This window comes from Bacillus sp. GZB (genome assembly GCF_001975995.1).
GTDB lineage: Bacteria > Bacillota > Bacilli > Bacillales > Bacillaceae > Bacillus > Bacillus velezensis.
The window spans coordinates 227,932-343,274 of the sequence record NZ_MTQG01000017.1 but is presented as its reverse complement, the minus strand read 5'-3'; the positions used below and the strand labels follow the sequence as shown (position 1 = coordinate 343,274).

Annotated in this window: 118 protein-coding genes, 2 tRNA genes, 1 other RNA gene, 1 pseudogene and 5 other annotated features (2 of these 127 only partly in view); of the genes and pseudogenes, 16 read left to right on the top strand and 106 right to left on the bottom strand. The window is 47.4% G+C overall.

The features are described 5' to 3' along the window. Positions 1–403, top strand: partial view of a formate dehydrogenase subunit alpha gene (gene fdhF / locus BXO87_RS12735; protein WP_108655021.1) — the 3' portion only. It extends 2,540 nt beyond the left edge of the window; the window shows 403 of its 2,943 coding nt (coding positions 2,541–2,943); its start codon lies off the left edge, out of view; the stop codon is at positions 401–403. A 17-nt stretch (positions 404–420) separates the two neighbouring features. Further along, entirely contained in the window at positions 421–912 is a 492-nt protein-coding gene (locus BXO87_RS12730; protein ID WP_007612765.1) for a helical membrane plugin domain-containing protein, read from the top strand. Between the two features lie 39 nt (positions 913–951). Here the strand turns inward: BXO87_RS12730 and BXO87_RS12725 are convergent, their stop codons facing one another. The 5 genes from BXO87_RS12725 to BXO87_RS12705 all read right to left on the bottom strand — a co-directional run bounded on the left by BXO87_RS12725 (position 952) and on the right by BXO87_RS12705 (position 4,738). Further along, positions 952–1,182: a YrhC family protein gene (locus BXO87_RS12725; protein ID WP_038459321.1), complete on the bottom strand. Its 231-nt coding sequence runs from the start codon at positions 1,180–1,182 to the stop codon at positions 952–954. A gap of 83 nt (positions 1,183–1,265) precedes the next feature. Beyond that, complete coding sequence (locus tag BXO87_RS12720) at positions 1,266–2,408, bottom strand: bifunctional cystathionine gamma-lyase/homocysteine desulfhydrase (protein WP_038459323.1); 1,143 nt, start codon at positions 2,406–2,408, stop codon at positions 1,266–1,268. 1 nt (position 2,409) lies between these two features. After that, on the bottom strand, positions 2,410–3,333 hold the full coding sequence (locus BXO87_RS12715; protein ID WP_015387961.1) for an O-acetylserine dependent cystathionine beta-synthase: 924 nt from the start codon (positions 3,331–3,333) through the stop codon (positions 2,410–2,412). Between the two features lie 47 nt (positions 3,334–3,380). Continuing rightward, complete coding sequence (mtnN, locus tag BXO87_RS12710) at positions 3,381–4,076, bottom strand: 5'-methylthioadenosine/S-adenosylhomocysteine nucleosidase (protein WP_007612774.1); 696 nt, start codon at positions 4,074–4,076, stop codon at positions 3,381–3,383. A 20-nt stretch (positions 4,077–4,096) separates the two neighbouring features. After that, positions 4,097–4,738: a class I SAM-dependent methyltransferase gene (locus BXO87_RS12705; RefSeq protein WP_032873890.1), complete on the bottom strand. Its 642-nt coding sequence runs from the start codon at positions 4,736–4,738 to the stop codon at positions 4,097–4,099. A gap of 183 nt (positions 4,739–4,921) precedes the next feature. Here BXO87_RS12705 and BXO87_RS12700 point away from each other — a divergent pair, with 183 nt between their 5' ends. After that, a complete protein-coding gene (locus tag BXO87_RS12700) occupies positions 4,922–5,125 on the top strand; it encodes a YrzA family protein (protein ID WP_003152771.1) in 204 nt (67 codons plus the stop codon). A 39-nt stretch (positions 5,126–5,164) separates the two neighbouring features. On the opposite strand, the gene BXO87_RS12695 is transcribed toward BXO87_RS12700, so the two are convergent. The 13 genes from BXO87_RS12695 to BXO87_RS12635 all read right to left on the bottom strand — a co-directional run bounded on the left by BXO87_RS12695 (position 5,165) and on the right by BXO87_RS12635 (position 18,451). Then, a complete protein-coding gene (locus tag BXO87_RS12695) occupies positions 5,165–5,881 on the bottom strand; it encodes a YrrS family protein (RefSeq protein WP_038459326.1) in 717 nt (238 codons plus the stop codon). 63 nt (positions 5,882–5,944) lie between these two features. Beyond that, entirely contained in the window at positions 5,945–7,699 is a 1,755-nt protein-coding gene (locus BXO87_RS12690; RefSeq protein WP_038459327.1) for a peptidoglycan D,D-transpeptidase FtsI family protein, read from the bottom strand. Between the two features lie 53 nt (positions 7,700–7,752). Next, positions 7,753–8,226, bottom strand: coding sequence for a transcription elongation factor GreA (gene greA / locus BXO87_RS12685; protein WP_003152766.1), 474 nt, complete (start codon positions 8,224–8,226; stop codon positions 7,753–7,755). A gap of 253 nt (positions 8,227–8,479) precedes the next feature. After that, complete coding sequence (gene udk / locus BXO87_RS12680; protein WP_003152763.1) at positions 8,480–9,115, bottom strand: uridine kinase; 636 nt, start codon at positions 9,113–9,115, stop codon at positions 8,480–8,482. Between the two features lie 6 nt (positions 9,116–9,121). Continuing rightward, complete coding sequence (locus BXO87_RS12675) at positions 9,122–10,390, bottom strand: peptidase U32 family protein (protein ID WP_007612788.1); 1,269 nt, start codon at positions 10,388–10,390, stop codon at positions 9,122–9,124. Between the two features lie 17 nt (positions 10,391–10,407). After that, positions 10,408–11,337: a peptidase U32 family protein gene (locus BXO87_RS12670; RefSeq protein WP_038459330.1), complete on the bottom strand. Its 930-nt coding sequence runs from the start codon at positions 11,335–11,337 to the stop codon at positions 10,408–10,410. A gap of 6 nt (positions 11,338–11,343) precedes the next feature. Next, the gene (locus tag BXO87_RS12665) at positions 11,344–11,997 is read right to left on the bottom strand and encodes an O-methyltransferase (RefSeq protein WP_007612793.1); all 654 of its coding nucleotides are present in this window, start codon (positions 11,995–11,997) and stop codon (positions 11,344–11,346) included. 151 nt (positions 11,998–12,148) lie between these two features. After that, a complete protein-coding gene (mltG, locus tag BXO87_RS12660; protein WP_038459334.1) occupies positions 12,149–13,240 on the bottom strand; it encodes an endolytic transglycosylase MltG in 1,092 nt (363 codons plus the stop codon). Positions 13,241–13,350: 110 nt separating this feature from the next. Further along, positions 13,351–13,632: a DUF1292 domain-containing protein gene (locus BXO87_RS12655; protein ID WP_003152751.1), complete on the bottom strand. Its 282-nt coding sequence runs from the start codon at positions 13,630–13,632 to the stop codon at positions 13,351–13,353. A 13-nt stretch (positions 13,633–13,645) separates the two neighbouring features. After that, a complete protein-coding gene (gene ruvX / locus BXO87_RS12650) occupies positions 13,646–14,062 on the bottom strand; it encodes a Holliday junction resolvase RuvX (RefSeq protein WP_003152750.1) in 417 nt (138 codons plus the stop codon). 8 nt (positions 14,063–14,070) lie between these two features. Beyond that, positions 14,071–14,337: an IreB family regulatory phosphoprotein gene (locus BXO87_RS12645; RefSeq protein WP_012118070.1), complete on the bottom strand. Its 267-nt coding sequence runs from the start codon at positions 14,335–14,337 to the stop codon at positions 14,071–14,073. An 84-nt stretch (positions 14,338–14,421) separates the two neighbouring features. Further along, positions 14,422–17,058, bottom strand: a complete 2,637-nt coding sequence (gene alaS / locus BXO87_RS12640; protein WP_038459336.1) for an alanine--tRNA ligase — start codon at positions 17,056–17,058, stop codon at positions 14,422–14,424. 80 nt (positions 17,059–17,138) lie between these two features. Next, positions 17,139–17,346 (bottom strand) — a binding site (T-box leader). A 43-nt stretch (positions 17,347–17,389) separates the two neighbouring features. Then, positions 17,390–18,451 carry an AI-2E family transporter gene (locus BXO87_RS12635; RefSeq protein WP_007612803.1) on the bottom strand — a complete coding sequence of 354 codons (1,062 nt, stop codon included), beginning with the start codon at positions 18,449–18,451 and terminating at the stop codon, positions 17,390–17,392. 219 nt (positions 18,452–18,670) lie between these two features. Here BXO87_RS12635 and BXO87_RS12630 point away from each other — a divergent pair, with 219 nt between their 5' ends. Genes BXO87_RS12630 through BXO87_RS12615 form a run of 4 tightly spaced genes read left to right on the top strand, consistent with a single transcriptional unit; the run spans position 18,671 to position 21,629 of the window. After that, positions 18,671–19,399 carry an amino acid ABC transporter ATP-binding protein gene (locus BXO87_RS12630; protein WP_038459338.1) on the top strand — a complete coding sequence of 243 codons (729 nt, stop codon included), beginning with the start codon at positions 18,671–18,673 and terminating at the stop codon, positions 19,397–19,399. Positions 19,400–19,419: 20 nt separating this feature from the next. Further along, positions 19,420–20,247, top strand: coding sequence for a transporter substrate-binding domain-containing protein (locus BXO87_RS12625; protein WP_007408208.1), 828 nt, complete (start codon positions 19,420–19,422; stop codon positions 20,245–20,247). 56 nt (positions 20,248–20,303) lie between these two features. Continuing rightward, the gene (locus BXO87_RS12620) at positions 20,304–20,954 is read left to right on the top strand and encodes an amino acid ABC transporter permease (RefSeq protein WP_038459340.1); all 651 of its coding nucleotides are present in this window, start codon (positions 20,304–20,306) and stop codon (positions 20,952–20,954) included. A gap of 18 nt (positions 20,955–20,972) precedes the next feature. Then, positions 20,973–21,629, top strand: a complete 657-nt coding sequence (locus BXO87_RS12615) for an amino acid ABC transporter permease (protein ID WP_015417903.1) — start codon at positions 20,973–20,975, stop codon at positions 21,627–21,629. Positions 21,630–21,664: 35 nt separating this feature from the next. Here the strand turns inward: BXO87_RS12615 and BXO87_RS12610 are convergent, their stop codons facing one another. The 8 genes from BXO87_RS12610 to cymR form a co-directional block, all read right to left on the bottom strand. Then, the gene (locus BXO87_RS12610; protein WP_003152741.1) at positions 21,665–21,796 is read right to left on the bottom strand and encodes a YrzQ family protein; all 132 of its coding nucleotides are present in this window, start codon (positions 21,794–21,796) and stop codon (positions 21,665–21,667) included. Positions 21,797–21,817: 21 nt separating this feature from the next. Beyond that, positions 21,818–22,009, bottom strand: coding sequence for a hypothetical protein (locus BXO87_RS12605; RefSeq protein ID WP_003152738.1), 192 nt, complete (start codon positions 22,007–22,009; stop codon positions 21,818–21,820). 12 nt (positions 22,010–22,021) lie between these two features. Then, complete coding sequence (locus tag BXO87_RS12600) at positions 22,022–22,480, bottom strand: PRC-barrel domain-containing protein (protein WP_025649674.1); 459 nt, start codon at positions 22,478–22,480, stop codon at positions 22,022–22,024. Between the two features lie 118 nt (positions 22,481–22,598). Further along, complete coding sequence (recD2, locus tag BXO87_RS12595) at positions 22,599–24,977, bottom strand: SF1B family DNA helicase RecD2 (RefSeq protein ID WP_007408204.1); 2,379 nt, start codon at positions 24,975–24,977, stop codon at positions 22,599–22,601. An 18-nt stretch (positions 24,978–24,995) separates the two neighbouring features. Further along, positions 24,996–25,616: a tetratricopeptide repeat protein gene (locus BXO87_RS12590; RefSeq protein ID WP_088461189.1), complete on the bottom strand. Its 621-nt coding sequence runs from the start codon at positions 25,614–25,616 to the stop codon at positions 24,996–24,998. 87 nt (positions 25,617–25,703) lie between these two features. Further along, positions 25,704–26,819, bottom strand: a complete 1,116-nt coding sequence (gene mnmA, locus BXO87_RS12585) for a tRNA 2-thiouridine(34) synthase MnmA (protein WP_038459345.1) — start codon at positions 26,817–26,819, stop codon at positions 25,704–25,706. Positions 26,820–26,855: 36 nt separating this feature from the next. Next, entirely contained in the window at positions 26,856–27,995 is a 1,140-nt protein-coding gene (locus tag BXO87_RS12580) for a cysteine desulfurase family protein (RefSeq protein ID WP_038459347.1), read from the bottom strand. A gap of 18 nt (positions 27,996–28,013) precedes the next feature. Next, the gene (gene cymR / locus BXO87_RS12575; protein ID WP_003152730.1) at positions 28,014–28,430 is read right to left on the bottom strand and encodes a cysteine metabolism transcriptional regulator CymR; all 417 of its coding nucleotides are present in this window, start codon (positions 28,428–28,430) and stop codon (positions 28,014–28,016) included. Positions 28,431–28,624: 194 nt separating this feature from the next. Here cymR and BXO87_RS12570 point away from each other — a divergent pair, with 194 nt between their 5' ends. Next, the gene (locus tag BXO87_RS12570) at positions 28,625–29,893 is read left to right on the top strand and encodes a replication-associated recombination protein A (RefSeq protein ID WP_038459350.1); all 1,269 of its coding nucleotides are present in this window, start codon (positions 28,625–28,627) and stop codon (positions 29,891–29,893) included. A gap of 115 nt (positions 29,894–30,008) precedes the next feature. On the opposite strand, the gene BXO87_RS12565 is transcribed toward BXO87_RS12570, so the two are convergent. The 5 genes from BXO87_RS12565 to BXO87_RS20715 form a co-directional block, all read right to left on the bottom strand. Further along, positions 30,009–30,773 carry a tRNA threonylcarbamoyladenosine dehydratase gene (locus BXO87_RS12565; protein WP_012118080.1) on the bottom strand — a complete coding sequence of 255 codons (765 nt, stop codon included), beginning with the start codon at positions 30,771–30,773 and terminating at the stop codon, positions 30,009–30,011. 71 nt (positions 30,774–30,844) lie between these two features. Continuing rightward, positions 30,845–31,036: non-coding RNA, 6S RNA (gene ssrS, locus BXO87_RS12560), on the bottom strand. 62 nt (positions 31,037–31,098) lie between these two features. After that, entirely contained in the window at positions 31,099–32,877 is a 1,779-nt protein-coding gene (gene aspS, locus BXO87_RS12555) for an aspartate--tRNA ligase (RefSeq protein WP_007408199.1), read from the bottom strand. 14 nt (positions 32,878–32,891) lie between these two features. Beyond that, on the bottom strand, positions 32,892–34,166 hold the full coding sequence (gene hisS / locus BXO87_RS12550) for a histidine--tRNA ligase (RefSeq protein WP_007612829.1): 1,275 nt from the start codon (positions 34,164–34,166) through the stop codon (positions 32,892–32,894). A gap of 63 nt (positions 34,167–34,229) precedes the next feature. Then, positions 34,230–34,462 (bottom strand) — a binding site (T-box leader). Positions 34,463–34,522: 60 nt separating this feature from the next. After that, on the bottom strand, positions 34,523–34,693 hold the full coding sequence (locus BXO87_RS20715) for a YrzK family protein (protein ID WP_003152722.1): 171 nt from the start codon (positions 34,691–34,693) through the stop codon (positions 34,523–34,525). Positions 34,694–34,823: 130 nt separating this feature from the next. On the opposite strand from BXO87_RS20715, the gene BXO87_RS12545 reads away from it, so the two are divergent. Beyond that, on the top strand, positions 34,824–36,386 hold the full coding sequence (locus BXO87_RS12545) for an N-acetylmuramoyl-L-alanine amidase family protein (RefSeq protein WP_038459353.1): 1,563 nt from the start codon (positions 34,824–34,826) through the stop codon (positions 36,384–36,386). A 25-nt stretch (positions 36,387–36,411) separates the two neighbouring features. Here the strand turns inward: BXO87_RS12545 and dtd are convergent, their stop codons facing one another. The 8 genes from dtd to BXO87_RS12505 all read right to left on the bottom strand — a co-directional run bounded on the left by dtd (position 36,412) and on the right by BXO87_RS12505 (position 45,735). Continuing rightward, entirely contained in the window at positions 36,412–36,855 is a 444-nt protein-coding gene (dtd, locus tag BXO87_RS12540) for a D-aminoacyl-tRNA deacylase (RefSeq protein WP_038459355.1), read from the bottom strand. Between the two features lie 12 nt (positions 36,856–36,867). Beyond that, on the bottom strand, positions 36,868–39,072 hold the full coding sequence (relA, locus tag BXO87_RS12535) for a GTP diphosphokinase (RefSeq protein WP_076851355.1): 2,205 nt from the start codon (positions 39,070–39,072) through the stop codon (positions 36,868–36,870). Between the two features lie 157 nt (positions 39,073–39,229). Beyond that, positions 39,230–39,742 carry an adenine phosphoribosyltransferase gene (locus BXO87_RS12530; protein WP_003152714.1) on the bottom strand — a complete coding sequence of 171 codons (513 nt, stop codon included), beginning with the start codon at positions 39,740–39,742 and terminating at the stop codon, positions 39,230–39,232. A gap of 5 nt (positions 39,743–39,747) precedes the next feature. After that, positions 39,748–42,108, bottom strand: coding sequence for a single-stranded-DNA-specific exonuclease RecJ (gene recJ / locus BXO87_RS12525; RefSeq protein WP_038459357.1), 2,361 nt, complete (start codon positions 42,106–42,108; stop codon positions 39,748–39,750). 55 nt (positions 42,109–42,163) lie between these two features. Continuing rightward, complete coding sequence (locus BXO87_RS12520) at positions 42,164–42,490, bottom strand: LapA family protein (RefSeq protein ID WP_038459359.1); 327 nt, start codon at positions 42,488–42,490, stop codon at positions 42,164–42,166. Positions 42,491–42,553: 63 nt separating this feature from the next. Beyond that, positions 42,554–43,051 carry a cation:proton antiporter regulatory subunit gene (locus BXO87_RS12515; RefSeq protein ID WP_007612836.1) on the bottom strand — a complete coding sequence of 166 codons (498 nt, stop codon included), beginning with the start codon at positions 43,049–43,051 and terminating at the stop codon, positions 42,554–42,556. A 131-nt stretch (positions 43,052–43,182) separates the two neighbouring features. Continuing rightward, positions 43,183–45,402: a protein translocase subunit SecDF gene (gene secDF, locus BXO87_RS12510; protein ID WP_032873841.1), complete on the bottom strand. Its 2,220-nt coding sequence runs from the start codon at positions 45,400–45,402 to the stop codon at positions 43,183–43,185. A 36-nt stretch (positions 45,403–45,438) separates the two neighbouring features. Then, a complete protein-coding gene (locus tag BXO87_RS12505) occupies positions 45,439–45,735 on the bottom strand; it encodes a post-transcriptional regulator (RefSeq protein ID WP_007612839.1) in 297 nt (98 codons plus the stop codon). Positions 45,736–45,849: 114 nt separating this feature from the next. On the opposite strand from BXO87_RS12505, the gene spoVB reads away from it, so the two are divergent. Then, positions 45,850–47,406 carry a stage V sporulation protein B gene (gene spoVB, locus BXO87_RS12500; protein ID WP_038459361.1) on the top strand — a complete coding sequence of 519 codons (1,557 nt, stop codon included), beginning with the start codon at positions 45,850–45,852 and terminating at the stop codon, positions 47,404–47,406. 7 nt (positions 47,407–47,413) lie between these two features. Here spoVB and BXO87_RS12495 read toward each other — a convergent pair whose 3' ends face one another. Next, positions 47,414–48,070: a DUF421 domain-containing protein gene (locus tag BXO87_RS12495; RefSeq protein ID WP_003152699.1), complete on the bottom strand. Its 657-nt coding sequence runs from the start codon at positions 48,068–48,070 to the stop codon at positions 47,414–47,416. A gap of 166 nt (positions 48,071–48,236) precedes the next feature. On the opposite strand from BXO87_RS12495, the gene BXO87_RS12490 reads away from it, so the two are divergent. Further along, positions 48,237–48,623 (top strand): TIGR04086 family membrane protein, encoded by a 387-nt coding sequence (locus BXO87_RS12490; RefSeq protein ID WP_003152697.1) that lies wholly within the window; start codon positions 48,237–48,239, stop codon positions 48,621–48,623. A gap of 51 nt (positions 48,624–48,674) precedes the next feature. Here BXO87_RS12490 and yajC read toward each other — a convergent pair whose 3' ends face one another. The 13 genes and pseudogenes from yajC to nadB form a co-directional block, all read right to left on the bottom strand. Continuing rightward, a complete protein-coding gene (gene yajC / locus BXO87_RS12485; protein WP_007408187.1) occupies positions 48,675–48,935 on the bottom strand; it encodes a preprotein translocase subunit YajC in 261 nt (86 codons plus the stop codon). Positions 48,936–48,965: 30 nt separating this feature from the next. Then, complete coding sequence (gene tgt / locus BXO87_RS12480) at positions 48,966–50,111, bottom strand: tRNA guanosine(34) transglycosylase Tgt (RefSeq protein WP_014305500.1); 1,146 nt, start codon at positions 50,109–50,111, stop codon at positions 48,966–48,968. A gap of 27 nt (positions 50,112–50,138) precedes the next feature. After that, entirely contained in the window at positions 50,139–51,167 is a 1,029-nt protein-coding gene (queA, locus tag BXO87_RS12475) for a tRNA preQ1(34) S-adenosylmethionine ribosyltransferase-isomerase QueA (RefSeq protein WP_003152692.1), read from the bottom strand. A gap of 25 nt (positions 51,168–51,192) precedes the next feature. Next, positions 51,193–51,394 (bottom strand): annotated as a pseudogene (locus BXO87_RS12470) (DUF2905 domain-containing protein). Continuing rightward, positions 51,387–52,391 (bottom strand): Holliday junction branch migration DNA helicase RuvB, encoded by a 1,005-nt coding sequence (ruvB, locus tag BXO87_RS12465; RefSeq protein ID WP_038459363.1) that lies wholly within the window; start codon positions 52,389–52,391, stop codon positions 51,387–51,389. Before ruvB ends, BXO87_RS12470 begins: the two are co-directional and overlap by 8 nt. A gap of 10 nt (positions 52,392–52,401) precedes the next feature. Then, positions 52,402–53,007 (bottom strand): Holliday junction branch migration protein RuvA, encoded by a 606-nt coding sequence (ruvA, locus tag BXO87_RS12460; RefSeq protein ID WP_003152683.1) that lies wholly within the window; start codon positions 53,005–53,007, stop codon positions 52,402–52,404. A gap of 135 nt (positions 53,008–53,142) precedes the next feature. Then, positions 53,143–53,652, bottom strand: a complete 510-nt coding sequence (locus BXO87_RS12455) for an intercompartmental signaling factor BofC (RefSeq protein ID WP_007408184.1) — start codon at positions 53,650–53,652, stop codon at positions 53,143–53,145. Positions 53,653–53,784: 132 nt separating this feature from the next. Then, positions 53,785–53,904 carry a hypothetical protein gene (locus BXO87_RS21280; protein WP_373271687.1) on the bottom strand — a complete coding sequence of 40 codons (120 nt, stop codon included), beginning with the start codon at positions 53,902–53,904 and terminating at the stop codon, positions 53,785–53,787. A gap of 132 nt (positions 53,905–54,036) precedes the next feature. Beyond that, complete coding sequence (locus tag BXO87_RS12445; protein WP_014721606.1) at positions 54,037–54,630, bottom strand: YhcN/YlaJ family sporulation lipoprotein; 594 nt, start codon at positions 54,628–54,630, stop codon at positions 54,037–54,039. Positions 54,631–54,777: 147 nt separating this feature from the next. Further along, positions 54,778–55,968, bottom strand: a complete 1,191-nt coding sequence (gene safA, locus BXO87_RS12440) for a SafA/ExsA family spore coat assembly protein (RefSeq protein ID WP_038459368.1) — start codon at positions 55,966–55,968, stop codon at positions 54,778–54,780. Between the two features lie 127 nt (positions 55,969–56,095). After that, on the bottom strand, positions 56,096–57,199 hold the full coding sequence (nadA, locus tag BXO87_RS12435; protein ID WP_029326050.1) for a quinolinate synthase NadA: 1,104 nt from the start codon (positions 57,197–57,199) through the stop codon (positions 56,096–56,098). 1 nt (position 57,200) lies between these two features. After that, complete coding sequence (nadC, locus tag BXO87_RS12430; protein WP_038459370.1) at positions 57,201–58,049, bottom strand: carboxylating nicotinate-nucleotide diphosphorylase; 849 nt, start codon at positions 58,047–58,049, stop codon at positions 57,201–57,203. Further along, positions 58,031–59,596 (bottom strand): L-aspartate oxidase, encoded by a 1,566-nt coding sequence (gene nadB, locus BXO87_RS12425; protein ID WP_038459373.1) that lies wholly within the window; start codon positions 59,594–59,596, stop codon positions 58,031–58,033. The genes nadC and nadB overlap by 19 nt, the downstream gene beginning before the upstream one ends. 104 nt (positions 59,597–59,700) lie before the next feature. On the opposite strand from nadB, the gene BXO87_RS12420 reads away from it, so the two are divergent. Further along, positions 59,701–60,852: an IscS subfamily cysteine desulfurase gene (locus BXO87_RS12420; protein WP_007408177.1), complete on the top strand. Its 1,152-nt coding sequence runs from the start codon at positions 59,701–59,703 to the stop codon at positions 60,850–60,852. Continuing rightward, positions 60,849–61,391: a transcription repressor NadR gene (locus BXO87_RS12415; protein ID WP_038459375.1), complete on the top strand. Its 543-nt coding sequence runs from the start codon at positions 60,849–60,851 to the stop codon at positions 61,389–61,391. Before BXO87_RS12420 ends, BXO87_RS12415 begins: the two co-directional genes overlap by 4 nt. Before the next feature lie 25 nt (positions 61,392–61,416). Here BXO87_RS12415 and pheA read toward each other — a convergent pair whose 3' ends face one another. The 20 genes from pheA to BXO87_RS12315 all read right to left on the bottom strand — a co-directional run bounded on the left by pheA (position 61,417) and on the right by BXO87_RS12315 (position 79,391). Next, the gene (pheA, locus tag BXO87_RS12410) at positions 61,417–62,274 is read right to left on the bottom strand and encodes a prephenate dehydratase (protein WP_038459377.1); all 858 of its coding nucleotides are present in this window, start codon (positions 62,272–62,274) and stop codon (positions 61,417–61,419) included. 13 nt (positions 62,275–62,287) lie between these two features. After that, positions 62,288–62,731 (bottom strand): transcriptional regulator ThrR, encoded by a 444-nt coding sequence (thrR, locus tag BXO87_RS12405; RefSeq protein ID WP_007408173.1) that lies wholly within the window; start codon positions 62,729–62,731, stop codon positions 62,288–62,290. 55 nt (positions 62,732–62,786) lie between these two features. Beyond that, positions 62,787–64,073, bottom strand: coding sequence for a GTPase ObgE (obgE, locus tag BXO87_RS12400; protein WP_007408172.1), 1,287 nt, complete (start codon positions 64,071–64,073; stop codon positions 62,787–62,789). 31 nt (positions 64,074–64,104) lie between these two features. Beyond that, positions 64,105–64,683, bottom strand: a complete 579-nt coding sequence (locus tag BXO87_RS12395; RefSeq protein WP_032873815.1) for a sporulation initiation phosphotransferase B — start codon at positions 64,681–64,683, stop codon at positions 64,105–64,107. 317 nt (positions 64,684–65,000) lie between these two features. After that, the gene (gene rpmA, locus BXO87_RS12390) at positions 65,001–65,285 is read right to left on the bottom strand and encodes a 50S ribosomal protein L27 (protein WP_003152662.1); all 285 of its coding nucleotides are present in this window, start codon (positions 65,283–65,285) and stop codon (positions 65,001–65,003) included. A 12-nt stretch (positions 65,286–65,297) separates the two neighbouring features. After that, positions 65,298–65,639 (bottom strand): ribosomal-processing cysteine protease Prp, encoded by a 342-nt coding sequence (locus BXO87_RS12385; RefSeq protein WP_012118103.1) that lies wholly within the window; start codon positions 65,637–65,639, stop codon positions 65,298–65,300. A gap of 2 nt (positions 65,640–65,641) precedes the next feature. Continuing rightward, positions 65,642–65,950 (bottom strand): 50S ribosomal protein L21, encoded by a 309-nt coding sequence (gene rplU, locus BXO87_RS12380; RefSeq protein ID WP_003152660.1) that lies wholly within the window; start codon positions 65,948–65,950, stop codon positions 65,642–65,644. Between the two features lie 13 nt (positions 65,951–65,963). Then, positions 65,964–66,037, bottom strand: a sequence feature (ribosomal protein L21 leader region). A gap of 58 nt (positions 66,038–66,095) precedes the next feature. After that, the gene (locus BXO87_RS12375; protein WP_007612866.1) at positions 66,096–66,962 is read right to left on the bottom strand and encodes a M50 family metallopeptidase; all 867 of its coding nucleotides are present in this window, start codon (positions 66,960–66,962) and stop codon (positions 66,096–66,098) included. Further along, the gene (locus BXO87_RS12370) at positions 66,955–67,758 is read right to left on the bottom strand and encodes a M23 family metallopeptidase (RefSeq protein WP_007408168.1); all 804 of its coding nucleotides are present in this window, start codon (positions 67,756–67,758) and stop codon (positions 66,955–66,957) included. The genes BXO87_RS12375 and BXO87_RS12370 overlap by 8 nt, the downstream gene beginning before the upstream one ends. Before the next feature lie 127 nt (positions 67,759–67,885). Further along, positions 67,886–68,689, bottom strand: a complete 804-nt coding sequence (gene minD / locus BXO87_RS12365) for a septum site-determining protein MinD (protein ID WP_016938784.1) — start codon at positions 68,687–68,689, stop codon at positions 67,886–67,888. A gap of 2 nt (positions 68,690–68,691) precedes the next feature. After that, on the bottom strand, positions 68,692–69,372 hold the full coding sequence (minC, locus tag BXO87_RS12360; RefSeq protein WP_003152653.1) for a septum site-determining protein MinC: 681 nt from the start codon (positions 69,370–69,372) through the stop codon (positions 68,692–68,694). Between the two features lie 53 nt (positions 69,373–69,425). After that, positions 69,426–69,944 carry a rod shape-determining protein MreD gene (gene mreD, locus BXO87_RS12355; protein WP_038459380.1) on the bottom strand — a complete coding sequence of 173 codons (519 nt, stop codon included), beginning with the start codon at positions 69,942–69,944 and terminating at the stop codon, positions 69,426–69,428. Beyond that, positions 69,941–70,804 carry a rod shape-determining protein MreC gene (gene mreC / locus BXO87_RS12350; RefSeq protein ID WP_007408166.1) on the bottom strand — a complete coding sequence of 288 codons (864 nt, stop codon included), beginning with the start codon at positions 70,802–70,804 and terminating at the stop codon, positions 69,941–69,943. The genes mreD and mreC overlap by 4 nt, the downstream gene beginning before the upstream one ends. Before the next feature lie 30 nt (positions 70,805–70,834). Next, positions 70,835–71,848 carry a cell shape-determining protein MreB gene (gene mreB / locus BXO87_RS12345; protein ID WP_003152647.1) on the bottom strand — a complete coding sequence of 338 codons (1,014 nt, stop codon included), beginning with the start codon at positions 71,846–71,848 and terminating at the stop codon, positions 70,835–70,837. 91 nt (positions 71,849–71,939) lie between these two features. After that, entirely contained in the window at positions 71,940–72,635 is a 696-nt protein-coding gene (radC, locus tag BXO87_RS12340; protein ID WP_007408165.1) for a RadC family protein, read from the bottom strand. A gap of 31 nt (positions 72,636–72,666) precedes the next feature. Further along, positions 72,667–73,236 carry a Maf family protein gene (locus BXO87_RS12335; RefSeq protein ID WP_012118105.1) on the bottom strand — a complete coding sequence of 190 codons (570 nt, stop codon included), beginning with the start codon at positions 73,234–73,236 and terminating at the stop codon, positions 72,667–72,669. A gap of 140 nt (positions 73,237–73,376) precedes the next feature. Then, on the bottom strand, positions 73,377–74,378 hold the full coding sequence (locus tag BXO87_RS12330; protein ID WP_038459383.1) for an SPOR domain-containing protein: 1,002 nt from the start codon (positions 74,376–74,378) through the stop codon (positions 73,377–73,379). Between the two features lie 126 nt (positions 74,379–74,504). Then, entirely contained in the window at positions 74,505–75,257 is a 753-nt protein-coding gene (locus BXO87_RS12325; protein ID WP_012118107.1) for a prepilin peptidase, read from the bottom strand. Positions 75,258–75,397: 140 nt separating this feature from the next. Further along, on the bottom strand, positions 75,398–76,690 hold the full coding sequence (locus BXO87_RS12320) for a bifunctional folylpolyglutamate synthase/dihydrofolate synthase (RefSeq protein ID WP_038459385.1): 1,293 nt from the start codon (positions 76,688–76,690) through the stop codon (positions 75,398–75,400). A gap of 58 nt (positions 76,691–76,748) precedes the next feature. After that, positions 76,749–79,391, bottom strand: a complete 2,643-nt coding sequence (locus BXO87_RS12315) for a valine--tRNA ligase (RefSeq protein ID WP_038459387.1) — start codon at positions 79,389–79,391, stop codon at positions 76,749–76,751. A gap of 58 nt (positions 79,392–79,449) precedes the next feature. After that, positions 79,450–79,671, bottom strand: a binding site (T-box leader). Between the two features lie 172 nt (positions 79,672–79,843). Here BXO87_RS12315 and BXO87_RS12310 point away from each other — a divergent pair. Continuing rightward, positions 79,844–80,035 (top strand): hypothetical protein, encoded by a 192-nt coding sequence (locus tag BXO87_RS12310; protein WP_007612879.1) that lies wholly within the window; start codon positions 79,844–79,846, stop codon positions 80,033–80,035. Positions 80,036–80,047: 12 nt separating this feature from the next. Here BXO87_RS12310 and ysxE read toward each other — a convergent pair whose 3' ends face one another. The 8 genes from ysxE to hemA all read right to left on the bottom strand — a co-directional run bounded on the left by ysxE (position 80,048) and on the right by hemA (position 89,398). After that, complete coding sequence (gene ysxE, locus BXO87_RS12305; protein ID WP_038460850.1) at positions 80,048–81,070, bottom strand: spore coat protein YsxE; 1,023 nt, start codon at positions 81,068–81,070, stop codon at positions 80,048–80,050. Between the two features lie 33 nt (positions 81,071–81,103). Further along, positions 81,104–83,017 carry a LysM peptidoglycan-binding domain-containing protein gene (locus BXO87_RS12300; RefSeq protein WP_076851354.1) on the bottom strand — a complete coding sequence of 638 codons (1,914 nt, stop codon included), beginning with the start codon at positions 83,015–83,017 and terminating at the stop codon, positions 81,104–81,106. A gap of 132 nt (positions 83,018–83,149) precedes the next feature. Further along, on the bottom strand, positions 83,150–84,439 hold the full coding sequence (hemL, locus tag BXO87_RS12295) for a glutamate-1-semialdehyde 2,1-aminomutase (protein ID WP_038459388.1): 1,290 nt from the start codon (positions 84,437–84,439) through the stop codon (positions 83,150–83,152). A 28-nt stretch (positions 84,440–84,467) separates the two neighbouring features. Further along, complete coding sequence (hemB, locus tag BXO87_RS12290; RefSeq protein WP_029326045.1) at positions 84,468–85,442, bottom strand: porphobilinogen synthase; 975 nt, start codon at positions 85,440–85,442, stop codon at positions 84,468–84,470. 5 nt (positions 85,443–85,447) lie between these two features. Further along, on the bottom strand, positions 85,448–86,227 hold the full coding sequence (locus tag BXO87_RS12285; RefSeq protein ID WP_038459390.1) for a uroporphyrinogen-III synthase: 780 nt from the start codon (positions 86,225–86,227) through the stop codon (positions 85,448–85,450). Continuing rightward, the gene (gene hemC, locus BXO87_RS12280; protein ID WP_038459392.1) at positions 86,217–87,158 is read right to left on the bottom strand and encodes a hydroxymethylbilane synthase; all 942 of its coding nucleotides are present in this window, start codon (positions 87,156–87,158) and stop codon (positions 86,217–86,219) included. The genes BXO87_RS12285 and hemC overlap by 11 nt, the downstream gene beginning before the upstream one ends. A gap of 34 nt (positions 87,159–87,192) precedes the next feature. Beyond that, positions 87,193–88,023, bottom strand: a complete 831-nt coding sequence (locus BXO87_RS12275; RefSeq protein ID WP_007408154.1) for a cytochrome c biogenesis protein — start codon at positions 88,021–88,023, stop codon at positions 87,193–87,195. 7 nt (positions 88,024–88,030) lie between these two features. After that, entirely contained in the window at positions 88,031–89,398 is a 1,368-nt protein-coding gene (gene hemA, locus BXO87_RS12270) for a glutamyl-tRNA reductase (RefSeq protein ID WP_003152628.1), read from the bottom strand. A gap of 195 nt (positions 89,399–89,593) precedes the next feature. Between hemA and BXO87_RS12265 the strand changes: the two genes are divergently transcribed. Further along, a complete protein-coding gene (locus BXO87_RS12265) occupies positions 89,594–90,085 on the top strand; it encodes a hypothetical protein (protein ID WP_015240316.1) in 492 nt (163 codons plus the stop codon). 32 nt (positions 90,086–90,117) lie between these two features. On the opposite strand, the gene yihA is transcribed toward BXO87_RS12265, so the two are convergent. The 13 genes from yihA to ilvB all read right to left on the bottom strand — a co-directional run bounded on the left by yihA (position 90,118) and on the right by ilvB (position 107,215). Further along, positions 90,118–90,705, bottom strand: a complete 588-nt coding sequence (gene yihA, locus BXO87_RS12260) for a ribosome biogenesis GTP-binding protein YihA/YsxC (RefSeq protein WP_007612895.1) — start codon at positions 90,703–90,705, stop codon at positions 90,118–90,120. After that, positions 90,702–93,026, bottom strand: a complete 2,325-nt coding sequence (gene lon / locus BXO87_RS12255) for an endopeptidase La (protein WP_007612896.1) — start codon at positions 93,024–93,026, stop codon at positions 90,702–90,704. Before lon ends, yihA begins: the two co-directional genes overlap by 4 nt. A 198-nt stretch (positions 93,027–93,224) precedes the next feature. Further along, a complete protein-coding gene (gene lonB / locus BXO87_RS12250) occupies positions 93,225–94,883 on the bottom strand; it encodes an ATP-dependent protease LonB (RefSeq protein WP_007612897.1) in 1,659 nt (552 codons plus the stop codon). A 150-nt stretch (positions 94,884–95,033) separates the two neighbouring features. Next, a complete protein-coding gene (clpX, locus tag BXO87_RS12245; protein WP_007408149.1) occupies positions 95,034–96,296 on the bottom strand; it encodes an ATP-dependent protease ATP-binding subunit ClpX in 1,263 nt (420 codons plus the stop codon). 271 nt (positions 96,297–96,567) lie between these two features. Continuing rightward, positions 96,568–97,842, bottom strand: a complete 1,275-nt coding sequence (tig, locus tag BXO87_RS12240) for a trigger factor (protein WP_003152618.1) — start codon at positions 97,840–97,842, stop codon at positions 96,568–96,570. Between the two features lie 216 nt (positions 97,843–98,058). Further along, positions 98,059–99,063 (bottom strand): DNA damage checkpoint antagonist DdcA, encoded by a 1,005-nt coding sequence (gene ddcA / locus BXO87_RS12235; protein WP_038459394.1) that lies wholly within the window; start codon positions 99,061–99,063, stop codon positions 98,059–98,061. Positions 99,064–99,180: 117 nt separating this feature from the next. Beyond that, positions 99,181–99,780, bottom strand: a complete 600-nt coding sequence (gene leuD, locus BXO87_RS12230; protein WP_007408146.1) for a 3-isopropylmalate dehydratase small subunit — start codon at positions 99,778–99,780, stop codon at positions 99,181–99,183. Between the two features lie 15 nt (positions 99,781–99,795). After that, positions 99,796–101,214, bottom strand: a complete 1,419-nt coding sequence (leuC, locus tag BXO87_RS12225; RefSeq protein ID WP_038459396.1) for a 3-isopropylmalate dehydratase large subunit — start codon at positions 101,212–101,214, stop codon at positions 99,796–99,798. A gap of 49 nt (positions 101,215–101,263) precedes the next feature. After that, positions 101,264–102,361, bottom strand: coding sequence for a 3-isopropylmalate dehydrogenase (gene leuB / locus BXO87_RS12220; RefSeq protein ID WP_038459398.1), 1,098 nt, complete (start codon positions 102,359–102,361; stop codon positions 101,264–101,266). A 20-nt stretch (positions 102,362–102,381) separates the two neighbouring features. Continuing rightward, entirely contained in the window at positions 102,382–103,938 is a 1,557-nt protein-coding gene (locus tag BXO87_RS12215) for a 2-isopropylmalate synthase (RefSeq protein WP_007612906.1), read from the bottom strand. After that, positions 103,925–104,953, bottom strand: coding sequence for a ketol-acid reductoisomerase (gene ilvC / locus BXO87_RS12210; RefSeq protein WP_003152600.1), 1,029 nt, complete (start codon positions 104,951–104,953; stop codon positions 103,925–103,927). Before ilvC ends, BXO87_RS12215 begins: the two co-directional genes overlap by 14 nt. Positions 104,954–104,975: 22 nt before the next feature. Further along, entirely contained in the window at positions 104,976–105,494 is a 519-nt protein-coding gene (gene ilvN, locus BXO87_RS12205; protein ID WP_003152598.1) for an acetolactate synthase small subunit, read from the bottom strand. Then, complete coding sequence (ilvB, locus tag BXO87_RS12200; protein WP_025285068.1) at positions 105,491–107,215, bottom strand: acetolactate synthase large subunit; 1,725 nt, start codon at positions 107,213–107,215, stop codon at positions 105,491–105,493. The genes ilvN and ilvB overlap by 4 nt, the downstream gene beginning before the upstream one ends. Before the next feature lie 119 nt (positions 107,216–107,334). Then, positions 107,335–107,586, bottom strand: a binding site (T-box leader). 422 nt (positions 107,587–108,008) lie between these two features. Between ilvB and BXO87_RS12195 the strand changes: the two genes are divergently transcribed. After that, positions 108,009–108,359, top strand: a complete 351-nt coding sequence (locus BXO87_RS12195; protein WP_020954258.1) for a hypothetical protein — start codon at positions 108,009–108,011, stop codon at positions 108,357–108,359. A gap of 39 nt (positions 108,360–108,398) precedes the next feature. Here BXO87_RS12195 and BXO87_RS12190 read toward each other — a convergent pair whose 3' ends face one another. From BXO87_RS12190 to sdhB, 12 genes are all read right to left on the bottom strand, one after another. Continuing rightward, positions 108,399–108,584 carry a hypothetical protein gene (locus BXO87_RS12190; RefSeq protein ID WP_038459400.1) on the bottom strand — a complete coding sequence of 62 codons (186 nt, stop codon included), beginning with the start codon at positions 108,582–108,584 and terminating at the stop codon, positions 108,399–108,401. A gap of 250 nt (positions 108,585–108,834) precedes the next feature. Further along, a tRNA-Arg gene (locus BXO87_RS12185) sits at positions 108,835–108,908 on the bottom strand. A gap of 122 nt (positions 108,909–109,030) precedes the next feature. After that, a tRNA-Arg gene (locus BXO87_RS12180) sits at positions 109,031–109,104 on the bottom strand. A 113-nt stretch (positions 109,105–109,217) separates the two neighbouring features. Then, complete coding sequence (locus BXO87_RS12175) at positions 109,218–109,727, bottom strand: YfcE family phosphodiesterase (protein WP_038459402.1); 510 nt, start codon at positions 109,725–109,727, stop codon at positions 109,218–109,220. A 15-nt stretch (positions 109,728–109,742) separates the two neighbouring features. Further along, complete coding sequence (locus BXO87_RS12170; protein ID WP_108655001.1) at positions 109,743–110,339, bottom strand: XTP/dITP diphosphatase; 597 nt, start codon at positions 110,337–110,339, stop codon at positions 109,743–109,745. A gap of 11 nt (positions 110,340–110,350) precedes the next feature. Continuing rightward, positions 110,351–111,088 (bottom strand): ribonuclease PH, encoded by a 738-nt coding sequence (gene rph, locus BXO87_RS12165; RefSeq protein WP_032873777.1) that lies wholly within the window; start codon positions 111,086–111,088, stop codon positions 110,351–110,353. A 109-nt stretch (positions 111,089–111,197) separates the two neighbouring features. Then, the gene (locus BXO87_RS12160; RefSeq protein WP_014418573.1) at positions 111,198–112,283 is read right to left on the bottom strand and encodes a GerMN domain-containing protein; all 1,086 of its coding nucleotides are present in this window, start codon (positions 112,281–112,283) and stop codon (positions 111,198–111,200) included. A gap of 105 nt (positions 112,284–112,388) precedes the next feature. Next, positions 112,389–113,207, bottom strand: a complete 819-nt coding sequence (gene racE, locus BXO87_RS12155) for a glutamate racemase (RefSeq protein ID WP_012118125.1) — start codon at positions 113,205–113,207, stop codon at positions 112,389–112,391. Positions 113,208–113,214: 7 nt separating this feature from the next. Next, the gene (locus BXO87_RS12150; protein WP_003152580.1) at positions 113,215–113,655 is read right to left on the bottom strand and encodes a MarR family winged helix-turn-helix transcriptional regulator; all 441 of its coding nucleotides are present in this window, start codon (positions 113,653–113,655) and stop codon (positions 113,215–113,217) included. Between the two features lie 186 nt (positions 113,656–113,841). After that, on the bottom strand, positions 113,842–114,066 hold the full coding sequence (gene gerE, locus BXO87_RS12145; protein WP_003152579.1) for a spore germination transcription factor GerE: 225 nt from the start codon (positions 114,064–114,066) through the stop codon (positions 113,842–113,844). Positions 114,067–114,186: 120 nt separating this feature from the next. Continuing rightward, the gene (locus tag BXO87_RS12140; protein WP_003152577.1) at positions 114,187–114,624 is read right to left on the bottom strand and encodes an acyl-CoA thioesterase; all 438 of its coding nucleotides are present in this window, start codon (positions 114,622–114,624) and stop codon (positions 114,187–114,189) included. A 59-nt stretch (positions 114,625–114,683) separates the two neighbouring features. Next, positions 114,684–115,343, bottom strand: partial view of a succinate dehydrogenase iron-sulfur subunit gene (gene sdhB / locus BXO87_RS12135; protein ID WP_003152575.1) — the 3' portion only. It continues 99 nt past the right edge of the window; the window shows 660 of its 759 coding nt (coding positions 100–759); the start codon falls outside the window, past its right edge — the gene reads right to left on this strand; its stop codon occupies positions 114,684–114,686.

Sequence of the window (115,343 nt, the reverse complement as noted above, 5' to 3'; positions counted from 1 at the left end):
AGGCATTCAGTCTAAAGTTCCGGATGTATTTGTTGAAGTATCGCCGGAGCTCGCGGCTGAACGCGGAATTTGCGACGGAACAATGATCCGGCTCGTCTCTCCTTTTGGAGCGGTTAAATTGAACGCGCTTGTGACAGACCGCGTCCGCGCAAATGAGCTTTATCTGCCGATGAACTCTACAGATAAAGATTCTGCGATTAATTTCCTGACCGGGCCTGCGTATGATTCACGGACACATACACCTGCCTACAAGCAGACAAAAGTCCGCATGGAAGTGCTCGGTTCCTGTGATACTCCGCCGCTTCCGAAAACGAATCCGCGGAACAAAAAACGTCATCCGCAAAACGGTGTGGAAGCTCAGCGAAAATGGAACCGTCCGGGCTATGTGCACTTAACTGATTAAGGAAAGGAGGAAACATTATGGCAAGCCCAATTACTGAAATTCAAAAAGAAACGAAAACAGAGGAACAGCTGAAAGCTGAAAAACTGGAAGAGCTGAAGACGCTTCTCGCAGAAAATGAAGAAGCCGTCGCGAAAACGATGTCCATCATGGCAGAGCTGAATAGCTTGGGCATTTTTGATGCCGCCGGCTATATGCTCCAGGCAAAAGAGGAGATTGCCAAAATCGCACTCGGACAGATTTCCCGGGAACCTGTCACCAATCTCCTGAATACGATGATGGCCGCGGGAGGCGCGCTGTCAAAAGCTGATCCCGAATTTATGGGCAGACTTTTAGAAAGCGCCATGGCCGGGACGGATCAGGCGCAAAGATTTTTAAAAGAGGACAGGAAAGTCAGTATGTTTGAACTGATGAAAGCCGTCGGTGATCCTGATATTAACCGCGCGCTCGGCTTCGGGCTGCAGTTTTTAAAAGGAATGGGAAAAGAATTACGCGAAACCCCGTCTGAATAAGAAATGAAAAAGCCATTGTCAAAAGACAATGGCTTTTTTTTATTCTTCGGCCTCTTCCAGCCTCTTTTTATAAATAAGTGAACGGTCAACGCAGAAATAAGCGCCCGCTATAAATACACAATCCGTTACAAACATCAGCATTTTCTGGCCCGCAGTCAGCCCTTGTCCGGGAAGAACCGCGCCGATATAAATGAAGGTGCTGACTGCAAGCAGAATAAATGCGTAATGCTTAAAATCTTCTAGTAGTGATTTCAGTCTTTTCTTCTCCATATAAGGTCACCTGCCAGTTTTATAGTCTACCAACATTATAATACAAGCTGACAGCCGACAGAGAATGTAAATCTATCCATTCTTTATAATAGTGAATCAAGCGCCTGTTTCACATCCGCCGTTAAATCTTCAGTATCCTCAATACCGACTGAGATCCGTACGAGCCCGTCGGTAATGCCAAGCGCAAGCCGGCGGTCGCGCGGGATCGAAGCGTGCGTCATTCTGGACGGCACGGAGATTAAGCTTTCAACCGCTCCTAAACTTTCCGCGATCGTAAACAGGTTCAATTTTTCTAAAAACGCGTCGACGCGTTCGCTGCTGCCGACATCAAAGGAAATCATTCCGCCGAAACCGGAGCTTTGCGCTTTTGTCAGCTCATGTCCCGGATGTTTCGCTGATCCCGGATAATAGAGCGTTTGAACGGCATCATGCGCTTCAAGCAGCTCGGCGATTTTCCCGGCGCTGTGATTGATGGCATCCATTCTGAGTCCCAGTGTTTTAATGCCTCTCATTAAGAGCCATGAATCCTGCGGTCCTAAAACGCCGCCTGTTGAGTTTTGCACGTAATGAAGCTTTTCACCGAGCTCTTTATCAGCCGTGACGACTAAGCCGCCGACGACATCGCTGTGGCCGCCGAGATATTTTGTCGCGCTGTGCAGCACGATGTCCGCGCCGAAGCTGAGCGGCTGCTGGAAATACGGCGTGTAAAACGTATTATCGACGATAAGCAATACGCCCGCTTCTTTTGCGATGTCAGACATCAGTTTGAGGTCAGTCACTTTCAATAGCGGGTTTGTCGGTGTTTCGATATAAATGGCTTTCGTATTCGGGCGAATGGCCTTTTTGACTTTTTCTTTGCTGCTCGTATCGACAAAGTCCGCTTCAATGCCGAAGCGGTTCAGCACACCTGTCATCACCCTGTAAGTGCCGCCGTATACATCATCCGTCAAAATAACATGATCGCCGCTGTCAAACAGCATCATGACGGCAGTAATCGCAGCCATGCCTGAGCCGAACGCATATCCCGCCGCACCGCCTTCAAGCTCCGCAATTAAGCTTTCAAGCGCCGTCCGCGTCGGATTGGCCGTTCTTGAATATTCATAACCCGTGTGCTCGCCCGCTTTCGGCTGCCGGTACGTGCTTACTTGATAAATTGGTACGGAAACCGCTCCTGTTTTTTCATCTCCCGTAATTCCTCCGTGCACCATCAGCGTTTTTTTCTTCATCTTACTGACCTCCTTGAAAAATGTTTTTGCTTATATATCGATCGCTGCCATCAGGGAAAATAGTGACGATATTTGATCCGGCGGGCGCTTTTTTCGCTTCTTCAAGCGCTGCATAAAGAGCCGCCCCTGAAGAGCTTCCGATTAAGAGGCCTTCTTTCTCGGCCGCTTCTCTGACAAGCGAAAACGCCGTATCGTCTTCCACCGTGTAAATGGCGTCAAAATGGTTCTCGTCCATATAATCCGGGATAAACTCCATGCCGATGCCTTCCGTTTTATGGGCATGCGGCTCTCCGCCATTCAGGATCGAGCCTTCCGGTTCAACGATCACCGTTTTGACGGCAGGATTTTTCTCTTTTAAATAAGCTGCCGTACCGGCAAAAGTGCCGCCGGAACCCGCTCCTGCGACAAAAGCGTGGATATCCCCGCCGAGCGCGTTCCATATTTCGGGTCCGATCGTTTTATAGTAAGTCAATGGATTTACTCGGTTTTTAAATTGCAGAACGGCATAAGAATTATTAATCTCTCTCTCCAGTTCAAGCGCTTTTCGAATGGCTCCCTGCATGCCTTCTTCTCTCGGCGTATGCACGATGTCCGCTCCGAGAGCTTTCATAATTTGCTGCTTTTCTCTGCTGAAATGCTCCGGGACGCAAAAAACGGCGCGAAGCTGATGCTTTCTGGCGCACAGAGCGAGTCCGATCCCGGTGTTTCCGGCAGTCGCCTCAATGATAACGCCGCCCGGTTTCACCTTTCCAGTGCGAAGCGCATCTTCAATGAGCATCCCGCCCAGCCTGTCTTTAATGCTTCCGCCCGGATTCATCATCTCAAGCTTAGCATAAACCGCTGTTCCCTCCGGTATATCAAAATGCTTGAGACGGAGCAGCGGTGTATTTCCGATCAGTTCTGTAATATCTGTTATCACGTTCAATATATGTCCTCCTCCTGGAAAAGCGGAGGAGAACGAGAATCCCCCGCTTAGTGAATTCGTTTGATGACATTCAGGACAAGCTCAGTTGAATGAACGGCAGCCTGTTCTAAAAATTTATCAAATGAAACGTCAGATTCTTTTCCGGCAATATCAGATAAAGCTCTGATGACAACAAAAGGCGTTTTGAACTGGTGGCACACCTGTGCGACAGCCGCAGCTTCCATCTCAACCGCGTACAAATCCGCAAATTTGGCGCGTACGTCTTCAACCCGCTTCGGATCATTCATAAAAGAATCTCCCGTAGCGATTGTGCCTTTGGCGACTTGAATGCCGTTCAGTTCAGAAACCGCTTCCTCAGTAATACTGATCAGCTTTTCATCAGCTTTGTATGCTGCCGGAAGACCCGGCACCTGTCCGTATTCATAGTCAAACGCCGTCACATCCACGTCATGATGGCGGACATCTGTTGAGATGACGACGTCGCCTACATTCAATGTATGATGAAAACCGCCCGCTGAGCCTGTGTTAATCACATAATCAGGTTTGAAACGGTCAAGCAGAAGCGTCGTGCTGATCGCCGCGTTGACTTTCCCGATACCTGATTTCAGCAAGATGACTTCGATGCCTTCATAGCTGCCAGTTGTAAACTCACAGTGAGCGATCATCTCTTGTTTTGCGTCTTTCAGTTTGCTTCTTAAAATCGTAACTTCCTCTTCCATTGCTCCGATGACTGCCAGTTTCATTTATACACAATCCCTTCGATTTACCGTTTAATCGCCTCCATTATCCAGACAAAGTCATTTTGCTGCGTAAACCGCGCGGCAAATCCCTCTTCTGAAAAGATGTTTTTCATTGTCGCGAGTGTCGGATAATGTTCCGTCTTTAAATCGTCCGCTAATTGATGATAGCCGTTTCGGCTTGCTTTTTGAATGGCTTCATCATAAGCTTCATGATCTTTAAAGACAGTATCGGCAAACACTATTTTATCATGCTTCTGAAGGATTGCGCCATACTGCTTTACAGCCGTTCGCTTTTCTTCATCGGTTAAATGATGAAAGGCGTACGAGCTGACGATGGTATCTATTTGAAAAGGCGGAGCGGGAAACTCCAGAAAATCTCCGTCACTGAACACGGCTTTGTCAGAAAGCTTGTCAGCCGCCAGTTTTCTCATTGACGGAGACGGTTCTACACCAAACACCTTTTTGTTCGCGGCGGCTAATTTCGCCGTTAAATTCCCCGTTCCCGGTCCGAACTCTAAAACGTTTGAACCCGAAAGTGCGACAATGCTGTCAAGAATATTGTCATATCCTTTAAAAACAGCGGCATATTGTTTGTCAGCCCCGTGCACTGTGGCGTCATAAGTCGCTGCCCAATCTTCAAATAAAGGAATAAATTCACGGCCCATATTTTTCACTCTCCATATTTTATAATTCCTATGAGTATAGTATGGATTAATCGTGGAACAGTTCCTATCCTATCACAAAAAAGAATGGAAGGGTACTAAAATACTCTGGGATTATTGCGCAATTACGGCAGAAAGGCTTATACTTTCATTGACTCAGAAGAAAAATCAGGAGGATCTGTACTGATGAATTTTCAATTGGATTTAATCAAAGATAAAGTAGAATTTTTCGAAGCGGCATCTTTGCAGGAGCTTGAAAAGAAAATAAACGTTCAGATTGAAAACAACCAGGCGATTATGCTTCGCGTCCGTTCCGTATCCCATCAGGTGACGGCCGTTGACGGCAGAATCCTTTACAGCGCGTCGGTGCACTTTTCAGCTGACGTATGACAGAAAAAAGCAGCTGAATAATCAGCTGCTTTTTTGCGGTTATTTTAAGGTTTCTACTTTTGTCGGCTTCCAGCCTTTTTTGTCTTTCCAAGTGATGGTGACCTGATACTTTTTGCCGTTCGTTTTATCTAAAACTTTACCCTTCGCATCTTGCGGACTTCCATTGTTTCCGAGCCACAGCACTGTCATATGATCTTTTGACACGCCCGTTGCGTAAGAGATGGCGTCAAGCATTTCGGACCAGTCTTCAGAGCTTGAGTCATACGTCGCCGCATGTTCTCCCGTCTGCTTTGTGCCGACCGCTTTCCATTTTGGGTTAACAATTGTTTTCTCGACATCGCTTGATGAGCCGCCCTCTGTTATTTTTGCGCCTTTAAAAGGATCGCTTGAATCAGAGTCTTTTTTGCTGCTGTCATCACTTTTCGATGAATTATCGTCTTTTTTGCTGTCAGAGTCTGAAGATGAATCAGATGTGTCCTTATCTTGTTTATCTTTTTTGTCATCGTCTGATGCCGTATCTTTTTTGCTGTCTTTTATGTCTTCATCCGATGTCTGCTTCGTCTTGCCTGATGCAGGTGTTTCCTGCTTCTGGCTCGTGTCCGCTTTTTCGCTCACGTCGCCCGACGGACTGTTGATGAAGAGGCTGACGGCAACGACGACAATAAGAATAGATACGATAGCAATTAAAATGTTAAGCACCATATTTGCTTTTCTGCGCTTATCACGGTTTTCAAAACGAGATTGTTTATTGCTCAATCATTCTGCACTCCTTTATCCCTCTTGCTCAGCATATATTTTAACATGGGCTGAGCGGTTGTTCTATGTCTGATTTATTTCATTTTCATGTACCTTTTTAACAATATCATAAAACACTGTATTTGTCAGAGCCTTATCCCCCGGCGTGTCCATGTGCAGCACCACGAGAGCGTATTTCGGCTTGTCCGCGGGAAAGTATCCCGCAAACCATTTGTGGTAAAGCGTCTGTTTTTCTTTTGTGAACATTCCCGTCTGGGCCGTTCCCGATTTGCCTGCTATCTCATACGGCAGATCCTGAAACCTTCGGCCGGTTCCTTTCGGTGAGGTGACGACTTCTCTGAGAATTTTTTGAAGCTGCTGCGCCGTATATTTGTCGATGTTTTCCCCTTTTAACGGCTGATCTTTGAATGACGCCATCGTCGTTTTGTTTTTGTATTCAATTTTGTCCGCGATTTTGACTTGTTTTTTTTCACCGCCGCGCGCGATCGCCGCCATCATATTGGCGACTTCAAGAGGCGTGACTTTCACGTTTTTTTGCCCGATCGCCGTCTGTGCGACGGCTTTTTTTACGGTTTTGTCTTTGTCATCTCCCCAAATGACCCCGCTTTTTTCATTATACAGCTGCCTGAATCGGTCTTCCCGGTACAGCTTGCCTTCCCAGCCCGCCCGCTGGGTGAGACCGAGTTTTTCCGCCATGTTTTCAATAACGGAATCATCTTTTTTGATCAATTTTTCCGCAAGACTTGTAAACGTATAATTGCAGCTTTGGGCAAAGCTTTCTCCAAAACTGAGCGTGCCTTTGTCATCCCCCGGCTCTCCGTACAGGTTGAGATTGCAGTTAAAGGATGTGCCCAGCTTCACTTCGTTTTGTTCTATTGCGGCTGCGGCGATCACCGTTTTAAATACTGATCCCGGATAAATCGGCGTCAGCATGTAATTTTGCAATGTCTGCTGCTTTGACATGTCGGCGTCAGGCTTTGATACCATTCCGAGCACACTGCTTTTTTCAATGTCTAAAAGGACGGCTCCCCCCTTTTTTAACCCGCGGTCTTTCAATACATCTTCCATTGCTTTTTGAATATTGCGGTCGATGGAGGTTTTGACTTGCAGCGGATAAAACGCGTTTGCTTCAGCCGTATATTTGACGTCCATTCCGAATAAAGGGTTTCCCCTTCCGTCGACATGATACAAGAGTTTTGTGTCCTGATCCGCAAGTAAAAACTCATCAAACGTCCGCTCCATCCCGCTTGTCCCGATTTTTGCCGTGATCGGCAGTTCCTTCCTGCCGGGGTATTTCTTTTTCAAAAGCTCAGGGTCCTGGTTTGTCGCGCCCAACAGATGAGCGGCTATGTTTGTTTCTTTGCTGTCTTTCATATATACGCCGTAAATGCCGGGATATTTCAAAGAATTGATATTTGACACGGATTGTTTCGTCAAATGTTTTATTTTTCTGCTGTTCAGGATCACCGGTTTTTTTGCTTCCGTGAGCAGCTGCCTGAGCTCCCCCTGTTTCATTCCGAGAATGTCTGATACCCGGTCAACCGGCCAATCCTGCGTCACGAGAAAGGGAAACAGTATGACGGCAGGCTGCTTTTTTCCGGTCAGTTCTTTGCCGTCCCGATCAAGAAAAGAGCCGCGTCCGTCTGAAATAAGGACTTCTTCCGTCCGCTGCTTGACGCTCTCCTGAATCAGATTAATATTGGATTTTGAAAAAGATTCTGTGAAAAACAGCTGAATTTCAGCCAGCCTCGCAAGCAGAAAGAAAAACACGAGCAGAAAACAAATCACGGCCGCTTTCAGCCTTTTTGATACGATCATAAAAAAACACCTCATCCACATTTTGGACGAGGTGTTTCATTGTTAAACGGATCTTATGAAATTTTCACAATTTTCACGAGCATTTCTCCGCCCGGCGTCTGAACTGTCACTTCTTCGTCCACTTTTCTGCCGAGCAGGCTTTTGGCGATTGGCGAGTCGTTTGAAATTTTCCCTTCAAACGGATCAGCTTCAGCGCTTCCGACAATCGTGTAAGATTCTTCTTCACCGTCCGGCAATTCGATAAATGATACGGTTTTTCCCAAACCGACTACATTTGAACCGCCGTCGTCCTCGATGATTTTCGCATTGCGGATCATGTTTTCAAGCGTCGTGATGCGCCCTTCCACAAATGCCTGTTCTTCTTTTGCAGAATCATACTCAGAGTTCTCTGACAGATCTCCGAAGCTTCTTGCGATTTTAATGCGTTCTACTACTTCTTTACGTTTAACCGTTTTCAATTGCTCTAATTCTTGTTCAAGTTTTTGTTTTCCTTCGTGAGTCATCGGAAAAACTTTTTCTTGTGCCATGTTCCTTCACTCCTTGGTGGTTGTCCCTCAACAATAACGTGTGATTATGTATGAGAGCATAAACGAAAAAATCAAGAATGAGAACACAGGGCAGTCCTCGTTCTTCTCTCCCATATAGGTACTGTTTATCTTAAACTGAATATGTGTTTTCTGCAAATGTTTCGGTTTATAAACAGGGAAAGAAGGGAACTGTCTCATTCCCTTCCAGCCTATACATAATATGGTCTGAGTTATTTATGTCTATGCTATGGTATTACAAAATTGCATTTTGTTCAAGGATCGTTTGAATCTTCGTGACCATCAGATCAATCGCGACGTGGTTTTGCCCGCCTTCCGGAATAATGATGTCCGCGTAGCGTTTCGTCGGTTCAACAAACTGATTGTGCATCGGTCTGACGACGGACACATACTGCTCAATGACAGAATCGATTGAACGGCCTCTTTCGTTAATATCTCTCATAATCCGTCTGATGATACGGAGATCCGCGTCCGTGTCGACATAAAGTTTCATATCCATGAGGTCGCGAAGCCTTTTATCTTCGAGAACGAGAATGCCTTCCAGAATAATGACATCCTTCGGCTCAACCGGAATGGTTTCCTCAGAACGCGTATGCAGTTTATAATCATAAATCGGCTTTTCTATCGGCCGGTAATTCAAAAGCTCTTGAATATGCTCGATTAAATAGTCATTATCAAATGCGAGCGGGTGATCATAGTTTGTGTTCAGCCTTTCTTCAAACGGAAGATGGCTTTGGTCTTTATAATAAAGGTCTTGCTGGATCATTAAAATCGAGTGTCCTTTAAACTGCTCATAGATGGAACGGGTGACGCTTGTTTTTCCTGATCCGGAACCTCCTGCGATGCCTATAACTACAGGACTCTTACCCATTGGTGATTACTTCCCCTTTCTCATCATGTTGCTCGGATAAATCTTTTTGTCTACTTTAAATGTAACGATTTGCAGGGGATGGCGGGCAGCATCAAGCTCGTTTCCGTCTTCGTCCCAAATAGTGCCGATTGTGAATGTGAAATTGTCGATTTCAGGACCGAAAAATTCCACTTCGTCACCTTGTTTAAAGAAATTGCGCTGCTGGAGCGTCACCATTTGAGTTTCCTCGTTATACGCGAGCACGAGACCGGCAAAATCAAATGTTGTTTTCTTTCCGTGTTCACCGAACATCTGCTCTTCATACCCGGGCGTGCCTTCAAAGAAAGCAGGCGCGGTATCCCGGTTTGCACATTTGTCCAGCTCATCCAGCCATTCTTTTTGAATGACAAAGTTTTCAGGATCAGCGCAGTATGCGTCGATGACTTTGCGATACACGCTGACAACCGTCGCAACGTAATGAATTGATTTCATCCGGCCTTCAATTTTCAGGCTGTCGATGCCCATCTCGATCATTTGCGGAATGGATTCAATCAATTTTAAATCTTTCGGGCTCATCGCAAACGGAGCGTCTTCTTCGCCATAGAGCGCGACCGCGTTTGCACCGTCTGTCTGATACAGGTCATAATCCCAGCGGCAGGACTGACAGCAGCCGCCGCGGTTGGAATCCCGGGCTGTCATGTGATTGCTCAGCACGCATCGGCCTGAATAAGCGATACACATGGCGCCGTGGATAAAGGTTTCAATTTCAATATCCACCTTTTCCTTCATTTCTTTAATTTCCAGTCCGCTCGTTTCACGGGCAAGCACCACGCGGTCAAGTCCTTCTTCTTTCCAGAACTGCACCGCTTTCCAGTTGGAAAGGGACTGCTGTGTGCTGAGGTGAATTTCTACGTCCGGGGCCACTCTCCGGCATGTTTCAATAATCAGCGGATCAGCGACGATAATTCCGGCAACTTTTGCGTCTCCCAACGCTTTTAAGTATTCTTCCAGACCGTCCATATTTTCATTATGGGCGAAAATGTTTGTTGTCACATATATTTTTGCCCCGTATTTTTTGGCAAATTCTACGCCCTCTGCGATTTCTTCTATTGAGAAGTTATCCGCATTTGAGCGGAGTCCGTATTCCTGTCCTCCGATAAAAACCGCGTCCGCTCCGTAATGAACGGCAATTTTTAATTTTTCAAGGTTTCCTGCCGGAGCAAGGAGTTCAGGTTTTTTCGTAATGACGCGTTTTCCGTTTACGACTTTGGAAATGGTTTGATTTACGGCTGTCATCCGTTGCACCCTCCTTTTTAATAGACCGTTTCTTTAAAGAAGAATCCTGTGTCGATGCTTCTGTTCACAGGCTGAATGCTTTCAATCCGCTCTATCCAGCTCTCTTTTTTCTCTTCGTATGTCTCTCGGCTTTCGAAGCACAAATCGATTGCTTCTCTGTACATGCGGGTCACTTCAGTTAAGTATTCAGAAGACTTCAAAACTCCGTCGATTTTGAAAGAATCGATGCCGGCGTCCATCAGGTCCTCTAATTCATCAATCATGCACACATCGTTCGGGCTCATGATGTGCGTGCCGTTTTCATCTTCAAAAATCGGGTATTTATTGCCCCGTTCCTTGTCATGCAGAAACATCCCCGCTTCTTTTTTCTTCTGTTCGATGTCCATGATTTTACCCTGGTATTCGAAGTAATGGCCCACTAAAGAACGCTTCGATTGGAACATGCACGTCATGCCGTGGATTTGAATTTCAATTTCCACTTCAGCGTTTTCTTTTATGTCAATGATGCTGTCCATATTTAATTCCTTAGCCAGTACTGCCCGCCGTGCGCCTTTGCGTCCCCAGTAATTGCAGGAATAGTAGTTGGTTCCCGTTGTTTCCGTGCTCCAGTGCAGTTTAAGCTCGGGAGCCGCTTCACGCGCCGCCATTAAAACGGCCGGATCACCGAAAACAGCCGCATCAACGCCGGCCTCCTGCAAAAAGGCAAGATAGCCGTTCAGCTCGTCCACTTTTTCGTTGTGAAAAATAGCATTGACGGCGGCGTACACTTTCGCGCCTTCCTGATGAGCTGTTTTTACGGCTTCTTTTATATCTTCTCTTGAAAATTCACCGGCCAGTCTCAGGCCGTATCTCTGTTCTCCGACTAACAGGGCCGTTGCGCCCGCTTGAATGAGCGGAAGAATATCCTGTACAGAAGTCGGAGTCACCAAAAGTTCAGGTTTTTTCATGATCCTTCACCTCTTCTTTTTACTGATGGCGATGCCGTCTCCGACCGGCAGTATGACCGTTTGATAGTCAGGCCGGTCCATCAGCCATTGGTTATATTGATCAATTTTTTCAACAAGCTTCCGTCTTCTTTTCGGCTCAATGTCCGAGTGATTTTGTGCCACCAGCCCTTTAAACAGAACATTGTCCGTAAAAATGACTCCATCCGGCGCAAGCATCGGTTCATAGAGCTCAAAAAAGTTCGTGTACTGGCCTTTGGCCGCGTCGATAAAAATGGCATCATAAGGAGCCGTGACACGGACAGACTCAGAAAGTTCCAGCGCATCCCCGTGCATTACGTGAATCCGGTTTTCCATTTCAAAGTCTTTTATATTGTTCACAGCTTCTTCATAGCGTTTGTCGTCCCGTTCAATCGTGTAAATATTCGCATCCGGAAGCTCAAGCGCCATCCGTATGGCGGAATATCCGATTGCCGCTCCGATTTCCAAAATGTTTTTCGCCTGTTGAATCGACAGCATTTGAAGCAGCACTTCAATGCCCGCTTCTTCCATAATCGGAACATGGTGCTCTTTTGCATAGGCTTCAAGCTTTTTCACTTTATCAGGCCGAGGCTTCAGCATCGCGTTTATATACTCGTTTATTTGTTCATACCGATCATTCACGGCAAACAGCCTCCGTTCTAAAAAGGAGTGCCCCTGACGAATCCGCGGGGACACTCTCTTAAGACACTTCTTTATCCATAAGTAAACAACCCGATATATTTTATCATAAAACCTTTCAGAATGGAATAAAAGGAGAGCTTTTGCCCTCCTTTTATTCGCTGTCTTTTTTGGAAATATACTTTTCCTTCGCTTTATTATGGTCTTTTAATGTTTTGGTGAAAACGACCTCGCCGTTTGATTTTGCAAGGAAATAAAGATAATCCGTTTTGTCAGGGCGGAGAGCCGCTTCCCATGATGAATCACCGGCATTTGCAATCGGTCCCGGCGGCAGCCCCTTATGTTTATACGTATTAAACGGAGAATCAATTTTCAGGTCTTTGTAGTAGACCCGGCTTTTATGCTTACCGGCCGCATATAATACCGTCGGGTCAGTCTGCAGCGGCATTTTTTCTTCGAGCCTATTGTAAAAAACGCTGGCGATTTTGTGACGGTCGGCTTTGGCGGTGGCTTCTTCTTCAATAAGCGATGCCATCGTCAGAGCGTTATGGACGGAAAGTTTCTTTTTTTCAAGTTCAGATTTATATGTTTCGATACGGGTGTTTGTTTCCTGAACCATTGCCGTCAAAATCGTGTCAAGCGATGCATCCGGATCATTAAACGGATATGTGGCCGGAAACAGATAGCCTTCGAGCGGATGCTTGAGCTTCTTGTTTGAAAGCGCGTCCGTTATCGTATCAGGAAACTGTTTTTTCAGTTTGCCGATGAATGTTTTGTCATCCAGTTTCGCCATGATCTCTTCTTTTGAATATGATGTTTCTTTTGCGATCGCATCCGCAATCTGTGTAAGCTGTTTTCCTTCAGGAACGGAGATCTGAAAGGCATATCCCGTTGATCCCGCGGTCAGTTTTTTGATAATCGCATCCGCATCCATTCCTTTATTCAGATGGTAAAATCCCGCCTGAAATCCGGAAGCGCCTTTATACTTCACATACAGCTGAAATGCTTTTTTGCTTTTGATGACATGCTGATCCTCAAGAATTTCAGCGATTGCCGAAACGGAAGAACCGCTCGGAATATTAATATTGACTGCCGTTTTGCTGCCTTTGTCAACCGGGGACAGCAGAGATTTTCCATAGAAAAAAGCACCGCAAATGATGATAAGCAGAGCGATCACGGAGGACAGTATTATCGTCGTTTTTTTGTTTTTACGCGGAAATGAATTTTTAGTCTGATTGATATTCATACAAGTATTTTCCTCCCAACAGCTCTTATACTACATGATTCATGTGCATTCGGCAATTTATTACAAAAAAAAGCCGAAGCGCATATGCGCTCCGGCTTTTTCCGTTCATTTTATTCTTCGTCTTCTTCCGCTAAAAACGTGTTCAGCGTTTCTTCGATCATTTCCCACTCTTCATCGGTTTCAATCGGCATCAGTTCGCCGTCTTCACCGTTTTCGTTCGGTTCGAAACTTGAAGCGTGAATTTCGATTTCATCATCGTCTTGAGCATCAATCGGATAATAAAGTACGTAAGATTTGTTAAATGTGTCGTTTTCAAATGTGAACAGCACTTCGCAAAGCTGTTCGTTGCCTTGATCATCGACAATTGTAATGTGTTTTTCGCCGTGTTCCATTTCTTTTCACCTCTTAGTTTAAACTGTCCAGATATCCTTGAAGGATCATGACAGCCGCCATTTTATCAATGACTTTTTTTCGTTTTTGCCTGCTGACGTCAGCCGCGATCAGCATTTTTTCAGCCGCCATCGTCGTCAGACGCTCGTCCCACAGCACAACAGGGACATTGTACGCTGTTTCAAGCAGTTTCGCAAATGTTTGGCTGGCTTCGCCTCTCGGACCGATCGTCCCGTTCATGTTTTTCGGAAAACCGAGCACGATCTTCTCTACATTATAGTCTTTCATCAGCTCGGATAAACGGTCCAGACCGTAATCTCCTTCAGCCTCGTTTATTTTTATCGTCTCAATGCCCTGAGCGGTCCAGCCCATTTCATCGCTTAAAGCTACGCCGAGTGTTTTCGTTCCAAGATCAAGTCCCAATATTCTCATGAATGTATTTACGCCTCTTTATGCTGTTCTAGATAGGATTTTACCAATTCCTCGATTAATTCGTCACGTTCCAGTTTGCGAATTAAGTTCCGGGCGTCGCGATGCCTAGGAATGTATGCAGGATCTCCAGACAGCAAGTATCCGACAATCTGGTTGATAGGATTGTACCCCTTTTCCTGAAGCGCATCATATACCGTATTCAGCACTTCTTCGACGTTTGTTTCAGCAGAATCATCGGAGAAATTAAATTTCATCGTTTTATCAAACGAGCTCACCGTTTTGCACCTCTTTCCCAAATTCGCAGGCAAAGTTCAGCCTGAGGTCCTCATCTTATCATCATTCTACACTAGTTGAAAGGATTATAAAACGGATTTTATCCAATCTTCCGCAGATGCGAGCGCCTCTTCCAATTTTTCAGGCTGCTTTCCGCCGGCCTGCGCCATGTCCGGACGGCCTCCGCCTCCGCCTCCGCAGACTTCAGCCGCTTGTTTGACCATTTTGCCGGCGTGAAGGCCTTTTTCGATCAGGTCTTTCGTCACGCCTGCTGAAAGGTTGACTTTCTCGTTTTGCACGGCGCCGAGAATGATGACCGCAGAACCGAGCTTCGCTTTCAGATCATCCACCATAGTGCGAAGGTGGTTCATGTCTTTCGCATTTACTTTTTCAGCCAGCACTTTTACGCCGCCGATGTCTTTTACTTTAGACAAAATGGCTCCGGCTTCCACATTGCCAAGTTTGCTGAGCAATGATTCATTTTCTCTTTGCGCTTCCTTCAGCTCTGCTTGAAGAGACTGAATTCGCTTCGGTACGTCTTTTACGTTTGATTTCAGCTCGTCCGCGGCGTGCTGCAGAAGGCTGAGCTGGCTGTTCATTTCCTGATAAGCGCCTTTTCCTGTTACGGCTTCGATTCTTCGCGTCCCTGCGCCGATCCCTGATTCGGATACGATTTTAAACAGACCGATTTCTGCCGTATTCGTGACATGGCATCCGCCGCAAAGCTCAAGGCTGTAATCTCCGACTTGTACGACGCGGACGATATCGCCGTATTTCTCGCCGAACAGGGCCATTGCGCCCATTTCTTTCGCTTCATTGATCGGTTTCAAATCAATCGCTACCGGAATGCTCTCCCAGATTTTTTCGTTGACGATTCCTTCAATGCGTTCAAGTTCTTCTTTCGTCACTTGACCGAAATGAGAGAAGTCAAAACGCAGACGATTTTCGGTAACGAGTGAACCCGCTTGGTTGACATGTGTGCCGAGAACGTCTTTCAGCGCCTGGTGCAGAAGGTGGGTTGCCGTATGGTTTTTCACCACGCCGCTTCTCATTTGATCTTCAACTTCAGCCGTCACGCTTGCGCCTTTTTGAATCGTGCCGCTAGCCACCGTGCCTTCGTGTACATGCTGACCGTTCGGAGCTTTTTTCACGTCTTTAATGGTTACGACAGCCTGCTCGCTTCTCAGCACTCCTCTGTCACCGATCTGTCCGCCGCTTTCAGCATAGAAAGGCGTTTTGTCAAGAAGGATTTGGACGGTATCCCCTTCATGCGCCTCACTGATTAATTGCCCGTCATGAAGGAGCTCGATCACCTTCGCTTCAGCTTTTACGGCACTGTAGCCGACAAATGTGCTTTCTGCGGTAATGTCGCGCAATGCCCCGCCCTGAACCTGCATGCTTCCTACATCTTGGCGCGCATTTCTCGCCCGTTCACGCTGTTTTTCCATTTCGGCTTCAAAGCCTTTATGGTCAACTTTCATTTGCTCATCTTCCGCGTATTCCTCCGTTAATTCAACCGGGAATCCGTACGTATCGTACAGTTTGAATACGTCTTTTCCGGAGATGATGCCGCTGCCTTTTTCCTTCTCTTTCTTTATCACGTCGGATAAAATGGCCAGACCTTCGTTTAATGTTTCGTGGAATCGCTCTTCCTCCGTTTTGATGACTTTGGCGATAAACTCTTGCTTTTCTTTCACCTCCGGATAGAAAGCGTCCATAATTCCTGCAACAGTCGGTACCAGCTCGTACATAAACGGACGGCTGATACCGATGGTTTTCGCGTATCGCACTGCCCGGCGCAAGAGGCGTCTCAGTACATACCCGCGCCCTTCATTTGACGGCAGAGCTCCGTCGCTTACCGCAAATGCGACCGTTCTGATATGATCGGCGATCACTTTAAAGGCCGTATCCTTCACTGCATCCTTTCCGTAAGCATCTCCGGAAATGCGCTCTGTTGCTTCAATAATCGGCATAAACAAATCAGTGTCAAAGTTTGTCGGGACGTCCTGAATCACGGAGACCATCCGTTCAAGCCCCATGCCCGTATCAATGTTTTTCTTCGGAAGCGGTGTGTACGTGCCGTCCGGGTTGTGGTTGAACTCTGAGAATACCAGGTTCCATACTTCAAGATAACGATCATTTTCGCCGCCCGGATACAATTCAGAATCTGACGGGTCATTGCCGTATTTCTCGCCGCGGTCATAGAAAATTTCCGTATTCGGTCCGCTCGGGCCTTCACCGATATCCCAGAAGTTCCCTTCCAGACGAATGATTCTTTCTTCCGGAACGCCGATTTTTTCCGCCCATAGCGTATAAGCTTCTTCATCCTCAGGGTGAACCGTTACAGACAGCAGCTCCGAATCAAAGCCGATCCACTTTTCGCTCGTTAAAAACTCCCATGCCCACGTGATGGCTTCTTCTTTAAAATAATCACCGATGGAAAAGTTTCCGAGCATCTCAAAGAACGTGTGGTGGCGCGCCGTTTTCCCCACATTTTCAATATCATTTGTTCGGATTGATTTTTGCGCGTTTACAATTCTCGGATTCTCCGGCACAACGCGGCCGTCAAAGTATTTTTTCAGCGTCGCAACGCCGCTGTTGATCCATAATAAAGACGGATCTTCATGCGGAACCAATGAGGCGCTCGGTTCAACGGCATGGCCTTTTTCTTTAAAGAAATCTAAAAACATTTGACGCACTTCAGCAGAAGTTAAGTGTTTCATCTATATTCCTCCTTATCACTACCCGAAATTCTCTTTTGCGACAGCAAAAAAGCTCTCTCCCTATGCAAACCATGCGTTCACACAGGGACGAGAGCTGTCTCGCGGTACCACCCTGATTACAGGCCGAAAAAGGCCTGTCACCTTTCATCCCGTAACGCAGGACTGCGGCAGCCTTTAACTGCACTCAGGATTAGCTTCCGCCGATCTTCTGCTGAAGCTCCTTTCAGCGTATCGGAGCTTCTCTCTTAAACAGGGCTTCGGCGTACTCATATCCGTCACTCGAGATTCGTATGTATTCTACTCGAAATTATAGACAAGCAGAACCCGAATGTCAATGTTCCGTCCTGATCCGCAAAAAGTGTATGGCCGTCACTTTTAAAACGGCTGCCGCCGGTACAGCGAGAATCATGCCGGGAATGCCCGCGAGCTCTCCCCCGGCAAGGAGCGCCAGCATGATCACGACGGGGTGCATTCTGAGACTGCGCCCGACAATAAGCGGGCTCAAAATGTTTCCTTCTATAAATTGCAGAATAAAAATGGTGACGATTACGATGATCACAGCTTTAGCAGAAATCGCCAGCGAAAGGAGCAGCGCCGGTACAGCGCCGATAAACGGACCGAAATACGGGATGACATTCGTAATCCCGATGGCAAGACCCAAAATCAGCGGGTAAGGAAGCCCGAACAGCCAAAATGAAACGCCGGCTATTAGCCCGAGCAAAAAACAAACGAGAAGCTGACCGCGGATGTAATCACCGAGAGAGTCGTCCACATCCCGCAGAAATTCACTCCCCCTTTTCCTCCAGGACTTCGGCGTCAAATACCAGACTGTCTTTTTCATGACGTCTATATCCTTCACCATATAGAACACGAGAAAAGGAATCGTCGCCGCGATCAGGATATAATCAAGCACGAAACGGATGCTTCTGATCGTGCTTTCAATCGTGCCGGCAAGAAACGTTTCTGTCTGCTGAATCATTTTGTCCATCCGATGGTGCATGCCGTCAGGCCAATGATCCGTGTGATTATGCAGATGCTTCAGCATACTGTTGTAGTTTTTGGCAAGACCGGGAATGCTCTCAGACAGATCCTGCAGCTGTTCAATTAAAACAGGAACCCCTTTATAAACCCCCCAGCCGATTCCGCCGAAAAACAGGCAATAAATCAGAAGCAGGCTTAAAGTTCTAGGCATCCCTTTTCTATGAAGCCATTCAGTAATCGGAAGTAAAAGATAAGCAATAAATACTGCGATGAATATAGGAATAAAGAGAGATTTTATAACAAGCCAAATGGGAGACCATAACATATCGAGCATGCAAAAGACATACACTGTTAACAAAACGAGCAGACATACAGCCGTCCACATTAAGAGCTGCAGCGGTTTTTGAAGCATGACGTTTCACCTCTTGCTTTATCTTTTGACAGAAAGCCGGAATTATTCCCGTTTCATAAACTCCGCCTTATGACGCAGACCTCTTGACGGAAATAATTATCAGAAATTACGAAATAATCTAAATAATATTCATAAAAATCTGTATAACCATCGTAATGTGTTAAAGGATTTCAAAAACTGTCCAGTCAATATGACTCATGTTTTTTAAGGAGGATGGCCATGATTTCATTTCGGGATGTAAATAAGCACTACGGACATTTCCACGTGCTGAAAAACATTAATCTGCACATTAAAAAAGGGGAAGTCGTCGTTATCATCGGACCTTCAGGATCGGGAAAAAGCACGCTTCTCCGCTGCATTAATCAGCTGGAAACAGTTGATGGAGGCGCCTTAACGGTAAACGGCGTCTCCATCCATGACAAGAAAACGGATATAAATAAGGTCCGCCGCAATATCGGCATGGTGTTTCAGCATTTTCATCTGTACCCGCACAAAACCGTTCTGCAAAACATCATGCTCGCACCGATCAAAGTGCTTAAGCAATCAAAAGAAGAAGCAAAAGAAACGGCCTTATACTATTTGAAAAAAGTCGGTATACCGGAAAAAGCGGACGCTTATCCTTCACAGCTTTCTGGCGGCCAGCAGCAGCGTGTCGCCATCGCCAGGGGGCTTGCGATGAAGCCCGAAATTATGCTGTTTGATGAACCCACATCCGCGCTTGATCCGGAAATGATCGGGGAAGTGCTGGATGTCATGAAAACACTCGCAAAGGAAGGCATGACCATGGCAGTCGTCACACATGAAATGGGATTCGCAAAAGAAGTGGCGGACCGCATCGTGTTTATCGACGGCGGAGCCATCTTAGAAGAAGCTGCACCGGCTGAATTTTACGAAAGCCCCCGTGAAGAGAGGGCGCGTTTATTCTTAAGCCGTATTTTAAATCACTGAAAAGAAACGGAGGAGCGCTTATGTCACGCGTAACAAAATGGTTGTCATTCGGATTGATATCACTGCTGGCCGTCTTTATGCTGGCAGCCTGCGGAGGGAAAGAAACGTCCGGGGATTCAAAAGGAACGGGAAAAGACACGTTAGCCTCTATTAAAGACAGAGACAAAATCATCTTCGGCGTCAAAACCGACACGAGGTTATTCGGGCTGAAAAACCCAAGCTCCGGTGATATTGAAGGCTTCGATATTGATATCTCAAAACAGCTCGCAAAAGATATTCTGGGGGATGAGAAGAAAGCGGAATTTAAAGAAGTGACGTCAAAAACGAGAATTCCGATGCTGCAAAACGGCGATATCGATGCCATCACCGCCACGATGACGATAACGGATGAGCGGAAAAAAGAAGTTGATTTCTCAGATGTTTATTTTGAAGCCGGGCAATCCCTGCTCGTCAAAAAAGGAAGCAGCATCAAAAGCACCGAAGACCTGGGAAAAGGCTCAAAAGTATTGGCGGTAAAAGGCTCTACTTCCTCACAAAACATCAGAGAAAAAGCGCCTGACGCCTCAGTGCTGGAATTTGAAAATTACGCCGAAGCGTTCACTGCGCTAAAAGCGGGACAGGGAGATGCGCTCACAACCGATAATGCGATTTTATACGGCATGGCAGATGAAAATAAACAATATCAGCTGACAGGCGAAACCTTCACCGATGAACCTTACGGAATCGCCGTCAAAAAAGGCCAATCCGGACTCATCAAGGAAATCAACGCCTCTTTGAAAAAAATGAAAGCCGACGGCAGGTACGAAAAAATCTATAAAAAATGGATTAAAGAAGAACCGGCAAAATAGAAAGGACCGCGGGATGAGCAGCTATGCTCATCCCCGTTTTATAAGGAGTGACATAGATGAACTTTTCAATTTTAACGGAAAACTTCGATATGTATATGGACGGTTTCCTGCACACATTGCTTGCGAGCTTCGTCGCGCTGGCAGGCAGTTTTGCGCTGGGCGTTCTGATCGCAGTCATGAGAATCACGGCTTTCAAACCCCTTCAATGGATCGGCACTGCGTATGTGGAATTTATCCGGAACATCCCGCTTCTCCTCATCACATTCGTTTTTTATTTCGGACTTCCGAACGCCGGGCTGAGACTGGACGGCTTTCAGGCGGGAACGATTGCGCTTACGATTTATACGTCCGCCTTTATCGCAGAAGCCATCAGAGCCGGAATTCAGACTGTCTCCAAAGGGCAGATGGAAGCGGCCAGATCGTCAGGCTTCACCTACAGTCAGGCGATGAGATACGTCATTCTTCCTCAGGCCGTAAAAATCGTGATTCCGCCGCTCGGAAACCAATTTCTCAACCTTGTCAAAAACTCATCAATACTCGGAGTGGTGGCGGGACTCGATTTGATGTATCAGGCGGATCTCGTTTCCTCAAGCACTCTTGTCGTGTTTGATGTCTATATTTTCGTATCGCTTTTTTATTTGATATTAACGATCCCGCTCAGCATCGGGGTTCACTATTTGGAAAGACGTCTCGGAAAGAGTTATTAGAAAAGGAGAGTGAAAAACATGGATTTTAGCGGCGCCTATACACCTGACCATCTGCTGTTTTTATGGGACGGCTTTTTGGTCACACTTTATGTTGCGCTGATCTCCATTGTCCTGAGTTTTATTTTCGGGCTTGCCGCCGGCACTTTGCGCTATGCGAAAATCCCTATCGTCTCGGGCATTATAGCGGCCATTGTGGAAACCATCCGCAACCTGCCGCTGTTATTAATCATTTTCTTTACGTTTTTTGCCCTTCCGGAAATCGGGATCAAACTGGAAATTACCGCGGCCGCCATCACGGCGCTTACGATTTTTGAATCGGCCATGCTGTCAGAAATCATCAGAAGCGGTTTGCAATCCGTTGACAAAGGACAGATTGAAGCGGCGCGTTCTTCAGGACTGACGTACACGCAGACTCTTTTTCTCGTCGTCATGCCGCAGGCGCTCAGGCGTATGGTTCCTCCGATTGTGAGCCAGTTTATCTCCTTATTAAAAGATACGTCACTTGCGGTCGTCATCGCTCTGCCCGAACTGATTCATAACGCGCAGATTTTAAACGGACAAAGCGCTGACGGGGGATATTTTTTCCCGATCTTTCTGCTGGCGGCCCTGATGTATTTCGCGGTCAATTACAGCCTGTCTCTCGCGGCCAGACGGCTGGAAGCGAGACAAACGTAAAAAGGATACTTCCGGAGAAGTATCCTTTTTTCTGCTTAAAACATTTTCATGACTCGTCTTCTCATCCGTTTCATACCTTTTTTATTCAGCATATCGGACTGAGAAGCCATACGATACATAACGGCTCCAGCTCCTAAAGCCAACAGAGAGGTCATTGTTCTGCCCATCGCGCGTATCTCCTTTCAACTTTAAAAATTGATACTGCGTTCGTCTTCAGAAAACAAATCATCAAGACTGCTTAATGTGCCGTCTTCCTCTACTTGATGTGTCGCAATTTTGCCTTTGGCCACCGTCAGCTCAATGAAGCAGCCCCAGCAATAGTATTGGTTTACGCCGATTTTGCCGATATCTTTACTTTTGCAGTTCGGACATACAAGCACAGACTACACCTCTTATCCGTTCAGGACGATGCCTTCTTTCCCCGCTTCAATAAGCGTATCGGCGGCGCGGCGCACTTGGCGTCTGCCAGCCAGATCTGAAAAGAAGCCGTCCGAGAGTTCATATGCTACGATTATGCCCCTGTCCAAACAAAAGTATACATCTTCCAGCAAACCGAACATTTCACCATCGGGCGATTTCACCGGCTGCATCTTAATCTGTTCAAAGGTGAAACAGCTCTTCGGCAAAGGCTGCAAATGAGCATGACCGGCAGCTACGGCTTCTTGTTCCATCTCTTTTATATCACTTGCCTCTAAAAAAAGATGGCGGTTGTGAAACAGGCGTTTCTGCTCCAGCACGAAACCGAGAAACCGGCCGTCCAGAGAGAAACATACATCCGATATCATCCCGAGACTGCGCCCGGTGTTTTCGTCATATACTGTTCGTCCTTCAGCTGCATGGCATGTTCTCAAAGTGTGATCAACCACCTTTTGTTGAACACGTATAGGTTTTGCCAAGAAGCCGGGCAGCATACTTTGAAATGACTTCCACAGGCGAAAACCCGGCGCATGTTTATGCTCCGGGTTTTATTTACGCTTTTTCTTCCATAAAGTCAAACGGCGTGATGCCTTCCATTCCGATGTTCGCATCATATACACTGAACGGCAGCTCTTTTTGCAGGGCGGCCAGTTCTGCATCCATCTCTTCAGTCTGCTCTGTGAGCCTGTTTTTAAGCGACGTCTGTCTGACGGTGGCATCATTGTTTTTGACGCCCCATTCAAGCGCTTCTTCTTCTCCGCAAAGAATCAGAAATTTTTTCGCTCTTGTTATGGCGGTATAAAGCAGATTTCTCCTGAGCATTCGATAGTAGCCTTTGACGACAGGCAGGACGACAATCGGGAATTCGCTTCCCTGCGACTTATGAATGGAACAGCAGTAAGCGTGGGTAAACTGGCTGAAATCCTTTTTCGTAAAGGTGATTTCGTTGCCGTCAAACGAGACGACGACCATGTCTTCTTTTTCCGTATTTTCTTTGGCATAAAAAATGGACACGATTTCGCCGATATCGCCGTTAAACACATTGTTTTCCGGCTGGTTGACAAGCTGTAATATTTTATCGCCCGTCCTGTAGACGACATCACCGAATTTCAGCTCCCGCCTTTTTTCTTTCGGCGGATTCATGATGTCTTGAAGAAGCATATTCAGCTCGTTAATTCCCGCTTTTCCCCTGTACATCGGGGCAAGCACTTGAATATCCCTGGAGGTATACCCCTTTTTTAACGCGTTCGAGACGACCTGATCCACGACTTCTTTAATCTGTGAAGAATTACAGCGGATAAATGAGCGGTCCTTTGTCGGCGCGGTCAGCCCCTTTGGAAGCAGTCCTTTTTTCATATCATGCGCAAGTTCCACAATGGATGATCCTTCAGCCTGACGGTAAATATCTGTCAGGCGCACGGTCGGCAGCACCTCAGAAGCTAAAAGGTCTCTGAGCACCTGCCCCGGTCCTACTGAAGGAAGCTGGTCTTCATCACCGACGACAATGAGCTGAATGTGCTTAGGAAGCGCCTTAAACAAATGGCTGGCGAGCCAGATATCGAGCATACTCGCTTCGTCTATAATGATCAGTTTCCCTTCAATCGGCTGATCTTCATTGTAGGTAAAGCCTTCAGCGCCATTCCAGCCGAGCAGCCTGTGAATCGTAACAGCCGGCAGACCCGTAGATTCGCTCATCCGTTTTGCGGCTCTTCCCGTCGGCGCGGCAAGCAGCACCGGAAACGCCTCGTCTTTTTTATAATCACCGGGGTCAAGCGATACTCCGTGCAGTTCACTGTATAATTCCACGATTCCTTTAATAACGGTCGTTTTCCCCGTCCCAGGTCCTCCGGTCAGTAAAAGCATCGGTGAAGACAGCGCTTTTTGAATGGCATCCTTTTGGCTTGGTGCGTATTGAACATTCATCCGTTCTTCCAGTTCACCGAGTGCAAGCAGAAATTCCGATTCAGGAAATTGATCGGCATACTCCGTCTGAGCCGCAATGTCGAGCACGCGTTTTGCGACATTTTGTTCGGCGTAAAACAAGGACGGAAAATAGCAGCGCTCTCCTTCAATGACGATATCCTTACTCTCCCCGAGGGCGATGATGCCGTCAGCCGCATCCATTTCCGTGACGCGGCCGCCTTCAGCTGACTGATTCAGGAGCGTTTGCGTATTGATAATCAGCTGCTTTGTCTCTATGTACGTATGGCCTTCTGAAAGACAGGTCGATTCAATCGTATATAAGATTGCCGCTTTGATCCGCTCCGGGTGGTTTCCTGACAGACCCATTTTTCCGCCCAGCTCGTCAGCTTTCACAAAGCCGATGCCTTCAACGTCTTTTACAAGCTGATAAGGATTTTCCTGAATTTTCTCCAGGGTTTCCGTTTCGTAGGCCTGATATATTTTCATTGATAGCTGGGGCCCGAAACCGTATTGGTTCAGAGAGATCATAATCTGCTCAAGCCCCTGATGCCGCTGCAGCTCTCCGGCAAGCTTATCCGCTTTCTTTTTCGACATTTTCGGCACATCGTAAAGCACCGACGCATCCGTCAGAATTTTATTGAGCGCGCCGTCTCCGAGCTTTTTGACGATTTCTTCCGCCGTTTTTTTTCCGATTCCTTCAAACAGATCACTTGATAAATAGTGAATGATTCCTTCTTTTGTGGTCGGAATTTCTTTTTTAAAGTGTTCAGCCTGAAATTGCAGGCCGAACTTAGGATGCGTGGCGGTTTTTCCGTAAAATGTGTAGGTCTCATCTTCTTGCAGCAGAGGGAAGTAGCCCGTTACGGATACGACCTTGTCTTCGATCGCCTCAGACGTTTCTGCAACTTTGACTTTCAGCACTGTATACAGGTTGGTGTCATTATGATAAATGACCGTATGAATGACGCCTTTTACATACGGCTGTTCTTCGATGTTCAGCTGATCCACGAGCCTTCCCTCCTTTTGTTATGACTGGGTGATAAGCTGTTTCGCATGAAGCGCAAGCATATGATCAGGCTGTATGCCGATTGCGCCTTCCAGCATCTCAAGCGCCTTTTCACGATTTTCTTTGTACGCGTAAGCGACTCCGGCATTATAGAATGCGTCCGCGTGGCTTGGGTCCTGCTCGATCACCGTCTCAAACTGCGCCAGAGCTTCATCCAGCATTTCTTCATTTGCGAGACACATTCCGAACTGGAAGCGTGCTTCCGTGTCATTTTCGTTTAATTCAACGGCACGCTGCAAATACGGCAGTGCAAGCTTCGGCCGCTCTAATTTAACGAGAACGGTCCCCAGCATATAAAACAAATCTCCGTTTTCCATTCCGGAGCGAAGCGCTTTTTCAAACATATCCTTCGCTTCGGAAAACGATTCTTTCATCACATATACGTTTCCCGCACCGTAATAAGCGGCTGCCGCCGAATTGTCCAATTCGAGCGCTCTGTTATAGAATGCAAGCGCCCGTTCGAGTTCGTTCACAGAAGAAAGCAGATTTGCGAAGTTGATATACGGCACCGGATCTTGCCCGTTTTCCTCAATCGCTTTCGTAAAAGCCTCTGCCGCTTTTTCAAAATCGCCCTCCTGCATGGCGTCAATCCCGATTTTATTATAATCCATTTTTAACTTCCTTTCGCTAAAAAACCCCAACATGCGAGTTGAGGTTTTTTACATGTGTTATACGTACCACAGTTTTGTTCCGTCTTTATAAACGTCGTCTATCGTTCCGCCGCCGAGGCACTCTTCTCCGTCATAAAAAACGACGGCTTGTCCCGGCGTAACCGCGCGTACCTGCCCGTCAAAAATGACTTCCGCTTCATCATCACCCGTCATTTTCACCGTTACTTTGTGATCTTCCTGACGGTAGCGGAATTTCGCCGTGCATGTCATTTCGCCGCCGTCCATCAGACCGGGACGCGTCCAGCCGACATTTGTCGCCGTGATCTTATCGGAATACAGAAGCGGATTATGGAATCCTTGATCAACATACAGAATGTTTTTTTCAAGATCTTTACCGACGGCGAACCACGGCTCGCCGCTTCCGCCAATTCCAAGACCGTGGCGCTGTCCGATTGTATAATACATCAGACCGTCATGACGCCCTTTTACTTCTCCGTCCATTGTCATCATATCGCCCGGCTGAGCGGGGAGATATTGGCTGAGAAACGTTTTGAAGTTGCGTTCGCCGATAAAGCAGATTCCCGTGCTGTCTTTTTTCGCAGCTGTCGCAAGTTCCGCTTCTTTGGCGATTTCCCGCACGCGGCTTTTTTGCAGATCACCGATCGGGAACATGACTTTGCTGAGCTGTTCCTGATTGAGCTGATTCAGAAAATAAGTCTGGTCCTTGTTTTCATCCAGGCCGCGGAGCATGCGCACTGTACCTGCGCTTCTGTCCACGCGGGCGTAATGGCCCGTCGCAAGATAATCCGCGCCGAGTGACAGAGCATGATCCAAGAAAGCCTTAAACTTAATTTCTTTATTGCACATGACATCCGGATTGGGGGTTCTTCCGGCTTTATATTCATCAAGGAAATATTGAAATACCTTTTCCCAATATTGCTTTTCAAAATTGACGGCATAATACGGAATTCCGATCTGGTTGCAGACCCGGATGACGTCTTCATAATCTTCCGTCGCCGTGCAAAAACCGTTTTCGTCCGTATCATCCCAGTTTTTCATAAAGATTCCGATTACATCGTAGCCCTGCTCCTTCAGCAGAAGGGCCGCCACGGAAGAGTCCACGCCGCCGGACATGCCGACTACGACTCTTGTATCCTCCGGCCGTTTTTCCATTTGCATTCACTCCATTAAAAACGTAAGTCCGCCGTTTTAAGCAAGCCGTTTAACGACGGCGGCAAGCTTTTCGGCGGCTGTTTCGATTTGTTCCGCCGTATTGCCGAGGCCGAAGCTGAGGCGGATTGACGAAGTCAGCCTGCCGCTCTCACTTCCGAACATGGCCGTAAGCACATGGGACGGAAGAACGGATCCCGCTGTACAAGCAGATCCGCTGGAGACGGCAATGCCTTCCATGTCAAGATTGACCAGCAGCGCTTCCACCGGCACACCGGGAAAGTAAAGGTTTAAAATATGAGGCAGGCATTTCTCGGCATCTCCGTTCACCTCCGCTGTGACGCCGGATTTTTCCAGCGTACTCATGATGATGTTCTTAAACTCCTTATACTTCGCTGTTTTCTCTTCCCTCTCACGGTTTGAAAGGACGACCGCTTCTTTTAAGCCGGCGATGCCCGGTACATTTTCCGTTCCCGCGCGGCGCTTTCGTTCCTGCTCTCCCCCGAGAAGAATCGGTGACAGCTTCACCTCTTGATTTACATATAAAAAGCCTGTCCCTTTAGGCCCGTTAAGCTTGTGACCGGAAACAGACAGCATGTCAATTCTGCTTTTTTTCACGTCAATCGGCATATAACCGAATGCCTGGACGGCATCTGTGTGAAAATAGGCCTGATGCCCGCTTAACAGCTCTCCGATTTCGTCAATCGGCTGAATGGTTCCGACTTCGTTATTGCCATACATGACGGTAACAAGGATTGTATCATCACGGAGCGCTTCTTTCACCTGATTTGCACTGATCCGTCCTGAAGGGCCGGGGATGAGGTATGTCACCTCAAAGCCGTCTTCTTCCAGCTTTTCGCAGGCGTGCAACACAGCATGGTGCTCAACAGCGGTCGTAATGATATGCTTTCCTTCATTCTTCCGGGCGGCAACCGTTCCGAAAATCGCTAAATTATCAGCCTCCGTGCCGCCGCTTGTGAAAATAATTTCCTGTTCTTTCGCACTGATTTCGCGCGCGATGTCCGCTCTCGCTTCATCGACCCATTTCCGGGATTCTCTCCCGAATGAATGAATGCTTGACGGGTTGCCGAAACTGCCGAAGAAATGGGGCTTCATCTCTTCGAGCACACGCTCATCCATCGGGGAAGTCGCGGCATGATCTAAATAAATCCGTTCCATTGTCTGTACACCTCTGGTTTAAATATAGAACATATAAGCTTCCTGCTCGCCGTCCGTGTAGCTCGCAAGGTCTTCTAACGTCGTGCTGTCCAGCACGTCTTTTACAGCGTCGCGGATGCGGATCCATAACTCCCGCTTGGCAGGCTCTTCATCCTCAAGCACTTCTACCGGGCTGATCGGCCCTTCCAGCACTCTGATAATATCTCCGGCCGTTATCTCTTCAGGCTGGCCCCCGAGCACGTAACCCCCGTAAGCGCCTCTGATGCTTTTTACGAGTCCGGCGTTTCTGAGCGGTGATACAAGCTGTTCCAAGTAATGCTCAGAAAGGCTGTTTGTTTGGGCGATGCTTTTGAGCGACGTCGGACCGTCTCCGTGCTTTTTCGCCAATTCAATCATAATGGTGAGCCCGTATCTTCCCTTTGTCGATATTTTCAATATGAACACCCCAGTCAATTCTAATTGTTAATTTATACAAGTAAATGGATATGAATAATCTGTTTAGTATCTTATAAACCAACTGTTATTATAACATAACTTATCCTAATTTTCATTGAAACACGGGGCCCGCCGCAATTCGCTTTTCTAATCGTCCGTTTTCCGTTACCCTGTATATGTGAGGAGAGATGTTCATGAAACCACTGGCGTATCGGATGCGGCCTGCCAATATTGAAGACATTATCGGCCAGGAACATTTGGTCAAAGAAGATAAAATCATCGGCAGAATGGTGCGTGCAAAGCACTTATCATCCATGATCCTGTACGGACCGCCGGGCATCGGAAAAACATCCATCGCCACAGCGATCGCAGGATCGACAAGCATCGCATTCAGGAAATTGAATGCCGTCATTCATAATAAAAAAGACATGGAGATTGTCGTACAGGAAGCGAAAATGTCAGGCCAGGTCATTTTAATCCTTGACGAAGTGCACAGGCTTGATAAGGGAAAGCAGGATTTTCTGCTGCCCTATTTAGAAAACGGCATGATTATTTTAATCGGCGCAACGACCGCCAACCCTTATCATGCCATTAACCCGGCCATCAGAAGCCGGACCCAGATATTTGAGCTCGAACCGTTAACACCCGATCTGATCAAGCAGGCATTGAAAAGAGCGCTCAAAGATGAACACCGGGGACTCGGTTCTTACAGCGTTTCGGTGGACGACGACGCGATGGATCATTTCGCACAAGGGTGCGGGGGAGACGTCCGCTCCGCTTTGAACGCACTGGAGCTTGCCGTGCTCTCCACAAAGGAATCAAGCGACGGCACGGTCCGGATTACACGGGAAACAGCGGAAGAATGTCTGCAGAAAAAAAGCTATACTCATGATAAAAACGGCGATGCGCATTATGACGTCTTATCCGCCTTCCAAAAATCGATCCGAGGCTCGGACGCAAACGCCGCCCTTCATTATCTGGCCCGTCTGATCGAAGCCGGCGATCTTGAAAGCATATCAAGAAGGCTTCTCGTGATCGCCTATGAAGATATCGGCCTCGCAAGCCCGCAGGCAGGCCCCCGGGTGCTGAGCGCGATTCAGACCGCAGAACGGATCGGCTTTCCGGAAGCGAGAATTCCGCTGGCCAATGCGGTAATCGAATTATGCCTCTCGCCAAAATCAAACTCCGCCATCTCAGCCGTTGATGAGGCGCTCAAAGACATCAGGACGGGTAAAATCGGCGATGTGCCGAAACATTTAAAAGACGCCCACTATAAAGGGGCCCAAGAGCTCGGACGCGGGATCGGCTATCAATATCCTCACGATTTCGAGAACGGATGGGTCGAACAGCAATATTTGCCCGATCCGTTAAAAAACAAGCAATACTATAAACCGAAACAAACGGGGAAATTTGAAGCCGCCATAAAGCAAGTGTATGAAAAACTGATGAAGCAGAAAAAATAACCGGACAAGGACACCCTATGTGTTCTTGTCTTTTTTGATACCGGCCAAAATCTTTCGTGTAAACGGCGGATTCAAATAAAAAAACAGCCTTTCCTGAAGAAGGCTGTTTTTCTTTTTATTTATCTTTAACCCGTTTAATGTCGATGTCCTTTAAGAGCTCCATGACAACATGTCCGCCCATAATCAGACCGGCCACTGACGGAACCCAGGCGTTGGAAGACGGCGGCATTTGCGCTTTGCGGATTTTCGCTTCATCATTCCCGACTTCTTTTCTGACGTCTTCACGGATGACGATCGGGCTTTCATCAGAAAAAATGACCTGTACGCCTTTTTTAATGCCCTCTTTGCGAAGCCTTGTGCGGACGACTTTGGCAATCGGATCGGTATGGGTTTTTGAAATATCAGCAATCTGAAAGCGTGTCGGGTCTGTTTTATTCGCCGCTCCCATGCTTGAAATCAGCGGAACATTCCGTTTCAGACATTCTTTCATCAGATGAATTTTATAATGAATCGTATCCGACGCGTCAATGACGTAATCAAGCGGATACTCAAAGAACTGCTCATATGTCTCTTCTGTATAAAACATTTTTAAGGCGACGACATCGCAATCCGGATTAATATCCGCGATCCGCGCTTTCATCAAGTCTGTTTTCGGCTGTCCCACCGTCGACAAGAGCGCATGCAGCTGGCGGTTTACGTTTGTAATGTCAACATCATCTTTATCGACAAGCACGATCCGCCCCACTCCGGACCTCGCCAATGCTTCGGCTGCGAATGAACCGACTCCGCCGACGCCGAGAACGGCCACCGTGCTGTTTTTTAACGTGTCCAGCCCTTCTTTTCCAATCGCTAGCTCATTTCTGGAAAACTGATGTAACAAGAACCTCACTCCACATTCTGGTTTTATAAACTCGGCTTGTCAAAAAGCCGCTGGTTTTAGCGCACAAAAAATAAAGTCCCAATTGTGCCGTTGCAGCTTTCCTTCGTTTTGAACCCGCTCTCAGCAGGTGGGTGCCCTTTTTTAAATCTTGTAAGTCCTCTTAACGAATGAAAAGAGGCATGTACGCCATTTAAAAATGCGGGCTCCCAAATCAAAAAAATGTTCGGTCAAAACTAGGTGTACAACTAACACATCAGGACTTTATTTAACTTGTCAAAATCATATCACAGCAGATTTTGATTTTCAAGAATCAAACTGCTGATCTTTACTGTTTCACTTTTCTTTTGACAGAAAGGTGAAGTTCTTCAAGCTGGGCATCGCTCACTTCGCCGGGCGCTTCCGTAAGAAGGCAGCTTGCGCTTGCCGTTTTCGGGAAAGCGATCGTATCTCTTAAGTTTGTGCGGCCTGCAAGAAGCATAACCAAACGGTCTAAGCCGAGCGCGATTCCGCCGTGCGGAGGGGCGCCGTATTCAAAGGCTTCAAGAAGGTATCCGAATTCCTCTTCCGCTTCTTCTTTTGTAAAGCCGAGAAGCCCGAACATTTTTTCCTGAACGTCTTTTTCAAAAATACGGATTGAGCCTCCTCCGAGTTCATAGCCGTTTAAGACGAGGTCGTAAGCCTGCGCTTTCATATCTTCAGGCGCCGTTTCAATCAGGTCAAGATCTTCACGGACAGGCATTGTAAACGGGTGGTGAGCCGCATAGAAACGGCCTTCTTCCTCGTCATGCTCCAGTAACGGCCAGTCCACAACCCACAGGAAGTTGAAGAGGCTTTCGTCAATCAGGCCGCGTTCTTTGCCGAGCTTTAAGCGAAGCGCGCCGAGGGATTGAGCCACAACCTCAAACTTATCAGCGCCGAACAGGAGCAGATCGCCTTCAGAAGCATCAAGCGCTTCAGCCAGTTTTGCCTGCTTCTCTTCATCAAAGAATTTCGCAATCGGGCCTTTTACGCCGTCAGCTTCAACTTTCACCCAAGCGAGACCTTTCGCGCCGTAATTTCCGGCAAAAACGCCGAGCGCATCGATATCTTTTCTGGAATAGTCGCCGGCAGCGCCTTTGACATTGATCGCTTTTACAACGCCGCCGTTTGCCACGGCTGATGAGAACACCTTAAATTCAGTATCTTTCACTATGTCTGACACGTCCGTCAGCAGCATGCCGAAGCGGGTGTCAGGCTTGTCGGAACCGTAGCTGTTCATCGCTTCTTCATATGTCATTCGCGGAAGCGGAAGCGGTACTTCAACACCTTTTGTTTCAAGCATGACTTTCGCCATCATCTCTTCCGCCAGAGCCATGATGTCCTCTTGACTCATAAAGGACATTTCAATATCAATCTGTGTAAATTCCGGCTGGCGGTCGGCACGCAAGTCTTCATCGCGGAAGCAGCGGGCCACTTGATAATACCGTTCAAAGCCAGACACCATCAGAAGCTGTTTAAAAATCTGCGGCGATTGCGGAAGGGCGTAAAATTCTCCTTCATGCACCCGGCTCGGCACTAAGTAATCACGGGCGCCTTCGGGAGAGCTTTTTGTTAAAATCGGTGTTTCAATATCAAGAAATCCGTTTTCATCCAAGAAATGGCGGATGGATTTTGTGACTTGATGGCGCATTTGCAATGTTTGAAACATCGCCGGGCGGCGCAAATCCAAATAGCGGTGTTTTAACCGGACGTCCTCAGAAACGTCAGCCGCCTGGTCACTGATCGGAAACGGCGGCGTTTTCGCCGTGCTGAGCACCGTCACCGCTTCAGCTTTGATTTCAATTTTACCGGTTTTCAGGTTGGGATTCACCGTGCCTTCTTCACGGGCAGAAACCGTGCCTTCGATATCAAGCACATATTCGTTTCTGATTGCTTCCGCTGCGGCAAGGGCTTCCTTCGATACGTCAGGGTTGAACACGACTTGCACAATACCCGAGCGGTCACGCAAATCAATGAAAATCAAGCCGCCGAGATCGCGCCGCTTCTGCACCCACCCTTTCAGTTTGACGGTTTCGCCAATCGCTTTTTCAGTTATCTCGCCACAATAATATGTTCTTCCAAACATAGCGTTCCTCTCCTTCACTGCTTTTGATCTGCCTTTAACACTTGTATCAGCTCGTCTAACACCACTTCACGCTGCTCTCCTGTTTCCGCATCTTTTACATTGATTTTATTCTGGGCAAGCTCATCTTCCCCTAAAATCGCAATAAAACGTGCGCCGAGACGGTCAGCCGTTTTGAATTGGCCCTTCATCTTTTTATTTTCATAATCGATTTCACTTGAGATGCCCGCTTCTCTCAGTTTGTACACGAGGGAAACGGAATAATCCTTCGCTTTTTCTCCGAGCGTCACGATGTAGCAGTCAATCCCCTGATTGACGGGAAGCTCTGTTTTCTCAGCGTCAATGGCTGCCAGCAGACGTTCGATGCTCATCGCAAATCCGATACCCGGCGCTTCAGGTCCGCCGATCTGTTCAACAAGCCCGTCATAGCGGCCCCCGCCGGCAAGGGTTGTAATCGCTCCGAATCCTTCGGCATTGCTCATAATTTCAAAAGCGGTATGGTTATAATAATCAAGCCCTCTGACAAGGTTCGGATCTATTTCGAACGGGATGCCGAGATCGTTTAAGTATTGTTTTACTTTCTCAAAATAAGCGGCTGATTCTTCATTTAAGTAATCAAGAATGGACGGAGCCGTTTTCATCAGTTCATGCTCTCTGTCTTTCTTGCAGTCAAGAATTCTGAGCGGGTTTGTGTGCAGACGCGACTGGCAGTCCGAGCAAAATTCTCCGATGCGCGGTTCAAAATGTTTGACGAGCGCTTCCCGGTAGGATTTGCGGCTCTCCTGGTCACCAAGGCTGTTCAGCACAAGCTTGACATGTTTCAAACCGGCTTTACGGTAAATACTCATCGCAAGCGCAATGACTTCTGCATCCACGGCCGGATCTTTGGAGCCGATCGCTTCAATTCCGAATTGATAGAATTGGCGGAAACGCCCCGTCTGCGGACGTTCGTAACGGAACATCGGTCCGACATAATAAAGCTTCGTCGGCTGCACCGGGTTCGCAAATAATTTATTTTCATTGAACGCGCGGACTGCGGCAGCTGTTCCTTCCGGCCGAAGCGTCAGGCTTCTCCCTTTACGGTCTTCAAACGTGTACATTTCTTTCTGCACGATATCTGTAGACTCACCGACGCCTCTTGCGAACAGTTCCGTATGCTCGAAAATCGGCGTGCGGATTTCTTTATATTGATAAGTGCGGCACGTCTCCCTCATAATTTGTTCGACGAACTGCCATCTGTCTGATTCACCCGGCAGTATGTCTTGTGTGCCTCTTGGAATGTGATATGCCATGTTACAGGCCTCCTTAATGTCTTTCTTCAAATAAAAAAACTCCCGCTCCTACTATACATGTATAGTAGGGACGAGAGTTATACCCGTGGTGCCACCCTAGTTGGAATGCCGAAGCATCCCCGCTCTGACCTTTAACGCAGGTTCACGTCCGCTGCCTAATGACTTGCAAAAGCGTTCAGCAGGGAACCTCCGGAGTGTTGTTTCGAGAAAGATGCAGTGCGGATCCGCTTTCAGCCCGGGACGGTTCCTCTCTTCTCCATGCATTCTGACCTACTCTTCTCCATTATCGGTTCAAAATCGTTATCATGACTTATGTACATCAATTTCTATTATAATAATGGGATTGCACTCCCCTGTCAAGTTTTATTCCGTCTGTTTTTCCTTGCGACCGCTTCTTTCGATAAGAGACCGAACTCCGTCGCCGTCTCTTCAAGAAAACCCGCCTTTTCTCTGTCGCTCTGATCACTGAAGTGCAGATTTCCTTCCGCATCGTGCAGCGCGCGTCCCATTTTTGGTTGATATTTCATGATTTGCACACCTTTTCGCTGTATTTATGACTAGTATAAACAAACCATTTTATTTTTATTTAACATTCAGCAAGGAAAATACGATATTATACAAGAATGTATTTTAGTTAGTTCAGAAAGGAGGACAGCCATGAAGAAGAGAACTCTTGCTCTTATTTTATGCGGCGTCATCATCACAGCGCTTCTTCCGTCATTCCACACCGCAATCGCCGCAGAGGGAGAAGCGGTCATCGCGACAGACAAGATCAATGTCAGAGGCGGTCCCGGCCTGAGCTATGGAATTAAGGCTGAAGTAAAAAAAGGGGAAAGATACCCGATCGCTAAAGAAGAGGGAGACTGGGTGCAGCTTCAGCTGAGCCCCGGTAAAACCGGATGGGTCGTTTCCTGGCTGATATCAAAAACAGCCGGAGGAGCAGACAATTCATCCGCAACAAGCGGAACGGTCACTTCGACCGATCCTGACCTCCGCATCAGAAAAGGCCCGGGGACATCATATGAAGTCATCGGCAAACTTCCGCAAGGCGCACATGCATCCGTGCTGGACAAGAACAGCGGATGGGTGAACATTTCTTATCAAGGCACAACCGGATGGGTTTCTTCCGAATACGTCACCGCGGACAGCGGCGGATCGGATACGAAAGCAACTCCGGCCCGAAGCGGGTCAAAAAACGGGACGGTCGGCGTTTCTTCATTGAATGTCAGAAGTGCAGCATCACATGATTCAGCGATTATGACTAAATTATCACGCGGAACAAAGGTTTCCATCTTAAGTGAAGACCACGGCTGGCTGAAAATTGAAGCAAACGGGCAAAAAGGCTGGGCAGCAAGCCACTACATCATAAAGGATTCTGACTCATCGGACAGCGCATCGGGCTCAGGAGACGGTTCTGCGGGCTCAGGCTCCTCGAAAAAAGCGTATATTGTTTACGGCGGCACCAACTTAAGGAGCTCGGCCTCGACTTCCGCTTCTATCGTAAAAAGAGCAGATAAAGGCGCAGCCTACCCGATTGTCGGCTCAAGCGGCAAATGGTATGAAGTCCGGCTTGAAAACGGACAAACCGCATATGTGGCAAACTGGGTCGTACAAACGTCAAAAAGCGGTGAGGAAACAGGCGAAGCACCTTCTCCAAACACGTCAGGCGGCAGCGGCTCACTTAAAAACAAAACGATTGTCGTTGATCCCGGACACGGAGGAAAAGACAGCGGAACGATCGGCTACTCCGGAAAGTTTGAAAAAAACGTAACCATTAAAACCGCTAAGCTGCTGGCCCAAAAATTGCGGGCATCCGGTGCAAACGTGTATATCACCAGACAGGATGATACTTTTATCAGCCTGCAGGCCAGGGTTTCAACCTCTCATTACCGGAATGCGGATGCCTTTATCAGCATTCACTATGACAGCTATGCCGATACGTCAACGCGGGGAAGCACGGCTTATTATTACAGTCCGTCTAAGGATCGCCAGCTTGCCTCAGACGTCCATTCTGAAGTAGTGAAGCGTTCCCCTATCCCGGATCGCGGCGTTCTGTTTGGCGATTATTACGTCCTGAGGGAAAATAAACGGCCTGCCATGCTGTATGAGCTCGGCTATCTCAGTCAACCGCAAGAAGAAACAATCATACATAGCGGCTCTTACCAGGAAAAGGTGACAGACGGAATTGAAAGCGGATTGGAACATTATTTTCAATCATAAAAAAAGCTGCCGAACGGCAGCTTTTTTATTGTTTAGAATCCATAATCAATGTAACGGGCCCGGAATTCGTCAGCTGAACATCCATCATGGCCCCGAATATTCCCGTTTCAACTTTGACTCCTTTTTCCCGAAGAAGTTCGTTCCACTTTTCATAAAGGAGCACTGCCTGATCCGGTTTAGCCGCATTCATAAAATTCGGGCGTCTCCCTTTCTTCGTTTCGCCGTAAAGCGTAAACTGGGAAACGGATAAAATCTCTCCGCCCGTATCTAAAAGCGATAAATTCATCTTGCCGCTTTCGTCCTCAAAAATCCGGAGATTCACGATTTTATCCGCCAAGTAAGCGGCATCTTCTTCTGTATCTTCATGAGTGATGCCGACAAGCGCCATAATGCCGGGTCCGATTCGGCCGGCGACAGCGCCGTCAACCGTCACACTTGCTTCTGTTACACGCTGAACAACTAATTTCATAGCAAGCTCCTTTTAGTTCATTACCCGCCGGACTGAATAGATGTCTCTGATCTGCTTAATCCGCTCGACCACTTTGTGCAGATGGTTGATGTTTTGAATAAAAATCGCCATATGAATTGTAGCGACTTTATTGCGGTCGGATTTGCCGGAGACAGAGGAGATGTTGGTTTTCGTCTCATTTACGGCTTGGAGCACCTCATTTAAAAGCCCGAGACGGTCATACCCCAAAATCTCAATCTCAACGTTATATTCTTTGCGTCTTTGAACCTGTGATTCATGCTCCCATTCAACAGGGATCAGACGTTCCTGCGCTTCATTCGTTTTGACGTTCGGACAGTCATCCCGGTGAACGGATACACCGCGCCCTTTTGTAATAAAACCGACGATATGGTCGCCAGGAACCGGGTTGCAGCATTTCGACAAGCGGACGAGAAGGTTGTCAATGCCTTTTACGCGCACACCCGCTTCCCGTTTTCTCCCTTGCGGATAATGTTTCGGCTCGGAAGTGACTTCCTGAACGATTTTTTCCTGCTCTTCCTGGTCACGCAGCTTCCGTTCTTTTTCAGTGAGCCTGTTGGCCACCTGAAGAGCGGTAATGCCGTTATACCCGACCGCCGCATACATATCCTCTTCATTAGAGAAATTGAACTTGTCGGCAACTTTTTGAAGATTTTCGAGTGTTAAAACATCTTTCACTTCAAAATCAAGATTTTTAATTTCTTTCTCGACAAGCTCACGGCCTTTTTCGACGTTTTCTTCACGGCGCTGTTTCTTAAAGAATTGGCGAATTTTGTGTTTCGCCTGGGACGTCTGCGCCAGTTTGACCCAGTCTTGACTCGGACCGTATGAATGCTTGGACGTCAGAATCTCGACGATGTCGCCCGTCCGGAGCTTATGGTCAAGCGTCACCATTTTTCCGTTCACTTTCGCCCCGATTGTTTTGTTGCCGATCTCCGAGTGGATCCTGTAGGAAAAATCAATCGGCACAGAGCCTGACGGCAGTTCAATGACATCGCCTTTTGGCGTAAATACGTATACCATGTCAGAAAACAGATCGATTTTCAGCGATTCCATAAATTCTTCCGCATCGGTAGACTCGTTTTGGAATTCCAGAATTTCACGGAACCAGGACAGTTTTTTCTCAAATATCGCTTCTTCGTTTGCAGCCTTGCCTTCTTTATATGCCCAGTGTGCAGCCACCCCGTATTCAGCGATCTCATGCATCTCAAACGTTCTGATCTGCACTTCCAGCGGATCGCCTTTAGGCCCGATTACGGTCGTATGCAGCGACTGATACATATTCGGCTTAGGCATCGCAATATAATCTTTGAATCTGCCCGGCATCGGCTTCCAGCACGTATGAATAATGCCGAGTACGGCGTAGCAGTCTTTAATGCTTCCGACAAGAATACGGACGGCGAGCAGATCATATATTTCATTGAACTGTTTATTTTGCAGCGCCATCTTGCGGTAAATGCTGTAGATGTGCTTCGGACGTCCTGAAAAGTCCGCTTTGATATTCACTTCTTCGACGCGTTTTTTCACTTCATTGACAACCTCTTCGACATAAAGTTCGCGTTCCGCGCGCTTTTTCTTCATGAGGTTGACGATTCTGTAATATTGCTGAGGATTCAAATAACGGAGAGCGGTGTCTTCCAGCTCCCATTTGATTTTAGAAATCCCGAGCCGATGGGCCAGCGGAGCGAAAATTTCCAGCGTCTCATTTGAAATTCTCCGCTGCTTTTCCTGCGGAAGATGCTTTAACGTCCGCATATTGTGAAGGCGATCCGCCAGCTTGATCAATATGACTCTGATATCCTGAGCCATAGCGACAAACATTTTTCGATGGTTTTCCGCCTGCTGCTCCTCTTGAGATTTATACTTAATTTTACCGAGCTTCGTCACGCCGTCGACAAGCATCGCCACTTCTTCAGAAAATGCTTCCTTCAGGTCATCGAGGGTGACATCCGTGTCCTCCACCACGTCATGCAGAAATCCGCCCGCAATTGTGGAAGGGTCCATTTCCAGATCGACGAGGATCCCCGCCACCTGAATCGGATGAATGATGTACGGCTCACCTGATTTGCGGTACTGTTCGCGATGCGCGTTTTGCGCATACAGGTAAGCTTTCTCAACAAACGCAATCTGCTCCTCCGGCAGATAAGTGCGCGCTTTATCTATTACTTGCTCGGCAGTCAATACTTGTTCGTTCGCCATGGAATCACCTTTTTTAAATGTAAACTGTATTAGTTTATTATCAAGAAAAAAACGAGAGATGTAAAGGGCAGAAGTTCAAAACACCTAAAGAATCTGTCAGGATGATGAAATAATAGGAAAAAAGCACCCTGACACGAGTGCTTTTTTCCATATGCGGTTAATATTTCATTAATGTTAAAATATCGTAATCGTCAAGCTTGTCTCTGCCGTCAAGGTAAGAAAGCTCGATTAAGAACGCAATACCGGCTACGACGCCGCCCAGTTCTTCGACTAGCTTAATCGTTGCTTCGATCGTGCCGCCTGTTGCAAGCAAGTCATCAGTAATCAGCACGCGCTGTCCCGGCAGAATCGCATCTTTATGAATTGTCAGTACGTCTTTTCCGTACTCCAAACCGTAATCGACTTTAATGACCTCACGCGGAAGTTTTCCTTCTTTCCGAACCGGCGCAAAGCCGACTCCGAGAGCGTATGCAACCGGACAGCCGATAATAAAGCCGCGCGCTTCAGGCCCGACAACTAAATCAATTTCTTTTTCTTTTGCATATTCAACAATTTGGTCAGTGGCGTAACGGTATACGTCGCCTTTGTCCATCAATGTCGTAATATCTTTAAATTGTACGCCTTCTTTCGGGTAATCGGGCACAATTGTTACGTATTTTTTAAGATCCATCTGTTCTATGTCCTCCTCGTACTTTCATAAGCTTCTGAACCTTGGTTCATTAGCTTATTCAGCCATTCCTTCAGCTCATGGGCTGCGGAATAATTGAGCTTCTGGTCTAATTCCATCAGCTGCTGTTTTACCTGATAGGTTTGCGAATCTGCCAGGTCGCGTTTTTTCGCGCCGCTCACGACAGACAGCACACCATCTTCTATTTTAACAAAACCGAGATCAAAAAACACCTTTGTCATGAAATTGATTGTGTCAATTGACCATCCTCTGTGTCTCGCAAGCTCTGAACCATGCTTGCCGAAGTCAAAAGCGCCCCTTTTCAAGAGAAATGCATAAAACCACTTGAAATCATTCCGCGATGGAAATGAGGACAGGAAATGTTCTTCATGATTGATAAAAACAAAATAAATCCGTTCCGGCTTCTTTCCGTCAAGCAAATGCTGCAGACGATCCGCTGACGGCGGCACATCCAGAAAAACGGCATATTTTCCGTCAAGCTGGAGAGCTTCCGCCTCGGATTCTGAAGTGATCCCGGCAAGCTCGCCCGACAGCTCTTTTTCACGGAGCTTCTGAGCGGTTTTTTCGTTAAAGCTGATGAGCACCCGTTTTTCCTTCGGCAGCGCGGTGACCGTGTCTTCCCACGTCCGCTTGCCCCTGATATCAAAAAGCTGCCATTCCGGCACCGCAGCATCTTTAATCATCAGCTGGGGCTTCTTTCTGTTGTTCCATTCATTAATGGACATCTCGCCGACAATGGAAATCGTTGATCCGGGGACAACTCCGGCTTCAAGCTCTCCTTTGTTAAAGCCGACGCAGTCAAGGACGGCGGAATCACTTTTCACCGTCATTTTCACGTGGTTTTTATTCGCTCCGATCAGGCGCACATCATCAAGCACGGCATTTTTCACCATCACATGCGGTTTAGGGTTAAGCATGCCGAACGGCGACAGCATATTCAATTCTGTAATGCTTTCAACGGTTATGTCTTCTACGCCGCAGACAAGATCAACCTCCTGAACGGGAATAAAATCCTCTTCCGTAAGGGTTTCTTCAGCCATTTGATTCAGCCTGTCCCTTAATTCCGCCACATCTTCAGCCTTCAACGTCATTCCTGCCGCCATCGGATGCCCGCCGAAATGAGGAAGAATGTCTCTGCACTGTGAAAGGCTCGTAAAAAGGTTGAAGCCTCTGATGCTTCGCGCCGACCCTTTAGCGATTCCCTGCTCCTCATCTATCCCAAGCACAACAGCGGGCCGGTAAAAACGTTCAGCCAGCTTCGATGCGACAATACCGACGACTCCCGGATTCCAGCCGGCTTTTGCCACTACAATGGCAGACGGGTTTCCGCCTTGCTGCTGAACCATTTCAACAGCCTCTTCGGTCATGGTTTTCACCATTTTCTGCCGCTCTTTATTCAGCCGGTCAATATCCGAAGCCAGTTCCTCCGCTTCAAACTGATCTTCAGTCATCAGCAGGTGCACGGCGGGATCGGCCTGTTCTATTCTTCCGACGGCATTGAGCCTCGGCGCGACCTGAAATCCGATCGTTTCCTCATCAGCTTGTCCGATATCTCCGCCGGAAAGCTTAATCAGAGCTTTGAGGCCCGGCCGATTTGTCGTCCGAAGCCTTTCGATCCCGAGTGACGCAATTAATCTGTTTTCATCATGAAGAGGCACCAGATCTGCAACCGTACCGATTGCCGCCAAGTCCAGCATAGCTTCCGGCAAAGAATCCGTAAGCGCGTGGGCAAGCTTAAACGCCACACCGACGCCGGCCAATTCTTTAAACGGATAGCCGCATCCCGGCTGCTTCGGGTGGATGATCGCAAATACGTCAGGAAGCTCGGGTCCCGGCTCATGGTGGTCGGTAATAATGACGTCTAAGCCCAGCTCTTTTGCGACTTCAGCTTCATGGACGGCGGCGATTCCCGTATCCACTGTAATGATCAGCGAAAATCCCCGCTCTTTTATGGAGCGGAAAGCTTGTTCATTCGGGCCGTAGCCTTCTGTAAAACGGTCGGGAATATAAAAGTCAACGTCCGCCGACAGCTGTCTGAGTGCCGTCAGCATCACCGACGTGCTTGTAACGCCGTCCGCATCGTAATCTCCGTAAATCATAATCGGTTCCCCTTGAGAAACCGCCAGTTTTATCCGATCAACTGCTTCCCGCATTCCCTTTAATTCATACGGGTCATAAAAGTCTGCATCCTTTGTATGTAAAAACAGCCTTGCGCTTTCGGCAGTATCAAAACCTCTTTTTACAAGCAGTGATGCCACAAGAGGTGTTATGTCCAATTGTTCTGTGAGTGATTTGACTTTTTCCTGATCCGGCTGCTGGATTTCCCAGCGCATTTTTGACGCTAACATAAATTCACCCCTCAACCACCCTATTATACTAGAGCGGACTGAGGGGTTTCAAATGTTATTCTGATCCTTTTTTCTCTTCAAGCATTTCTTCCGGCGGCGCGGCTGTTTTTCGGCCGTCCGAATCAGCCGTCAATTCACCTGCGGATCTGTTTTCTTTCCGCAGCATTTTAATTTCGCGCTTCAGTTTCATCACTTGAAAGATACCGGCTGAAAACACGATCAGCGCTCCCATTAACACAGAGCCTAAAATGACTAAAATCAGCGGCCATTCAGCGGTTCCGAACAGATAATCAACCTCAACCGCCCGCACGTTAATGACAGCAAAGATGGCGACAATCAAAGTAAATAGTAAAGCGAATATAATAGTCCATTGTTTATTCATGCGTCTGCCCCCAATTGTTCATTCTTATCTTTTCCCCCATTTTCCCGGGAGTAAACCCCGGTCTCAGGAAATCCGGGCCGTTAACTGCTCGCGGATCAGCTTTTTCAGTCCGCTTCTTTCTCCCGATATAACGAGGGTGTCCCCTGCTTCAATTACGGTATCAATGCCGGGGCTCAGCTGTTTTTGCCGGTTTTTCTTTACGATCGCAATAATCTGGACGTTGTAATGTTTCTTGATCTCCAAATCTCCGATTGTACGGCTGACAGCCGGTGCATGAGATTCGGCTTTAAACCACTCAATGACGAGGTCATCAAGCGCGACTTCCACAGATTCCAGCGCTTTCGGCTTATACGTCATCCCGCCTAAAATAGCGGAAATCTGCCTCGCCTCTTCGTCGTTAAATTCAACGGATGCCAAGCATTCGTCATGATCATTCTCATCGAAGTAATAGAGCTCTTTTCTGCCGTCATCATGAAGAATAATACTGATTTTATCGTGATTTTTCGTAATGACTTCTACTTTCTGGCCGATGCCCGGAAGCTCCGACTCACGAACGTTCATAAGAACCCTCCTACATGTTTTTACAATGATGATTGATTATGTAAGCGTATGTCATTATAGCAAATGCAGGTTTTAAGTTCAATGCGGCCTGAAAAAACAGGCTGCCTTCTGCAAGACAGCCTGTTCCCATTTTACTCTTCGATTGATTTTTTCCCTTTAAATTCTTTACCTTTCCATACAAGCCACAGCTGCGCGGCGATGTAAAGAGAGGAATAAACGCCCGTCAATAAACCGACCAATAAAGCGACGGAGAAGTTTGTAATTGACGATGAGCCCAAAATGAGCAGCACGACGACAACAATCACAACGGTCAAGACCGTATTGATCGAACGTGTAAAGGTTTGCTGCAAACTCAGATTCACGATATGTTCCAGATCGGCAAATGACTTCGGCTTGCGTTTTTTCATCTGCTCACGTATCCGGTCAAATGTAACGATCGTATCATTTATCGAGTAACCGATTATGGTGAGAATTGCGGCGATAAAGGTGACATCGACCTCCAGCCTGGTAATGCTGAAAAACGCGACGATAAAGAAAGCGTCATACAGCAGGGATACAATTGCGGCGACAGCCATTCTATACTCGAAACGGATTGACACGTAAATAATGATGCCGATTGATGCAATGGCGACGGCATATAAGGCATTACGGGCCAGTTCTTTTCCGACTGTCGGCGATACCGTGCTGACGTTCGGCTCAGATCCGTATTTGTCCTTAAAGTACGTTTTGATTTCAGCGATTTTTTCTTTAGATGGCTCTCCGACAAACCGGGCCGCGGCAACATGGTTCTCTTTACCAGAAAGCACGATGTTTTCCGGTTCCATGCCGAGAGAGTCAAAGTCTTTTTCAACCTGCTGCGCCGTCAATGCATGATTGCTCTGCACGTCAATCCGCGCACCGCTTGCAAAATCGATTCCCAGGTTGAGCTTAAAGACCAGTAAGATGATAATTCCCGCAATGGTTACAGCGCTTGAGAAAATAAAGAAATATTTTCGCTTGCTCGTGAAATCCCATTTTTGGAATGCCGTATGCGGTTCAGTATTTTCATCCGTTTTTTGAATGTCCATAATATGTTTTTTCTTGACGCCGAACCAGCCTTTTTTCCGGTCAAGCCATCTGCTTTCCACAAGAAGGGAGAGCAGGAATCTTGAAAGGAAGACAGCTGTAATAAAGCTTGTCAGAATTGACAGAATCAGCATCGTCGCAAACCCTTTTACAGAGCTTGTCCCGAAAATAAAGAGCACGACCGCTGCGATGATCGTTGTGATGTTCGCATCGAAAATCGTCGCGAATGACCGTCTGTTCCCTGAACGGAAAGCTGAGCGGACGGATTTGCCGAGTTTCAGTTCTTCTTTTATCCGTTCATAGGTGATGATGTTGGCGTCAACCGCCATCCCGACACCCAAAATGAGCGCCGCAATACCCGGAAGCGTCAGCACCGCCTGCATCCAGTCGAACACTTGAAGCGTAATATACACGTATACAGAAAGCGTAATTACCGCTATGAGTCCAGGCAGTCTGTAATAAAGCAGCATAAATAAGAAAACAATTGCAATACCGATGATGCCGGCCTCTACCGTATCATGCAAAGCCTGCTGTCCGAATTGCGCCCCTACTGAAGTAGAGTATTTTTCGGTCAGTTTCACAGGCAGCGCGCCCGCGTTTAAAATATTGGCCAAGTCCTTCGCTTTTTGAACGGTGAATTGACCTTCAATCGTGACATCCTTCGTGTTTAATTCCTGGCTCACATTCGGAGCGGATACATATTTCGGATGTTTTTTGCCGACTTCTTTTTTAAATGAATCGCCTTTTTGGTAATCAAGCCAGATCACAAGCTGATTATTAGGCGCCATTTTCTTGACTTTTTTCGTCACTTCTCCGAACTTATCCGCATCCTTCAGCTTAACGCTGACAATCGGTTCGTTCGTCGTCGGATCAAAGGTTTGCTTCGCGCCGTTTTCCACGAGATCAGAGCCGTTTAACAGCTCTTTATCATTCGTATCCCTGAACGAGAGCTGCGCTTCCGTTGACAGAATTTCGCGCGCCCTGTTCTGATTCGTGACGCCCGCCAGCTGTACGCGGATGCGGTTATTTCCTTCAATCTGAATGTTCGGCTCGCTTACGCCGAGAACGTTAGCCCGGCGGTTCAGCGCCTGCACCGTGCTGACGAGCACGTCTTTTGTGATTTTATCGCCTTTTTTGACGGGCTGCACATCGTACAGAACTTCAAACCCGCCGCGTAAATCCAATCCTAACGTAATATTATTGGCAGCCGGTTTTGTAAAATACCCCAGCCCTGTGCCGATCAATAATACGATCAGGAAAAACGCAATCAAGCGTCCTTTTTTCATTATGTATTTCCTCCTTAAACCTATGCCGTCAAATCATTATCTCAGCAGTTCATCCAAAGCTTCCTGACCCTCATCGCTTTCCAGCCAATTAGACGACTTAAAAGCTTCGACGGTTGCATAGTTCATAAAATCGCCAATTTTAACTGATAAAATATTGCCGGCCAATTCATACAGCGGCAGTTCCTTTTTCTGTTTCCACTTTTTATGTATTAAGTATGACCATAAACTCTCGTGCTCAACATCATCGTATCCGAGGATTTTGAACTCTTCAAGTTTACTGTACAAGAAAGGCCGCAAATGATCTTTGTACATTTCGGCGGGATGTTTCTCCACTGGGCGCTCGCTCCTTTTTCATTTTTCTCGAAGACTTGTCATGCTCGGACGACATCGGCGCATATCTTTATTGTATATGATTCCAGGTAGTTTGAGAAGGCAGGGGTTTATAAAATGGCAAAACAGACTTTTTTAAGGGGCACTCTTATTCTCATCGCAGCCGGGATGATTACGAGAATGCTCGGCTTTGTCAACCGGGTGGTTATCGCCCGGTTTATCGGTGAAGAAGGGGTCGGTTTATACATGATGGCTGCCCCGACATTTTTCTTGGCCACCACTTTGACTCAATTCGGCCTCCCCGTTGCCATCAGCAAACTTGTCGCTGAAGCAAGCGCGCGGGGGGACCGGCAGAAAATGAAACACATTTTAGTGATGTCGCTTACCGTCACCGGGATATTAAGTCTCATCTTCACGCCGCTGTTTTTATGCTTTGCGCCGATTATGTCCGAAACGATGCTGACGGATCAGCGCACGGTTTACCCGCTTCTGGCGATTACGCCCGTCGTGCCGATTATTGCGATATCCAGCGTGCTGCGCGGTTACTTTCAGGGCAGGCAGAATATGAACCCGCTGGCGTTTTCCCAAGTGCTTGAGCAGATCGTGCGGATTTCACTTGTCGCGGTCTGCACGACGGTGTTTCTGCCGTACGGGATTGAATATGCCGCAGCCGGAGCCATGATTTCGTCTGTCATCGGGGAGCTTGCCTCTCTTATTTATTTATTCATTTGTTTTAAAGCAAATAAAACAATCAGAATCAGAAAACAATTTTTCAAGTCAATTGCAAATGGAAAAGAAACCTTCCGCCAGCTGATGAGCGTGTCGCTCCCGACAACCGGAAGCCGCTTCATCGGAAATTTATCTTGGTTTTTTGAACCTATTGTCGTCGCGCAGAGCCTTGCGATTGCAGGAGTGGCCACCGCTGCCGCTACCAGCCAGTACGGGGAGCTGACCGGATTTGCCATGACGGTTTTGACGCTGCCCAGCTTTATAACCTATTCTCTGTCAACGGCGCTTGTTCCTGCGATCAGTGAAGGAATGGAGCAAAAAAAGCTGCAAGTTGTCGAATACCGTCTGGAACAGGCGATGAGGCTGTGTCTTTTAAGCGGAGGCATTTCGGTGGTTATTTTATTCTCTTTCGCTGATGAACTGATGTCCGTCATGTACGGATCAACTAATGCGGCGGTATTTGTTAAAGTGATGGCGCCGTTTTTTCTGCTTTACTATTTTCAGGGGCCTCTTCAGGCGGTGCTGCAGGCTCTCAATTTAGCCGGGGCCGCCATGATGAACAGTTTTATCGGCGCCGCTGTCAAAACCGGCCTGATTTTTGTTTTGGCGACCAGGCCTTCCTTGGGCATCATGGGCGCCGCACTTGCAATTGTAACGGGGATGGTCCTTGTCACCCTGCTGCATGCGGCCACCGTAAGCAAGGTGCTTCCGATCAGCATTAAAATAAAAGAATACGCGCTCTGTTTTGCCGTCATATTCATTTGCGGTTATGTCAGCCGCATCATCAAGCACACCGTTCATTTTTCAGGGTCAGAGGCTGTTAATCTCACAGGCTGGATTGCAATGACCGCGATTTTGTACATAGCGCTTCTTCTGTTATTCAGGCTGATTAAAAGGGAAGAGCTGATCCGGATTCCGGTCATCGGCAAGTTCGTGACGCGGTAAAACCCATTTATGGCTCCCCTTTTTCATCTTTAAGATCAATAAAAAAAGCGCCGTCCGTAAACGTGCAGAATGATATAACCGAAAGATCGCGATATCCTCTTTTTGCTAAATTTTTTTCGAGCCAGTGTTTATCTTTCCCGATTCTGTCCAGGTGCTCGTTCTGAATGACCCCGTCAACGATAAGCGATGTTTCCATCTGCTTATCCTTATTGTTTTTCTTTTTGACGATCGACAGTTTGCCTGAAGACTCCAAAATGGCGTATGACACGTCAGAGATTCTATCGATGTTATTTTCCCTCAGCTGCATAAGAAGATCGTCAAAATTGTAGCGCTGCGATCTCATCGCCCGTTCATCAATTTTTCCCTGTTTTATAATAATGGTGGGTTTTCCGTCAAGCAGCTGCCGTATTTTTTGGCTTTTGAGCGAAATAAAAGCAAGGCTTACTTGAATAATCATTAAAACGACAATCGGCACAATTGTATGCAAAAGCTTATCTTTTACATTTTCAATTGCCAATACGGCAATCTCGGCAATCATAATGGAGACGACAAGGTCTAAAATGCTCAGTTCTCCGATTTCCCGTTTTCCCATCAGTCTGAAAATCACAAGAATGATAAAATAAAGCACAATCGTACGAAACGTAATAATGAAAATATCTTCCATATCGCACCTCCAACGGTCATAGCATTTGCCATCGGCTCTGAATTATGTAAGAAACGGGCTGAACATCATGCATTTACGTCTAATTCGAACATTCAGAGAATACATTTAGAAAAAGACGGGCTCCGGCTTGTCATATATCAGGCCGCAGTGCGGAGAGGAGATAAAAATGGAAGAAACGAAACAAGTGGGAAGAGGCGTCTTGTATGGCTTAGTGGCTATCTTTGCGGTGATGCTTCTTACGAGTTTGGCGATTTCGCTTTTACTGACGGTTACCTCAATGGAAGAATCATCTTTCAGCTGGCTGATCACCGCGCTTTCCTTTCTTTCTTTATTTGCGGGCGGTTTTATATCGGGCGGCAAAGCGAAGGAAAAAGGCTGGATGATCGGGGCTTTAACCGCCGTCTGTTTTTCATTAATCATCTTGCTGTTTCAATATTTAGGGTTCGGAAAAACGTTTACATCCGGTCAGCTTTTGTTTCATCTCGGCTTTTTGGGAGTCAGCATGCTGGGCGGCATTTTCGGAGTGAATTTGAAAGGAAGCAGATCAGCGTAATAAAAAAAGAGCGGAGAATCCGCTCTTTTTTTGTATGTATGAGCTTCGCTGTTATTCAGCGGAAGCTTCTCTGATTGCGCGGCGGTCAAATGTTAAACGGGTGTTATCACCTGTTTTAATGACGACCTTGCTTTCATCAATTGAATCAACAGTGCCGTGCAATCCTCCGATTGTCACCACTGTATCCCCTTTTTTCAGCTCTTCCTGCATCTGGCGTACGGCCTTCTGCTGCTTTTGCTGCGGACGGATGAGCAGGAAATAAAGCACTGCAAACATTAAAATAATAGGAACGATTGTGCCTAAAGTACCCATCTGTTTCCCTCCTTTCATGAATGGTTTTATTTAGAAGCTTTTCGCATTTGGCTTATTATAGCCGTAACGCTCAAAGAACTCTTCTCGGAAATCACCAAGACGATCCTCCCGGATGGCTTGTCTGACCTGCTCCATTAAGTGTAACAGAAAATGAAGGTTATGGTAAGTTGTTAATCGAATTCCAAACGTTTCATTACAGCGGATCAAATGTCTGATGTAAGCGCGGGAGTAATTTTGGCATGTATGGCAGCTGCACTCTTCGTCAATCGGACGGAAATCACGCTCATATTTGGCGTTTTTCATATTCAGACGCCCTTCATTCGTAAACACCGTGCCGTTTCGGGCAATCCGGGTCGGCAGTACGCAGTCAAACATATCCACGCCGCGGATGGCGCCGTCAATTAAGGCATCCGGTGAACCCACACCCATTAAATATCTCGGCTTGTCCTTCGGTAAAAGCGGAGTTGTAAACTCAAGCACTCGGTTCATGACGTGCTTCGGCTCGCCGACAGATAATCCGCCTATGGCATAACCCGGAAAATCAAGCGAAACCAAGTCTTTTGCACTTTGTGTCCGCAGATCTTCGTATTCTCCGCCCTGTACGATTCCGAACAGCCCCTGCTCATCTGAGCGCCCGTGCGCCTCCAGGCAGCGTTCCGCCCAGCGACTGGTCCGTTCCACAGAGCGTTTCATGTAATCATACTCTGCCGGATACGGCGGACACTCATCAAACGCCATCATGATATCAGAGCCGAGGGCGTTTTGAATTTCCATCGCTTTTTCCGGAGATAAAAACAGCTTGTCTCCGTTTAAGTGATTGCGGAAATGAACGCCTTCTTCTTCTATATTACGAAACTTGCTCAATGAAAAGACCTGAAAACCGCCGGAATCCGTTAAAATCGCGCGGTCCCAGTTCATAAACTTATGAAGCCCGCCCGCTTCTTTTACAATGTCGTGTCCCGGGCGGAGCCATAAATGGTACGTATTGCTTAAAATAATGCCCGCATCCATAGATTTCAGCTCGTCCGGAGACATCGTCTTTACCGTAGCAAGCGTGCCGACCGGCATAAATACAGGCGTCTCAAAGGAGCCGTGGGGCGTATGGACTCTGCCCAGTCGCGCTCCCGTTTGTTTGCATTCCTTTATAAATTCATAACGTATCGGTTGTTCAGCCACTTTGTATGAGGCCTCCTGTCATTCAAATTAGATAATCAGCATGGCGTCGCCAAAGCTGAAGAAACGATATTCCTCTTCTACCGCATGACGGTAGGCGGAAAGAACATGCTCTCTGCCGGCAAGCGCAGAAACGAGCATGATAAGCGAAGATTTCGGCAAATGAAAATTGGTGATCATGCCGTCAATCGCTTTAAATTCATATCCCGGATAAATGAAGATGGACGTCCAGCCGCTTGAAGCTGTAAATACGCCGTCATGCTCGCCGGCAATGGTTTCCAGGGTGCGCGTTGATGTCGTCCCGACCGACACGATGCGCCCTCCCGCCTTTCTGACCTCGTTTAAAGAGGCGGCGGTTTCTTCCGTCATTTCATAAAATTCCGCGTGCATGTTATGCTCTTCCACATCATCCGCACTGACCGGGCGGAATGTGCCGAGTCCCACATGAAGTGTGATAAATTCAATCCGCACACCCTTTTGCTTCAGCTCGTCCAGAATCTCTTCCGTAAAATGAAGTCCGGCCGTCGGAGCTGCGGCAGATCCGATTTCTTTTGAAAAGACGGTCTGATACCGTTCTTTATCATCAAGCTGCTCTTTAATATAAGGAGGCAGCGGCATTTCACCGAGTGATTCAAGCACTTCGTAAAAAATCCCGTCATACCGGAATTCTATTTTTCTGCCTCCGTGATCAAGCTCCTCCGTGCAGACCGCTGTCAGCCGGCCGTCGCCAAATGTCAGGACCGTTCCTTTTTTTACGCGTTTCGCCGGCTTTACGAGCGTTTCCCATGTATCGTTTTCTTCCTGTTTTAATAACAGAAGCTCCACTTTCGCCCCCGTATCTTCTTTTGTGCCGAATAATCTTGCAGGCAGCACACGGGTATTGTTCAAGACGAGGCAATCCCCTTCATTAAAAAAGCTTACAATCTCTTTAAATGAACTGTCCGTCAGCCCGCCCGTCTGTTTGTCGAGCACCATCAGCCGCGATGCGTCACGCTCTTTCAGCGGCACTTGGGCAATGAGGCGTTCAGGCAGTTCAAAATCAAATAAATCGACTTTCATCATTTCACCTTAATTCTGTCTATTGTTATTTCATTCTGCCGAAAAAATTAAGCAGAATGGATAGTATCACACTGATCACAATACAAGTGACAACGGGGAAAGAAAAATGTAACATTTCCCTTCTTAACGAAAATATCTCCGGGCAGCCTTCCGACAAAGTGCCAGACTGCGCCGGCAATAAGCAAAACGGCACCGAGAACCATGAGAACCTTCGGAAAATCAGTCACGGGCGGGCGCCTCCAATCGAAAATGTTCATACACTGCCCGAGTCACGACCCGTCCCCTCGGCGTCCTCTGGAGAAATCCGATCTGCAGCAGATACGGTTCGTACACATCCTCTATTGTATGCGGTTCTTCGCCGATTGTCGCGGAAATCGTATCAAGGCCGACGGGACCGCCGCTGAATTTTTCGATCATGCCCATCAGCAGCTTATGGTCGATATGATCGAGGCCGAGCGCATCGACTTGAAGACGTTCGAGCGCATCGTGAGCGATTTCTTCCGTGATGCGGCTGTCGCCGAGCACCTGGGCAAAATCTCTCACCCTTCTGAGAAGCCGGTTTGCAACCCGCGGCGTTCCCCTTGACCGTCTGGCGATTTCCAGAGCCGGAGCTTCTTCGATATCCACTTCAAAAACGTCAGCCGTTCTTGACACGATATCTGTCAGCTCTTCCTGCGTATAGTATTCAAGGCGCGACAGCACCCCGAACCGGTCTCTGAGCGGTGCGGTCAATAATCCGACCCTTGTCGTCGCTCCTACAAGCGTAAAAGGGGGAAGGTCGAGACGGACGGAGCGGGCGGACGGGCCTTTTCCAATGACGATATCAAGGCAGAAATCCTCCATCGCCGGGTACAGCACTTCCTCAATTGAGCGGTTCAGCCTGTGAATTTCGTCTATAAACAGCACATCCCCTGGTTCGAGCGCCGTCAAAATGGCTGCCAAATCTCCCGGTCTTTCGATGGCGGGACCTGACGTCGTCCGCATCTCCACACCCATCTCATTGGCCACGATAGACGCAAGCGTTGTTTTCCCGAGACCCGGAGGCCCATATAAAAGAACGTGGTCCAGCGTTTCCTGCCTCATTTTCGCCGCATCGATAAACACGCGCAGATTTTCTTTCACCTTCTTTTGGCCGATATACTGGGCGAGATTCTGCGGCCTGAGGCTTTGCTCGATTATTGATTCATGGCTGTCTGCTTCACTTGAAACGAGCCGTTCATCCATGAACATCACCTTACTTTAATAATTTTTGCAATGCTTTTTTCACATATTGATCTGTTGAAAGCGCCGTTTCCTCTTTTAAGTGAGGAAGCACTTTTTTAATTTCTTTTTCGGCGTAGCCGAGAACCCGGAGCGCTTCAAGCGCCTCGTCAAGCGCCGTTTCAGCCTCTTGTTTTTCAATGCGCGCTTCATGATTGAACAGGTTGTCAATCATTTCAGGCACGACGTCGGCCAGTTTGCCTTTTAAATCAAGAATAATCTGCCGCGCCGTTTTTTTGCCCACACCCGGAAATTTCACCAAAAAGGCTTCATCTTCCTGTTCGATCGCTTCGATGACAGCTCCGGGATCACCGGAACCGAGGATGGCGAGCGCCCCTTTAGGCCCGATGCCGGTGACGTTCAGCAGCTTTGTGAAAAGCGCTTTTTCTTCCCGGGTTGAAAAACCGTACAAAGAAAAGGCGTCTTCTTTTATATGATGATACGTAAAAATGGTCTCTTGATTGCTTACCTTATAAATAAACGGATTCGGAGTGAAGACCTGATAGCCGATTCCGCCGTTTTCAATCACGATGTATTGGGGAGATACGTAATCAATCGTCCCCTTCACGAATTCAATCACACCTATTCACCTCTTTGACTGCTTATCATTGTAACACAAAAACAGCCAAAGTCTTATAGAAAAGTTAACGTATGTTCGCTTTGACACCTTCCATTCAGAAAAAAAAAGACATGTGTCACATGTCTTGCGTCAAAGTCAGCCGCTGTAAGTCTTAATATGATCGATCACGCTCTCAAACTCCGCTTTTGTCCTGTACGGTATGCCGTGTTCCAAGTGCTTTTGCAATCGGCTTTCCAGCCTTTCTATATCAATCTGAAAGAAAGACTGAATCGGCTCGGCCAGCGATCCGGGACGGCCGTGAAAAGTGGAGATGACGCCTCCGTCCGTGACGCCGATATAACCGTTAACCTTACTGAGCGGAGAAATGTCATCAACATGCTTACGGAAAAGGACGAAGCCTTTTTTCTGCTCAACGAGCGTCCAGCCGGCGTATGCGGCCCAAAAATCCTCCATCGCTAAAACGGTTTCATCCGTATGTTCAATGCCGACATCACCGTCAAGATAGACCTTTTCCAGCTGGACATGCACCCGAAGCGGCCCGTAATGCTCGACCTCCGCCCCGTATGCGCCTTTTCCTCCGCAAATCAGGGCCGCAGCTGATAAGATAAGCATAAACAATAGACGCGCACCGCAAATTCGTTTCACCAATAACACCTCTTTATTCAATCAAACTCTTGATGCTAGTTTGACCAAAGATGCCGGTGCTTAATCGTTTTCTTTCATTTGTCTGTTTCAGGCCGAAAAAAAGCAGCCTCTATATGAGGGCTGCCTCGATGATTATGCCCGGCCGGCTGAAATCAGTTTCATTTGTCCGGGCGTCAGTTTGAGCCGGTATCCCCTTACGGTCAGATACACAGTTTTTACTCCGCGGCTTTTGTCATGCTCCGTTTTTTTCATCCCGGCCCCTCCGTTACGTTTTATTACTTTTATGTTAACACCGCAATATAAAGAGTGTTTTAAGAATATGTAAAGAAATGATGAAGATTTATCCATAAAAATACTGCCGGATGAAATCATCCGGCAGTCCGTTTAACGGCTGTTTCTGTTCATGTCTTGCAGCTTTGTAAAAGTAGCGTTGTCGGTAAACACTTGAATTGTACGGCCGTCCGCGAATTTTTTGGCCGCATGTTTGACATGTTTATCATCATTTTTCGTAAAAGGATGATTTGTTCTGACGGCAATGACGACTCTCGTGTCAGTCACGATGACCTGACTATCCTGTACGCCTTTTACTTTTTTCACGCGGTTTGCAACTTTTGCTGCCAACCTGATGTTTTCGGCGTTGTCATACCCATTATAAGACATTGCTGCCGGCGGCGTATTGACATTTCGGCCGTTATATGTGCCGTCCGTCGTTAACGGAACCCCGTCATTAGGCGCGTACTGGTCGGACACGTTTGTCGTATTATGACGGCCGTTTCGGTTTTCCATCATTTCAGAAACGGGTCCTTGATGGTCCATTCCGTACTGGCCTCTGCCGTTACCATTGTCATTCGAATAATATCCGACCGGACGTGTTGACTGATTGTAGCGTCCGTCATTCATGGCATTATTTGCTCCGCATGCCGTTAAGCTTGCCGTCACGGCTAAAACGCCCGCGATCGTCATCAGTTTTTTACCCAATGGAAAAACCCCCCGTGGATTCATCGCTGTTTGAGCGTTTTCCGCTCATGTTTAGGATGTGCGGCGGGCGGCGGGTTTAAGCTTGTCAGTTATGTCCATTCCTCAGTTGGACATAAAAAAAGGAACGACATACATCGTCCCGAAACATTAATCTTCTTCTTCCTCCGGCCGTCCGAATACTTGATTTGGACTCGGCTGATTCGGCGCGACATTGGGATTTCCTCCGCCGTAAGGCATAAAATGTCCTGCGTTTGCACCCATATTCGGATACGGCTGCACAGGCATATTTGCGTGATGGTGATGTGAACCGTGGTGGTGATGATGGTGATGATGTGAATCATGGCAGCCGCAATCATCATCCTTATATTTTCCATCATGATGAGGTGCGTTTGCGTAATGTGACGAATATCCGCCGTAATACGGCATTTGACCGTAAGGAGCACCGCCGAAACCAGATGCAGAACCATCATAATGCTCTGCATTTTCATGGGCCTGGTTTTCATATTCACCGTAACCCGCGTGCGGCCCAAATCCCGGATGATGGAATCCGTACGGTAACGGCATCGGCATTACCGGAAAGCCTCCAAAACCTCCTCCAAAACCGCCGAAACCTCCGCCTACCGGGAAGCAAGGGTGGCATAATCCAGAACCCGGCAGCATCGGTGTCACCGGAACCGGACAAGGACAAGGCATGCACGGCATCGGGTAATGCATAAAAGGCGGTTCAACGGCCGGCATATTCGGAAACGGGACATTCGGAATGTTTGGCATATTCGGCAGATGATAAGCGGCGTTTTCTTCTTCCATCTTTCCGGCTTCAGGCGCCTTTGGCATATTCGGGTAATTCGCGTTTTCCATGTTGATCATTTCCTCCTGTTGTGGAATGTTATTGTCATGCTCTTTTTCTTTCGGCTCGACAAAATGTGTCACCGGTTCCTCCGGCTTAGGAGGCGACCACGGCTGAAACAGCTGATTGGACGGGTAATATTGGTTCATATCAGCTTCCGGCAGCACATTTTCATGCTTTTCAGGGATTGGCGGCACATACGGAATTGACGGCTTTGGTTCTTCCGGTATGGTGTCTTCAATGTCCACAACTGATTTCGGTTTTTCTTTGGCATATGGATGCTCATGCTTATGCGCAGACGTTCCGAAGCCGGCCTTAGGTTCTTTTCTGACCGGAACGGCTTCTGAAGGCACCTTTATCTTCATTCCAGGCATAATTAAGTCTGGATTGCTAAGCTGATGATTCAGTTTTTTTAGCTCTTCAAGATCAACTCCGTATTTTTCAGCTATTTTCCAGAGCGAATCGCCTTTTTGAACGATATGAATTTTCAACGTTTTCCCCTCCTATGCACAAAACGTGAACGGTACATTTGTCATTACAATACGTTTCTTCACACTATATGCCGGTGGACTGGGCATGATGATAAAAAATTTTGGGAAGGAGGGGAATTTTTTATAATTACGTATGACTCAGCATTCTGTTCAAAGCACGAAGCGCTTCTGTCCGAACCGCTTCAGGAACTTTAATGACACCCTTCGGCTCGCCTTTTTCAAGCTGCTCAAGCGACCACAATAAATGCGGCAGGTCGATTCTGTTCATTGTCAGACACGGACACATATCGGGATTCAATGATTCAATCTGTTTATCCGGATGCGATTGAATGAGGCGCTGAACAAGATTCATTTCCGTGCCGATCGCCCATTTGCTTCCCGGTTCAGCCTGTTCGATCGTATCAATAATGTATTTGGTAGACCCGCTGTCGTCACTGAGCGAGACCACTTCCCGCGAACATTCCGGATGAACAATAATGCGGATGCCGGAATCCCGCTGCCGCAGCTGAGAAATATTTTCCGCTGTAAACTTTTCGTGTACGGAGCAATGCCCTTTCCAAAGGATAACCTTAATGTTTTCCGGATGGTCAGTAAGCAATCGGTTCTGCACCGGGTCCCATACAGCCATTTCTGTCAGCGGAATGCCGAGGTCATAGGCCGTATTTCTGCCTAAATGCTGATCCGGCAAAAATAAAATTCTCTCTTTTTGTTTAAAAGCCCATTTCAGCACACTCCGGGCATTCGAAGAGGTGACGGTCGCTCCCCCGTGCCGTCCGACGAATGCTTTAATTTCCGCCGTCGAGTTAACATATGTTAACGGAATGATGGTGTTACCGTACAGTTCTTGAAGCTCTTGCCATGCTTTGTCCGTCTGCTGAATATCTGCCATATCAGCCATCGAGCATCCGGCGCGCATGTCGGGCAAAATGACGGTTTGGTTATCATCAGTCAGCATATCAGCGGTTTCCGCCATAAAATGCACGCCGCAAAATACAATATATTCCGCCTCTTTATTTTTTTCTGCCACTTGAGCAAGCTGCAGGGAGTCACCTGCCGTATCGGCGAATTGTATTACTTCGTCTTTTTGATAGTGATGCCCCGGAATGAACAGACGCTTTCCGAAAGCCCGTTTAATGGCGGCGACCCGCTTTTCCATTTCTCCGGTGCTCATGTCTTTATAATGGCTCGGCATCATTTCGGCTGATGCAGTTAGCACGTCAAAAATAGACATCTTAAAAATCCCCCTGTTCCGCAGCCTCAACATCCATGCTGATGTCTGCGCTTTTTACTGAATGAGTCAGAAATCCGAGTGAAATATATTGGACGCCCGTTCCTTTAAAAGCGGGCAATGTGTCGAGCGTTATGCCTCCGGATGCTTCCGTTTTGATATGTCCCGGTGTCATGGCTGCAAAACGCCGGACGGACTCAGGCGGACAGTTGTCAAACATAATAACGTCTGCGCCCGCTTCTATTGCCTCGAGCAGCTGCTGTTCGGATTCGATTTCGACTTCCACCGCAAGCATCTGCCCCGCCGTTTTTCTTGCCCGCTCCACGGCCGCCTTTATCGATCCGCAGGCGGCAATATGATTATCTTTTATCATGATGCCGTCATATAAGCCGAAGCGATGATTAAAGCCGCCTCCGACCCGAACGGCGTATTTTTCCAGCATTCTGAGCCCAGGTGTCGTTTTTCTCGTATCACAAATCTTAATGGACTGATCATCAAGACGCCTTTTGGCCTCATCCGTCAGTGTCGCAATGCCTGACATTCTTTGTATGAGATTCAGAATGACCCGCTCCCCCGTAAGAAGAGCCGCCGCCTGGCCTTCCATTTCAGCCAGCACGTCTCCTTTTTTCATCCGTTCTCCGTCTTTTTTCAGGGAGCGGATGCGGATGTCATCGTGTAAAAGCTTCCATCCTTCACGGATAACGGCTTCTCCGGCAAACACGCCGTCTGTTTTTGCGATGATTCGCGCTTTACATTGCTGATCAGAAAAAATCGCTTGTGACGTCGCATCACCCGTTCCGATATCTTCCTGAAAAAAATAAGTCAGCATTTGTTTCAGCTGCAGAATGTCCATAGTTCCCCAATCCTTTCGTTTTTTCTGATAACTGTTCCAGATGTTGAATGAATGATTTGTTTTCCGTGCCACTCTTTCTCCGTCCCGGGAAAATCAGCGCGAAAATGAGCGCCCCTGCTTTCTTCCCGAATAAGGGCTGAGGTCACAACAAGTTGCGCAGTCTTCCATAGGCAGGATAGCTCGGCTTGTTCTATTGTGATATCCTTCACATTTATATGACGCACAGATACGTTGTTAAGCCAGGATGCCAGCGCCTGCATGTTTTCTTTATCCCTGACGATGCCCGCTCCGGTTGTCATTTTGGCTTGGAGCACATGAAGCGATGTGTCCGGCACTTCTAAGATGACGTCAGATTTCTTCGGGGTTTTTTTATATCTTCCGTTTAACGGCGTTTGAGTGATATGTTCAGCACATCGTTGCCCGCTTGCCAGCGCTTCCAGCAGTGAGTTGCTCGCAAGGCGGTTCGCCCCGTGCAAGCCTGTGCAGGCGGTCTCGCCTATGGCGTACAAATCAGGCACGGACGTTTTCCCCCAGGTATCGGCTTTTACTCCGCCCATTAAAAAATGCATTCCGGGTGCTACAGGAATCCCGCTTTCAAGATCAACACCGGCTGTTTGACAAATACCTGTTATGGTCGGAAAACGTTTCTTAAAATCGGCTATTCTGCTGCAATTTATAAAAACAGGATTTTCTTTCATCATTTCTTCATAAATCGCCCGTGAAACCACATCCCGGGGCGCCAAATCTTCTAGCGCGTGTCTGCCAGCCATGATCCTGCGCCCGAAGCGATCCGCTAAATATCCGCCTTCTCCTCTCACTGCTTCAGAAATCAGGCCGTACACAGTCCCGTTTTTCACAAGGAGGGTCGGGTGGAACTGGGTGAACTCCATATCCGTGATCTCAGCTCCAGCGCGGAAGGCAAGAGCGATGCCGTCTCCCGTTATGGCGGAATCATTTGTGTGATATTGGTACAAACTGCCGCAGCCGCCTGATGCAAGCACTACACAATCCGCTCTTCTGTAAGAAACAGCGCCTGAAGCATCCATTACGGCAACGCCTGCGCATCGTCCGTGTTCAATCAGAAGATCAACAACCGTCTCGTGTTCAATGATCCGTATGCCGTCCCTCAGCTGCTGAACCAGAAACTCAACCAACATCCGTCCGGTCGCATCTCCCCCGGCGTGCAGAATCCTCCTTTTCGAATGAGCGCCTTCCCTGCCGAGACAAAACGTTCCGTCCGACTTTGTATCAAAAGGGAAATGGCCTTCTATCAGCCTGTTTATCATGCTCTGTCCGCTTTTCAGCAAATGCCGCACGGCTGTCACGTCATTGTGTCCGCATCCCGCATACAGTGTATCGTTCACATGGGATTCTATAGAGTCATCTTTTGCGTATGAAACAGCAATCCCGCCTTGAGCATAATGCGAATTGCTGTTCGTTACGCTTCTCTTTGTGATGACGGTCACTTGGTATGACGGAGGAAATGAGGAAGCACAGGCAAGGGCCGCCGTCCCCGAACCAATGACGATAATTGTTTTTTCAGACATACATCACCCTCCTGTTATTTACACCTGTCTTGACACCTATATTTACACAACGATAAAATAAACTCAAGCTTTTTTTTAACATAAACGGATAGGAGACGGGCTGTATGATTTATCTTGATTACGCGGCGGGAGCGCCTTTAAGCAAAGAAGCCGCGAAAGTCTTTCAGCATCTCAGCACAGAGGTATACGGCAATGCAAGCAGCCTTCATGACGCCGGAGGAAGAGCGGCGGACGTGCTGGAATATTGCAGACATTCTGCAGGAAAATTGATCGGCGGAGCGGCAGACGGCATTTACTTTACAAGCGGCGGAACGGAAGCGAACATCTTGGCCGTCCAATCATTGCTGCACGGTCTGCCCGACCACAAAAAACATTTTATTACGACCGCAATGGAACACCATTCGATCCATAATGCCGCTGCGTTTTTAGCTGACCGGGGAATTGATGTCACCATCATATATCCCGACGAAAACGGCCTTATAACCGAAGACATACTGGCGGCTCATATCCGTCCTGACACGGGGCTCGTTTCCATACAGCACGCCAATTCAGAAACCGGCCTCATCCAGCCTGTGAATCGTCTGGCCGCTTTTCTTCACCAGAGAAACATTTTGCTGCATTGCGATTGTGTTCAAAGTTTCGGCAAACTGCCGATTGATGCGGATCAGGCGGGAATCGACGCCCTTTCCGTCTCCGGTCATAAAGTATACGGCCCGAAAGGCACCGGGGCTGTTTACATTCGGCCCGGTGTCAGCTGGAACCCGGTTTATCCGCATACCGTGCATGAAAACGGGTTCAGGCCCGGTACGGTGAATGTACCGGCCATCGGCGCTTTTACCGCTGCTGCGGAGTATGCAGTGAAACATATGGAGGAACACCGTGAGCATGCTGACAGGCTGAGGAATTATTTGTATGACCAAATTCGGCGTCAAGGCCTCCCCATTTCATTTTCAGAGGAAGAAACCGGCGGTGAATGCCTGCCCCACATTGTCGGGTGTTTTTTTCACTCCTTTGAAGGACAATATATTATGTTAGAATGTAATCGTAACGATATTTGCATCTCAACCGGGAGCGCATGTTCCGCCGGCAGCCACGGCCCTTCTTCAGCTATGAAGGCGCTGAGAAAAACCGAACGGGAAGCGCGGCAGTTTTTCCGGATCTCATTCGGAAACGAAACAACATGTGAACAGCTCGATATGCTGATACATACATTTACGGCGCTATGGGAGCAAAAGAAAGGAGAATCAGCAATTTGACAGAAGGAACGAAGCTTACTGGGGAGAAAAGACGCGACATGCTGCTTCATTGGCTGAAAGAAGCCGGCTCGCCATTAACAGGAGGCGAATTGGCAAAAAAAGCAAATGTCTCAAGACAGGTGATCGTGCAGGACATATCACTCTTGAAAGCAAAAAACGAGCCGATCATCGCGACGAGCCAAGGCTACTTATACATCAGCATGAATGCCGGCGGCGGAAATAACGCCGAACGGATTGTCGCCTGTCTGCACGGCCCGGAGCGGACGGAAGAAGAGCTTGAACTCATTGTCGATGAAGGCGTCACCATAAAGGACGTCATTATTGAACACCCTGTATACGGCGATTTAACCGCCGCCATAAGAGTCAGCACACGGAAAGAAGTCAAACAATTCATGGATCACATTAACTCGACAAATGCCGCTTACCTTTCACAGCTGACCGAAGGCGTGCACCTCCATACGTTAAGCGCCCCGACAAAAGAGCGGATTGACCAAGCCTGCCAAGCGCTGGACGACGCGGGTATTTTAATAAAAGATTAAAAAAAAGCCCCCTGAAGGGCTTTTTTTATATCGAATAGGATTGATATGTTCCCAGAAGCTTGACCCGGCAGCCGAGGGCTTCCATCTCTTGAACGGCACCGGGAATGAGAACCTGATCCATCGCCTGTTCAATATCAATAATAAAGAAATAGTTGCCGAGACCCGTTTTTGTCGGGCGCGATTCGATCTTTGATAAATTCAGGTTTCTCCATGAAAAAGCGGACAGCACCCTGTGCAGCGCACCTGATTGGTCATCTTGGGGAAGCGTTACCATCATCGTCGTTTTCGGCCGTGAAGACAGTTTCGCATTCACTTCGAATGAGACGTCTTTTTCAGGCGAAAGAATGACAAATCTCGTGTGGTTGTCCTGATAATCCTGAATATCCCGCTTCACGATGCTCAATCCGTATGTAGCGGCGGCCATTTCATTTGCAATCACGCCGATCGGAAGGTCCGAATGCTCACTGACATACTTGGCAGCCGCACCTGTTGACTTCGCATACTCATAAGGAATGGACGAAAAATGCCGGTGAAGAAATTTGTGGCATTGCGCAATCGCATGGGAATGAGAATAAATTTTCTCAAGCTTTTTCCACTCATTTTCTCTCGAAGGGTGAACGAGCAGATGCTGGTGAATCGGCAGCGTCATTTCCCCCACGATCGCAAGAGGCTGCTCATGAATCAAGTAGTCAATCGTTAAGTTAACCGAGCCCTCCAGCGCGTTTTCCAAAGGAACAAATGCAAGATCAACTTCTCCCGCAACCGCCGCATCCATGCATGCCGGTATTGTTTGATAAGGTGCTTGTGTCACGCTGTTTTGAAAGCAGGAACTGACTGCTAGATGTGTAAATGTGGCTTCTGGCCCTAAATAACCGACTTTCATGTCTCTTCTCTCCTTACGCGCCTGACCCTAAGATCTCAACTTTTTCTATAAAATCAAATTTTCTCAGTTTATTCATTAACGTATGAATGTTTTCTTCCATTGCGGACGTACTGATTGAGAGCGTGACATTCGCCCTGCCCTGAAGCGGAATCGTCTGGTGAATGGAAAGCACGTTGCTTCCTGAGTCAGCCACCGCCTGCAAAAGCTGGGATAACGCGCCTGACCGATCCTCCAAATGAAAGAAAAGTGTGATTATTTGTTCTTTAACCATCGTGTAAAAAGGGAAAACCGCATCTCGGTATTTGTAAAAAGCGCTTCTGCTTAAATCAACTTTCTGCACGGCATCTGCAACCGATTCAGCCTTTTTTCTGTCCAGCAGCTTTTTGACTTCAAGGGTTTTCCGCATCGCATCAGGCAGAACGTCTTCACGCACTAAATAAAATGTCTCTTCTTTCACCTGCACCCCTCCCTTTTACATCAGAGAGCCTGCAATGCAAGCTCTCCGTTTTTTTTTAATCAATAAATTCAAATTCAAATTCCAGAAGCCGGATGATATCGCCGTCTTTAGCACCGCGTTCTCTGAGCGCTTCATCAACGCCCATACCGCGCATCTGTCTTGCAAAACGCTTGACGGATTCGTCACGGGAGAAGTCAGTCATTTTAAAGAGGCGTTCCAGACTGTCACCTGAAAGCACAAACGCACCGTCCGGATCACGGGTAATGTTAAATGGAATTTCTTCGTCTTCCATCGTGTACATTACGCGGTTTTCCGCCAGTTCTTCTTCATCATACAGCGGGAATTCAGGCGTTGTTTCCAGCTGGTTGGCGACTTCAAACAGAAGATCGCGGAGCCCTTCTCTCGTCACCGCGCTGATCGGGAAGACAGGATGGTCATCCTGAAGCTTTTCTTTAAACGCTTTAAGATTTTCAGCCGCTTCGGGCATGTCCATTTTATTCGCAACGATAATTTGCGGACGCTCCGTCAGCCTCAGATTATATTCACTGAGCTCCTGATTAATGGTCACATAATCCTCATACGGATCACGGCCTTCCATCGCTGACATGTCAATGACATGAACGATGACGCGCGTCCGTTCGATATGGCGGAGAAATTGGTGGCCTAAGCCGACTCCTTCATGCGCTCCTTCAATCAAACCAGGCAGATCCGCCATGACGAAGCTTCTTCCGTCATCCGTTTCCACCATGCCCAGATTCGGAACAAGCGTTGTAAAATGATAATCGGCGATTTTCGGCTTTGCCGATGAAACGACAGACAGAAGCGTAGATTTTCCGACGCTCGGGAAGCCGACGAGACCTACGTCTGCAAGCACTTTCAGTTCAAGCACGATATAGCGCTCTTTTCCGGGCTCTCCGTGCTCTGACAGCTGCGGTGCCGGATTGGCCGGTGTCGCAAAGCGGGTATTTCCGCGTCCGCCGCGTCCGCCTTTTGCGATGACGGCGCGCTGCCCGTGCTCAGTCAGATCGGCAATGACCTGTTTTGTATCGTCATCCGTTACGACTGTGCCGGGCGGAACTTTAACAACCATATCGTCCGCATTTCTGCCGTGCTGGTTTTTAGACATGCCGTGCTCGCCGCGTATCGCTTTGAAATGCCGCTGGTACCGGAAGTCCATGAGCGTGCGCAGTCCTTCATCAACCTCAAAAACGACGTCGCCTCCATTACCTCCGTCACCGCCGGCAGGCCCGCCTTTCGGGACATATTTTTCACGGCGGAACGCAACCATTCCGTTACCGCCGTCGCCGCCTTTTACATATACTTTCACCTGATCTACAAACATAATATCCTCCGTTCTAAACCGTAAAAAACCGCTAGTTCATTCCAATTTCGGCCACACATTCATGGCCGGTCAGCTCAAATTGCATGACATCAAAGTCCTCATACCGGGATTTGCGAAATTCATCAAACACATCTGCATTTGCAATCGTTCCATGAAAATCGAGATATACAATAAGCTGTCTGTCAGGGTGATCCGTCTGCAGCGATACGGTCAGATGATTTTCACTTTCATTGCTTACTGCCAGACCGAACAGATGAAACAGTTTTCTCATCAGGTTCGACAGCTTTTGATCATATGCCGATAAATCTTTAATTTCTCCGAGCACTTCGTATTCGAGTCTCATATAACGGGACTTCCAATTAAATGTAAGAAAGTCAAACGCCAAGTGCGGGGCTTTCAGGTTTGAGAGCTTTGATTCGTGCTTTGCATCTATGACCATTTCGTCAATAATTTCAACGACCCTGTCATACTTCTGCAAACTTAAGTTTCCTTTTATCAGCTGCAGCTTATTCATCCAATCATGACGGAAATGGCCCATTAATTGGATCAGCTCATTGATCAGAGCCGCATCGCTTACAGGTTCTTCTTGTTTCTTCGATACATCCTTCATTTTCGCACTCCCAATCGTTTAATTTCTTTTTAGGAGTCTTGATAAGTGTGTACTATGAATTATAACAGAGAAGGCTTTGTTAAAAAAACACTTGTTTTTCCTGGTTCATCATGTTCCTTTTTCGGATCGCATACAATGCGGATGCCAGGCAGAAACATTTTTGGTATCACTGCTTGGGGAACATATCCAGTGGGTATGGGAAGCTGATGTCCTCATTCAAGGCGGGGTTCACTCACGCATCCTCTGCTTTTCATTCTTGATGTTACTCCGCTTACTGCAAAAAAAACTCCAGTCAACGACCGGAGTTTTTTGTGTCATTATTGAGCTACAGGATATACGCTCACTTTTTTGCGGTCACGGCCGAAACGTTCGAATTTAACAGTTCCGTCGATTTTAGCAAAAAGAGTGTCATCTCCTCCGCGGCCCACGTTTTCACCTGGGTAGATTTTCGTTCCGCGTTGACGGTAAAGGATAGATCCGCCTGTTACGAATTGACCGTCTGCACGTTTAGCGCCTAAACGTTTAGATTCAGAGTCACGTCCGTTCTTTGTAGAACCTACACCTTTTTTAGAAGCGAAAAACTGAAGATCTAATCTAAGCATGTAACTCACCTCCTATATTTGGTTTGCAGTCAACCGTAAGTGTTCACTGTAATCCCGCTCGATCGTTTCAAGAGAAACAATCATGCCTTCAATCAGCAGCTGCGCTTTTTGCAAAGCTTCCTGATCAGCGGCTTCAGGGAATTCAAAGTAGAAATAACCCCCGTCCTCGCCTATATCAAGAATCGGTTCGAGAGGAGCCAGCGCGATAACCGCATTGACCGCTCCGAAAACGACAGCTGTGACCCCGGCGCATACGAGATCTCGTCCATGTTCAGCAAAATCGGCATGTCCCGTCATTTCAAAGGACAAAATGCCCCCGTCATTCCGGGATCTTCGAATTGTTGCCTCAATCATGCTTACGCGTTGATTTTTTCGATTGTCAATTTAGTATAAGGCTGACGATGACCTTGTTTTTTATGAACATTTTTCTTTGGCTTGTAACGGAAAACAGTGATTTTTTTCGCACGGCCTTGTTTTTCAACTTTAGCTGTAACTGTCGCGCCTGCAACTGTTGGGTTGCCGACTTTCACGCTGTCTCCGCCAACAAACAATACGTCTTCAAACGTCACTGTTTCACCTGCTTCAGCAGCAAGTTTTTCGATGTAAACAGTTTGACCTTCTTCAACTTTGATTTGTTTTCCGCCTGTTTTAATGATTGCGTACATTCTCTGCACCTCCTATTAGACTAAGACTCGCCAGCAACAGGGGGCTTTAAAGCTCTTATCACCTGTCCCGAGCGGTTGTAGCATTGGTGCTACATCCATAACATTAAAAAATATATCAGAACCAAAAGGATATGTCAATCTATTTCTAGTAAGGCAGCAGCAGGTCTTCCATAGAAGAATCTGTCCGTTTATCGGCAAAATACGCATGAAGCACTTCATTTTCATCGAGCTGGCTGAGCTTTTCTCCGGCTTTTTCAATGATAATGGGGTGCTTGCATCCCCGTTTGAATTCGGCCATGACATGCTTTACTTTGGCATCGGCCGCGACCGTCAAAGGATGCAGCATGGCGACATCGCGGTTTTTGCCGTAGTATCTCTCCAAAAGAAACCTCAGCTGAATATAGTGCCGCTTCCGGTATTCATCCCATAAAGAAGCGGTGAGAAAGACGAACAGCACCCATGCGCTGACCTGAAGGGGGACGGCCAGCACAATCCAGCAGCAGAGTAAAAGCGCGGAAACGGCCGATGTCTGCAGGCTGAGGAGATGCGCTTTTTGAAAAGCCATTTGTTTGGAGAAGTATAAAAACACAAACTTTCCGCCGTCAAGCGGCCAGATCGGCAAAAGATTGATGAAAAGAATGGAGAGATTATAAAAGGTAAACATCTCAAATGTCTGCTCACTTGCAAAACCTGACATGAAAAAGAGCCAGGCTGCCGCCTGAAGCCACACATGCTGAAGCGGGCCCGCCAGGATGACCGCGAATTCCTCTTTAAGCGGCCGGTTTCCATGCTCTTCCACCTCAACCGTCCCGCCGAAAGGGAGCAGAAAGATTCGTTTAATGCGCCACGAAAAAAACACAGCCAGAGCAGCATGCCCCAGCTCATGAACGGATACGACCAGCAAAAGACACAGCAGCGCTTTGATGTGCCCCGTCATAAGACCAAGCCCCATGATAATCCAAAGAAAAGGATGGACATGAACTTTGAAAAGGAGGCTGAGCCATTTATTCATCAAAAGTGATCACCTGGATCGGATCTATGAATTTATCGCCATCCTGGATCGCGAAATAGTACTGGCCTTTACTTTTATCGTTGAGCTTGATCGAACCGATCTTTTTCCCTTTATCGACAAAGTCGTACAATGAAACGTTAACATCTTTTAGCCGGCCGTAAATGCTGCTGGTATTGTCGGCGTGCTGCACCTTCACCGTCAGCCCTGTTTTTTTATCTTTGCTCACTTCCATAATGTAGCCTTCTTTTACGCTGTCAATGGCTTCACTGGCAGTTTCGACGACGACGCCCTCTCCGTTATTTTGAAAGTCCTGCTGGATTTTCCCCGCGGCAGGAACAGCCATATCCTGACTGACCGCCACCTGACCGTCCTTCTTTTTCGTTCCCGGCGTAAGAAAAGCGAGCGGGTTTCCGAAGGAAGATACGAACCAATTGCTTACGGCAGCAAACTGAAATTCTTTTTGAAAGGTTTGTGCGATCGCCGGTTTGATCTGACTCAGCGGCTGTTTGTCAGTTTTATAGGCAATAGCGGAGATCAGTACGAGACAGGCGGCCAGCAGGCATTTTAAAATAATAGAATGAGCGCTGATCAATGGATGCCGTCCGTTAAATTCGGGCGGGTGTTCCGTTTGATATTCGTAGTCCGGTAGAAGCTTGTGCTTTTCCTGCTCCTTGACCGTCTGCCACGCGGGAAAATTCTGCGTTTGGGCGTTTTGAACGAAAGTCCGTTTTGATTCAGGCCGCTGTTTTCTTCTTTTGGCCAGTCTTTTTCTAATTTCATCAGCTCTGTGACTCATCGCCATCATCCTTTGCAATCGTTGGGTTTGTACATCCTATGTCTTGTCCATTGCAAATATGCGCTCTTGAAAAACAAAAAAGACCTGATAAGCTGGGCTTCATCAGATCTTTGTATTCTGGTATATATTATGAACGCACGCCGAAAAATGACTTGATTTTCGCCATCATCCCTTTTTGCTGCTCTTCAAGCACCTGCAAAGGAACGGATTCTCCTAAAATGCGCCGGGCGATATTGCGGTACGCAATGCTGGCGCGGTTTTTGGAATTCATGGCAATCGGTTCGCCGATATTTGAAGCCCTGATCACTTCATCATCGTCAGCAACGATTCCGAGGAGATCAATAGACAGATGATGAACAACCTCATCCACATCCATCGTGTCACCGTTTTTCATCAGATGATTTCTGATGCGGTTCACGATGAGGCGCGGCGGTTCGATATCTTCCTGCTCCAAAAGTCCGATAATGCGGTCAGCGTCCCGCACCGCTGATATTTCCGGCGTCGTCACAACAATCGCCTTATCAGCTCCGGAGACGGCATTTTTATAGCCTTGTTCAATTCCGGCCGGACAATCAATAATGACATAATCAAATTCCTGCTTAAGCTCCTGCACAAGCGATTTGATCTGCTCAGGGACAACAGCCGTCTTGTCGCTTGTCTGGGCAGCCGGCATTAAATGAAGCAGATCATCAAAACGTTTGTCTTTGACCAGCGCCTGATGCGTCTTGCATCTGCCTTCAATTACATCTACTAAGTCGTAAATAATTCTGTTTTCAAGACCCATTACGACATCAAGGTTGCGCAGTCCGATATCTGTGTCTACCAAACAGACGCGCTTCCCTAAAATGGCTAAGGCGGTACCGAGGTTTGCAGATGTTGTTGTTTTACCTACTCCGCCTTTTCCCGAAGTTATTACGATAGCCTCACCCAATTTCACATTCCTCCCTCAAGCCTTGTTAGATCAGGTCTTAAATGAGCCAATTGCTGAAGGCGTTCAATGACCATATTTCCGTCAGTATCTAAATAAGCACATTCCATGTCGTTCCCTTTTTGAATGTGGTCTGGGGAGCGATTTAACACGTGATTGATCCTCAATTGTGTCGGCATCATTTCGGATGCGGCGATCACAGCCCGGTTATTTCCGTTATAACCCGCGTGGGCAATCCCTTTTAATGAACCGAGAACAAATATATTTCCTCCGGCTCTGATCGTACCGCCGGGATTCACATCTCCGATTAAAAGCAAATCTCCCGTCACGTGAAGCACCTGGCCCGAACGGACGATTTTGGAAACAGAAACAATTTCCTGCTCCTCTTTCATCCGCTGCGCTTCTTCTTTGGCGATGACTTCACTGTCAATTGAATGCACGACTAAATCTTTCTTTGACGCGATCAGATCAGTCAGCTGCTCTGCCTGTTCCTGATACAGATACCGATGCCCGAGTTTAATATGAACACTGATTTTTTGGCCTTTGCCATCAGTATATTGTTCAATCGACAGCATGTTTTGAAGACCATCGAGAAGCTCATCAAAAGAACACGCATCATCCAGATGCAATGTTAAGCCGTTTTTTGTTCCTTTTATTGTTACATATTGCTGCTTTTTGGTCTTCATCAATGTTCACCTCAACAACATACTCTTTTCGTCAAAAAAAGATAAAATCCTTTTTACTCATCTCTTAATTCTTTCTTCAGACTTATATAAAACAGCCTGAAGGGCAGGACTAATATAACGGCTCCCGCAATATTCAGCAAAGCGGTCGGCAAGAACCGCTGAATAACAAAATCGTTAAACGTCATTGTGCCGCTGCGGATTAACGTCTGAATGCCGTAAACGTAAAATTCAAGCACGCATACGCTCAGCACCGCGACCAAAATGACCATCAGGGCGTTTGTCTGAAGCACTTTAAACGCTTTGGCCGCCAGATAGCATAAACCGGCAAAACCAAACATATAAACGCCTAAAACACCCGTATAATTGATGTCATAAAGAAATCCGAAAATCAGTCCGTAGATCACCGCATGCTTTTGGTTGATATAAGCGGACATAAAAATCAGCGCAAGCAAAAGAAAATGCGGAACGACCTGCTGCTCAACGGAAACGAAAGGAAAACGCACCAGATCGGTATAGATGCTTTCCGCACAAAAGACCATAATCATAATCAAAGGGAGAAGGAAACGTTTCACGATCCTTCCTCCCCTGTTGCTACGCTTCGGTTCACGACGATGACATGGTCAAGATCGTACAGGTCGGCAGCCGGTTTCACGTAAGCGATTTTCGTCAGGCCGTAAGCATCTGATTCTACATCGGTCACTTCCCCGACCGTCAGCCCTTGAGGAAATACGCCGCCCGTTCCGGATGTCTCCACGAGGTCGCCTTTTTTCACTTCGCGTTTTTCATCCGGCTCAAGGATGGTCATTTTCAGGGTCTGTTTCTTTTTATCATACCCTTCAATTAAACCGTAGCCTTTGCTGCCCTTTTTGCCGGAGATTTTGGTGGCCACTCTGTTATTGCGGTCAACATCGCTCAGCAGCTGAACGGCGGATGTGAAACTGTTGAGTCCGCTGCTTTTGATCTTCCCGACCAGCGCACCCTTTTCGTTCGTGACAGCCATGTCTTTGGCCACTTTCTGTTTCGTTCCCTTATTGATCATGATCTGCTTGTACCATTGATCAGGGTTTCTGGCGATAACGGTCGCTAAAATCGGATCATAGTCGGAAATTGATTTGACATGCCCGAGTTCATCACGCAGCTTCTTGTTTTCATCTTTGAGTTCTTGGAGCTTCGCTTCATATTGTGTCTGTCCGTCCAGCTTTTGTCTTAAGCGTTCATTTTCTTTGTACGTGTTTTTCAGGTCTTTTATGTCCCCGAAGAACCCTGCAAAATATTCAGCAGGCGTGTGAAAAATGTTTTGAAATACTCCCGTCGTATCACCGATCAGCTTTTCAGGCCAGGTGGTATTACGGCCGTTCTTCAGCGAGAATCCAATCATAGCCACCAATATGATAATACACAGAAGTAATAGCATTAACCGTTTGTTCGGCATCGTGATACACCTCTTCTATTTAACTCCTGATTATCTTGTTTTTCCTTTGAAAAGATGGATGTGCTCCAGTGCTTTTCCAGTGCCGATCGCAACACAATCCAGCGGATCTTCAGCGATAAGAACAGGCATTTTCGTTTCGTCGCTGATGACTTTGTCGAGATTGCGGAGCAGGGCGCCTCCCCCTGTTAATACAATACCTCTGTCCATAATGTCAGCGGCCAGCTCAGGCGGTGTTTTTTCAAGCGTGCTCTTCACCGCGTCAACGATTGAGAGAACTGTATCACGCAGTGCATTTGCAATTTCCGTTCCCGTGATTTCGATCGTTTTCGGCAGACCTGTCAGAAGATCGCGGCCGCGGATTTCCATTGACGCATTTTCTTCACCGGTTTCTGCTGAACCGATTTCCATTTTAATAGCTTCCGCCGTACGGTCACCGATCATCAGATTATATGTTTTTCTGATATAGCTGATGATTGAGTCGTCCATTTCGTCACCGGCTACGCGGATTGACTGAGACGTAACAATGCCGCCTAAAGAAATGATCGCCACTTCAGTTGTTCCGCCGCCGATATCAACGACCATGCTGCCCGTCGGCTCCCATACCGGAAGATTCGCGCCGATTGCTGCCGCAAACGGTTCTTCAATCGGATAAGCGTCACGTGCGCCCGCTTGTCTTGTCGCGTCGATGACCGCCCGTTCTTCAACGGCCGTAATACCTGACGGCACACACACCATAACGTAAGGCTTTCTCGCAAACAATCCTTTATTTTTCACAGCCTGATTAATGTAGTATTTCATCATTGTCGCAGTTGTTTCATAGTCAGCGATAACGCCGTCTTTCATCGGACGGAGCGCAACCACGTTGCCCGGAGTTCTTCCGATCATGTTTTTCGCATCGTTACCGACCGCAACGATGGACTTCGTATCCGTTTGCAGAGCAACGACAGACGGCTCTCTCACTACGATTCCTTTTCCTTTAACAAACACAAGCGTATTCGCGGTTCCCAAATCTATACCAAGGTCTCTTGTACCAATTCCGAACATATGTATGTATCTTCCTTTCTTAAAGCAAAAATACCCTAAAGGGAAAAACTCATAAAATCTATTATATCTTAAATCAACGAAAAAAAAAGTGTTACAAATATCCTTTTTCCTTTAAACTCACAAATTTTTTGTCACCAATGACCAAATGATCCAGCAGCTCGATGCCGATTAAATTTCCGCACTCAAAAAGCCGCCTGGTTACCTCTATATCTTCCCTGCTCGGTGTAGGATCTCCTGAAGGATGATTGTGAACACAAATGAAGGACGCGGCGGATCGTTTGAAAGCTTCTTTAAACACCTCCCGCGGGTGGACAATAGATGAATTCAGACTTCCGATAAAAACGGTGCGTTTATGAATGACTTGATTTTTGGTATTTAAATATAAACAGACAAAATGCTCCTGGGATAAAAAGCGCATATCCTCCATCACATACTTCGCCCCGTCTTCCGGAGAGCGGATGACGCAATGCTCCCCGGCGGATGTCTTATGAATGCGGCTCCCCAGCTCAATTGCGGCAAGAATCTGAACGGCTTTCACCGTGCCGATTCCGGGAATGCTAGAAAGCTCCTGGGCAGAGGCGCCTTTTAACAGTCGCAGCCCGTCAAACGTCCGCAGCAGCCGGTGAGCGAGGTTCATGACGGACTCATGTTTCGTTCCCGTCCGCAGCAGGATGGCGAGCAATTCATTGTTAGAGAGATGTTCGGCTCCGAAGTGCAGAAGCCGCTCTCTCGGTTTTTCTTTTTCGGGGAAATCTCTTAATTTTAACGGCAGATCACGGATGATCAACCCCTCCTTGTTCCCCTTCCCGGTTTGAACATCAAGCTTTTATATTAAATTCTTTCAAGGCTCTCATTGTTTTAGCGACAGGAAGCCCGACGACAGAATAAAAATCACCGTCTATTTTTTTCACTAAAAGCGCGCCTTTTCCTTGGATGCCGTATGCACCTGCTTTATCCATCGGTTCTTTTGTTTCAATGTAGAGCTGTATGTCGTCTTCACTGAGCGGCCAAAACGTCACTTCCGTCGTGTCACAGAACGTTTCTTTCCGGTCATGCGTCTGAATGCTGACCGCCGTAATGACTTGATGGCTTCGGCCGGAAAGCCTCCGCAGCATGTGTGCCGCTTCTTCTCTGTCATGCGGTTTGCCGAGGCATTCGCCGTCTATGCACACCATCGTGTCAGCCCCGATAACGACTGCATCGGGATTTTCGGCCAATACAGCACCGGCTTTTTGCTCGGCCAAACATTGGACGTTTTCTTCCGGCGAAAGGTTTCGATTTAATTTTTCTTCTGTGCGGCTTGCAATAATGCTGTAAGGAATCTGAAGAAGATTAAGGAGTTCTTTTCTTCGCGGAGATTGTGATGCGAGTATTAAGCGTTTTGTCATGATTGTCATCCTTTCAGGGTTTGCTTAAGAAAAAAAGATACTTGTCTATCCTACCAAATCAAACGGGCAACCACAATTTCAGAAAAATAACTTTTTGATGACAAAATAAAAAATCCCGCCGGATGACGGGAAATAAGATACTATTTTACAACACTTAAAAGCTCTTTTTGGGCTTTCCAGCCGGATTCTGAACCCGACGTTTCCAGTTCTTTCAGCGCTTGAAGCACGGCCTCTTTCTGCTTTTTGTCAGCGGCGTCTGCGCCGTCTGCCGCTTTTGCCGCTTCAGCTACTTCCGTTTTTGAAAGATCTTTGCCGGTAATCGCTTTGGCGGAGAGCTCAGATGCTTGTTTAAAAGAGTCTTTCAGCCCTGAATCGACCGCAAAGCTGAGCTCTTTTCCGCCCCAAGCCTCAAAATCATGGTCTATCAGCGTCTGGCCCAATTGCTGTGATAAGCTTTTTTCCGCGGCAAGCCCGGCGATCACATAAGTGTACCCGTCTTCTTTTGCCAAAGAAACGGCCGAGTATCCTTTTTCAGTCAGCTGGTCAACAAGCGTCTTCGCTCCTTTTTCTGATGAAAATTTTCCGGCCTGCACCGCATATGTTTTATAGTTTCCCTCTGAAGATTCCGCATCTCCTGTGCCGGTTGTTTCAGATTTGTCTTTAGAAACATCTCCCGCTTTCACCGTCTGCCCTTGTGAACCTTTGTCAGCTGATGCTGGAGCGGCGGCTTCTTTACTTCCCGACATATTTAAGGCGACAAGGCCGAGCCCGGTGCCTAAAACAGCCGCAACGGCAATTGTCGTGACCGCTTTTTTAACTGGAGAAGACGGCTGCTTTTTTTTCGGAAAATGAGGGCCTGTTTTTTTCTTCTGGTATGGCGGAACGACTTTCGGGTCATCTTCAAATACCTCAGAATTCTTCTCATGATCCCAATTGAAATCTTCTTCTTTCGGATCTTCATGGGAGGCGGCGGTCTCCTGCTCCGCCTTTTTTGTTTCTTCCCAATTTGAAAATGTGACGGTCTTCTCCCCGCCTTCTTTCACATCTTCTTGTCCATACATCGTTTCTTCTTGTCCGTTAATGGTTACTTTAAGGGCATTGTTTTTGGCTTTGCTGTGCTTTTTGCTCTTCCTTTTTTTCAACGTCTCTTCCCCCTTGCATTCGTCTTGGCCGTACCTTGAACTGATCATGGTTCACACTTTAGCATAGGCGTAAAAAAAAAGAACAAGACTTTTGTCGTCTTGTCCAAAAAACGTTCGCCAAATTTTTCAAGCCCCGCCTGAAGCGAGCTTGATGTAAAACGAAAACAGCTCTTCACCGTATAAATAACTCAAAGCGCTCCCGGCTGAGATGGCCGGCGCAAACGGAAATGGCTGCTTTTTACCAAGCCTGCCCCGGGCTGCGGCGCACATACCGTATACGGCTCCGATCATGACGGAAAGAAAGAATGCAATGAGCACGAGCTTCACGCCGAGCGTCAGGCCGATCACCCCAAACAGTTTCACATCACCTGCGCCGATGCCTCCTTTACTGACAAACATGATAAAAACAAGCAGAAAAAATCCGCAAACGGCTCCGGCAAACCCTGCATACCATGAATCCAGCGGAGAAAACATACGCCCGGCGATGAAAAGCGGAAGAAAAAACAGCAGAACTTTGTCAGGAATCAGCATATATTGCAGATCCGTCATAGTAACAATCATGAGCAGAGACAGAAATAACAGCGCGACTAACAGTTCTTTTGAGAAACCGAAATGAATGCCTGCAGCCGTGAATAAACACGCCGTCCAGCATTCCGCCGCCGGATACATAACCGACAGCTTTGCACGGCAGTTTCTGCATCTGCCTCTTTGCAGAATATAGGAAACGACGGGCACAAGCTCCCCCCAGGAGAGCGGCAAGCGGCAAAACGAACAGGCTGAACGCGGCGAAATAACCGAGATTCGAAGCGGGATACGGCACGCTGCTGTATAAAAAAAAGAACCGAAAATCAAACCGAGAAAAAACAGAATCAAAAGCACTCAGACCACACCTTTACTATCAATCTGGCTCAGATTATAGCAAAGAAAAACAACCTGACTGAAATGGCTGAAAATATATTTTCAGCATAAAAACACCCGGCAAAACCTGAAAAGGGTCTGCCGGGCATCCCGAGGGGCTGTCAGATAAGCCGCTTTCTCATTTCTGAAATAAAATATAAGGAACCGGTAATGATGATGACATCATCCGCACCATCTTTTTGTTCAATCCACTCTTTCACACTGTCCGGGTTTTCATCGAAGCTCTTATCCATAAGACCGCTTGCGTTATAAAGGGCTTCAGCGCTTGAAGCACGCGGAAAGTCAAATGATACAAAGTGAATGGAGTCTGCTTCGTTTTCAAGCTTTTTAATCATTTCCTGATACGGTTTGTCTTTTAATGCGCTGAATACGACATGGACGTTTTTATCGGCAAAGCGCTGCCTGATCGTTTCTGTCAGCGTTTCAACGCCCTCTTCGTTATGTGCGCCGTCCGCAAACACTAAAGGGCGGCTTTGAAGACGTTCAAACCGGCCCGGCCATGATGCTTTTTTCAGGCCGTTTCGCATTGCTTCTTCAGAAATGGCTGCGGCTCCCAGACGATTCATCCATTCAGCGGCCAATATCGCCAATGCCGCATTCTGCCTTTGGTGAATGCCGATCAGCGACGTTTGAATGTTTTCATAGCATTTCGTTTCCGTTTCCAGCGAAAAGCTTTCACCGGACGGAAGCGCCGCTTCATTAAACAGTCTGCACGTTTTATATAGTGACTGATACGGAGCCTGCTTTTTTTCGGCTTCCGCTTCAATAACGCCGAGTGCTTCCGGCTGATTGACGCCCGTAATGACCGGAATGGAATTTTTAATGATACCGGCTTTCTGCCCGGCGATCTCCTCGATGGTATTGCCTAAAATCGCCATATGGTCATGTCCGATACTTGTAATGACCGACAGGAGCGGTTTCACAATATTGGTTGAATCAAATGTGCCGCCGAGCCCCGCTTCAAAAATGACAAAATCGATATCAGCCCGCTTCGCAAAATATAAAAATGCACACGCTGTAATGATTTCAAATTCTGTCACCGTTCCGGAATCGGTCTTATCGAGTTCATCCACTATCGGTTTTATGTCATTAACGAGCGTTCTCCATTCCTCATCAGAAATCGGCGTGCCGTTGACGCTGATACGCTCATTAAACGTAATGATGTAAGGCGATGTGAACGTGCCGACCGTATAACCGGCTTCTTGAAGCACGGAACGGATAAAAGCGACGGTCGATCCTTTGCCGTTTGTGCCCGCCACATGAATAGCGCGAATGTTCTTTTCCGGGTGTTCCAGTTTTTCCATCAGCTTTTCCATACGGAGAAGGCCCGGCTTAACGCCGAACTTGAGTCTGCCGTGAATCCAGCTGATCGCTTCTTTGTACGTATTAAACAATGAAATCCCCTCTTTTATACGACAAGGCGGTTTCTTAGGAAACCGCCCCGCTGTTTTATCAGCCTTTCAGCTCTGCAATCCGCTGCCGGACAGCTTCGCGTTTTGCCGTGTAGTCTTTCTCTTTTCCGCGTTCTTCTTCAATGACATGTTCAGGAGCTTTTTTAATGAACCCTTCGTTGCCGAGTTTTTTCTGAACGCGTTCGACCTCTTTTGTCAGCTTGTCGAATTCTTTTTGCAGACGGGCGATCTCCTCATCAATGTTAATCAGCCCTTCAAGCGGCAGAATGACTTCCGCTCCGGTGACGACCGCTGTCATCGCTTTGTCTGCCGCAGTGATATCCGTCCCGATTTTCAGCGTGCTCGGATTCGTAAAGCGTTCAACGTAAGAACGGTTCTTTTCCAGGCGGCCGGCAATGTCTTCGGTAGCTGTTTTAATGTAAAGCTCAACCTGCTTGCTCATCGGCGTGTTGACTTCGCTCCGGATATTGCGGACAGAACGGATTAATTCAACGAGCAGTTTCATATCCGCCGCTGCCTCTTTATCCGTATGCTCCGGCACCCGAACCGGCCAAGAGCTGATCGTGATTGACTCGCCTTCATGAGGAAGATGCTGCCAGATTTCTTCCGTTAAGAATGGCATAAACGGGTGAAGAAGACGCATCGTCTGGTCAAGCACGTATGCCAGAACAGAACGGGTTGTTTTCTTCGCCGCTTCATCTTCCCCGTACAGCGGAAGCTTCGCCATTTCGATATACCAGTCGCACACATCGTCCCAGATAAAGTTGTACAGGTGGCGTCCGACTTCACCGAATTCATAACGATCCGCAAGCTGTGTTACGTCTTCTATCGTTTCATTCAGTCTTGTGAGGATCCACTTATCAGCAACTGATTTTTCACCGGACAGATCAAGCTCGTCATACGTCATGCCGTCCATGTTCATTAATGCAAAACGGGAGGCGTTCCAAATTTTATTTGCGAAATTCCATGTGGATTCCACTTTTTCATAGCTGAAACGGAGATCCTGTCCCGGTGAACTTCCGGTTGCCAGGAAATAGCGCAGGGAATCCGCTCCGTACTTGTCGATGACATCCATCGGGTCCACGCCGTTCCCAAGGGATTTACTCATTTTTCTGCCCTGCTCGTCACGGATTAAGCCGTGAATCAGCACGTCTTTGAACGGACGCTCGCCGGTAAACTCAAGGCCTTGGAAAATCATCCGGGATACCCAGAAGAAAATGATGTCATATCCCGTTACAAGAACATCGGTTGAGTAATACCGCTTAAAGTCTTCAGCGTTTTCATCAGGCCAGCCCATTGTAGAAAACGGCCAAAGCGCGGAGCTGAACCATGTATCAAGCACATCTGAATCCTGTTCCCAATTTTCGCTGTCTTCAGGCGCCTCAAGGCCGACGTACACTTCTTTTGTTTCTTTGTGATACCAAGCCGGGATGCGGTGGCCCCACCACAGCTGACGGGAAATACACCAATCACGGATATTTTCCATCCAGTGCAGGTACGTTTTCTCGAACCGGTCAGGAACGAAGTGAACTTTCTCTTCTTTTGACTGAAGGTCAACCGCAGCATCGGCCAGCGGCTGCATTTTGACAAACCATTGTGTGGACAGGTACGGCTCAACAACGGCGCCGCTTCTCTCACTGTGGCCGACAGAATGCATATGGTCTTCGATTTTAAAGAGAACGCCGGATTCCTGAAGATCTTTGACGAGTTTCTTGCGGCATTCAAACCGGTCCATGCCGTTATATTGCAGCGCTTTTTCATTCATTGTTCCGTCTTCATTCATGACGAGAATCCGCTCTAAATTGTGGCGGTTTCCGAGTTCAAAGTCATTCGGATCATGGGCAGGCGTGATTTTAACGGCGCCTGATCCGAATTCCATATCAACATAATCATCGCCGACGATCGGAATTTCGCGGTTTGTAATCGGCAGAATCACCGTTTTGCCGATTAAGTGCTTGTAGCGCTCATCTTCAGGATGAACCGCGACAGCCGTGTCGCCAAGCATCGTTTCCGGACGGGTGGTCGCGATTTCAATTGAGCCTGAACCGTCTGCTAACGGGTAGCGCAAATGATAAAACGCGCCCTGTACGTCTTTGTAAATCACTTCAATATCGGATAAAGCCGTTTTTGTGGCAGGGTCCCAGTTGATGATATATTCGCCTCTGTAAATCAAGCCTTTCTCGTACAACTTGACGAATACTTCCCGCACGGCTTTGTTCAGCCCTTCATCAAGAGTGAAACGTTCACGTGAATAATCGAGTCCGAGTCCCATCTTGGCCCATTGGCTGCGGATGAAATCAGCATACTCTTCCTTCCACTTCCACGTTTCTTCCAGAAACTTTTCACGGCCGAGGTCATAACGGCTTGTGCCCTGTTCGCGGAGTTTCGCTTCGACTTTTGCCTGAGTGGCGATGCCGGCGTGATCCATGCCCGGAAGCCAGAGCACGTCATAGCCCTGCATGCGTTTCATACGCGTAACGATATCTTGCAGCGTCGTATCCCACGCATGTCCGAGGTGCAGCCTGCCCGTCACATTCGGCGGCGGAATGACGACAGAATACGGCTGTTTCGTTTGATCGCCGCCCGCTTCAAAATATTTTCCTTTCAGCCAAAAATCATAGCGGCCTTTTTCAATCGCAGACGGATCATATTTTGTCGGCATTGTTTGTTCATTTGTATCCATGATAACCCTCCAGCATGTTTAGAAATGGCTGAGCAACTAAAAAAGAGCCTTCATCCTGATAAAGGACGAAAAGCTCTTTCGCGGTACCACCTTTTTTCATGAACAGATTTGTTCATGCACTTAAACGGATAACGGGTGCGGCCCGAATTTCTCTACTGTATGTTCAAGAAATTATGCTCCCGGGCGACCTTCCAATGAGACGGCATAAGAAGCCTTTCAGCACAGTAGCTTCTCTCTCTTCATGCGTCTTTCTTGTACTCTTCCCGTTCAAAGCAGGTGTATTTATATCAGCTCATGATCTTATTTATTATGTTCTTTATTATAGTAAAAGTGTTTTTGATTCGTCAATCATCTTTTCCAAAAACCGCTGCCGTCATACATAAATGGGCATGCACCCCGCCCTTTCCCTTACATACGATACATAGAAAGGCGAATGTGAGGAGGAATTGCCCGTGAGAAAAAAATTCAATTCTTATTCGCTCCCCCAGTGGGCCAGACAGGTCCGCCTTGTATCCGCGCAAGTCATAATCCCGATTACGATCTTTCAGGGGATCAGGACGATTTTCTTTCCGACCACTTTTGATGTCCTGCTGCTTGCCATCCTGCTGTTTTTAGCGTGCGCCCTGCATTTGGAATGGATATAAAAACGAGTCCCGTTATGAAGAGGACTCGTTTTCCGCTTTTATTTTTTTCTCCCGTTCAATCTGATGAACCTTCATGAGAAAAGGCTCAACATTTTTCATCTGCCAAAACGCTCTTAATAATTGCGTGCACTCTTCTTTTTCAGAGCCCCTTTGGCCGGTCTGATACCGTTTCAGCACTTTGTACATGGCGGACGGATAAGCCATATAGCTGAGAAACAGGCTGATTTCCGCTTCACGGAGCGGGAATGATTTGTGATACGTATAAAACCAGTCCAGACATTCCGGGCATGCTTTCGGATAGCTTCTGAACATTCTGGAGTAAAAGCCGAGCAGGTCGTTTTGCGGAGGGCCCAGCGCAGCTTTCTCGAAATTTGTGAAAAAGCCCGATCCCGCATCATTATACAGAAAGTGGCGGCTCGATAGGCTGCCGTGATTGATCACCGCTCTCGTCTTGTCATGATCCTTTGCCGCGTCAAACCATTCTTCCAGACGTTCCAGAGCAAAATTGACGGCAGAAACCGTTTCTGTAAGATACGTAACAGCCTGCAGTTCAAAAGGTGAAAGATACCACTCTTTTTCCGCCCGTTCGGCGAATTGTTCATAGACAAGCTTATCATTTTCCCAATCTCTTTTCGTTGCTTCATAAAAGCCGCTGATATCTTCAGTCCGGATTTGGATGTCCCGCACAGTCGCAGAATGGAGCTTCGCGACCTCTTTAAAAAGGTAAACATGTTTTTGATCCCGTTCCTCTTCCTGATCGTACTGAAGCCAAGGCATTAAATAATAAGAATTCTCCGTCTGTCTTCCCGCAAAAAAATCGCCGGCATACGTGCGGCAGATCGGCACAAATGATCGGTAGCCTTTCTCCTCAATCTCAATCATAAGATCCGTAAATTCACTGCTGCGGGCCGGCTTGAGCTGTTTCAAAGCAAAAATGCCGTAGTTTGAGTAGACCTTCCAAACATGCGGGCTGACAGGCTCAATATACTCAGCCGCCAGCCCGTATTCCTGAAGCACTGATTGGACTGCTTCCATTCCATTCACCACATTTTTACGGCCTCTTTGTGCTTACGCATGGCTGTTATTATATTCAGGTATATACAGAAGCTGACCTTCTTCAAGCTCGTCATCAAACGATAAAGCATTCGTTCTGATGAGCTGCTGGGATGTTATGTCATATCGTTCACACACCCGGTCGATAGTATCTTGCTGCTGTACGATACAAATTTTCATTCTTGAAAACTTTTCTTCTTCCCTTGTAAATAATTTTGTCAAGTAATGAGAGTTGTCATTTTCCTTCTGCTCGGTTCCCGGTGCCGCTTCTTCATTCTTTCTTTCAGGCTTAAGCGGCTCAGGCTGTTCAGCTTGCGCCGGCTCCTCAGGCGGCAGTTTGGAAAACTGCAAAGACAAATCGAGAGGCTTCCCGGTTTCCTCCTCCGGCGGCGCCATCTTCCTTACCTCAATTTCAAACCCTTCTTCATCCTGAACCTCTTCTTCAAGCAGCTTAGGAGCGCTGTAAAACTCCTCTTCCTGCTGTTCCGGAACGAACTCGCGATAAACGGGCGCCTGCTCTTCTTGAAAAACCGCAGGCTCATCTTCGTCTTCTGACGCCTCATGATCGCTCTGACGGAGAAGCGGCTCGGCCTCTGGCTGCTCTTCTTTTTGAAGGAAGGGCTGTTCCGCAATTTTTGGTTTTTCTGCATGCGGAGTCAGAGTGAACGCAGGGAAAACCGGCTCGTTATCATCTTTTGGCTCTTCCTGCACTTCTGCTGAATCATCCTCAAATACAGGTCCATTCCTCACAGCCGACATGATTGCAGGCTCCTCAGCTTCTTCCGGCTCTTCTTCGTGTTGGAAGGAAACGGGAGGAGGAGGCTCAGTAAATGAAACAGGTTTCGGCACCTCTTCCTGCTCCCTCAGAATCGGGGCAGTCTCCTGCTCTTCTTCTTCCCGTTCCCTCAAAATCGGGGCTGCTTCCTGCTCTTCTTCCCGCTCCCTCAAAATCGGGGCTGCTTCCTGCTCTTCTTCCCGCTCTCTCAGAATCGGGGCTGTTTCCTGCTCTTCTTCCCGTTCCCTCAGAATCGGGGCTGCTTCCTGCTCTTCTTCTTCCCGCTCCCTCAGAATCGGGGCAGTCTCCTGTTCTTCTTCTTCCTGCTCTCTCAGAATCGGGGCTGCTTCCTGCTCTTCTTCTTCCCGCTCCCTCAGAATCGGGGCTGCTTCCTGCTCTTCTTCCCGCTCCCTCAGAATCGGGGCAGTTTCCTGCTCTTCTTCTTCCCGCTCCCTCAAAATCGGGGCAGTTTCCTGCTCTTCTTCCCGCTCCCTCAGAATCGGGGCTGCTTCCTGCTCTTCTTCCTCCAGCCTGATTAAAGGCGGGATTTCTTCCTCGTTCTTCTCGGTTTCTTGTGCTGCTTCTTCTGATACAGTCAAAGGTATTTCAGGCTCATGGCGTATCATTAATTCTGGTTCGTTTTCGTCCTCAGAATGATGTCCGGCAAGATTGATCATTTCTTCTCTGGCAAATTCAGGCGCCACGTACAAAGGGATCTCCGGCTCTTTTGGCTCGGATTCCTCAAGCAGCCCTTCAATTGCCAAATCAGCTTGAATGGTTAAGATCCTTGAATCCGTCAGCTGATAATCAAAGGCATCGATAAATACGAAAACATCATTGAGGTGGCTCACTTTATTTTTCGGAATCGTAATGTCCACCGGGAAACAATGAATGAGCTCGGCCGTGCCATCCTCCCTCGCCCTCACTTCCTCTACATGCCTCAGCTCCCTATCAAGCTCTTCAAAATGACTGCTGTGATCTATGTTGTACTCGCCAGTAAGTTCTAATGATCCTTTAATTGAGACATAATCATTTACTTCCTGCACCCTGATGTCAGGGTCTAATGAAATCGAAAGTAATTCAGAAACTTCCTGTCCTTTTTGGAAACAGATTGATTCTTCAACAGAAAATTGCAATCGGTGATTATGCGGCAAGTTCATATCCTCCTTTCATCTAATCCATACAATTAGATGTCACTAAAGGTGTATGCCGCAATCCGGGGAAATATGATAATGGAGGCATTGAAAAAAGCCGATACAAGTCTTGCTTGCATCGGCTTTTCTGTATCAGCGGCTGATCGCCTGGAACACTTTCTCAGCGGCTTGAATGGTTTTTTCAATATCCTCCATTGTATGCGCAGTGGAGAGAAACAATCCTTCAAATTGAGACGGCGGCAGAAATACGCCTGCATCAGCCATCCCTTTATAATATTTGGCGAACAGCTTTAAATCAGAAGATTTGGCTGCTTCATAGTTAATGACAGGCTCATTTGTGAAAAAGAAGCCGATCATTGAACCCGCCCGGTTAAACGTGTGCGGAATGCCATGTGCTTCAGCTGCTTTTGAAATGCCTTCTTCAAGCATATCGCCTTTTTTCACAAATTCTTGGTAAGATTCAGGTGTGAGCTGCTGTAACGTCTCAAGTCCCGCTGTCATGGCAAGCGGATTTCCTGACAATGTTCCCGCCTGGTAGATCGGACCGCTCGGCGCGATTCGTTCCATAATATCCGCTTTTCCGCCATACGCACCGACAGGAAGACCGCCGCCGATGACTTTGCCGAGACACGTTAAGTCAGGCGTCACGCCGAAATACCCTTGCGCACAGTTATAATCCACGCGAAAACCGGTCATGACCTCGTCAAAAATGAGCAGCGCGCCATACTGTTCCGTAATGTCGCGAAGTCCTTGTAAAAAGCCTTCCTGCGGCGGAACAACGCCCATATTGCCTGCTACCGGTTCAACAATGACCCCGGCAATATCTTCACCGTACTCCCGGAATGCGAGTGCAACGCTTTCCAAGTCGTTGTATGGAACGGTAATCGTATTCATTGCTATTCCTTCCGGCACGCCCGGGCTGTCCGGCAGGCCGAGTGTCGCCACTCCGGATCCCGCTTTGATCAGCAGCGAATCACCATGGCCGTGGTAACAGCCTTCGAATTTCAAAATTTTGTTGCGGCCGGTATATCCTCTTGCCAGACGCAGGGCGCTCATTGTCGCCTCTGTGCCGGAGCTGACCATCCGCACGATTTCAACAGACGGCACACGGTCAATGACCAATTTGGCCAGTTCGTTTTCCACTTCAGTAGATGCCCCGAAACTTGTCCCGTTCTCGGCTACTTTTTTCAGGCTTTCAACGACCCGGTCGTTCGTGTGGCCCAAAATGAGCGGCCCCCAGCTCAGGACGTAGTCGATATATTCATTGCCGTCAATATCAAAAATTTTCGATCCTTTTCCGCGCTGCATAAAGATCGGGTCCATATCAACTGATTTAAACGCGCGCACCGGGCTGTTCACTCCGCCCGGCATCAGTTTCTGCGCTTCTTTAAAAGCGGCTTTTGATTTTTCATAGCTTCTCATCTGCCTCAGCTCCCGTCAAATGAAATCGTTACTCAGCAAGCCATTTTGCTGCGTCTTTTGCATGATACGTCATAATCAGATCGGCTCCTGCACGTTTCATGCTCGTTAAAATTTCCAGCACCATTTCTTTTTCTTTAATCCAGCCGTTTTGGGCTGCCGCTTTCACCATGGAATACTCCCCGCTCACATTATATGCGACCAGCGGCAGGTGATGGCGGTTTTTCACATCACGCATAATATCTAAGTATGACATAGACGGTTTGACGATTAAAAAGTCAGCGCCTTCTGCCGCGTCTGATTCAGCCTCACGGAGCGCTTCCAAGCGGTTGGCCGGATCCATCTGATATGTTTTTCGGTCTCCGAACTGCGGCGTGCTGTCAGCCGCGTCGCGGAACGGACCGTAAAATTCACTTGAATATTTCACGGCATAAGACATGATCGGAATATTCGTGAATCCTTCTTTGTCGAGCGCTTCCCTGATCACTGTGACAAAACCGTCCATCATATTTGAAGGAGCGATGATGTCAGCGCCTGCTTTGGCCTGGCTGACGGCTGTCTGCGCCAGCAGCTCAAGCGACTCGTCATTTAAGATTTCTCCGTCTCTCACGACGCCGCAATGGCCGTGATCCGTGTATTCACAGAGGCATGTATCAGCGATTACGATCATTTCAGGATAATGCTTTTTAATTTCAGCAATCCCTTTCTGCACAATGCCGTGATCATGAAAAGCCTGGGTTCCGCAGGCGTCTTTTTCTTCCGGCACGCCGAAAACGATGACCGACTTAATGCCGAGCGATATCAGCTCAGCCATTTCATCCTTTAACAAATCGAGTGATACATGATAAACCCCCGGCATGGAAGGAACTTCTTTTTTTCCTTCGAGCCCTTCAACGACAAATAACGGGTAAATAAAATCTGAAGGGTGAAGACGTGTTTCTTTTACTAAATCTCTCATCGCAGCGTTCGCGCGCAAACGGCGGTGTCTGTTAAATGTTTGATTCATCATTATCAATCCTTTCCCGACATGCTGCACATGACGTCCAGCATGCCTTCAATCGTATAAGTGTCAGGCACATGGGATGAGATCCCGTATTCCAAGAGCGCTTTCTCTGTCAAAGGGCCGATGCTGATATAGCTCGCACCGCTGTTTTCCCACGCTTTTTCTCCGTCTCCGACCGCGTGCATAAACGTATGGACCGCCGATGAGCTGGTAAACGTAATAAAATCAAAATGAGAGCGGGATGCAGCCCGTCTCAGCTCGTCCATGCCTTTTTCATCCTGAATGGTATTGTATAACACCCATTCCCTTATTTGATAGCCAAGCGGCTCAAGCTCCGCTTTTATGACATCGCGTGATAAATTGCCCTTTATCACTGAAACGGGTTCGGCAGCTGATGCGTGCCGTTTTAAAGTATCAGCCAGACATTCCGCCACATACTCGTCAGGCATCGCATCCGTCCGGGCTCCCCGCTCTTTCAGGGCGCGCGCAGTCTTTTCACCGACGGCTGCGATTTTTTTCCGTCCCGAAAGCGCAAGACCGTGACGATCAAGATAGGAAAAAAAGAACCGGACACCGTTTACGCTTGTAAACACAAGCCATCCCGGCTCAGAAAGGTCTTCCCGGAGACTGTCCGCACATTCATCCGGGAGCGCTTCCTGAAAAGCGATCAGCGAAGCGGAAACAGCCGTTCCGCCGAGCGCCTCTACTTTTTTTCGGAACGGTGCGGCCTGTCTTTTGTTCCGGGTGACAAGCACGGTCTTTCCTTGTAAAGGAAGGTCATTTGCCATCCTGATCGAGCTCCTGTTTTACACTGTCGATTAATGCTTTGGCTCCTTTTTCAGACATCATCGCCGCACAGCGTTTCCCAATTTCTTCCGGATTATGTCCCGCCGCTGTTTCTTTATAAATCGTCTTTCCGTCCGGAGACGCGACAAGACCGACCAATTCAACCTCATCCCGGTCATTGACGGACGCATACCCGGCTATCGGCACTTGGCAGCCGCCTTCCATCGCGTGTAAGAAAGCCCGTTCGGCTGCCACCGTGCGCTGCGTATACTCATCGGTAAATTGCGCAAACAGCTTCAAAAGCTCCTCATCCGACTCTCTGCATTCAATGGCAAGAGCGCCTTGGCCGACCGCAGGCAGACAGCGGTCCGGTTCGAGAAATTCAGATACGACATCATCTTTCCAGCCCATTCTCGAAAGCCCCGCAGCCGCTAAAATAATAGCATCGTAATCTTCCGTTTCAAGCTTTTGAAGTCTCGTATCGATATTGCCTCTGATCCACTTAATTGTAAGGTCAGGGCGTTCAGCAAGAATCTGGGCGCTTCTTCTTAAACTGCTGGTGCCGATGATGCCCCCTTCTTTTATGTCGTCCAGCTTTTGATGCTCTTTTGAAATCAGCGCATCACGCGGATCCTCACGTTTCGGTATGCAGCCTATGACAAGACCCTCAGGCAAAACGGCGGGCATGTCTTTCATGCTGTGAACCGCCATATCAATCTCCTGATGCAGCAGCGCCTGTTCAATCTCTTTGACAAACAAACCTTTGCCGCCCACTTTTGACAGCGTAACATCGAGGATGCGGTCGCCTTTTGTGACAATCTCCCGGATTTCAAAGTTATAGGAAGGGTTCAATTCCTTCAATTTGTTAATCACCCATTTTGTCTGGGTCATAGCCAGTTTGCTCCGTCTGGAACCTACCTTAATCGTTCTCATTTTCTTTCCTCCCGAATCTGTTTGGGCGCGTGCGTTAACTGAACCAATGGAATTGCGACAGGCTTCCGAGCAGGAAGTAATTAATCATCAGCACGAGAAAACATGCTGAATTCCATAACGCCGCCACTTTTCCCTGCAGTTCCTTAATCATTCTGATATATAAATAGTAGCTGTATAAAAGCAGCACAATAAACGAACCGAGCACTTTTGAATCAAACCAGTACAGCGTTTCAAGCGACACATACGCCCAGATCACGCCTAATATCAGGCTCAACAGCAGCATCGGAACCCCGATGACATTTAAAACGTAAGCCATATAATCAAGTTTTGACAAATCTTCAATTCTCAACAGCCATTTTCCCCACTTTTTCTTCTTTAATAAAGAATATTGAAACTGATAAAGAAGCGAAAAAACAAAAGAAAGGGAAAAAGCGCCGTAAGACAGAATCGCCATTGTAATATGAATGACCAAAAGCTCTGAGACCAGCTGGCCGGAAAAAGCGGCCGAATGCTGATCCGTCGGTGAAAACGTATGGATCGCAATCATCGAGAAACCGATGACATTCGTGAAAAACACGATAAAATCAACGCGCAGAATCTGCGTGACCACAAGTGAGAGCGTGACAAGCACCCACGCATAAAAGTAAAGGGCCTCCGTAATATTCAAGACCGGAAATCTGCCCGTCTGCCACATGAAATAAGAAAGATAGACGGTTTGCAGAGTCCAGACAATAGAAAGCAACCAGAAGGCCATTTTCCCAGCCTTCCGGTTGTGTTGAAGAAAATCTATAAAGTAAAAAAGGACGCTTACTGCATAAATAACAATTGTCGCTTCATTAAGTCTTGCCATTGCTGTATCAATCATACAGCCCTCACTCACTTACAAGCGGACGTAAGCCCGTTTTTGCTTCTGCCTTTTGAAACGAATGAACCGTCTGGCGGTTATCCAGGCTTTTGTCCAGCTGGCGGCCGGCCTCTTCCTCAATATCGAAAATCTGCATAAACAGCTTCAGCTTTTCATCTGAATCCGCTTCAGCCGCAAGCTCTTTCGCTTTCAGAATCGGGTCTCGCAGCATTTGGTTAATGATGCTTTTCGTATGTTTGCTGAGAAGTTTTTTCTCTCTTACCGTCAGATGAGGCAGCTTACGCTCAATGCTCTGCATCGTATCGGACTGGATGGACAGCGCCTTTTCACGCAGCGCCGAAATGACCGGCACAACGCCGAGCGTATTAAGCCACTGCTTAAACTCAACAATTGCCGCTTCAATAAACAGCTCGACTTTTTCAGCGGTTTCACGGCGTTCTTGTAAGTTGGCTTCAACGATTCCTTCAAGGTCATCAATATCATACAAAAAAACACCTTCAAGATCGTTCAGCGCCGGATCGAGATCTCTCGGCACAGCGATATCCACCATAAATAACGGACGGCCTTTCCGCTGTCTGCCCGCTCTCTCCATCATTTCTTTAGACACGACGAAATCACTTGCGCCTGTCGAACTGATTAAAATATCAGCTTCAGCAAGTGCATGTTCAAGCTGGTTTAAGCTGCGCGCTTCTCCGGAGAAACGGTCAGCAAGCGCTTTTGCCTTCAAAAACGTTCTGTTGATGACCGTTACTTTGCCGATACCCTGACCGTGCAGGTTTTCTGCGGCGAGCTCGCCCATTTTTCCCGCACCGAGAATCAAAATGTGCTTATTTGACAATGAGCCGAAGATTTTTTTCGCGAGTTCAACGGCGGCGTAACTGACGGAAACGGCATTGGCGCCGATATCGGTTTCGGCATGCGTGCGTTTGCCGACGGTCACCGCCTGTTTAAACAGCTCATTGAAAATGGTGCCGATCGTCTTTTCTGCCTGCGCCGTTTTAAAGCTCGAGCGGACCTGGCCGAGTATTTGCGTTTCTCCGATGACCATGGAATCCAAACCGCACGCCACACGGAATAAATGCTCGATCGCCGCGTCGCTCTCATAAAATTTCAGAAACGGAGACAGCTCTTCTTTCGGCAGCGAGAACCATTCGGATAAAAATGTCTTTATATAATAACGGCCGGTATGAAGCTGGTCGACCACCGCATATATTTCGGTGCGGTTGCAGGTTGACACGATAATGTTTTCAAGAACGCTTTTTTCTTCTTTTAAACGGAGCATCGCTTCTGCAAGCTCATCCGGCTGAAAACTTATTTTTTCGCGTATTTCAATAGGGGCGGATTTATAATCTACTCCCACAACAAGAATATGCATCGCTTTCATGCACCCCCGTACATCGCAATTTATTTATAATCATTCTAACATAGAATTTATTATTTAGAATGATTATAACATAGTTTCTTCGGAAAAAATGTGAACAGATTTCAAAAATGTTGTGCTATAGTATAAAAAGCTCGTTTCCACTGTAATCATCATACTAAAAATCCTTTACTGCGGGTAGGTGACAGGATGAAAAAAACATCAATTTTATTACCGGGACTTCTGCTTGCCGCTTCATTATTCGCATGGCTTCAGAGCGGACAGGTTCACCTGTTTGCGAATCAGGGGGAATGGCCGGTGCTCCTTATGCTTTTGGGCGCCGTGCTCTTGTATCAGGGCAAAAAGGAAGCGGCCGGGCCTCACGTCCTGATCGGCATGCTTCTTTTCGGCATAGGTTTACACTTTTTCGCCAAACCTGAGCTCTCATGGTGGCCGGGAGATTTTGAAATGATTCTCTTCGTCTTCGGATTCTCCTTATTTGCGGCAGCCAGAAAAGAATATGTATACGAAGCGGTTGCCATGATTGGTTTTTCCCTCTTTTTATACTTCTTTAAACAAATTACGGCATGGCTGGAGTCCGTCCATATTCCGACGGAACACTTCAAAACATACTGGCCGTATGTTTTCATCGGAATCAGCCTTTTATTATTGTTTATCAAGCGGAACAAAACTATACGATAAAACCCAAAACGCACTGCGTTTTGGGTTTTTCATTACCGGCTGATCATTTTTTTAATGGCTCCCCATGCTTCATCTTTGCCTTTTTTCGTTTCAGAGGAAAATAAAATCAGCTCATCTTCAGGATCCATATCAAGCGTCTGTTTGACAACCTTTAAGTGCTTGTCCCATTTTCCTTTTGGAATCTTATCCGCTTTTGTCGCGATAACGATGACGGGAATGCCGTAATACTTCAGGAATTCGTACATGTTCACGTCTTCAGCAGACGGCGCGTGCCTGAGGTCGACAATCTGCACGCAGGCTTTCAGTTCTTCGCGGGTCGTCATATAGGTTTCAATCATTCTCCCCCATGCTTCCCGCTCGCTTTTGGAAACTTTCGCAAATCCGTACCCTGGAACGTCGACAAAATGCAATTCATCATTTATGATGTAAAAGTTTAAGGTCTGTGTTTTCCCCGGTTTTGATGACGTTCTGGCCAAGTTTTTCCGATTGATTAATGAATTGATAAAAGATGACTTTCCTACATTTGATCTTCCCGCCAGCGCGATTTCCGGAAGCCCCCCATTAGGGTACTGTTCGGGTTTGACCGCGCTGATCACGATTTCTGACTTTGTGACTTTCATTTCTTCTCTCCTACTAAGGCATGTTCCAAAACGTCATCCAGGTGAGAAACGAATATAAACTTCAGTCCTTCTCTGACGCTTTCTGGAATATCCTCTATATCTTTTTCGTTATCTTTAGGCGCAATAATAGTAGTCAGGCCCGCTCTGTGCGCGCCGAGCGCCTTTTCTTTCAGTCCGCCGATCGGAAGCACGCGGCCCCGCAGCGTGATTTCTCCCGTCATACCGACTTCGCGTTTTACCGCACGGTCCGTTAATGCTGAAACGAGCGCCGTGGCCATCGTAATTCCGGCAGAAGGGCCGTCTTTCGGCACCGCTCCTTCAGGGACATGGATATGAATGTCATACTTCTCATGGAATTTCGGGTCGATTCCGAACTGTTCCGCTTTCGAGCGGACATAACTGAAAGCGGCCTGCGCTGATTCCCGCATGACATCTCCAAGCTTCCCGGTCAGAATCAGCTTTCCTTTTCCTGGTGACAATGACACTTCGATTGACAGCGTATCTCCGCCGACCGTCGTATACGCAAGCCCCGTGACAACCCCGATTTGATCTTCGGTTTCCGCCTGTCCGTATCTGAATATCCGTTTTCCGAGGTAGTCGGCCAGATTTTTCTCTGTAACGGTAATGCGTTTTCTCTCCTCAGACACAATGGCTTTCGCAGCCTTTCGGCAAATGGCGGCAATCTGGCGTTCAAGCGTTCTCACGCCGGCTTCCCTCGTATAGTAGCGGATGATGTCCGTAATCGCCTGATCCCGAATCTGCAGGTTGCTCTTTGTGAGCCCGTGCTCTTTGATTTGTTTCGGAAGCAGGTGGTCTTTCACGATCTCCAGCTTTTCGTTTTCAGTGTAGCCTGACAGGCTGATAATCTCCATTCTGTCTCTGAGAGGTCCCGGTATGGAAGCAAGGTTATTCGCAGTCGCGATAAACAGCACTTTCGATAAATCGAACGTCTCTTCAATATAGTGGTCGCTGAATGTGCTGTTTTGTTCCGGATCCAGCACCTCAAGCATCGCCGAAGACGGATCGCCTCTGAAATCAGACGACATTTTGTCGATCTCATCCAGGAGAAAGACCGGATTTTGTTTGCCGGCTTTTTTCATCCCCTGTATAATACGGCCCGGCATCGCTCCGACGTATGTACGTCGGTGCCCGCGGATTTCAGACTCATCGCGCACTCCGCCCAGTGAAATTCTCACAAAACGGCGCCCCATGCTCGTACTGATTGATTTTGCAAGAGATGTTTTACCGACTCCCGGAGGTCCGGCCAGACAAAGAATCGGCCCTTTCAGCGTTTTCGTCAGCTGTTTCACGGCCAAATACTCCAAAATCCGCTCTTTCACTTTCTCTAAGCCGTGGTGCTCTTTATCTAAGATTTCCCCGGCTTTTTTAATATCAAGTTTATCTTCTGTTTCATCCGACCACGGAAGGGCGATGAGCCAGTCAATATAGTTGCGGATAACAGAGCTTTCCGCTGAGCTTGACGGCACTTTTTCGTAACGGCTTAATTCCTTAAGCGCCGTTTCTTTGACACGCTCAGGCATGCCTGCTTCTTCTATCTTTTCCGTGAGCGACTGAACTTCGCCGGTTTTTCCTTCTTTGTCGCCAAGCTCCTTCTGAATGGCTTTCATCTGTTCACGCAAGTAGTATTCCTTTTGAGTGCGTTCCATCGAACGTTTGACGCGCTGACCGATTTTTTTCTCAATCTCCAACACTTCTTTTTCATTATGAATGGAACGGATGACTTTATTCAGACGTTCTTTAATATCCGCCGTTTCTAAAATGTCCTGCTTGTCCTTTAATTTCAGCGGGAGATGAGAAGCGACGATATCCGCCATTCTGCCGGGCTCTTCAATATCAGTCACAGCCGCATACGTTTCTGCGGAGATTTTTTTAGAAATTTTTATGTACTGGTCAAAATGGTCCAGCAGCGTCCGCATAAGCGCTTCGTCTTCCACGTCTTTTGAATCATCCTCATGCATCAGCTGTATATCGACCGAAGTATAATCTTCGAGCTCGGTGTATTCAAGGATCTGCGCCCGCTGAATTCCTTCTACAAGCACTCTGATCGTACCGTTGGGCAGCTTCAGCATCTGTTTAATTTTTGTATAAGTGCCGACGGCGAAAATATCCTCTTCACCCGGTTCGTCTATCGAAATATCCTGCTGAGTGGCTAAAAAAATCATATGATCATGCATCATTGCCTGTTCAAGAGCCTGAACCGACTTGTCACGGCCTACATCTAAATGTAAAACCATTGTCGGGTATACCAATAAGCCTCTTAAAGGGAGGAGCGGGATGCTGCGTTTTGTATCTTCTGCCATGTGACTGACACCTCCGTGACTTTAGTATGAACCATTATAATACAACTTTTTCATCGTTGTACAATTCCGGGATCGGGCAAAATCGGCTTATCCGCCTGCCCTGTATATAAAACAGTCTCTTCGTAGTATACCCTTTCTTTCTGTTCTGAAAAAGGAAAAGATGTCCTCCATAAAAAAACCCCATTATAAAAATGGGGTTTATACGGATTCTTTATTCATTTGGATATCAAACGGTTTTTGTTCTGAAGGTGGGTCAACCAATATGACGTCCAGCACTTCCTGGAACGTTTTTACCGCTTTAATGGTGATTCCGTCTATTCGTTTCAGAATGGACTGCTGATTTTCATATGGGATAATGACCGTTTTTGCTCCGGCCTGTTTTGCGGCTTTAATTTTCGGAATGACGCCGCCGATCGGTTTGACAAGCCCCGTCAGGCTGATTTCTCCCGTCATCGCCACCGTATGGTCGATCGGGATGCGGTGAATCGCGGAAAAAATCCCCGCGGCCATCGCGATACCTGCTGAAGGTCCGTCAATCGGGCCTCCGCCCGGAAAATTGACGTGAATGTCATAGTCTGAAGGTTTGATGCCCATTGTGCGCAGAACCGTCAGAACATTTTCTACAGATCCCTTCGCCATGCTTTTGCGGCGGATCGACTTCGATTGGCTGCCGATGCTTTCTTCCTCTGCAATTCCCGTGATATTCAGGCTTCCTTTGTCCTGCGCAGGTGTGACATTCACTTCGATTTCCAGCAATGCGCCGCTGTTCGGCCCGTAGACAGCAAGTCCGTTCACGATGCCGACTTGCGGTTCATCGGCGATTTTCTGCTCATTTTTAGGTGTAAGCTGACTGGAATGAACAACCCATTCTATATCTTCTGTCGTAATTTCTTGTCTGTCCTCAGTCACCGCCATGCCGGCGGCGATCTGGATCATATTGACGGCTTCACGTCCGTTTCTCGTATATGTGGTCAGCACACTGAGAGCTTCGTCAGAAATCTCTTTCTGAATTTTGTCGGCTGCTTTTTTCGCAACGATTTTAAGTTCATCCTTTTCCAGCTCGCGGAAAAATACTTCAAGACAGCGCGAACGGATGGCCGGCGGAATTTCATTCGGCATTCTCGTTGTCGCTCCGATCAAACGGAAATCTGCCGGAAGCCCATTTTGAAAAATATCATGAATGTGATTCGGTATTTGCGTATTTTCTTCACTGTAATACGCACTGTCTAAAAATACTTTTCGATCTTCAAGCACCTTCAGCATTTTATTCATCTGAATCGGATGAAGCTCGCCGATTTCATCAATAAACAATACCCCGCCGTGAGCATGGGTCACAGCCCCCTGTTTCGGCTGCGGAATGCCTGCTTGGCCCATCGCACCCGCTCCCTGATAAATCGGATCATGCACTGAACCGATAAGCGGATCGGCAATCCCCCGTTCATCAAACCGCGCGGTCGTCGCATCAAGTTCAACAAAAACAGCCTGCTTTTGAAACGGTGACTGTTTATGTTTTTTCGCTTCTTCCAATACCAGCCGCGCCGCAGCCGTTTTTCCGACTCCCGGAGGACCGTAAATAATGACGTGCTGCGGGTTCGGTCCGCAAAGCGCTGCTTTTAACGCTTTAATTCCGTCTTCCTGACCGACAATGTCCTGAAAACTTTTCGGCCGCACCTTTTCTGATAAGGGTTCTGATAAACTGATGGCGCGCATTTTGCGCAGCTGTTCCATTTCTTTTTTTGATTCTTTATCTATCGTCACTTTTTGTGTACGCTGGTTTTTGAGCAGATTCCAAAAATATAATCCGATGACTATCCCGAAAAACAGCTGTACAAATAATGCGATCCCTGTCCAACTCATGCTGGTCCCTCCTGAAAAAACGATTTATGTATCCAATTCATTCCTCTGTCCGCTAGTATCTCCCAGCAAAGCCCGGAATAAACATTTTCAGAAGGGTCAGGACAAGAAAAAAAACCTCCTGATCAATTCGAGTCAGGAGGTTTTGTCATGTTATGCTGATGTTTTATCTTGGCCGACAACTGTGCCGTCTTTTAATACAAGACGCGGTGCTTCACCGTCTGCGACTGTCGCTCCGGTAATGACACATTTTTCAATATCATCGCGGGACGGCAGATCAAACATGACGTCAAGCATGATGCCTTCAATGATAGAACGCAGGCCGCGTGCGCCTGTTTTACGCTCGATCGCTTTTTTCGCAATTTCAGATAATGCCTCGTCTTCAAATTCAAGCTCGACATCATCAAGTTCTAACATTTTCTTGTATTGTTTGACGAGTGCGTTTTTCGGTTTAGTCAGAATTTCAACCAGTGCCGTTTCGTCAAGCTGCTCAAGGCTTGCAATGACAGGAAGACGGCCGATGAATTCAGGAATCAGACCGAAACGGAGCAAGTCTTCCGGAAGAACTTTAGAAAGCAGTTCTTCTTTTTCCAGGTCTGCCGCTTTATTATCTGAGCCGAAACCGATGACTTTTTGTCCGAGACGGCGTTTGATAATTTGTTCAATGCCGTCAAATGCACCGCCGCAAATGAACAGAATATTCGTCGTATCGATCTGGATGAATTCCTGATGAGGATGTTTGCGTCCTCCTTGAGGCGGCACGCTTGCAACCGTTCCTTCAAGAATTTTCAGCAGCGCCTGCTGAACGCCTTCGCCTGATACGTCGCGTGTAATGGACGGGTTTTCAGATTTTCGCGCTACTTTATCGATTTCATCGATATAAATAATGCCTTTTTCTGCTTTTTCCACATCATAGTCTGCTGCCTGAATCAGCTTGAGGAGGATGTTTTCTACGTCCTCACCGACATATCCGGCTTCAGTCAGAGATGTAGCGTCCGCGATCGCAAACGGCACGTTCAGAATACGCGCAAGCGTCTGGGCAAGAAGTGTTTTCCCGCTTCCAGTCGGTCCGATTAAAGAAATGTTACTTTTAGAAAGCTCAACATCATCCACTTTACTGTTGGAATTGATGCGTTTGTAATGGTTGTATACCGCAACCGCAAGTGATTTCTTCGCCTGATCCTGTCCGATGACATATTCATTCAGAATCTCACGGATTTCCTGCGGCTTCGGAACGTCTTTAAATTCGACTTCTTCTTCCGTACCAAGCTCTTCCTCTACGATTTCTGTACAGAGCTCAATACATTCGTCGCATATATATACACCCGGTCCTGCAACCAGCTTACGAACCTGATCTTGCGTTTTTCCGCAGAACGAGCATTTCAATTGTCCTTTTTCCTCGTTGAATTTAAACATTCTTTCACCCCTTAATCTTGTCTCACTTTTTCTTTTACCTGAAGGGCAAAAGAAAACGGTTCTTGCTACGATCGAGTATGTATTGCATTTTACCATACTTTCCAGTAAGACGGTAACAATGTGTTTCGCACTTGCACATTCTATATGTATGACGAAAAACAGCCCGGCAATGACTATCTTGCCCCAAGAAAAAGAGTTATATCATAATTGTACAAAACAAGGCACGAATTAATCGCGCCCTGTTTTATTATGTCTATTATTATGAACCATATTAACGGTTTTCTACAAGAAAATCAATTGCTTTTCGAACTTTTAAATCTTCTTTCATCGCGTCAGTTGAACCGATTGCCTGCTTGATGTTTTCAACCGGCATGTTGTAAGCTTCAGCCATTTTAGTCAGCTCAGCTTCAACTTCTTCGTCTGTTACTTCAAGGTTTTCAGCTTGAGCGATCGCTTCAAGAGTCAGGTTTGATTTTACGCGTTTTGCGGCATCTTCTTTCATTTGCTCTTTTAACGCGTTTTCGTCTTGGCCTGAGAATTGAGTGTAAAGCTCAAGGTTCATGCCTTGCATTTGCAGACGCTGTTCGAATTCTTTCAGCATGCGGTCAAGCTCAGTGTCGATCATCGCTTGAGGAACATCAGCTTCAGCGTTTTCAGATGCTTTCAGAACAAGCTCTTCACGCAATTTAGCGTCAGCTTCGTTTTCTTTCGCTTCTTCAAGGCGTTTTTTTGTTTTCTCAGTTAATTCAGCAAGCGTTTCAACTTCTTCGTCAATGTCTTTTGCGAATTCGTCGTTAAGCTCAGGAAGCTCTTTCGCTTTGATTTCATGAATTTTCACTTTGAAAACAGCTGGTTTTCCAGCAAGCTCTTCAGCGTGGTACTCTTCAGGGAATGTTACTTCAACATCCTTTTCAGCGCCTGCTTCAAGGCCTGTTAACTGCTCTTCGAAGCCCGGGATGAATGAACCTGATCCTACTTCAAGTGAGTAGTTCTCAGCTTTTCCGCCTTCAAACGCTTCCCCGTCAACGAAACCTTCGAAGTCAAGAACGACTGTATCGCCGTTTTCAACAGCGCCTTCTTCTTTCACGACAAGCTCAGCCTGACGCTCTTGAAGCGCTTTAAGTTCGTTTTGTACATCTTCGTCAGTAACGGCAGTGTCATCTTTTTCGATTCCTAAGCCTTTGTAGTCGCCAAGTTTTACTTCCGGTTTTACAGTCACTTTTGCAGTGAAAATCAAACTTTCGCCTTTTTCGATTTTTTCAACATCGATTTCAGGGCGGTCTACAGGCTCAATGCCGGCTTCTTCAACCGCTTTAGGGTATTCTACAGGAAGTAAAATATCTAAAGCATCCTGGTAAAGAGCTTCAACGCCGAAACGCTGTTCGAATAAACCGCGGGGAACTTTCCCTTTGCGGAATCCAGGAATAGAAACCTGTTTTACTACTTTTTTAAATGCATCATCAAGAGCTGTTTTGAACGTATCCGCATCAACTTCAACCGTTAATACGCCTTCGTTGCCTTCTTGTTTTTCCCATTTTACAGACATGTGTTTCCCTCCAAAAATCTATTCAGGTTGTGTCGGTCTTCCATTCTAAAGCAATCCGCGGCTTTGTCAAAGAAAAAACCGCTTTGAATCAGAATCATTATGTAATGAACTGGCAGCCTGTCCAACCGTAATTCTCATTTCAGTTAAACCGCTATACATAAATACAACCACTATATTATAACATAACGCCTACCGCTTTCAACTATATGGTGTGATTTACAAATAAGAAATTTCTTCAATATCCTTAATCATCGTGCAGGCTTCTTCAAGTTCGCGGCTGTCAAACTCGTACATCATATGAAGTTCCTCCGGCTCAATGTCAATACCGTGCATCTCGTAACCGACCTTATGAAGCGCCGCCGCCCATAAATCTGCGTTCATAAACTTCGGCATAAAAGGGTGCAGGACGTACAGATGCCTTCTCCACAGCTCCTCGACGGCAGCGTATAATGTAGGGTTTTCATTGCCGAGCGTTTCATCAAGCACCCGGAGAACGCGATGCAAAACCGGAGCCGCATCAGGCTGAACCGTTTCACTCGGAACCGCGGTCATTGAATCGCCGAATTTTGTAATATGAACCGGCTTGCTGTAGTCATGCTCCGCCATCAGCGTCAAAATCATCGTCTTGATAAGCGGATGTGCGCCCGGATCTTGAAGAATCGTTTTTAAGAGACCCGTGTATTTTGCAATATTGCGGTCTTTGAGAGAATGAATCAGATTCATTTGTTCAGCGGGGCTGTTCAGCACTTTTTCCGCATCAAGAATGTCCTCGTATTCCTCCTCCCACGCTTCATCCTGCTGGTCGGGATCGGTCATTTTGCGGCTGAATTCGAGCAGCCGGTAGAATTGCTCCGCACTTTCTGCGGGCAGCTGGTTTTCTTCCAGCACAGCTTCAATCGTGCTTTTGACTTCTTCATATTGTTTCAGCTGAATTAAAATGGTCATGTACACCTGCAGTACGGTGAAATAATGGCCGTACCCTTCATTCAGCATTTTCTCGCAAACTTGTTTTGCTTCTTCCAATTCCCCGAGTTCCAGAAAACAAATCGCCATGCCTAAATGTACGTCGGACTCGGTATCGCCGTGGCTTACCGCCTCTGAGAACAGTTCGAGGGCCTCCTGATATTGTTTATCCTTCATGGCGGCCATCCCTTTATCAACCAAGCGTTCTTTCAGACGGGGGAAAGGAATGATATCAGCTTTTTTCTTGTCATGCGTCATACTTTATTTCCTTTCAGGCGCTATTTTTTTCAAGTGTATCAACACGCGTCAGGAAACACAAGAAAGGATGGTGCGCACGGTAAAAAAAGCCGCCGGACAGATGCCGGTCGGCTTTTTTCAGGCTTGAAGCCAAGAACTTCTTTTCGATTCAAACTGCTGAATGTCGTCCTCCAGCAGAAGCGTTAATGAAATTTCATCATAACCGTTGATCAGCATTTCCTTCCAGTGAGGATCGACTTCAAATGAAATCTCTTTTCCTTCACTGTCGTGAATGAGCTGGTTTTCCAAATCAACCGTCATGTTAAGAGACTGATTTTCATATTGACCGGCGAGTTTTTTCCACTGATCATACGGCATACGGATGGGAAGCATACCGTTTTTAAAACAGTTTTGATGAAAAATATCGGCAAATGACGGAGCAATGATGATTTTGAAGCCGTAATCATCCAGCGCCCAAGGAGCGTGCTCACGGGATGATCCGCAGCCGAAATTCTCCCCGGCAATTAATATGGACGCGCCTTCATAGACTTTGCGGTTTAATTCAAATTCAGGATCAGGCTCACCGTTCTCAAGGTATCTCCAATCAAAAAACGCGAATCTGCCGTATCCTGTTCTTTCAATTCTTTTCAAAAACTGTTTCGGAATAATCTGGTCCGTATCGACGTTGATCCGGTTTAAGACAGCCGCTTTTCCCGTATGCGTTTTTAAAGGTTCCATCTTTTCGCGCACTCCTTACACAACTGTTTTTTCTTGATAAAACTTTCTTACATCGACGAAATGCCCGTGAATGGCCGCCATTGCCGCCATCGCCGGACTGACAAGGTGTGTTCTCGCGCCTTTTCCCTGTCTGCCTTCGAAGTTGCGGTTGGAAGTGGAAGCGCATCGTTCCCCTTCAGGCACGACATCATTGTTCATACTGAGGCACATGCTGCAGCCTGATTCTCTCCATTCAAAGCCGGCCTCGAGAAACACGCGGTGCAGCCCTTCTTCTTCGGCCTGCTGTTTCACGCTTTGAGAACCCGGCACCACAATGGCTCTGACGCTGTCGGCGACTTTTCGGCCTTTGATCATATCCGCAGCCTGGCGAAGATCGGTCATCCGCGAATTTGTACAGGAGCCGATAAACACATGCTCGACTTTAATATCTTCAATTTTTTGATTCGGTGAGATTCCCATGTATTCGTACGCGCGGATGGCTTCTTTTTTACCGTCTTCAGAATCAATCGTTTCCGGCGCCGGTATTTGGGCATCGACCGGGAGAACCATGCCGGGATTGACGCCCCATGTTACCATTGGAGAAATCTCGCTGCCGTCTAACACGATGGAATGATCGTATACGGCGCCCGGATCGGTTTTTAACGCTTTCCATTCTGCGGCGGCTTTGTCAAACTCTTCGCCTTTAGGCGCGTATTTACGGTTTTTACAATATTCGATCGTCGTGTCATCAGGAGCGATCAGTCCCGCCCGGGCTCCCGCTTCTATTGACATATTGCAGACGGTCATGCGTTCGTCCATAGACATGTTTCTGAATACTTCCCCGGTGTATTCAATGACATATCCAGTACCGAATTTCACCCCGTATTTTCCGATGACCGACAAGATGACATCCTTCGCGGTCACTCCTTTTTGGAGCGTTCCGTCAACGCGGATTTCAAGCGTTTTCGGCCGCTGCTGCCATAATGTCTGTGTGGAGAGAACATGTTCCACCTCACTTGTGCCGATACCGAAGGCAAGCGCTCCGAACGCGCCGTGAGTCGATGTATGGCTGTCTCCGCAAACGATCGTTTTCCCCGGAAGTGTCAGACCAAGCTCAGGCCCGACTACGTGAACGATTCCCTGGTCTGCGCTATGAAGATCCGCAAGACGGACGCCGAACTCCTCGCAATTCCGTTCAAGCGCGGTTACTTGGCGCTTTGCGACTTCATCTTTAATGTCAAAACGGTTGACGGTCGGAATATTGTGGTCCATCGTCGCGAATGTGTTCTGCGGCCGTCTGACCTTTCTTCCCTTCTGCCTTAACCCTTCAAACGCCTGAGGAGACGTCACCTCATGAATTAGGTGCAGATCAATATAGAGAAGGTCGGGTTTTCCTTCACCGCTTTTTACAACATGCCGATCCCAAATCTTTTCGATGATTGTTCGAGGCATCATCTTTGTTTCCTCCCTCTACCTATGAACTAAGACCGCTTTCTTTAAAGCGTCACACTATAGATTTTGTATTCGAGCCGGCTAATGCGGCTTTTACTTTTTCAGTAATGTCATGCGTTCCGGCATATTGGCCGTCCCGGGCGATATCACGTGTACGGCTGCCGTCTGCAAGCACCTTTGCGACCGCCTTTTCCACCGCCTGCGCTTCGTTTTCAAGTCCGAAAGATGTTCTCAAAAGCATCGCCGCTGATAAAATCGCCGCAAACGGATTGGCCATCCCTTTACCGGCGATGTCAGGCGCAGATCCATGCACGGGTTCAAACAAGTGAAGACCTGAACTTGATAAACTGGCTGACGGCAGCATGCCGAGCGAGCCTGTCAGCATGGAGGCTTCATCGCTTAAAATATCGCCGAACATATTCTCAGTTACGATGACGTCAAATTGGCTCGGAGCGTAGATGAGCTGCATCGCGGCATTATCGACAAGCATATGTTCAAGCGTCACGTCAGGAAATTCTTTTGCGATTTCCTCTGCGGTTTCCCGCCACAGCCTGCTTGAAGAAAGCACATTCGCCTTATCAACGGACGTCACTTTTCCTTTTCTGCCGGCAGCCATCCTAAAGGCTTCTCTGACAACGCGTTCGATTTCTTCTTTCTTATAAAAAAGGGTATCGACCGCTTCCTTTTCTCCCGCTTCATTGACATACTGTCTGCTCGGTTCTCCGAAGTAGAGGCCGCCCGTCAGTTCCCTGACGATTACAAAGTCGACGCCGCTGATATATTCTTTTTTCAGCGGAGACGCCTCAGACAAGCTTTCAAATACGGTCACAGGACGCAGATTGGCAAACAGGCCAAGTTTTTTTCTGATGCCGAGCAGGCCTTTTTCCGGTCTGAGCTCCGGAGGATTTTGGTCCCATTTCGGTCCGCCGACTGCCCCGAGCAGGATGGCGTCGGATCTTTCACAAAGAGCCACCGTCTCCTCAGGAAGGGGGTTTTGATGGGCGTCAATGGCCGCTCCCCCGATCAGTCCGTTTTCAAATTCAAATTCATGTCCGAATTGTTCGGCAACGCTTTTCAATACATCTGCCGCTGATTCCGCCACTTCCGGTCCGATTCCGTCACCGGGAAGCAAAGCAATGCGTTTTTTCAAATCAAACGTTCTCCTTTCTATTACGAGCCGACCGCAGTCTGTCTCTTTAATCCGTCTATATTGCAATCCAGCACCAATTGTCGGTTCACGGCGTTCAAATATGCTTTTGCAGAAGCTTCCAGAACATCCTGCGCGATTCCCCGCCCTGATGATTCTTTTCCGTTCACGGTCACTCTGACGTAAACCTGAGCCAGCGCGTCTTCGCCTTTCCGGTTGGATTGGATGCGGTAGTCTGTCAGTTCAATATTTTTATCGATGCAGCGCCCAAGCGTATTATAAACGGCTTCTACGCTGCCCGCCCCCGTTGCCGCCTCTTGCATCAGCTGTTCGTTTTCCTGATTTTTTAAAGAGACTGTTGCAGTCGGCACCTGAGACGTCCCGTAATGCACTTGCAGAGACAAAAATTCATAGCCGATTTTTTTGTCCGTCACTTTTTCTTCTAAAATAAGAGAAATCAAGTCATCATCAGTGATTTCTTTTTTCTTTTCGGTCAGTTCTTTAAACATCGTAAAATATTTATTGATTTCATCACTATCAAACTGGAATCCAAGCGTATTCAGGCGGTCTTTGAACGCGTGGCGCCCGGAATGCTTTCCGAGTACGAGTGCATCAGCAGTCACGCCGACCAGTTCCGGTGAAATGATTTCATATGTTGATTTTTCTTTCAGGAAACCGTCTTGGTGAATACCCGACTCATGTGCGAAAGCGTTATCTCCGACGATTGCTTTGTTGCGGGGAACGGCCATGCCCGTCAGTTTGCTGACAAGATCACTCGTCCGCTTCAATTCATGAAGATTGAGAGATGAATCGGCTTGATGCGCGTCATTTCTGACATGAAGCGCAACGGCGATTTCCTCTAGCGCGGCGTTCCCGGCTCTTTCTCCTATGCCGTTAATGGCGCATTCAATTTGATCAGCGCCGTTCTCAATTGCCGAAAGTGAGTTGGCAACCGCCATTCCGAGATCATCGTGGCAATGGGCTGAGAGCTTTACCCGGCTGATATTCGGAACGTGTTCCTTCATATATTTAAAGATGTTTCCGTATTCAGCCGGCGTCAGGTAACCTACAGTGTCCGGCAGGTTGATGACGCTCGCGCCGGCATCAATCACTTTTTCCACGATTTCAGCCAGAAACGGAAGTTCGGTGCGGCATGCGTCTTCTGCTGACCATTGAACGATCGGAAAGCGTTCTTTTGCATACTTCACCATTTCAACCGCTTTTTCCTTAACCTCTTCCCGTGTCATTTTCAGCTTATGCTTCAGATGAATGTCAGAGGTGGCGATAAAGATGTGAATCCGCGGGCTGGCCCCGTCTTTCAGCGCTTCCCAGGCTGCGTCGATGTCACCTTTGACAGATCGGGCAAGCCCTGTTACCGAACAATTTTTAATCGTTCTTGCGATTTCCTGCACGGCTAAAAAATCACCTCGGGATGAAGCGGGAAATCCCGCTTCAATAATGTCCACCCCGAGTCTTTCAAGCTGCTTGGCTATCGCCAGTTTCTCCCGGGAATTGAGGTTGACCCCGGGGGATTGTTCACCGTCACGAAGGGTCGTGTCGAAAACATTAATTTTGCGCAACGGAGACCACCGCTTCCTTCTTTTTGCCTTGTTTGACAAACGGCATCATTTCACGAAGCTGTCTGCCGACCTTTTCAATCTGATGCTCGTTTTCGCTTGCATTGATCGCATTGAAGCGAGGACGGTTCACTTGGTTTTCCACGATCCATTCTTTCGCGAATGTACCGTTTTGAATATCCGTTAATACTTGTTTCATCGATTCTTTTACCTTTGCATCGACTACGCGCGGCCCTGAGACAAAATCTCCCCATTGAGCCGTATCAGAGATAGAGTATCTCATGCCCGCCAATCCTTCTTCATACATCAAGTCTACGATCAGCTTCAGTTCGTGCAGACACTCGAAGTATGCGAGTTCAGGCTGGTAGCCGGCTTCTGTCAGCGTTTCAAAACCCGCTTTGACAAGCGCCGTTAAACCTCCGCACAGAACAGCCTGCTCACCGAACAAATCCGTTTCCGTTTCTTCCTTAAATGTTGTTTCAAGAACGCCCGCACGCGCTCCGCCGATTCCTTTTGCATAAGCAAGAGCCGTATCTTTCGCTTCTCCTGATACATCCTGGTAGATGGCAAACAATGCCGGTACGCCCGCGCCTTGTTCATATGTTCTTCTGACAAGGTGTCCAGGTCCTTTAGGGGCGACAAGGAATACATCCACATCAGCAGGAGGCACGATCTGATGGAAATGGACGTTAAATCCGTGTGCGAATACCAATGATTTGCCCGCCGTCAATTCATCTTTGATTTCAGCTTCATATACTTTTTGCTGCTGTTCATCCGGAAGAAGAACCATAATGATATCAGCCTGAGCAGCCGCTTCTCTTACCGAAAAGACTTTATGACCGTCTTCTTGGGCCTGTGTAAATGATTTGCCTTGTCTGACGCCGACAATGACATCAATTCCGCTTTCTTTTAAGTTCAGCGCATGTGCGTGACCTTGTGAACCGTAACCGATAATCGCTACTTTTTTACCTGCCAATACGTTCTCTTTGATATCACCGTTATAATATACTTTTACCATTTTAATCTCTCCCTTTTTTGTGTTATACAATTGAAATTGTTTTATTGGATGACGCCTTCTGCTGGGTTCCCCTCGCAAAAGCCGTTGTGCCCGTTCTCGCGATTTCTTTAATGCCGTAAGGTTTGAGAAGCTCTATGAGCGCTTCGATTTTATTAGATTCGCCGGTAACCTGAACGACGATGCTGTCTCTTGAGACATCAACGACGGAAGCTCTGAACGGCTCAATGATTCCATTGATTTCCGTTCTGGCCGACGGTGCGGAAACAACTTTGATTAATGCCAGCTCACGCTGTACAATCGATTGGTTTGTAATATCCGTCACTTTCAGGACGTCAATTTGTTTGTTAAGCTGCTTTGTCAGCTGCTCTACGTCATTTTCGCCTTCCACATGGACGACAAATGTAATCCTTGAAACACCGCTTGTTTCCGTGTGGCCTACAGTGATGCTTTCGATATTATAGTGTCTTTTTGTAAACAGGCCGGTGATCCGGTTTAATACTCCCGAGCGGTTGACCACCGTTAATGTGATAATGCGTTTCAAGGTTTCACCCCCACCATTTCATGAAGTCCTTTACCCGGCGCAATCATCGGGAATACTTTCTCGCTTTTGGCGACCCGGACGTCAATAACGGCCGGTTCTTTTGATGAAAGCACCTTTTTAAGCTCTTCTTCCGCCTCTTCCTCCGATGAAATCCGGACGCCTTTAATGCCGTAGGCTTCTGACAATTTGACAAAGTCAGGCTGCGCCGAGAATTTGGATTCAGAATAGCGCTCTTCATAGAAGATTTCCTGCCACTGTCTGACCATGCCCAGACATTCGTTGTTCAAGATAACCACTTTGACAGGAAGATTCAGCTGCCGGATGACATCTAATTCCTGAAGGGTCATCTGAAAACCGCCGTCTCCGAGGATGGCAACGACCGTGGCGTTACGATCGGCCAGCTGCGCTCCGATAGCCGCCGGAAGGCCGAAGCCCATTGTGCCGAGTCCCCCCGAGGTCACCCACTTATCAGCCTTTCGGAAAGGATAAAACTGAGCCGCCCACATCTGGTGCTGGCCGACATCCGTCGCCACAATTGCCTCACCGTTTGTGAATTGGTGAATATACTCAATCAGCTTTTGGGGTTTCAAGCCCTCTTCTCTGTTGTCTGTATACCAAAGCGGATATTCTTCTTTCCATTCTGAAAGCTGCTGTTTCCATTCCTCTGTCTGTCCCTGTTTTCCGTTTTGCTTCAATAATTCCTGAAGGACGATTTTACTGTCGCCGACCACCGGAATCTGCGTTTCGATAATTTTTCCGATTTCAGCAGGATCAATATCGATATGCGCCACTTTGGCCGATTTTGCAAAATGCTTCAGATTTCCGGTCACACGATCATCGAACCGCGCTCCGATGCTGATCAACAAGTCACAGTGGTAAAGCGCCATATTCGCTGTGTATGTGCCGTGCATCCCCGCCATTCCCAGAAAAAGAGGATGGTCTGCCGGGAAACCGCCCAGACCGAGGAGCGTGTGCGCTACCGGTATTTGCTGCTGCTCGGCATAATTTTTTAAATCTTCTGAAGCTTTACCGTGCAAAACACCCGCTCCGGCTAAAATAACCGGCTTTTTCGCACTGCTGACAGCTTCCACGAGCTTTCGGATCTGCAGATAGTTAGGCTCTTTTACAGGCTGATAACCCGGAAGGCTGATCTCGTGATCATATCTGAACTCTCCTTCAAATGCTGCGACATCCTTCGGTATATCAATTAATACCGGGCCCGGTCTTCCCGTCGTGGCGATATGGAACGCCTCTTTAATCACACGGGGGAGATCTTCCGGACGGCGGACTTGGTAGCTGTGTTTCGTAATCGGCATCGTAATTCCTAAAATGTCGGCTTCCTGAAAAGCGTCGCTGCCGATGACCGAAGTGGCCACCTGACCGGTAAACACTACGAGCGGCAATGAATCAATCATCGCATCCGCAAGACCGGTAACTAAATTTGTCGCTCCGGGTCCGGATGTAGCAATCACAACCCCCGGCTTTCCGGAGACTCTCGCATACCCTTCAGCCGCATGAATCGCGCCTTGCTCATGGCGGGGCAGGATGTGAACCAATCCCGACTGATACAGCTTATCGTAAATCGGAAGGACAGCTCCCCCCGGATAGCCGAAGATCATCTCGACATTTTCTTTCTTTAATGATTCAATCAGCATCAGAGCCCCGTTCATTGTTTTTGTACATTCGGCAGACAAAGAATCCGCCTGTACATTTGTGCCCATTTTCAGTTCCTCCTTTTCAATGTTCCCTTCTAAAATCCAATTCATAAAACGCAGCGCCGGCTGACGCAAATAAAAAAGCCTTCCCACCCACATTCAGCCAAGCATTTCATGCGATAGCCAAAAGGGGCGAAAAGGCTTTGCTCTCCGCGGTACCACCCTTGTTTACGGTCATATGCAGACCGTCTCATGGATAATGAATATCCGTTTTGATAACGAGTAAACATTGCGTTCACTCGGCCGAGTCCTACTCTTCATATTTCAGACCGGCACTCTGAGGGGAGTTCACTTTGATTTGTTTTACCGGCTCTCAGCGTTACCGGCTCTCTGTGAAAAACTTCAGCAAAGCTACTTATCCTCGTCTGCGCTTTTTATTATGGCAGCTCTTTTATTAAAAAAGAACCTTCATTTGTTTGTTTTTTCAGTGTTTTATGATTTTTCTTTTTAGCGTGAATCATTTATTTATTTTTGTTTGAACTCATATTACGCCCGTTTGCAGACAGTGTCAACAGCATTTTTATAATTATTAGATAATTTAGATTAATCAATCTACTTTGTATACGCTTTCATTACTGGTACAAAGGGATCTGTAAATATTAAAAGTTTTTATCATTTTTTTATTAATCTCTCAAGATTACATGAAATTTTTCCGTTCATATACGAATATGTCACATTTTATTACACGATTTTTCTCTGTCCTTCCGGCATGCTTGTCAGATATTCCGTTCGATTGAACAGGCTCTTTATACAGATATACGCATACACTGTTCTTATCTCGTAAGAAATGAGTGATGTCATGAATAAGATGTTATCAGGTATGCAGGGCCTGCCTCCTGGATTTCCGCCTTTACCGGTCTTACCGCCGCAGTCTTATTATCCCCCGGCCCCGATGCATACAGCACCATATCAAGGCGGCCCTTCTTTTCAGCAGGGATTCCCGTCATCCGGATACGGACAGCAAACCCCGCAAAGCACGCTGTCATTTGCCGGACAGCAATTCGTCCCATACCCTTATACATCCGGGTACTACGGCCAAACCTTCAGTGACGTCGGCGGAAGCCTCGGCGCAGGGGCCCATCCCGGCGCGCTCGGGGGCGGTTTTAGCGGCCATGCCGGGGGCTTCAGCGCTCCGAGCGGATTCAGATGATACAAAAACCGGTCTCACACGGCCGGTTTCTTTTCATATTCACAAAGTATAACGGTCATTCCATTGATTCATTTCCTGCTCCGTATAGTAATCAGCCCTTGAAACCTCAACAATGATTAAACCGCATTGAGTGACTAAAAATTGCTTCAGTTCCTCAAACAGCTTGTCTTTTCCGCAAAAGATCGTTTCTATATTGTGATTTTTATATGCAAATGCGTACTTCAAAAGCTAATTCCTCCCGCTGTCTTTCTATCGATTATTGACAAAATGTATGATAGAAATTAGATAATTTATTACTCAAGGGCGCCTTAAGTATCTTTATACATATATTTATTACGGTAAATATTACATTAAGTTTCATTTATATTAAAATTACTTTACATTTTTCATCAAATACGGAACTTTTGTTTCGTAAAATAAAAAATAAAATACAAAAAAACCTCAAACCCATTGTCAGGGCTTGAGGTTTTTTATACGTCCCAGGAGAGATTCGAACTCCCGACCGACGGCTTAGAAGGCCGTTGCTCTATCCGGCTGAGCTACTGGGACATGAAAAACAAATATCTGCTGATCATTTTATCATGATATCAGCGAATTGACAATATAGTCATCCGATAAAAAAGGCCAGCGGCATCAGTTTTCACTCTGATGTCACCAGCTCTTTTTTTGTACGTCCCAGGAGAGATTCGAACTCCCGACCGACGGCTTAGAAGGCCGTTGCTCTATCCAGCTGAGCTACTGGGACAGCTTTTGCTTTATGTATCAGCGACAAGATTTATTATATACAGGTTCAAATCATAAGTCAATATTTTTTTAAAAACTTTTGATGGGGAAGAATGAAATCTCCCCCATCACTTGTTAAAAACTGATTGTATTCCCCAAGTCCTTCAATTCCCGACCCGTTTCGTCGTAAAATGTCACGGCGCCTTCTCTTTCTGTAAGAGTAAGAATGGCATAGCTTTTCACATTGCGGACTCTCGGAAGACGGATGCTGCCCGGATTAATCAAAAGCTTGCCCCGGAGCACTTCACTCCCGGCAATATGTGAATGGCCGAAGCAGACGATATCCGCCCCAAGCTCTTCCGCCCGGTAAAAAACAGTTAAAAGTGACTGTTTAATGCCGTGAAGATGCCCATGAACGGCCAGAATTTTCTTTGAGCCGGCGTCCAGAAGGAGTTCATCCTGAAACCCGCCGCCAAAGTCGCAATTGCCTTTCACCGTGTGATACGGCGTGAGTGCCGGATGTGCGGCGTCAAGCTCTGAATCACCGCAATGAATCATCAGATCCGCTTCGTCTTCGTGCCGCTTTGCAATCGTCTCCAGCTCGTCTTCAAGGCCGTGACTGTCACTTATTATCAGCACTTTCATTGCATACGCTCCCCCTTATGAATCAAGCAGCTTTGACAGTTTCTTGAGCGCCTCAGCCCTGTGGCTGATTTTGTTTTTCTCAGCGCTTGTCAGCTGGGCCATGGTTTTATCTTTATCTTTTACAATAAAAATGGGGTCATAGCCGAATCCGTTATCTCCTTCGGGTCCTTCCGCAATATACCCTTCAACATGACCTTCGACCGTTTTTGTTTCCTGCCCCGGCATGCTGACGGCAAGGGCGCAGCGGAAACGGGCCGTGCGCTGCTCTTTTTCGATGCCTTTTAATTCTGACAGTACCTTATCCATATTCGCCGTATCATCTTTTGCTTCTCCGGCATAACGGGCTGAATAAACGCCCGGTCTGCCTCCAAGGTTGTCCACCGATAAACCGGAGTCGTCTGCAATGACCATTTTGTTTACGGCTTTTGCCACGGCTTCCGCTTTTAAGATGGCGTTTTCTTCAAAGGTATGTCCGGTTTCTTCAATTTCTTCCGTAAATCCGATTTCCGCCAAAGAAGAGACGCTGTAGCCTTTCGGTTCGAGTATTTCCTTGAATTCTTTCACTTTTCCCTGATTATGTGTCGCAATAATGGCTTCTTTCACGGTGATCAGGCCTCTCTTTCTTATTTCAGTTCAGGCAATATTTCTCCCAGCACTTCTTTTTGCTTTTGAATAAGCGTCTGGATTCCTTTTTCGGCAAGACTTAACAGTCCGTTTAAATCTTCACGGGAGAATGTGGCTTCTTCGCCCGTCCCTTGAAGCTCTACAAAACGTCCGCTTCCCGTCATGATAATATTCATGTCGACTTCAGCCGCCGAATCCTCTTCATAATTCAGATCCAAAAGAAGGCCTTCTTCTTTATCCATCCCGACAGAAATGGCCGCGAGATAATCTGTCACAGGAGAGGTTTTGATAACGCCGCTTTTTACGAGTTTGCCGATCGCAATGGCCATTGCCAAGAAGGCGCCGGTAATGGAAGCCGTTCTTGTTCCGCCGTCAGCTTGAATGACGTCACAGTCGATCCAGATCGTCCGTTCGCCGAGCTTCTCCAAATCAACGACGGCCCGGAGCGCGCGCCCGATCAGCCGCTGAATTTCCATCGTTCTGCCGGAGACCTTTCCTTTTGAAGATTCTCTTATCGTTCTTTGATTCGTCGCGCGGGGAAGCATGCTGTATTCCGCTGTGATCCAGCCTTTTCCTCCGCCGCGTAAAAATGGCGGCACCCGGTCTTCCACAGATGCATTACAGATGACCTTCGTATTTCCCGCTGTAATTAAAACAGAGCCTTCCGGGTGAGTGATAAAATCCAAATCAAATGTGATAGGGCGCAGCTCATCGTGCTGTCTTCCGTCGTGTCTCATATTTTACCTCCGATTATATGTACATAAACCTTTTGTTCCGGATTGTGAATAAAGAAAGAGGCAGCCGGAACGCTAACCTCTTTTTTACTAGTATATCAAAAATCGCAAATTAAAAACTACCCGTATTCACTTGTGACGGCCTCGAAACAGGTTTTGAAAGGGATTCTCCTTTTTCATTCACCAGTTCTGATTTTCCGTTTACTTTTATAGAAACACTTTTGATCGACGGCTGTTCGGTTAACGTGAGGACGATGCTGTCCAGTACGCCCGATGACACCATTTTTGTTTTTTCGTCGGCGCTTCCGTAAATGGAGCTGTTAAAGTCCAGTGTAACCTGGCCGTCTTTTACTTTCGGCTTGCTGAGAAGCTTAACATCGTTATTAAAGTCCGTCAAAAGCCCGCTTGCTTTGCCCGGTCCGTCGGCGAGCTGTTCAACGGCAGCGGTGATGTCATTTGTTTCCGAATTGTCAATCCGCTTTGTGACAGGCACGTAGTATTCGCTCGTCTCTGTTTCCGCCAGATAATATACAGTCAGCGGATGGGTGTCTGTCAGATCATTCACTCCGGCCGTTTCAATATTAATCCCGTCTTTTCTGCTTAAGTCGCCCGTAATCGGCGTGCCGCCCACCGGCATTTCTTTCAATTCGTGCCCGTTGATTCTGATTTTGACTTTATCTATTGAGCTGAATTGGGTAAGCGTCCATGTAATCGATTGCAGGATTTTTTGTTCGTCTTCTTTTTTATAGTTTTTAAATTCCTTCGAAAAATCAGCGACGGCAGTGCCGTCTTTTTTAATATCGACATTTACCGTCGTATCCGCAGGGAGCACCGCTCTGAAGCCGTTCGGCAGGATTTCTGATACAGGCCCTCCCTGAACCAAGTACTCAAGGGCCTGCTTTGCGGTTCCCTCACTGTTCGGAAGAGGCAGTGTCTGTGCTGCGACATAGCCGTTTTTATCAATCAGATACAGCTCTCGCATGACTGTATTGGCCGGCTGGTCGGCTTTAGAAGTGCCGTTTTTCTCTGACTGCTTTGGTTTTGCCTGAATTCCCGCTTCATCCTTTACATATGAAATGTCTTGAGGCGGGTCAATTTCCCCGGCTGTTTTATCGGATTGAAACAAACCGCATCCAGATAACACAAAAGCCGAAGTAAGACATGTTGCAGCAATGACTGCAGGTCCTTTTTTCAGCATACTTTTCCCTCCTAAGGCTGTTTGTACTATGATGTATACGAGCCCTGTCCGGGAAATAGACCGGGAAGCGCAAAAAAACCCGCTGTAAACAGCGGGTTTTTTGATTTATTTTCTGACCGGCTCTTGAAGGGAGATGCACTCGACATGGCCGATTTCGTGGCCGAACCAGTCTTCGGCAATTTTTGCGAAGCCGTTCCGCTCTCCCGTTGTAAGAAATTGATGCTCCGGTGCATGTTTCGATTGGTTTAACAAACCTTTATAAGACAAGATGGTGCTCACTTCTCTCGCCGTCTCGTCTCCGGAGGAAATGATTTTCACATGCTCTCCCATATAATTCTGAATCGGGTCTTTTAAAATCGGATAATGCGTACATCCTAAAATCAAGGTGTCAATTGATGTACCTTTTAAAGGTTCAAGCGATGCTTCAACCGCTTCCTCCGCTGATTCCTGAAGAAACCGTCCGCTTTCCACAAACGGCACGAGCAGCGGACAAGCCGTGTTCTCAACTTGAAGTTCTGCGTTTAACCCGAGCAGCGCCTGCTCATATGCTCTGCTTTTAATGGTATTGACCGTGCCGATGACGCCGATATGTTGGTTTTTCGTGACCTTTATCGCCGTTCTCGCACCCGGCTGAATGACGCCGACAACCGGAATATCCGTTTTGCGCTGAATATCCTCCAAGGCAATGGCCGTGGCCGTATTACAGGCGATCACGAGCATTTTGATATGGTGGTTTTCCAGCAGGTAATCGGTCATTTCCCACGTGTATTGAAGAACTTCTTCTTCAGGACGCGGGCCGTACGGGCAGCGTTTTGTATCTCCCACATAGATGATATTTTCCTTCGGTAGCTGTCTCATGATTTCCTTAGCAACGGTTAACCCGCCAACCCCGGAATCAATGACTCCTATCGGCTGTTCCAACAAAATCGCCTCATTTTCTTTTCATTTCATGCTGCAGTTTCAATAATGATTTTTCGAAAGCGGCTGTTTCTTCTTCGGAAAATGTCGCAAACATATCCCGCAAATAAGCCTGTCTTTTCAAAATCACTTCTTGGATAATGCGCTCTCCTTCAGCGAGAAGATGAATTCTGACGACCCGTCTGTCAGCCGGGTCTTTGACCCGCTCGACAAGCTTATTTTTTTCCATGCGGTCTATCAGATCCGTCGTCGTGCTGCAAGCCAAATACATTTTGCCTGATAATTCGCCTATTGTCATATCCCCCAATTCATAAAGCCATTGAAGCCCCACGAATTGCGGCGGTGTAATTGCATATTGGTTAAGGATTTCTCTTCCTTTTTGTTTAATGATCGCAGCGATATGGCGGAGTGATTTTTCGATATCCGCAACATGCTCTACAGATTTTGATGTCATTTGTCCATCCCTCACTCAAGGATCTTTCTGGGCTATGCGCTCCGTGTCTATTTTCCTTCTTTTTTTAAGAAAATGCAAGACTGACGGAGAAAAAGGAAAAACCGGGATTTTCACCGCATGCCCATCAGCCCGGGCACCAACGCAAATAACCGGCTCCTTCTCAAAAAGAAGGAAAACCGGCAAGAATCAGAGCTCTAGCTCACCCATTCTAAGAAGCTCGACAACAGCTTGCGAACGCCCTTTCACACCTAACTTCTGCATGGCATTTGAAATGTGATTCCGTACAGTTTTTTCACTGATAAATAGCTCGCTTGCAATTTCCTTTGTTGTCTTGTCTTGAACGAGCAATTCGAATACTTCTCTTTCTCTTTTGGTCAGCAGCGGCTTTGATTGAAAATCTTTCTCCTTCAAGTATTGTAACCCTCCTTGCTAAGGTGAGAGCGAATCTGAAACGAATGGGTTTATATAGTCAAGATATCATATGTAAAGGGCGCTTCGGAGGTGACGTCTCTTAGAGAAATAGTTATCCGTTCAGGCGAGCAGAATGCCTTTCTCCCGCTCCGTCCAGCTGACCGCTTTGCCGCTTTTCTTCGACACTTGAACCATAACGACGGAACCTGTAAAGCACGGGAGGCCCGACTCATTTTCTCCAAGGTAATGAAGGGTGACGGACGCATTTCCGGCAGCGCTTGCTTTCACATAAATCCGCAGATTTTCATACGGCATCACCTGACGCATATAGTCACACTGCTGGCTTGCGACGACCGTCATCGTTTCCGAGTTTTGCGCCGTCATGCCTCGCTGTTTAAAATAAGCGATCCGTGCTTCTTCAAAATAGATGAAAGGGGTTACATTATTCATATGGCCGAACATATCCGTTTCTGAAAAACGAACCGATACTTCAGTAAAGAAAGAAAACGACTGTCTCCATTCTTCAAACGGGATATCAATATATTGCGGTTGTTTCATCACCTTCAGCTCCTTATAAAAAAACCTCTCCCGTGCGGAAGAGGCTCTTTTTCTCTTTCTTATACTCTGTCGCTTCCGAAGAAATTACGGAATGCTTGTAAATTGGTATCTCTGTTCAAAGCAGCGATTGAAGTCGTAAGCGGAATGCCTTTCGGGCACGATTGAACACAGTTTTGTGAATTCCCGCAATCTCCGAGGCCGCCGTCTGTCATTAACGCTTCTAAACGTTCTGCTTTGTTCATCGCGCCCGTCGGATGGGCGTTAAACAGACGCACTTGCGACATCGGGGCAGGCCCCATGAATTTCGACTTGCTGTTGACGTTCGGGCAGGCTTCGAGGCAGACGCCGCATGTCATGCATTTAGACAATTCATATGCCCACTGGCGGCGTTTTTCCGGCATTCTCGGCCCCGGTCCCAAATCGTAAGTTCCGTCAATCGGCACCCATGCTTTCACTTTTTTCAGTGAATCAAACATTCTGCTGCGGTCAACCTGAAGGTCACGGACAACCGGGAATGTTTTCATCGGCTTCAGACGGATCGGCTGTTCCAGCTTATCAATCAGCGCCGTACATGACTGGCGCGGTCTTCCGTTGATGACCATGGAGCAGGCGCCGCATACTTCTTCAAGACAGTTCATGTCCCATGCGACCGGAGTGGTTTTCTCTCCTTTTGCATTCACGGGATTTCTGCGGATTTCCATCAGGGCGGAAATCACGTT

Coding starts and splice junctions, on each gene's coding strand:
- hemL (WP_038459388.1), bottom strand. CDS start 84,439: ATGAGAAGCTATGAAAAATCAAAAGCCGCTTTTAAAGAAGCGCAGAAA.
- BXO87_RS12630 (WP_038459338.1), top strand. CDS start 18,671: ATGATTTCATTTCGGGATGTAAATAAGCACTACGGACATTTCCACGTG.
- BXO87_RS12150 (WP_003152580.1), bottom strand. CDS start 113,655: ATGACATCAAAATCTGTAGAGCATGTTGCGGATATCGAAAAATCACTC.
- clpX (WP_007408149.1), bottom strand. CDS start 96,296: ATGTTTAAATTCAACGAGGAAAAAGGACAATTGAAATGCTCGTTCTGC.
- BXO87_RS12620 (WP_038459340.1), top strand. CDS start 20,304: ATGAACTTTTCAATTTTAACGGAAAACTTCGATATGTATATGGACGGT.
- nadB (WP_038459373.1), bottom strand. CDS start 59,596: ATGTCTGAAAAAACAATTATCGTCATTGGTTCGGGGACGGCGGCCCTT.
- leuC (WP_038459396.1), bottom strand. CDS start 101,214: ATGATGCCTCGAACAATCATCGAAAAGATTTGGGATCGGCATGTTGTA.
- rph (WP_032873777.1), bottom strand. CDS start 111,088: ATGAGACACGACGGAAGACAGCACGATGAGCTGCGCCCTATCACATTT.
- lon (WP_007612896.1), bottom strand. CDS start 93,026: ATGGCAGAAGATACAAAACGCAGCATCCCGCTCCTCCCTTTAAGAGGC.
- BXO87_RS12275 (WP_007408154.1), bottom strand. CDS start 88,023: ATGATTGATACAGCAATGGCAAGACTTAATGAAGCGACAATTGTTATT.
- BXO87_RS12590 (WP_088461189.1), bottom strand. CDS start 25,616: ATGCAGGAGGGCGATTTTGAAAAAGCGGCAGAGGCTTTTACGAAAGCG.
- BXO87_RS12545 (WP_038459353.1), top strand. CDS start 34,824: ATGAAGAAGAGAACTCTTGCTCTTATTTTATGCGGCGTCATCATCACA.
- mreB (WP_003152647.1), bottom strand. CDS start 71,848: ATGTTCGGAATTGGTACAAGAGACCTTGGTATAGATTTGGGAACCGCG.
- BXO87_RS12395 (WP_032873815.1), bottom strand. CDS start 64,683: ATGAAGGATGTATCGAAGAAACAAGAAGAACCTGTAAGCGATGCGGCT.
- pheA (WP_038459377.1), bottom strand. CDS start 62,274: ATGAAAGTCGGTTATTTAGGGCCAGAAGCCACATTTACACATCTAGCA.
- udk (WP_003152763.1), bottom strand. CDS start 9,115: ATGGGTAAGAGTCCTGTAGTTATAGGCATCGCAGGAGGTTCCGGATCA.
- BXO87_RS12700 (WP_003152771.1), top strand. CDS start 4,922: ATGAATTTTCAATTGGATTTAATCAAAGATAAAGTAGAATTTTTCGAA.
- BXO87_RS12285 (WP_038459390.1), bottom strand. CDS start 86,227: ATGGCAAATGACCTTCCTTTACAAGGAAAGACCGTGCTTGTCACCCGG.
- lonB (WP_007612897.1), bottom strand. CDS start 94,883: ATGAGTTGGACAGGGATCGCATTATTTGTACAGCTGTTTTTCGGGATA.
- BXO87_RS12495 (WP_003152699.1), bottom strand. CDS start 48,070: ATGGAAGATATTTTCATTATTACGTTTCGTACGATTGTGCTTTATTTT.
- recJ (WP_038459357.1), bottom strand. CDS start 42,108: ATGTTAGCGTCAAAAATGCGCTGGGAAATCCAGCAGCCGGATCAGGAA.
- leuD (WP_007408146.1), bottom strand. CDS start 99,780: ATGGAACCTTTAAAAACGCATACGGGAAAAGCGGCTGTCTTAAACCGG.
- BXO87_RS12725 (WP_038459321.1), bottom strand. CDS start 1,182: ATGGAGAAGAAAAGACTGAAATCACTACTAGAAGATTTTAAGCATTAC.
- mtnN (WP_007612774.1), bottom strand. CDS start 4,076: ATGAAACTGGCAGTCATCGGAGCAATGGAAGAGGAAGTTACGATTTTA.
- BXO87_RS12195 (WP_020954258.1), top strand. CDS start 108,009: ATGAATAAGATGTTATCAGGTATGCAGGGCCTGCCTCCTGGATTTCCG.
- BXO87_RS12705 (WP_032873890.1), bottom strand. CDS start 4,738: ATGGGCCGTGAATTTATTCCTTTATTTGAAGATTGGGCAGCGACTTAT.
- BXO87_RS12580 (WP_038459347.1), bottom strand. CDS start 27,995: ATGGAACGGATTTATTTAGATCATGCCGCGACTTCCCCGATGGATGAG.
- BXO87_RS12635 (WP_007612803.1), bottom strand. CDS start 18,451: ATGCTTCAAAAACCGCTGCAGCTCTTAATGTGGACGGCTGTATGTCTG.
- rpmA (WP_003152662.1), bottom strand. CDS start 65,285: ATGCTTAGATTAGATCTTCAGTTTTTCGCTTCTAAAAAAGGTGTAGGT.
- tig (WP_003152618.1), bottom strand. CDS start 97,842: ATGTCTGTAAAATGGGAAAAACAAGAAGGCAACGAAGGCGTATTAACG.
- hemB (WP_029326045.1), bottom strand. CDS start 85,442: ATGAATCAAACATTTAACAGACACCGCCGTTTGCGCGCGAACGCTGCG.
- BXO87_RS12315 (WP_038459387.1), bottom strand. CDS start 79,391: ATGGATACAAATGAACAAACAATGCCGACAAAATATGATCCGTCTGCG.
- rplU (WP_003152660.1), bottom strand. CDS start 65,950: ATGTACGCAATCATTAAAACAGGCGGAAAACAAATCAAAGTTGAAGAA.
- BXO87_RS12625 (WP_007408208.1), top strand. CDS start 19,420: ATGTCACGCGTAACAAAATGGTTGTCATTCGGATTGATATCACTGCTG.
- BXO87_RS12670 (WP_038459330.1), bottom strand. CDS start 11,337: ATGAAAAAACCTGAACTTTTGGTGACTCCGACTTCTGTACAGGATATT.
- BXO87_RS12370 (WP_007408168.1), bottom strand. CDS start 67,758: ATGAGTCACAGAGCTGATGAAATTAGAAAAAGACTGGCCAAAAGAAGA.
- BXO87_RS12160 (WP_014418573.1), bottom strand. CDS start 112,283: ATGCTGAAAAAAGGACCTGCAGTCATTGCTGCAACATGTCTTACTTCG.
- hisS (WP_007612829.1), bottom strand. CDS start 34,166: ATGGCATATCACATTCCAAGAGGCACACAAGACATACTGCCGGGTGAA.
- BXO87_RS12265 (WP_015240316.1), top strand. CDS start 89,594: ATGAAAAAAACATCAATTTTATTACCGGGACTTCTGCTTGCCGCTTCA.
- mreC (WP_007408166.1), bottom strand. CDS start 70,804: ATGCCGAACAAACGGTTAATGCTATTACTTCTGTGTATTATCATATTG.
- BXO87_RS12375 (WP_007612866.1), bottom strand. CDS start 66,962: ATGAATAAATGGCTCAGCCTCCTTTTCAAAGTTCATGTCCATCCTTTT.
- mltG (WP_038459334.1), bottom strand. CDS start 13,240: ATGAATATCAATCAGACTAAAAATTCATTTCCGCGTAAAAACAAAAAA.
- BXO87_RS12570 (WP_038459350.1), top strand. CDS start 28,625: ATGAAACCACTGGCGTATCGGATGCGGCCTGCCAATATTGAAGACATT.
- BXO87_RS12335 (WP_012118105.1), bottom strand. CDS start 73,236: ATGACAAAACGCTTAATACTCGCATCACAATCTCCGCGAAGAAAAGAA.
- BXO87_RS20715 (WP_003152722.1), bottom strand. CDS start 34,693: ATGAAATATCAACCAAAAATGGGACGCGCGCTGCACGATGCGGAAGGA.
- BXO87_RS12730 (WP_007612765.1), top strand. CDS start 421: ATGGCAAGCCCAATTACTGAAATTCAAAAAGAAACGAAAACAGAGGAA.
- BXO87_RS12690 (WP_038459327.1), bottom strand. CDS start 7,699: ATGATCGTATCAAAAAGGCTGAAAGCGGCCGTGATTTGTTTTCTGCTC.
- secDF (WP_032873841.1), bottom strand. CDS start 45,402: ATGAAAAAAGGACGCTTGATTGCGTTTTTCCTGATCGTATTATTGATC.
- yajC (WP_007408187.1), bottom strand. CDS start 48,935: ATGGGTACTTTAGGCACAATCGTTCCTATTATTTTAATGTTTGCAGTG.
- ilvC (WP_003152600.1), bottom strand. CDS start 104,953: ATGGTAAAAGTATATTATAACGGTGATATCAAAGAGAACGTATTGGCA.
- BXO87_RS12655 (WP_003152751.1), bottom strand. CDS start 13,632: ATGGAACACGGCGAAAAACACATTACAATTGTCGATGATCAAGGCAAC.
- ilvB (WP_025285068.1), bottom strand. CDS start 107,215: ATGGGCACAAATGTACAGGCGGATTCTTTGTCTGCCGAATGTACAAAA.
- spoVB (WP_038459361.1), top strand. CDS start 45,850: ATGGCAAAACAGACTTTTTTAAGGGGCACTCTTATTCTCATCGCAGCC.
- mnmA (WP_038459345.1), bottom strand. CDS start 26,819: ATGGAAAAACGGCCGGAGGATACAAGAGTCGTAGTCGGCATGTCCGGC.
- ysxE (WP_038460850.1), bottom strand. CDS start 81,070: ATGGAAGCAGTCCAATCAGTGCTTCAGGAATACGGGCTGGCGGCTGAG.
- relA (WP_076851355.1), bottom strand. CDS start 39,072: ATGGCGAACGAACAAGTATTGACTGCCGAGCAAGTAATAGATAAAGCG.
- greA (WP_003152766.1), bottom strand. CDS start 8,226: ATGGCACAAGAAAAAGTTTTTCCGATGACTCACGAAGGAAAACAAAAA.
- BXO87_RS12420 (WP_007408177.1), top strand. CDS start 59,701: ATGATTTATCTTGATTACGCGGCGGGAGCGCCTTTAAGCAAAGAAGCC.
- nadC (WP_038459370.1), bottom strand. CDS start 58,049: ATGGACATTCTGCAGCTGAAACAAATGCTGACTTATTTTTTTCAGGAA.
- queA (WP_003152692.1), bottom strand. CDS start 51,167: ATGAAAGTCGATTTATTTGATTTTGAACTGCCTGAACGCCTCATTGCC.
- BXO87_RS12385 (WP_012118103.1), bottom strand. CDS start 65,639: ATGATTGAGGCAACAATTCGAAGATCCCGGAATGACGGGGGCATTTTG.
- ruvX (WP_003152750.1), bottom strand. CDS start 14,062: ATGAGAATATTGGGACTTGATCTTGGAACGAAAACACTCGGCGTAGCT.
- BXO87_RS12140 (WP_003152577.1), bottom strand. CDS start 114,624: ATGAAACAACCGCAATATATTGATATCCCGTTTGAAGAATGGAGACAG.
- BXO87_RS12615 (WP_015417903.1), top strand. CDS start 20,973: ATGGATTTTAGCGGCGCCTATACACCTGACCATCTGCTGTTTTTATGG.
- BXO87_RS12610 (WP_003152741.1), bottom strand. CDS start 21,796: ATGGGCAGAACAATGACCTCTCTGTTGGCTTTAGGAGCTGGAGCCGTT.
- ddcA (WP_038459394.1), bottom strand. CDS start 99,063: ATGACGCATGACAAGAAAAAAGCTGATATCATTCCTTTCCCCCGTCTG.
- yihA (WP_007612895.1), bottom strand. CDS start 90,705: ATGAAAGTCACAAAGTCAGAAATCGTGATCAGCGCGGTCAAACCCGAA.
- hemA (WP_003152628.1), bottom strand. CDS start 89,398: ATGCATATTCTTGTTGTGGGAGTAGATTATAAATCCGCCCCTATTGAA.
- alaS (WP_038459336.1), bottom strand. CDS start 17,058: ATGAAACACTTAACTTCTGCTGAAGTGCGTCAAATGTTTTTAGATTTC.
- BXO87_RS12720 (WP_038459323.1), bottom strand. CDS start 2,408: ATGAAGAAAAAAACGCTGATGGTGCACGGAGGAATTACGGGAGATGAA.
- ruvB (WP_038459363.1), bottom strand. CDS start 52,391: ATGGATGAACGGCTCGTTTCAAGTGAAGCAGACAGCCATGAATCAATA.
- BXO87_RS12175 (WP_038459402.1), bottom strand. CDS start 109,727: ATGAAAGTGCTGATAATAAGTGACAGTCACGGCCTTGAAGACGAGCTG.
- BXO87_RS12530 (WP_003152714.1), bottom strand. CDS start 39,742: ATGGATCTTAAAAAATACGTAACAATTGTGCCCGATTACCCGAAAGAA.
- hemC (WP_038459392.1), bottom strand. CDS start 87,158: ATGAGAACGATTAAGGTAGGTTCCAGACGGAGCAAACTGGCTATGACC.
- nadA (WP_029326050.1), bottom strand. CDS start 57,199: ATGTCTATTTTTGACGTGCTAACTGCATCAGCCGAAATGATGCCGAGC.
- BXO87_RS12520 (WP_038459359.1), bottom strand. CDS start 42,490: ATGAATAAACAATGGACTATTATATTCGCTTTACTATTTACTTTGATT.
- BXO87_RS12515 (WP_007612836.1), bottom strand. CDS start 43,051: ATGAACGTTCGTGAGTCGGAGCTTCCGGGCATCGGCCAGAAAGTAGAA.
- aspS (WP_007408199.1), bottom strand. CDS start 32,877: ATGTTTGGAAGAACATATTATTGTGGCGAGATAACTGAAAAAGCGATT.
- BXO87_RS12490 (WP_003152697.1), top strand. CDS start 48,237: ATGGAAGAAACGAAACAAGTGGGAAGAGGCGTCTTGTATGGCTTAGTG.
- minC (WP_003152653.1), bottom strand. CDS start 69,372: ATGAAGACCAAAAAGCAGCAATATGTAACAATAAAAGGAACAAAAAAC.
- BXO87_RS21280 (WP_373271687.1), bottom strand. CDS start 53,904: ATGAAAAAAACGGAGCATGACAAAAGCCGCGGAGTAAAAACTGTGTAT.
- obgE (WP_007408172.1), bottom strand. CDS start 64,073: ATGTTTGTAGATCAGGTGAAAGTATATGTAAAAGGCGGCGACGGCGGT.
- dtd (WP_038459355.1), bottom strand. CDS start 36,855: ATGAAATTAGTTGTTCAGCGTGTAACAGAAGCAAGTGTGACGGTTGAC.
- BXO87_RS12675 (WP_007612788.1), bottom strand. CDS start 10,390: ATGACAGCCGTAAATCAAACCATTTCCAAAGTCGTAAACGGAAAACGC.